Origin of the sequence: Streptomyces rubradiris, assembly GCF_016860525.1 — a bacterium.
Classification (GTDB): domain Bacteria; phylum Actinomycetota; class Actinomycetes; order Streptomycetales; family Streptomycetaceae; genus Streptomyces; species Streptomyces rubradiris.
In genome coordinates this window covers 835927-945000 of the sequence record NZ_BNEA01000001.1, presented here as the reverse complement: position 1 = coordinate 945000, position 109074 = coordinate 835927, and the positions used below count along the sequence as shown (strand labels likewise).

The 109074-nt window shown below is 72.4% G+C and carries 96 protein-coding genes, 2 rRNA genes, 8 pseudogenes and 1 riboswitch (2 of these 107 cut by a window edge); of the genes and pseudogenes, 57 read left to right on the top strand and 49 right to left on the bottom strand.

The window, feature by feature from the left end; all coding sequences use genetic code 11:
• The 12 genes and pseudogenes from Srubr_RS04440 to Srubr_RS04385 all read left to right on the top strand — a co-directional run.
• Positions 1–2695: ribosomal RNA gene (locus Srubr_RS04440) — 23S ribosomal RNA — on the top strand (it extends 427 nt beyond the left edge of the window).
• 70 nt (positions 2696–2765) lie between these two features.
• Positions 2766–2882, top strand: a 5S ribosomal RNA gene (gene rrf, locus Srubr_RS04435).
• 107 nt (positions 2883–2989) lie between these two features.
• Positions 2990–3598, top strand: coding sequence for a CDP-alcohol phosphatidyltransferase family protein (locus Srubr_RS04430; RefSeq protein ID WP_030603418.1), 609 nt, complete (start codon positions 2990–2992; stop codon positions 3596–3598).
• 114 nt (positions 3599–3712) lie between these two features.
• Complete coding sequence (locus tag Srubr_RS04425) at positions 3713–6208, top strand: mannose-1-phosphate guanyltransferase (protein ID WP_189998665.1); 2496 nt, start codon at positions 3713–3715, stop codon at positions 6206–6208.
• A 164-nt stretch (positions 6209–6372) separates the two neighbouring features.
• The gene (locus Srubr_RS04420; protein WP_189998663.1) at positions 6373–7290 is read left to right on the top strand and encodes a DUF881 domain-containing protein; all 918 of its coding nucleotides are present in this window, start codon (positions 6373–6375) and stop codon (positions 7288–7290) included.
• The gene (locus Srubr_RS04415; protein ID WP_003988855.1) at positions 7287–7619 is read left to right on the top strand and encodes a small basic family protein; all 333 of its coding nucleotides are present in this window, start codon (positions 7287–7289) and stop codon (positions 7617–7619) included. Before Srubr_RS04420 ends, Srubr_RS04415 begins: the two co-directional genes overlap by 4 nt.
• A gap of 5 nt (positions 7620–7624) precedes the next feature.
• Positions 7625–8506 carry a DUF881 domain-containing protein gene (locus tag Srubr_RS04410; protein ID WP_189998661.1) on the top strand — a complete coding sequence of 294 codons (882 nt, stop codon included), beginning with the start codon at positions 7625–7627 and terminating at the stop codon, positions 8504–8506.
• Positions 8507–8696: 190 nt separating this feature from the next.
• Positions 8697–9527 (top strand): FHA domain-containing protein, encoded by an 831-nt coding sequence (locus Srubr_RS04405; protein WP_189998659.1) that lies wholly within the window; start codon positions 8697–8699, stop codon positions 9525–9527.
• 44 nt (positions 9528–9571) lie between these two features.
• Positions 9572–10309 carry a transcriptional regulator FtsR gene (gene ftsR / locus Srubr_RS04400; RefSeq protein ID WP_189998657.1) on the top strand — a complete coding sequence of 246 codons (738 nt, stop codon included), beginning with the start codon at positions 9572–9574 and terminating at the stop codon, positions 10307–10309.
• Between the two features lie 83 nt (positions 10310–10392).
• A complete protein-coding gene (locus Srubr_RS04395; protein ID WP_026253112.1) occupies positions 10393–10866 on the top strand; it encodes a bifunctional nuclease family protein in 474 nt (157 codons plus the stop codon).
• Positions 10867–11128: 262 nt separating this feature from the next.
• Entirely contained in the window at positions 11129–11812 is a 684-nt protein-coding gene (locus tag Srubr_RS04390; protein ID WP_181793755.1) for a MerR family transcriptional regulator, read from the top strand.
• 163 nt (positions 11813–11975) lie between these two features.
• Positions 11976–13340 (top strand): annotated as a pseudogene (locus Srubr_RS04385) (DNA polymerase IV); the annotation flags it as partial.
• 320 nt (positions 13341–13660) lie between these two features.
• Here the strand turns inward: Srubr_RS04385 and Srubr_RS04380 are convergent.
• Entirely contained in the window at positions 13661–14032 is a 372-nt protein-coding gene (locus Srubr_RS04380; RefSeq protein WP_189998655.1) for a PRC-barrel domain-containing protein, read from the bottom strand.
• 119 nt (positions 14033–14151) lie between these two features.
• A riboswitch (glycine riboswitch) is annotated at positions 14152–14246 on the top strand.
• A 174-nt stretch (positions 14247–14420) separates the two neighbouring features.
• Here Srubr_RS04380 and gcvP point away from each other — a divergent pair.
• Positions 14421–17306: an aminomethyl-transferring glycine dehydrogenase gene (gene gcvP / locus Srubr_RS04375; RefSeq protein WP_189998653.1), complete on the top strand. Its 2886-nt coding sequence runs from the start codon at positions 14421–14423 to the stop codon at positions 17304–17306.
• 78 nt (positions 17307–17384) lie between these two features.
• On the opposite strand, the gene Srubr_RS04370 is transcribed toward gcvP, so the two are convergent.
• From Srubr_RS04370 to Srubr_RS04330, 9 genes are all read right to left on the bottom strand, one after another.
• On the bottom strand, positions 17385–17804 hold the full coding sequence (locus Srubr_RS04370) for a TOBE domain-containing protein (RefSeq protein WP_189998651.1): 420 nt from the start codon (positions 17802–17804) through the stop codon (positions 17385–17387).
• A gap of 28 nt (positions 17805–17832) precedes the next feature.
• Positions 17833–18987 (bottom strand): ABC transporter ATP-binding protein, encoded by a 1155-nt coding sequence (locus Srubr_RS04365; RefSeq protein ID WP_189998649.1) that lies wholly within the window; start codon positions 18985–18987, stop codon positions 17833–17835.
• On the bottom strand, positions 18984–19844 hold the full coding sequence (gene modB / locus Srubr_RS04360; protein WP_189998646.1) for a molybdate ABC transporter permease subunit: 861 nt from the start codon (positions 19842–19844) through the stop codon (positions 18984–18986). The genes Srubr_RS04365 and modB overlap by 4 nt, the downstream gene beginning before the upstream one ends.
• Complete coding sequence (gene modA / locus Srubr_RS04355) at positions 19841–20671, bottom strand: molybdate ABC transporter substrate-binding protein (protein WP_189998644.1); 831 nt, start codon at positions 20669–20671, stop codon at positions 19841–19843. Before modA ends, modB begins: the two co-directional genes overlap by 4 nt.
• A 225-nt stretch (positions 20672–20896) precedes the next feature.
• Positions 20897–21292, bottom strand: coding sequence for a TOBE domain-containing protein (locus Srubr_RS04350; RefSeq protein WP_189998642.1), 396 nt, complete (start codon positions 21290–21292; stop codon positions 20897–20899).
• A 112-nt stretch (positions 21293–21404) separates the two neighbouring features.
• The gene (locus tag Srubr_RS04345) at positions 21405–23357 is read right to left on the bottom strand and encodes an APC family permease (protein WP_189998640.1); all 1953 of its coding nucleotides are present in this window, start codon (positions 23355–23357) and stop codon (positions 21405–21407) included.
• A gap of 570 nt (positions 23358–23927) precedes the next feature.
• Positions 23928–24485 carry a hypothetical protein gene (locus Srubr_RS04340; protein ID WP_189998638.1) on the bottom strand — a complete coding sequence of 186 codons (558 nt, stop codon included), beginning with the start codon at positions 24483–24485 and terminating at the stop codon, positions 23928–23930.
• 358 nt (positions 24486–24843) lie between these two features.
• Positions 24844–25050 (bottom strand): DUF5999 family protein, encoded by a 207-nt coding sequence (locus Srubr_RS04335; RefSeq protein WP_030603474.1) that lies wholly within the window; start codon positions 25048–25050, stop codon positions 24844–24846.
• A 348-nt stretch (positions 25051–25398) separates the two neighbouring features.
• Positions 25399–26001, bottom strand: a complete 603-nt coding sequence (locus Srubr_RS04330; RefSeq protein ID WP_189998637.1) for a hypothetical protein — start codon at positions 25999–26001, stop codon at positions 25399–25401.
• Positions 26002–26570: 569 nt separating this feature from the next.
• Here Srubr_RS04330 and Srubr_RS04325 point away from each other — a divergent pair.
• Together Srubr_RS04325 and Srubr_RS04320 are read left to right on the top strand one after the other, a co-directional pair.
• Entirely contained in the window at positions 26571–28088 is a 1518-nt protein-coding gene (locus Srubr_RS04325; RefSeq protein WP_189998635.1) for a glutamate--cysteine ligase, read from the top strand.
• Positions 28089–28236: 148 nt separating this feature from the next.
• Positions 28237–29037, top strand: coding sequence for a CPBP family intramembrane glutamic endopeptidase (locus Srubr_RS04320; protein ID WP_189998676.1), 801 nt, complete (start codon positions 28237–28239; stop codon positions 29035–29037).
• Positions 29038–29062: 25 nt separating this feature from the next.
• On the opposite strand, the gene Srubr_RS04315 is transcribed toward Srubr_RS04320, so the two are convergent.
• The 4 genes from Srubr_RS04315 to Srubr_RS04300 form a co-directional block, all read right to left on the bottom strand.
• Entirely contained in the window at positions 29063–29875 is an 813-nt protein-coding gene (locus Srubr_RS04315) for a PhzF family phenazine biosynthesis protein (RefSeq protein WP_189998633.1), read from the bottom strand.
• Between the two features lie 659 nt (positions 29876–30534).
• The gene (locus Srubr_RS04310; RefSeq protein ID WP_189998631.1) at positions 30535–30969 is read right to left on the bottom strand and encodes a GNAT family N-acetyltransferase; all 435 of its coding nucleotides are present in this window, start codon (positions 30967–30969) and stop codon (positions 30535–30537) included.
• A gap of 133 nt (positions 30970–31102) precedes the next feature.
• A complete protein-coding gene (locus Srubr_RS04305) occupies positions 31103–31525 on the bottom strand; it encodes a DUF6193 family natural product biosynthesis protein (RefSeq protein WP_229926940.1) in 423 nt (140 codons plus the stop codon).
• A 467-nt stretch (positions 31526–31992) separates the two neighbouring features.
• Entirely contained in the window at positions 31993–32673 is a 681-nt protein-coding gene (locus Srubr_RS04300; protein WP_189998629.1) for a class I SAM-dependent methyltransferase, read from the bottom strand.
• A 261-nt stretch (positions 32674–32934) separates the two neighbouring features.
• On the opposite strand from Srubr_RS04300, the gene Srubr_RS04295 reads away from it, so the two are divergent.
• On the top strand, positions 32935–33567 hold the full coding sequence (locus tag Srubr_RS04295; RefSeq protein WP_189998627.1) for a PadR family transcriptional regulator: 633 nt from the start codon (positions 32935–32937) through the stop codon (positions 33565–33567).
• Between the two features lie 149 nt (positions 33568–33716).
• Here Srubr_RS04295 and Srubr_RS04290 read toward each other — a convergent pair whose 3' ends face one another.
• Positions 33717–34145: a type II toxin-antitoxin system Rv0910 family toxin gene (locus Srubr_RS04290; protein WP_189998625.1), complete on the bottom strand. Its 429-nt coding sequence runs from the start codon at positions 34143–34145 to the stop codon at positions 33717–33719.
• A gap of 267 nt (positions 34146–34412) precedes the next feature.
• On the opposite strand from Srubr_RS04290, the gene Srubr_RS04285 reads away from it, so the two are divergent.
• The 3 genes from Srubr_RS04285 to Srubr_RS04275 all read left to right on the top strand — a co-directional run bounded on the left by Srubr_RS04285 (position 34413) and on the right by Srubr_RS04275 (position 37515).
• Entirely contained in the window at positions 34413–35120 is a 708-nt protein-coding gene (locus Srubr_RS04285) for a Clp protease N-terminal domain-containing protein (protein WP_229926939.1), read from the top strand.
• 249 nt (positions 35121–35369) lie between these two features.
• Positions 35370–36374, top strand: coding sequence for an EamA family transporter (locus tag Srubr_RS04280; RefSeq protein ID WP_189998623.1), 1005 nt, complete (start codon positions 35370–35372; stop codon positions 36372–36374).
• Between the two features lie 193 nt (positions 36375–36567).
• Positions 36568–37515: a DMT family transporter gene (locus Srubr_RS04275; RefSeq protein ID WP_189998621.1), complete on the top strand. Its 948-nt coding sequence runs from the start codon at positions 36568–36570 to the stop codon at positions 37513–37515.
• 138 nt (positions 37516–37653) lie between these two features.
• Here Srubr_RS04275 and Srubr_RS04270 read toward each other — a convergent pair whose 3' ends face one another.
• Positions 37654–38340, bottom strand: coding sequence for a pyridoxamine 5'-phosphate oxidase family protein (locus Srubr_RS04270; protein WP_189998619.1), 687 nt, complete (start codon positions 38338–38340; stop codon positions 37654–37656).
• Positions 38341–38387: 47 nt separating this feature from the next.
• Here Srubr_RS04270 and Srubr_RS04265 point away from each other — a divergent pair, with 47 nt between their 5' ends.
• Positions 38388–39719: an aminotransferase class I/II-fold pyridoxal phosphate-dependent enzyme gene (locus Srubr_RS04265; RefSeq protein ID WP_189998616.1), complete on the top strand. Its 1332-nt coding sequence runs from the start codon at positions 38388–38390 to the stop codon at positions 39717–39719.
• A 158-nt stretch (positions 39720–39877) separates the two neighbouring features.
• Here Srubr_RS04265 and Srubr_RS04260 read toward each other — a convergent pair whose 3' ends face one another.
• The gene (locus tag Srubr_RS04260; protein ID WP_373313625.1) at positions 39878–40837 is read right to left on the bottom strand and encodes a DMT family transporter; all 960 of its coding nucleotides are present in this window, start codon (positions 40835–40837) and stop codon (positions 39878–39880) included.
• A gap of 74 nt (positions 40838–40911) precedes the next feature.
• On the opposite strand from Srubr_RS04260, the gene Srubr_RS04255 reads away from it, so the two are divergent.
• Positions 40912–41814, top strand: coding sequence for a LysR family transcriptional regulator (locus tag Srubr_RS04255; protein ID WP_189998612.1), 903 nt, complete (start codon positions 40912–40914; stop codon positions 41812–41814).
• 3 nt (positions 41815–41817) lie between these two features.
• Here the strand turns inward: Srubr_RS04255 and Srubr_RS04250 are convergent, their stop codons facing one another.
• On the bottom strand, positions 41818–42288 hold the full coding sequence (locus tag Srubr_RS04250; protein WP_189998610.1) for a pyridoxamine 5'-phosphate oxidase family protein: 471 nt from the start codon (positions 42286–42288) through the stop codon (positions 41818–41820).
• Positions 42289–42409: 121 nt separating this feature from the next.
• On the opposite strand from Srubr_RS04250, the gene Srubr_RS04245 reads away from it, so the two are divergent.
• Positions 42410–43054: a cysteine hydrolase family protein gene (locus Srubr_RS04245; RefSeq protein ID WP_189998609.1), complete on the top strand. Its 645-nt coding sequence runs from the start codon at positions 42410–42412 to the stop codon at positions 43052–43054.
• Between the two features lie 10 nt (positions 43055–43064).
• On the opposite strand, the gene Srubr_RS04240 is transcribed toward Srubr_RS04245, so the two are convergent.
• Positions 43065–43529 (bottom strand): Rieske (2Fe-2S) protein, encoded by a 465-nt coding sequence (locus Srubr_RS04240; protein WP_189998607.1) that lies wholly within the window; start codon positions 43527–43529, stop codon positions 43065–43067.
• 625 nt (positions 43530–44154) lie between these two features.
• Between Srubr_RS04240 and Srubr_RS04235 the strand changes: the two genes are divergently transcribed.
• The 4 genes from Srubr_RS04235 to Srubr_RS04220 all read left to right on the top strand — a co-directional run bounded on the left by Srubr_RS04235 (position 44155) and on the right by Srubr_RS04220 (position 49766).
• Positions 44155–45384, top strand: coding sequence for an MFS transporter (locus Srubr_RS04235; RefSeq protein WP_203854914.1), 1230 nt, complete (start codon positions 44155–44157; stop codon positions 45382–45384).
• Between the two features lie 64 nt (positions 45385–45448).
• A complete protein-coding gene (locus tag Srubr_RS04230) occupies positions 45449–47002 on the top strand; it encodes an L-tyrosine/L-tryptophan isonitrile synthase family protein (protein WP_189998603.1) in 1554 nt (517 codons plus the stop codon).
• A complete protein-coding gene (locus tag Srubr_RS04225) occupies positions 46999–48474 on the top strand; it encodes an L-tyrosine/L-tryptophan isonitrile synthase family protein (protein WP_189998601.1) in 1476 nt (491 codons plus the stop codon). Before Srubr_RS04230 ends, Srubr_RS04225 begins: the two co-directional genes overlap by 4 nt.
• Before the next feature lie 5 nt (positions 48475–48479).
• Positions 48480–49766: an aminotransferase class I/II-fold pyridoxal phosphate-dependent enzyme gene (locus tag Srubr_RS04220; protein WP_189998599.1), complete on the top strand. Its 1287-nt coding sequence runs from the start codon at positions 48480–48482 to the stop codon at positions 49764–49766.
• 483 nt (positions 49767–50249) lie between these two features.
• Here the strand turns inward: Srubr_RS04220 and Srubr_RS04215 are convergent, their stop codons facing one another.
• Positions 50250–51038 carry an MBL fold metallo-hydrolase gene (locus tag Srubr_RS04215; protein ID WP_189998597.1) on the bottom strand — a complete coding sequence of 263 codons (789 nt, stop codon included), beginning with the start codon at positions 51036–51038 and terminating at the stop codon, positions 50250–50252.
• Positions 51039–51131: 93 nt separating this feature from the next.
• Here Srubr_RS04215 and Srubr_RS04210 point away from each other — a divergent pair, with 93 nt between their 5' ends.
• A complete protein-coding gene (locus Srubr_RS04210; protein WP_189998595.1) occupies positions 51132–51734 on the top strand; it encodes an ABATE domain-containing protein in 603 nt (200 codons plus the stop codon).
• Between the two features lie 8 nt (positions 51735–51742).
• Here the strand turns inward: Srubr_RS04210 and Srubr_RS04205 are convergent.
• Positions 51743–51948: pseudogene (locus Srubr_RS04205) on the bottom strand (IS5/IS1182 family transposase); the annotation flags it as partial.
• 450 nt (positions 51949–52398) lie between these two features.
• Between Srubr_RS04205 and Srubr_RS04200 the strand changes: the two are divergent.
• The 7 genes from Srubr_RS04200 to Srubr_RS04170 all read left to right on the top strand — a co-directional run bounded on the left by Srubr_RS04200 (position 52399) and on the right by Srubr_RS04170 (position 58764).
• Entirely contained in the window at positions 52399–53175 is a 777-nt protein-coding gene (locus Srubr_RS04200; protein WP_189998593.1) for a HipA family kinase, read from the top strand.
• Entirely contained in the window at positions 53172–53621 is a 450-nt protein-coding gene (locus tag Srubr_RS04195; RefSeq protein ID WP_189998591.1) for a DUF3037 domain-containing protein, read from the top strand. Before Srubr_RS04200 ends, Srubr_RS04195 begins: the two co-directional genes overlap by 4 nt.
• A gap of 147 nt (positions 53622–53768) precedes the next feature.
• Positions 53769–54530, top strand: a complete 762-nt coding sequence (fabG, locus tag Srubr_RS04190; RefSeq protein ID WP_189998589.1) for a 3-oxoacyl-ACP reductase FabG — start codon at positions 53769–53771, stop codon at positions 54528–54530.
• A 22-nt stretch (positions 54531–54552) separates the two neighbouring features.
• Positions 54553–55314, top strand: a complete 762-nt coding sequence (locus Srubr_RS04185) for an SDR family oxidoreductase (RefSeq protein ID WP_189998588.1) — start codon at positions 54553–54555, stop codon at positions 55312–55314.
• Positions 55315–55502: 188 nt separating this feature from the next.
• Entirely contained in the window at positions 55503–57080 is a 1578-nt protein-coding gene (locus Srubr_RS04180) for an ABC transporter substrate-binding protein (RefSeq protein WP_189998587.1), read from the top strand.
• A gap of 97 nt (positions 57081–57177) precedes the next feature.
• Entirely contained in the window at positions 57178–57861 is a 684-nt protein-coding gene (gene ung, locus Srubr_RS04175; RefSeq protein ID WP_189998585.1) for a uracil-DNA glycosylase, read from the top strand.
• Between the two features lie 393 nt (positions 57862–58254).
• Entirely contained in the window at positions 58255–58764 is a 510-nt protein-coding gene (locus Srubr_RS04170) for a hypothetical protein (protein ID WP_189998583.1), read from the top strand.
• On the opposite strand, the gene Srubr_RS04165 is transcribed toward Srubr_RS04170, so the two are convergent.
• Positions 58765–59385: a TetR/AcrR family transcriptional regulator gene (locus Srubr_RS04165; protein ID WP_189998581.1), complete on the bottom strand. Its 621-nt coding sequence runs from the start codon at positions 59383–59385 to the stop codon at positions 58765–58767.
• A gap of 75 nt (positions 59386–59460) precedes the next feature.
• On the opposite strand from Srubr_RS04165, the gene Srubr_RS04160 reads away from it, so the two are divergent.
• Both Srubr_RS04160 and Srubr_RS04155 read left to right on the top strand, forming a co-directional pair.
• Positions 59461–60639, top strand: a complete 1179-nt coding sequence (locus Srubr_RS04160; protein ID WP_189998580.1) for an FAD-dependent monooxygenase — start codon at positions 59461–59463, stop codon at positions 60637–60639.
• 10 nt (positions 60640–60649) lie between these two features.
• On the top strand, positions 60650–61561 hold the full coding sequence (locus Srubr_RS04155; RefSeq protein WP_189998577.1) for a Gfo/Idh/MocA family protein: 912 nt from the start codon (positions 60650–60652) through the stop codon (positions 61559–61561).
• Here Srubr_RS04155 and lnt read toward each other — a convergent pair.
• Entirely contained in the window at positions 61479–63053 is a 1575-nt protein-coding gene (gene lnt / locus Srubr_RS04150) for an apolipoprotein N-acyltransferase (RefSeq protein ID WP_189998576.1), read from the bottom strand. The genes Srubr_RS04155 and lnt overlap by 83 nt on opposite strands.
• Before the next feature lie 109 nt (positions 63054–63162).
• On the bottom strand, positions 63163–63639 hold the full coding sequence (locus tag Srubr_RS04145; RefSeq protein ID WP_189998574.1) for a nuclear transport factor 2 family protein: 477 nt from the start codon (positions 63637–63639) through the stop codon (positions 63163–63165).
• A gap of 95 nt (positions 63640–63734) precedes the next feature.
• Between Srubr_RS04145 and Srubr_RS04140 the strand changes: the two genes are divergently transcribed.
• Complete coding sequence (locus Srubr_RS04140; RefSeq protein ID WP_189998572.1) at positions 63735–64346, top strand: DUF4291 domain-containing protein; 612 nt, start codon at positions 63735–63737, stop codon at positions 64344–64346.
• A gap of 31 nt (positions 64347–64377) precedes the next feature.
• Here the strand turns inward: Srubr_RS04140 and Srubr_RS04135 are convergent, their stop codons facing one another.
• The gene (locus tag Srubr_RS04135; protein ID WP_189998570.1) at positions 64378–64557 is read right to left on the bottom strand and encodes a hypothetical protein; all 180 of its coding nucleotides are present in this window, start codon (positions 64555–64557) and stop codon (positions 64378–64380) included.
• A gap of 295 nt (positions 64558–64852) precedes the next feature.
• On the opposite strand from Srubr_RS04135, the gene Srubr_RS04130 reads away from it, so the two are divergent.
• Complete coding sequence (locus tag Srubr_RS04130; RefSeq protein ID WP_189998568.1) at positions 64853–65035, top strand: hypothetical protein; 183 nt, start codon at positions 64853–64855, stop codon at positions 65033–65035.
• 524 nt (positions 65036–65559) lie between these two features.
• On the opposite strand, the gene Srubr_RS04125 is transcribed toward Srubr_RS04130, so the two are convergent.
• Positions 65560–66435 carry an undecaprenyl-diphosphate phosphatase gene (locus tag Srubr_RS04125; RefSeq protein WP_189998566.1) on the bottom strand — a complete coding sequence of 292 codons (876 nt, stop codon included), beginning with the start codon at positions 66433–66435 and terminating at the stop codon, positions 65560–65562.
• A 293-nt stretch (positions 66436–66728) separates the two neighbouring features.
• On the opposite strand from Srubr_RS04125, the gene Srubr_RS04120 reads away from it, so the two are divergent.
• Positions 66729–67418 carry an HAD family hydrolase gene (locus Srubr_RS04120; protein WP_203854913.1) on the top strand — a complete coding sequence of 230 codons (690 nt, stop codon included), beginning with the start codon at positions 66729–66731 and terminating at the stop codon, positions 67416–67418.
• Between the two features lie 30 nt (positions 67419–67448).
• On the opposite strand, the gene Srubr_RS04115 is transcribed toward Srubr_RS04120, so the two are convergent.
• The 3 genes from Srubr_RS04115 to Srubr_RS04105 all read right to left on the bottom strand — a co-directional run bounded on the left by Srubr_RS04115 (position 67449) and on the right by Srubr_RS04105 (position 69363).
• A complete protein-coding gene (locus Srubr_RS04115; RefSeq protein ID WP_189998562.1) occupies positions 67449–67919 on the bottom strand; it encodes a winged helix-turn-helix transcriptional regulator in 471 nt (156 codons plus the stop codon).
• Between the two features lie 123 nt (positions 67920–68042).
• Complete coding sequence (locus Srubr_RS04110) at positions 68043–68486, bottom strand: protein kilB (protein WP_189998560.1); 444 nt, start codon at positions 68484–68486, stop codon at positions 68043–68045.
• A gap of 43 nt (positions 68487–68529) precedes the next feature.
• Entirely contained in the window at positions 68530–69363 is an 834-nt protein-coding gene (locus Srubr_RS04105) for a TVP38/TMEM64 family protein (RefSeq protein WP_229926938.1), read from the bottom strand.
• A gap of 135 nt (positions 69364–69498) precedes the next feature.
• Here Srubr_RS04105 and Srubr_RS04100 point away from each other — a divergent pair, with 135 nt between their 5' ends.
• The gene (locus tag Srubr_RS04100) at positions 69499–70344 is read left to right on the top strand and encodes a spermidine synthase (protein WP_189998559.1); all 846 of its coding nucleotides are present in this window, start codon (positions 69499–69501) and stop codon (positions 70342–70344) included.
• A gap of 79 nt (positions 70345–70423) precedes the next feature.
• Here Srubr_RS04100 and Srubr_RS04095 read toward each other — a convergent pair whose 3' ends face one another.
• A complete protein-coding gene (locus Srubr_RS04095; RefSeq protein WP_189998557.1) occupies positions 70424–71644 on the bottom strand; it encodes a hypothetical protein in 1221 nt (406 codons plus the stop codon).
• 53 nt (positions 71645–71697) lie between these two features.
• Between Srubr_RS04095 and Srubr_RS04090 the strand changes: the two genes are divergently transcribed.
• Positions 71698–72168: a DUF4442 domain-containing protein gene (locus Srubr_RS04090; RefSeq protein WP_229926943.1), complete on the top strand. Its 471-nt coding sequence runs from the start codon at positions 71698–71700 to the stop codon at positions 72166–72168.
• A gap of 73 nt (positions 72169–72241) precedes the next feature.
• Here Srubr_RS04090 and Srubr_RS04085 read toward each other — a convergent pair whose 3' ends face one another.
• Complete coding sequence (locus Srubr_RS04085; RefSeq protein WP_167345716.1) at positions 72242–72418, bottom strand: S1 domain-containing protein; 177 nt, start codon at positions 72416–72418, stop codon at positions 72242–72244.
• Between the two features lie 444 nt (positions 72419–72862).
• Between Srubr_RS04085 and Srubr_RS41570 the strand changes: the two are divergent.
• A pseudogene (locus Srubr_RS41570) lies at positions 72863–74482 on the top strand (RICIN domain-containing protein); the annotation flags it as partial.
• Positions 74483–74710: 228 nt separating this feature from the next.
• On the opposite strand, the gene Srubr_RS40220 reads toward Srubr_RS41570, so the two are convergent.
• The 3 genes and pseudogenes from Srubr_RS40220 to Srubr_RS04070 form a co-directional block, all read right to left on the bottom strand.
• Positions 74711–75244: a DEAD/DEAH box helicase family protein gene (locus Srubr_RS40220; RefSeq protein ID WP_229926942.1), complete on the bottom strand. Its 534-nt coding sequence runs from the start codon at positions 75242–75244 to the stop codon at positions 74711–74713.
• A 263-nt stretch (positions 75245–75507) separates the two neighbouring features.
• A pseudogene (locus Srubr_RS04075) lies at positions 75508–75618 on the bottom strand (transposase); the annotation flags it as partial.
• Between the two features lie 582 nt (positions 75619–76200).
• Entirely contained in the window at positions 76201–81591 is a 5391-nt protein-coding gene (locus tag Srubr_RS04070; RefSeq protein WP_189998556.1) for a sacsin N-terminal ATP-binding-like domain-containing protein, read from the bottom strand.
• Positions 81592–81892: 301 nt separating this feature from the next.
• Between Srubr_RS04070 and Srubr_RS04065 the strand changes: the two genes are divergently transcribed.
• Both Srubr_RS04065 and Srubr_RS04060 read left to right on the top strand, forming a co-directional pair.
• Entirely contained in the window at positions 81893–82036 is a 144-nt protein-coding gene (locus tag Srubr_RS04065) for a hypothetical protein (RefSeq protein ID WP_189998554.1), read from the top strand.
• 65 nt (positions 82037–82101) lie between these two features.
• Positions 82102–84267, top strand: coding sequence for an NACHT domain-containing protein (locus tag Srubr_RS04060; RefSeq protein WP_189998553.1), 2166 nt, complete (start codon positions 82102–82104; stop codon positions 84265–84267).
• A 300-nt stretch (positions 84268–84567) separates the two neighbouring features.
• On the opposite strand, the gene Srubr_RS04055 is transcribed toward Srubr_RS04060, so the two are convergent.
• Positions 84568–84984, bottom strand: a complete 417-nt coding sequence (locus Srubr_RS04055; RefSeq protein WP_189998551.1) for a transporter family protein — start codon at positions 84982–84984, stop codon at positions 84568–84570.
• 309 nt (positions 84985–85293) lie between these two features.
• Between Srubr_RS04055 and Srubr_RS04050 the strand changes: the two genes are divergently transcribed.
• The gene (locus Srubr_RS04050; RefSeq protein WP_189998549.1) at positions 85294–86331 is read left to right on the top strand and encodes an XRE family transcriptional regulator; all 1038 of its coding nucleotides are present in this window, start codon (positions 85294–85296) and stop codon (positions 86329–86331) included.
• 676 nt (positions 86332–87007) lie between these two features.
• Here the strand turns inward: Srubr_RS04050 and Srubr_RS04040 are convergent.
• Positions 87008–87155, bottom strand: a pseudogene (locus Srubr_RS04040) (IS110 family transposase); the annotation flags it as partial.
• Positions 87156–87221: 66 nt separating this feature from the next.
• The gene (locus Srubr_RS04035; RefSeq protein ID WP_189998548.1) at positions 87222–88283 is read right to left on the bottom strand and encodes a lysylphosphatidylglycerol synthase transmembrane domain-containing protein; all 1062 of its coding nucleotides are present in this window, start codon (positions 88281–88283) and stop codon (positions 87222–87224) included.
• 295 nt (positions 88284–88578) lie between these two features.
• Here Srubr_RS04035 and Srubr_RS04030 point away from each other — a divergent pair, with 295 nt between their 5' ends.
• On the top strand, positions 88579–89235 hold the full coding sequence (locus Srubr_RS04030; protein ID WP_189998545.1) for a DedA family protein: 657 nt from the start codon (positions 88579–88581) through the stop codon (positions 89233–89235).
• Between the two features lie 70 nt (positions 89236–89305).
• On the opposite strand, the gene Srubr_RS04025 is transcribed toward Srubr_RS04030, so the two are convergent.
• Entirely contained in the window at positions 89306–89833 is a 528-nt protein-coding gene (locus Srubr_RS04025) for a gamma carbonic anhydrase family protein (protein ID WP_189998543.1), read from the bottom strand.
• 109 nt (positions 89834–89942) lie between these two features.
• Here Srubr_RS04025 and Srubr_RS04020 point away from each other — a divergent pair, with 109 nt between their 5' ends.
• The gene (locus Srubr_RS04020) at positions 89943–90707 is read left to right on the top strand and encodes an acyltransferase (protein WP_189998541.1); all 765 of its coding nucleotides are present in this window, start codon (positions 89943–89945) and stop codon (positions 90705–90707) included.
• A 217-nt stretch (positions 90708–90924) separates the two neighbouring features.
• Here the strand turns inward: Srubr_RS04020 and Srubr_RS04015 are convergent, their stop codons facing one another.
• The gene (locus Srubr_RS04015; RefSeq protein WP_189998539.1) at positions 90925–91782 is read right to left on the bottom strand and encodes an EamA family transporter; all 858 of its coding nucleotides are present in this window, start codon (positions 91780–91782) and stop codon (positions 90925–90927) included.
• Between the two features lie 108 nt (positions 91783–91890).
• Between Srubr_RS04015 and Srubr_RS04010 the strand changes: the two genes are divergently transcribed.
• Together Srubr_RS04010 and Srubr_RS04005 are read left to right on the top strand one after the other, a co-directional pair.
• Positions 91891–92463, top strand: a complete 573-nt coding sequence (locus Srubr_RS04010; RefSeq protein ID WP_189998537.1) for a helix-turn-helix domain-containing protein — start codon at positions 91891–91893, stop codon at positions 92461–92463.
• A gap of 227 nt (positions 92464–92690) precedes the next feature.
• Positions 92691–93248: a YbaK/EbsC family protein gene (locus Srubr_RS04005; RefSeq protein WP_189998535.1), complete on the top strand. Its 558-nt coding sequence runs from the start codon at positions 92691–92693 to the stop codon at positions 93246–93248.
• Between the two features lie 30 nt (positions 93249–93278).
• Here the strand turns inward: Srubr_RS04005 and Srubr_RS04000 are convergent.
• Positions 93279–93647, bottom strand: a pseudogene (locus Srubr_RS04000) (cation transporter dimerization domain-containing protein); the annotation flags it as partial.
• Positions 93648–93874: 227 nt separating this feature from the next.
• On the opposite strand from Srubr_RS04000, the pseudogene Srubr_RS03995 reads away from it, so the two are divergent.
• Positions 93875–94225, top strand: a pseudogene (locus Srubr_RS03995) (ArsR/SmtB family transcription factor); the annotation flags it as partial.
• Positions 94226–94274: 49 nt separating this feature from the next.
• Here Srubr_RS03995 and Srubr_RS03990 read toward each other — a convergent pair.
• Positions 94275–94682, bottom strand: a complete 408-nt coding sequence (locus tag Srubr_RS03990; protein WP_189998529.1) for a CoA-binding protein — start codon at positions 94680–94682, stop codon at positions 94275–94277.
• 139 nt (positions 94683–94821) lie between these two features.
• Between Srubr_RS03990 and Srubr_RS03985 the strand changes: the two genes are divergently transcribed.
• The 5 genes and pseudogenes from Srubr_RS03985 (at position 94822) to Srubr_RS03965 (ending at position 101228) form a co-directional block, all read left to right on the top strand.
• Positions 94822–95589: a hypothetical protein gene (locus tag Srubr_RS03985; protein WP_189998527.1), complete on the top strand. Its 768-nt coding sequence runs from the start codon at positions 94822–94824 to the stop codon at positions 95587–95589.
• A pseudogene (locus Srubr_RS03980) lies at positions 95586–96152 on the top strand (SixA phosphatase family protein). The gene Srubr_RS03985 and the pseudogene Srubr_RS03980 overlap by 4 nt, the downstream one beginning before the upstream one ends.
• 9 nt (positions 96153–96161) lie before the next feature.
• Positions 96162–96791: a YigZ family protein gene (locus Srubr_RS03975; RefSeq protein ID WP_189998525.1), complete on the top strand. Its 630-nt coding sequence runs from the start codon at positions 96162–96164 to the stop codon at positions 96789–96791.
• A 103-nt stretch (positions 96792–96894) separates the two neighbouring features.
• The gene (locus Srubr_RS03970) at positions 96895–98058 is read left to right on the top strand and encodes an exonuclease SbcCD subunit D (RefSeq protein ID WP_189998523.1); all 1164 of its coding nucleotides are present in this window, start codon (positions 96895–96897) and stop codon (positions 98056–98058) included.
• Positions 98055–101228: an AAA family ATPase gene (locus Srubr_RS03965; RefSeq protein ID WP_189998520.1), complete on the top strand. Its 3174-nt coding sequence runs from the start codon at positions 98055–98057 to the stop codon at positions 101226–101228. Before Srubr_RS03970 ends, Srubr_RS03965 begins: the two co-directional genes overlap by 4 nt.
• A 180-nt stretch (positions 101229–101408) precedes the next feature.
• On the opposite strand, the gene Srubr_RS03960 is transcribed toward Srubr_RS03965, so the two are convergent.
• From Srubr_RS03960 to Srubr_RS03950, 3 genes are read right to left on the bottom strand one after another with little or no spacing between them, the layout of a single operon-like run.
• Complete coding sequence (locus tag Srubr_RS03960; protein ID WP_189998518.1) at positions 101409–102311, bottom strand: aminoglycoside phosphotransferase family protein; 903 nt, start codon at positions 102309–102311, stop codon at positions 101409–101411.
• A 42-nt stretch (positions 102312–102353) separates the two neighbouring features.
• Positions 102354–103016 (bottom strand): SMI1/KNR4 family protein, encoded by a 663-nt coding sequence (locus tag Srubr_RS03955; protein WP_189998516.1) that lies wholly within the window; start codon positions 103014–103016, stop codon positions 102354–102356.
• A 40-nt stretch (positions 103017–103056) separates the two neighbouring features.
• On the bottom strand, positions 103057–103503 hold the full coding sequence (locus Srubr_RS03950; RefSeq protein WP_189998515.1) for an Lrp/AsnC family transcriptional regulator: 447 nt from the start codon (positions 103501–103503) through the stop codon (positions 103057–103059).
• A gap of 94 nt (positions 103504–103597) precedes the next feature.
• On the opposite strand from Srubr_RS03950, the gene Srubr_RS03945 reads away from it, so the two are divergent.
• Entirely contained in the window at positions 103598–104074 is a 477-nt protein-coding gene (locus Srubr_RS03945) for a rhodanese-like domain-containing protein (RefSeq protein WP_189998513.1), read from the top strand.
• 19 nt (positions 104075–104093) lie between these two features.
• Here the strand turns inward: Srubr_RS03945 and Srubr_RS03940 are convergent, their stop codons facing one another.
• From Srubr_RS03940 to Srubr_RS03925, 4 genes are all read right to left on the bottom strand, one after another.
• Positions 104094–105338 carry a cytochrome P450 gene (locus tag Srubr_RS03940; protein ID WP_189998511.1) on the bottom strand — a complete coding sequence of 415 codons (1245 nt, stop codon included), beginning with the start codon at positions 105336–105338 and terminating at the stop codon, positions 104094–104096.
• Between the two features lie 32 nt (positions 105339–105370).
• A complete protein-coding gene (locus Srubr_RS03935) occupies positions 105371–106762 on the bottom strand; it encodes an NAD(P)/FAD-dependent oxidoreductase (RefSeq protein ID WP_189998509.1) in 1392 nt (463 codons plus the stop codon).
• Positions 106752–106982, bottom strand: coding sequence for a ferredoxin (locus tag Srubr_RS03930; RefSeq protein WP_189998508.1), 231 nt, complete (start codon positions 106980–106982; stop codon positions 106752–106754). Before Srubr_RS03930 ends, Srubr_RS03935 begins: the two co-directional genes overlap by 11 nt.
• A gap of 151 nt (positions 106983–107133) precedes the next feature.
• Positions 107134–107796 (bottom strand): hypothetical protein, encoded by a 663-nt coding sequence (locus Srubr_RS03925; protein WP_189998506.1) that lies wholly within the window; start codon positions 107794–107796, stop codon positions 107134–107136.
• A 261-nt stretch (positions 107797–108057) separates the two neighbouring features.
• Between Srubr_RS03925 and Srubr_RS03920 the strand changes: the two genes are divergently transcribed.
• Positions 108058–108885 carry an SDR family oxidoreductase gene (locus Srubr_RS03920; protein ID WP_189998505.1) on the top strand — a complete coding sequence of 276 codons (828 nt, stop codon included), beginning with the start codon at positions 108058–108060 and terminating at the stop codon, positions 108883–108885.
• Positions 108886–108921: 36 nt separating this feature from the next.
• On the opposite strand, the gene Srubr_RS03915 is transcribed toward Srubr_RS03920, so the two are convergent.
• Positions 108922–109074: the 3' end of a DUF885 domain-containing protein gene (locus tag Srubr_RS03915; RefSeq protein ID WP_189998504.1), read on the bottom strand. It continues 1536 nt past the right edge of the window; only the last 153 of its 1689 coding nucleotides appear in the window; its start codon lies beyond the right edge, outside the window — the gene reads right to left on this strand; its stop codon occupies positions 108922–108924.

Here is a 109074-nt window from a genome sequence, read left to right as displayed (position 1 = left end):
AAACGTCAGCGGCTCGTTTGAGAGACACCCAAGTAGCACGGGGCCCGAGAAATCCCGTGTGAATCTGGCGGGACCACCCGCTAAGCCTAAATATTCCCTGGTGACCGATAGCGGATAGTACCGTGAGGGAATGGTGAAAAGTACCGCGGGAGCGGAGTGAAATAGTACCTGAAACCGTGTGCCTACAAGCCGTGGGAGCGTCGGAGTGGAGCTTGCTCCATTCTCGTGACTGCGTGCCTTTTGAAGAATGAGCCTGCGAGTTTGCGGTGTGTTGCGAGGTTAACCCGGGTGGGGAAGCCGTAGCGAAAGCGAGTCCGAATAGGGCGTTTTAGTAGCACGCTCAAGACCCGAAGCGGAGTGATCTAGCCATGGGCAGGTTGAAGCGGAGGTAAGACTTCGTGGAGGACCGAACCCACCAGGGTTGAAAACCTGGGGGATGACCTGTGGTTAGGGGTGAAAGGCCAATCAAACTCCGTGATAGCTGGTTCTCCCCGAAATGCATTTAGGTGCAGCGTCGTGTGTTTCTTGCCGGAGGTAGAGCACTGGATAGGCGATGGGCCCTACCGGGTTACTGACCTTGGCCAAACTCCGAATGCCGGTAAGTGAGAGCGCGGCAGTGAGACTGTGGGGGATAAGCTCCATGGTCGAGAGGGAAACAGCCCAGAGCATCGACTAAGGCCCCTAAGCGTACGCTAAGTGGGAAAGGATGTGGAGTCGCAGAGACAACCAGGAGGTTGGCTTAGAAGCAGCCACCCTTGAAAGAGTGCGTAATAGCTCACTGGTCTAGTGATTCCGCGCCGACAATGTAGCGGGGCTCAAGCGTACCGCCGAAGTCGTGTCATTGCAGCGTATAGCCCTAACGGGTGTTGTGATGGGTAGGGGAGCGTCGTCTGCCGGGTGAAGCGGCACTGGAAGGTAGTCGTGGACGGTTGACGAGTGAGAATGCAGGCATGAGTAGCGATACAAACGTGAGAAACGTTTGCGCCGATTGACTAAGGGTTCCTGGGTCAAGCTGATCTGCCCAGGGTAAGTCGGGACCTAAGGCGAGGCCGACAGGCGTAGTCGATGGATAACCGGTTGATATTCCGGTACCCGCTGTGAAGCGTCAAACATCGAATCCAGTGATGCTAAGGCCGTGAAGCCGCCCTGGAGCCTTCGGGCAAAGGGGAGTGGTGGAGCCGCTGACCCAAGTTGGTAGTAGGTGAGTGATGGGGTGACGCAGGAAGGTAGTCCATCCCGGGCGGTGGTTGTCCCGGGGTAAGGGTGTAGCCCGAGTGGTAGGCAAATCCGCCACTCTTGCAGGGTGAGACCTGATGCCGAGCCGATTGTGGTGAAGTGGATGATCCTATGCTGTCGAGAAAAGCCTCTAGCGAGTTTCATGGCGGCCCGTACCCTAAACCGACTCAGGTGGTCAGGTAGAGAATACCGAGGCGTTCGGGTGAACTATGGTTAAGGAACTCGGCAAAATGCCCCCGTAACTTCGGGAGAAGGGGGGCCACGTCTGGTGATCGGCTTTGCGCCGTGAGCTGGGGGTGGCCGCAGAGACCAGCGAGAAGCGACTGTTTACTAAAAACACAGGTCCGTGCGAAGCCGTAAGGCGATGTATACGGACTGACGCCTGCCCGGTGCTGGAACGTTAAGGGGACCGGTTAGCTCACTTTCGGGTGGGCGAAGCTGAGAACTTAAGCGCCAGTAAACGGCGGTGGTAACTATAACCATCCTAAGGTAGCGAAATTCCTTGTCGGGTAAGTTCCGACCTGCACGAATGGCGTAACGACTTCTCGACTGTCTCAACCATAGGCCCGGTGAAATTGCACTACGAGTAAAGATGCTCGTTTCGCGCAGCAGGACGGAAAGACCCCGGGACCTTTACTACAGTTTGATATTGGTGTTCGGTTCGGCTTGTGTAGGATAGCTGGGAGACTGTGAAGCTCGCACGCCAGTGTGGGTGGAGTCGTCGTTGAAATACCAGTCTGGTCGTGCTGGATGTCTAACCTGGGTCCGTGATCCGGATCAGGGACAGTGTCTGATGGGTAGTTTAACTGGGGCGGTTGCCTCCTAAAGGGTAACGGAGGCGCCCAAAGGTTCCCTCAGCCTGGTTGGCAATCAGGTGTTGAGTGTAAGTGCACAAGGGAGCTTGACTGTGAGACCGACGGGTCGAGCAGGGACGAAAGTCGGGACTAGTGATCCGGCGGTGGCTTGTGGAAGCGCCGTCGCTCAACGGATAAAAGGTACCCCGGGGATAACAGGCTGATCTTCCCCAAGAGTCCATATCGACGGGATGGTTTGGCACCTCGATGTCGGCTCGTCGCATCCTGGGGCTGGAGTCGGTCCCAAGGGTTGGGCTGTTCGCCCATTAAAGCGGTACGCGAGCTGGGTTTAGAACGTCGTGAGACAGTTCGGTCCCTATCCGCTGTGCGCGTAGGAGTCTTGAGAAGGGCTGTCCCTAGTACGAGAGGACCGGGACGGACGAACCTCTGGTGTGCCAGTTGTTCTGCCAAGGGCATGGCTGGTTGGCTACGTTCGGGAGGGATAACCGCTGAAAGCATCTAAGCGGGAAGCCTGCTTCGAGATGAGGACTCCCACCCACTTGATGGGGTAAGGCTCCCAGTAGACGACTGGGTTGATAGGCCGGATCTGGAAGCACGGTAACGTGTGGAGGTGACCGGTACTAATAGGCCGAGGGCTTGTCCTCAGTTGCTCGCGTCCACTGTGTTGGTTCTGAAACCACGAACAGCCTTCGGTTGTTGTTTGTTTCATAGTGTTTCGGTGGTCATAGCGTGAGGGAAACGCCCGGTTACATTCCGAACCCGGAAGCTAAGCCTCACAGCGCCGATGGTACTGCAGGGGGGACCCTGTGGGAGAGTAGGACGCCGCCGAACTCCTTTTGAAGCTCCGGCTCTTGGGCACTGCCCAGGAGCCGGAGCTTTTTTGCGTTGAGGTAAAGTCAGTGAGCATCATTGGCTCGTTTCGCACAGGAGGCCCCCGGGTGGAGGTCCAGGAGACCCGTGTCCAAACGGACCGGGTCCTCACCATCCCCAACATCCTCAGCATGGCGCGGCTCGTCGGCGTACCCCTGTTCCTGTGGTTGATCCTCAGGCCGGAGTTCGGCGGCCCGAAGAGCGATGGCTGGGCCCTCCTCGTGCTGGCGTTCAGCGGGGTCAGCGACTATCTCGACGGAAAGCTCGCCCGGCGCTGGAATCAGATCAGCAGCCTCGGCCGGCTCCTCGACCCCGCCGCCGACCGCCTCTACGTGCTTTCCACGCTCCTGGGGCTCACGTGGCGGGAGATCCTGCCGATCTGGCTGACCGCGCTCTTGCTCGCGCGTGAACTGGTTCTGCTGGTCATGGTGGGCATCCTTCGCCGGCACGGGTATCCGCCGCCCCAGGTGAACTTCCTCGGGAAGGCCGCTACGTTCAACTTGATGTACGCCTTCCCGCTCCTGCTCCTCAGTGACGGAAGTGGTTGGATCTCGTCACTCGCCGCTATTTTCGGATGGGCGTTCGCCGGATGGGGTACAACCCTGTATTGGTGGGCAGGAGTGCTCTACGTGGTACAGGTCCGCCGATTGGTTCGAGCGGACACCATGGCCGATTGAGCTCGGCGATTGTCCAGACACAACGCCTCGATGGCCCGCGGTGTAAAAGTGCGGGACAATCTGGACGGGTGAAGTCGGCTAGACCGTCGTCTCTTGGAGGAGGACGCTTCCGACATGAAGGCCGTCGTGATGGCCGGGGGCGAAGGCACACGCCTGCGCCCCATGACCTCTAGCATGCCCAAGCCGCTCCTGCCCGTGGCGAACCGCCCGATCATGGAGCATGTGCTACGGCTGCTCAAAAGGCACGGGCTCACCGAGACCGTCGTCACCGTGCAGTTCCTGGCATCGCTCGTGAAGAACTACTTCGGTGACGGCGAAGAGCTCGGGATGGAGCTCACGTATGCCAATGAGGAGAAGCCACTCGGTACCGCCGGAAGCGTCAAGAACGCCGAGGAGGCGTTGAAGGACGATGCCTTCCTGGTCATCTCCGGCGATGCCCTGACCGACTTCGACCTCACCGAACTGATCAACTTCCACAAGGAGAAGGGCGCGCTCGTCACGGTCTGTCTGACCCGCGTGCCCAACCCGCTGGAGTTCGGCATCACCATCGTCGACGAGGAAGGCAAGGTCGAGCGCTTCCTGGAGAAGCCGACCTGGGGACAGGTCTTCTCCGACACCGTCAACACGGGCATCTACGTCATGGAGCCCGAGGTCTTCAACTACGTCGAGCCCGACGTACCCGTCGACTGGTCCGGCGACGTCTTCCCGCAGCTCATGAAGGAAGGCAAGCCGATCTACGGCTACGTCGCCGAGGGCTACTGGGAGGACGTCGGCACGCACGAGAGCTATGTGAAGGCCCAGGCCGACGTCCTTGAGGGCAAGGTCGACGTCGACATCGACGGCTTCGAGATCTCGCCCGGCGTGTGGGTGGCCGAGGGCGCCGATGTGCACCCCGACGCCGTACTGCGCGGACCGCTGTACATCGGCGACTACGCGAAGGTCGAGGCCGGCGCGGAGATCCGCGAGCACACCGTCGTCGGCTCCAACGTCGTCGTCAAGAGCGGGGCCTTCCTGCACAAGGCCGTCGTCCATGACAACGTCTACGTGGGGCAGCACAGCAACCTGCGTGGCTGTGTCGTCGGCAAGAACACCGACATCATGCGGGCCGCCCGGATCGAGGACGGCGCGGTCATCGGGGACGAGTGCCTGATCGGCGAGGAGTCGATCGTCCAGGGCAACGTCCGCGTGTACCCGTTCAAGACCATCGAGGCCGGCGCCTTCGTCAACACCTCGGTGATCTGGGAGTCACGCGGTCAGGCGCATCTGTTCGGCGCCCGCGGTGTCTCCGGCATCCTGAACGTGGAGATCACACCGGAGCTGGCGGTACGGCTCGCCGGCGCCTATGCGACGACCCTGAAGAAGGGCTCGACGGTCACCACGGCCCGCGACCACTCCCGCGGTGCCCGGGCGCTCAAGCGCGCGGTGATCTCCGCGCTCCAGGCCAGCGCCATCGACGTACGCGACCTGGAGAACGTACCGCTGCCCGTGGCCCGGCAGCAGACCGCGAGGGGCAGCGCCGGCGGCATCATGATCCGGACCTCGCCCGGTGTCCCGGACTCCGTGGACATCATGTTCTTCGACGGCCAGGGCGGGGACCTCTCGCAGGGCGGCCAGCGCAAGCTCGACCGGGTGTTCGCGCGCCAGGAGTACCGGCGGGCGTTCCCGGGCGAGATCGGCGACCTGTACTTCCCGGCGAGCGTCTTCGACTCGTACACCGGGTCGCTGCTGCGCAACGTCGACACGACCGGGATAGCCGAGTCGGGGCTCAAGGTCGTCGTGGACGCCTCCAACGGCAGTGCCGGGCTGGTGCTGCCCAGCCTGCTCGGCAAGCTCGGAGTGGACTCGCTGACCATCAACCCCGGTCTGGACGAGACCCGGCCCACCGAGACGGCCGAGATGCGGCGCAAGGGGCTGGTGCGGCTCGGGGAGATAGTGGCGTCCTCGGGTGCCGCGTTCGGTGTGCGGTTCGACCCCGTCGGCGAGCGGCTGTCGCTCGTGGACGAGAAGGGCCGGATCATCGAGGACGACCGGGCGCTGCTGGTGATGCTGGACCTGGTGGCCGCCGAGCGGCGCAGCGGGCGGGTGGCGCTGCCGGTCACCACGACGCGCATCGCCGAGCAGGTGGCCGCCTACCACGGCACCCAGGTCGAGTGGACCACCACGTCGCCGGACGACCTCACGCGCGTCGGGCGCGAGGAGGGCACCATCTTCGGCGGCGACGGCAAGGGCGGGTTCATCGTCCCCGAGTTCAGCGGCGTGTACGACGGCACAGCGGCCTTCGTACGGCTCATCGGGCTGGTGGCGCGCACGCAGCTCACGCTGAGCCAGATCGACGCCCGTATCCCGCGGGCGCACGTCCTCAAGCGGGATCTGGCGACGCCGTGGGCCGTCAAGGGCCTGGTGATGCGGCGTGTGGTCGAGGCCGCCGGGGATCGCTTCGTGGACACGACCGACGGTGTGCGGGTGGTGGAGACCGACGGGCGCTGGGTGATGGTGCTGCCCGACCCGGCCGAGGCGGTCACCCACCTGTGGGCGGAGGGCCCCGACGACGCCTCCGCGCAGGCCCTGCTGGACGAGTGGTCGGCGGTCGTGGACAGCGCCGGCCGGTGATCGCGCACGCGCCCGGGGCCGTCGGCACGGCGTCCCCGGGCGGAAGCGAACGGCTCGGGACCGGTTAACCCCCGCACGCGCGCGTGCCGGACAAGTGTCCCCCACGGGGGCCTGTCCGGCACGCCGGTGGGGCCGTTCGGAGGTACTGCTCGCGACATGCGACGATGTGCGGCATGCCGCAGCAACCCCCCGTTCGGAGCAGCCCCGCGCGGCCGCAGCGCCCGGACGCCTCCATGTCGTTGATCACCAACGTCATGGACCACAGCCTCGACGACGGATACGCCGAGGCCGCCGCCCGGCGGAAGTCCGCGGGCGAGGGCGGTCTGCCCAAGACCCTGCGGGCCAAGCTGGGCCTGGCCGCGGGGCTGGTCCTCGCGGCCCTGGTGGTGACCGTGGGGGCGGCCCAGGCGCGGGTGTCGGCGCCCGTGGTGGCCAAGGAGCGCCAGGAGCTGATCGATCGCGTCGACAGCGAGACCGCGGACGCGGACCGGCTGGAGAGCACCGTCGACAAGCTGCGCGACGACGTCGACGCACGTCGGCGGGCGGCCCTGAAGTCGAGTGGCGGCAGCGCCGAGGCGGATCTGGTGGGCCTGCTGTCGGGCGCCACCGCGGTGCACGGCCCCGGCGTCAGACTCGTCGTGAACGACGCCAAGGAGGCCGCCGGCGGCGGGGACGGCGCCAACCCCCGGGAGACGTCGGGCTTCTCCGATACCGGCCGGGTCCGGGACCGGGACATGCAGCGCGTGGTCAACGGACTGTGGGCGTCCGGGGCCGAGGCGGTCTCCGTCAACGGGCAGCGGCTGACCGCCCTGTCCGCGATCAGGGCCGCGGGTGACGCGATACTGGTCGACAACAGGCCGCTGGTGCCGCCGTACACGGTGCTGGCGGTGGGGGACGGGCAGAGGTTGAGCACCAGGTTCCAGAACAGCGCCGACGGCCTGTATCTGCATGCCCTGGAGGAGAACTACGGCATCCGCGCCACCATTTCGACGGAGGGCGAGGTCCGGTTGCCCGCCGCTCCCAGTGTGATCGTACGTACAGCACAGCCGAAGCTCGAGAAGACCGGGAAGGGCACATCGTGATCGCCGTACTGGGCCTCGTCGTGGGAGTCGTGGCCGGCCTGTTGGTCCGGCCCGAGGTTCCGGCGGTCGTCGAGCCGTATCTGCCGATCGCCGTCGTCGCCGCGCTGGACGCCGTCTTCGGCGGTCTGCGGGCCATGCTGGACGGCATCTTCGACGACAAGGTCTTCGTGGTGTCGTTCCTGTCGAACGTGGTCGTCGCCGCCCTCATCGTGTTCCTGGGAGACAAGTTGGGCGTGGGCGCGCAGCTGTCCACGGGCGTGGTGGTCGTCCTGGGCATCCGGATCTTCTCCAACGCGGCGGCGATCCGCCGGCACGTGTTCCGGGCGTGACCTCCATGAGCGACCAGAACGAGCGCACCATCGGAGACGGACAGAACGCCCACGGCGACCGGGACGACCGGCCGGGGAACCGGCTGCGCAGGGAGCTGCCGGCCGAGGTGCCGGTGCCCGCGCCCGGAACCGGCCCGGGGGCCGAGGAGCGGCCCCCGCAGCCACTGACGGGCCGGCAGCGGCTCGTCAAGGGCCTGTGGCCGCCGCGTTTCACCCGGGCGCAACTCATCGTCGCCGTGCTGCTGTTCGGCCTCGGCTTCGGCCTGGCCGTGCAGGTGGCGTCGAACAGCGACACCGACAGCGCGCTGCGCGGCGCACGTCAAGAAGATCTTGTACGTATCCTCGATGAACTGGATTCGCGTACTCAGCGTCTTGAGGACGAGAAGCAGGGACTCGAAAAACAGCGTCAGGAACTGCAGAGCAGCTCCGACCAGGCGGCGGAGGCGCGCCGGCAGACCGCCGAGAAGGCGAGGCAACTCGGCATCCTGGCGGGCACCGTGGCGGCACAGGGTCCCGGCATCACCATGACGATCGAGGACACGAAGGGGACGGTCAAGGCGGACATGCTGCTCGACGCGATCCAGGAGTTGCGCGCGGCCGGCGCGGAGGCGATCCAGGTCAACGGGGTCCGGGTGGTCGCGGGAACGTACTTCGCCGACTCCGACAGGAGTGTCAGCGTCGACGGGAACAAGATCAACGCGCCGTATCGTTTCAGGGTCATCGGCAAGCCGCAGGACTTGGAGCCGGCGCTGAACATCCCTGGAGGTGTGGTGCAGACTCTGGAGAAAGAGCAGGCCACGGTGACCGTCGAACGGTCGGACAAGATCGTCGTGGACGCCTTGCGGCGGGCGGAGCGGCCTGACTACGCTCGGTCGTCCTCCCAGTGAACCGGCGGTGCATGGGTGCCGTCGGGCAAGGGCATGAGGTTGCGGGGGGTCGGCGCACCGAAGGGGTGGTGCGTGGTGGAAACTGTCTGGTGGATACGGACGTTGTGAGAATGTCCGGCTCGGCCGGTGTAGGCAATCAGGGTTCGTCCTGCCCCACGGGCGGGTCTGTTTCGGTCAAGGGGAATCGCCCGTGAAGTTGTTTGCGAAGTTGTTCGGCAAGAGCGCGCGAGAGGGCAGCGACAACGCGACCGCTCGCCATCGCGCACAGCCTGACGCGGAGGGCCAGCGCCCGCTGTTCCGGGACCAGGTCGCTGGTCCGGGCGGTGACATTCAGGGAGGTCAGGGCGCGGCGTCAGTTGACCCTGCCCAGTCCGGCGGCATAGGTTTCGGGCAACCGTCAACCTCAGGTACGGGTGGAGGGTTCGCCTCCGGCCCGTACGCGTCCAATGCCCCGGCGGGGCAGCCGCGGCAGGAGGATCCGTCGATGTCGGTCCTGGTGTGTACGAGGTGCGGTAACCGCAATCCGGAGAACGCGCGGTTCTGTTCCCACTGCGGGGCGCCGCTGCGTCCCGGGCTGACGCCGGAGCGGGCCTCCGAGACGACGTCCACGATCTCGATCTCCGGGCTGGAGGCGTACGACTCCGAGGCGACCGGCCAGACGCCGCTGCCGATGCTCTCCCCGGAGGCGCAGGCCGCGGTGGACGCGCTGCCGCCGGGCTCGGCGCTGCTCGTCGTGCGCCGGGGGCCGAACTCGGGCAGCCGCTTCCTGCTGGACGGTGATCTGACGACGGCCGGCCGGCACCCGCAGAGCGACATCTTCCTGGACGACGTGACGGTCTCCCGGCGGCACGTGGAGTTCCGGCGCTCCCCGGACGGCTCCTTCACGGTGGCCGACGTGGGCAGCCTGAACGGCACGTACGTCAACCGCGAGCGCATCGACCAGGTCGCCCTGTCGAACGGTGACGAGGTGCAGATCGGCAAGTACCGGCTGGTGTTCTACGCGAGCCGGCAGGGCTACTGACCCGCCCCCGGACGGTGTCCGGGGGAACCCCAGAGGGAAGGTCCATGCTTCAAACACCGAGCGGCGGTGCCGGAAGCGGTACCGCCGCCAGGGACAGTGGGCTGATGAGCATCGGCACGGTGCTGAACGTGCTGCGCGACGAGTTCCCCGAAGTCACCATCTCCAAGATCCGCTTCCTGGAGTCGGAGGGGCTCGTCGAGCCGCGGCGGACCCCGTCGGGGTACCGCAAGTTCAGCGCCGGGGACGTCGAGCGTCTCGGCCACATCCTGCGGATGCAGCGGGACCACTATCTGCCGCTCAAGGTGATCCGGGAGCACCTGGACGCCATGGAGCGGGGCGAGGCCGTCCCGCTGCCCCTGGTCGGGCGCCAGCGCACCGCGCAGGACGCCGCCGCGGCCGTGGAGGGCCCCACGGTGGCCAGGGTGGGCAGGGCCGAGCTGCTGGCCGCGGCGGACATCGACGAGGGCGAGCTGAAGGAGTGGGAGTCCTACGGGCTCATCGCTCCGCTGGAGGACGGGGCGTACGACGCCGAGGCCGTCACGGTGGCCGCGCTGGTCGCCGAACTGGGCCGGTTCGGGATCGAGCCGCGCCACCTCAGGGTGATGAAGGCCGCCGCGGACCGAGAGGCGGGCCTGGTCGACCAGATCGTCGCCCCGCTCAAGCGCCACCGCAACCCGCAGACCCGGGCGCACGCCGAGGCCCGTACGAAGGAGCTGGCGGACCTCACCATGAAGCTGCACGCGGCCCTGGTGAAGACCGCTCTCGGGGTGCGAATCCCGTGAAACGGGGCCCTCGGGCGGCCGGATCGGGCACCTGTTCCCGGCCCGACTACCCAAACGTCCCGGGCACGGCCTAGGGTTGCTGTGTGAACGAGCTCGATGTCGTAGGTGTCCGGGTCGAAATGCCCTCCAACCAACCGATCGTGCTCCTGCGCGAAGTGGGGGGCGACCGCTATCTCCCCATCTGGATCGGGCCGGGGGAGGCGACGGCGATCGCCTTCGCCCAGCAGGGCATGGCCCCCGCGCGACCGCTGACCCACGACCTGTTCAAGGACGTGCTGGAGGCCGTCGGCCAGGAGCTGACCGAGGTGCGCATCACCGATCTGCGAGAAGGTGTCTTCTACGCGGAGCTGGTGTTCGCCAGTGGGGTCGAGGTCAGCGCCCGCCCCTCCGATGCCATAGCGCTGGCTCTGCGCACCGGTACGCCGATCTACGGCAGTGACACGGTGCTGGACGACGCGGGCATCGCCATTCCCGACGAGCAGGAGGACGAGGTGGAGAAGTTCCGGGAGTTCCTGGACCAGATCTCCCCCGAGGACTTCGGCACCAGCAGCCAGTGAGCGGCCCGGCCGGCCCGTCGGACCAGGGGTTCTGCCCGGCGAGGCCGATGGCTTCGGCGCGGCCGGCGCCCTGGCACATGTCCGCGGCGGAATGGGCGTCCTACGGCTCGCCGCGAGCGCATTCGGCTAGCCTTTCCCCGCGGTGGGGCACGGGAAACCACTCCTAGGGTGATTATCACTCGGCGTGCCGAGTGTGGCGATCGTTGACGCACCCCTGGTGACTGCCTACCGTCGAGAAGGCAGGTCAAGGACGGAGGTCGGCGTGAGAACCAGCGGCGACGGTACGGTCGGGGGTGCTCCGGGACGCGGTTTCGGGGAGAGCGGTCCGTACCCGCCCCCGAGTTCGCGGCTGCGCTCAGGCGGGGGACATGCCCATCCCGGCGGCGCCGTGGAGCACGCTCCGCAGCTGCCGACGGCGGTGCCGAACGGCGGAGGGGTGGCGTCCATGACGTCCGAGCAGATCGGCTATCGCGGGCCCACGGCCTGCGCTGCCGCCGGCATCACGTACCGACAGCTGGACTACTGGGCCCGCACCGGCCTGGTCGAGCCCAGCGTGCGGCCCGCCTACGGGTCGGGCACTCAGCGGCTGTACAGCTTCCGGGACGTCGTCGTCCTGAAGATCGTCAAGCGCTTTCTGGACACGGGTGTGTCCTTGCAGAACATCCGCACGGCCGTGCAGCACCTCCGGGAACGCGGTTTCCGTGACCTGGAGCGGATGACCCTGATGAGCGACGGCGCCACCGTGTACGAGTGCTCCTCGCCGGACGAGGTCCACGCCCTGCTCCAGGGCGGTCAGGGCATCTTCGGAATCGCCGTCGGTGTGGTGTGGCGGGACGTGGAAAGCGCGCTCTCCCAGCTGCACGGTGAGCGCATCGACACCGGCGAGACACTCGTCGGGCACAACCCCGCGGACGAGCTGGCGCGGCGGCGCAACCGGGCGGTCTGACGCGTCCGTGTAACGGGCCGGTCCGATCCACCCATGTCCGGGCGGTCGGCGCGTCGCGTTCAGGCGCCCGGCGGTCGCGACCGGGCGGCCCGCACCGGCCGGTTCCGCCGAGGGGTGTCCCTGTGCCACCGCGTTGTCAGTGGTGTGGTGCAGCATCGGAGATGTGAGAAACGCGCCCACGATCCTGCACCTCGACATGGATGCCTTCTTCGCCGCGGTGGAGCAGGCGTCCAAGCCGAGCCTGCGCGGGAAGGCGGTCGTCGTGGGCGGGCTCGGACCGCGTGGTGTGGTGGCCACCGCGTCGTACGAGGCACGGGTGTTCGGGGTCCACTCGGCGATGCCCATGGCGCAGGCGCGTCGGCTGGCACCCAACGCCGCCTATCTGGTGCCGCGCTTCACCCTGTACCGGGCGATCAGCGAGCAGGTGATGGCGCTGCTGCGGGAGCTGTCGCCGCTGGTGGAGCCGCTGAGCCTGGACGAGGCGTTCGTGGACCTGGAGGCCGGGGGAGCGGCCTGGGACGAGGAGTCGGCGCGCCGGGCCGGGGAGAAGCTGCGGGCGGACATCCGCGCGGTCACCGGGCTCACCGGTTCGGTGGGGCTCGCCGCCTCCAAGATGCTCGCGAAGATCGCCTCCGAGCAGGCCAAACCCGACGGACTCGTGCTGATCGAGCCGGGCACCGAGCGGGACATGCTGGCGCCCATGCCGGTGCGGACGCTCCCGGGGGTCGGGCCGGCCACCGGGGACCATCTGCGCAGAGCCGGGATCACCACGGTGCGGGAGCTGGCCGAGGCGGGCGAGGACGAGCTGGTCCGGCTGCTCGGCAGGGCGCACGGGCAGGCGTTGTACGCGATGGCGCACGCCCGGGACGAGCGGCCGGTGGTGGCCGAGCGGGAGGCCAAGTCGGTGTCGGTGGAGGACACGTACGACGTGGACATCCACGACCGGGTGCGGGTCGGCCTGGAGGTGCAGAGGCTGGCCGACCGGTGTGTGCGGCGGCTGCGCGGGGCCGGGTTGTCCGGGCGGACCATCGTGCTCAAGGTGCGGCGGTACGACTTCTCGACCCTGACTCGTTCCGAGACGCTCAGAGGGCCCACGGACGATCCCGCCGTCATCCGTGAGGCGGCGGCGCGGCTGCTGGACTCCGTGGACACCACCGGCGGGGTGCGGCTGCTCGGGGTCGGGGTGTCCGGGCTCGCCGACTACACCCAGGAGGACCTGTTCGCGCAGGCCATGCCGGTGCGGGTGGTGGAGGAGCCGGAGGAGGCCGCCGTCGAGGCGGAGGCGGAGCAGCCGGAAGCCGCGGAGCGGCACTGGCGGGCCGGGCAGGATGTGCGGCACGCCGAGTACGGGCCCGGCTGGGTGCAGGGGAGCGGGCTGGGGAGGGTGACGGTACGGTTCGAGACGCCTCAGTCGGAACCGGGGCGTGTGCGGACGTTTTTCGCCGACGATCCCGCGCTGGCGTCTGCGGATCCGTTGCCGTTGGTCGCGGCCCTTTCCCACCCGCCCGCCCGTCCCGGGACCCCGCCCGACAGCGGCCGACACGGGGCTCCGCCCCGGACCCCGGAAGAGTGCCGGGGCCGGGAGGAGTCCCGGGGCCGGGAGGGGTCCCGGGACCGGGAAGACTCCGGCGGGCAGGACGAGTCCCTTGCCCTGAATGGGGTCCGGGTCCTCGGCGAGTCCCCCGCCCCCGAGGACGGCCGTGCCCCTGACGGCGTCCGTGCGCTCGAAAAGGGCCGCGTCCCAGGAGAGAGCGGTGATCGGGGGAGGCGCCCCGTGCTGGGAGCGGACCGGGCTCGGCAAGGTGCTCGGGATAGGGAGGAGGGGCGTGGGTGGGAGGGGCCGGGGGGTCAGGTTTCCTCCGAGCCCGCCAGTCTGCCGAAGTCGTGGTCCGGGAGCGGGGGAGGGGAGGCCGTGTCGAGACCGTAGTGGTGGTAGAGCTGGAGTTCCTGCTCGGGAGAGAGGTGGCGGCCCACGCCGAAGCCGGGGGCGTCCTTGATCAGGGCGCGGTCGTAGGGGACGCGCAGGGTGCCGTCGACGAGTTCGCTGGGTTCCAGGGGCACGAAGGCGTCCCGGGAGAACAGGCCGGTGCGTATGGCCGCCCACTCGGGCACGCCGGTCGCGTCGTCCAGGTACACCTCGTCGATGGTGCCGATCTTGGTGCCCTTGCGGTCGAACGCCTTGCGGCCGATCAGGCTGCGCGGATCGATGTCGGTCTGCACGGTCCCTCTCCCTCCACGTGGTCGCAACTCATCCGTAAGCACTACGAAAGAGCACATTGGAGGAGGCGGCCACTCGAAGGCTGCCCCATTGACCTCGCTGGTAGGCTGACAGCGGCTGCTGACCCCGCGCGGGAGAGTCCTCCGACCACCTCGGGGGCGCCGAAGGAGCAACTCCTCCCCGGAATCTCTCAGGCTCACGTACCGCACGGACGAGGTCACTCTGGAAAGCAGGGCGGGCGTCGACGGCTCCTGCCCTCACCGACGGTGAAAGCCGGCGCCCGCGGGCGTCCGGTGAAGCTCTCAGGTGCAGATGACAGAGGGGGAGGCCGTCGGGGTACCCGCGCCGGGGTGCCCCTCGCAGGTCGCGTCAGACCAGGAGGCCTCCGCAATGACCGCCCATCGCATTCCGCTCTCCGAACTCGAAGCGGGCACCCCGTTCGAGCAGCGCCACATCGGACCCGACCAGGAGGCGCGGGCCAAGATGCTCGCGCAGGTCGGATACGGCTCGCTGGACGAGCTGACCGCCGCCGCGGTCCCGGATGTGATCAAGAACGCCGACTCCCTGGACCTGCCGGGCGCCCGCACCGAGGCCGAGGTGCTCGCCGAACTGCGCTCGCTCGCCGACCGCAACCAGGTCCTGCGCTCCATGATCGGCCTGGGCTACTACGGCACCTTCACCCCGCCCGTCATCCTGCGCAACGTGATGGAGAACCCCGCCTGGTACACGGCCTACACGCCGTACCAGCCGGAGATCTCCCAGGGCCGTCTGGAGGCCCTGCTGAACTTCCAGACGATGGTCGCCGAGCTGACCGGGCTGCCCACCTCCGGCGCCTCCCTGCTGGACGAGGGCACGGCCGCCGCCGAGGCGATGGCCCTGTCCCGGCGTATGGGCAAGAACAAGAAGGGCCTGTTCCTGGTCGACGCGGACACGCTGCCGCAGACCATCGCCGTGATCGAGACCCGCGCCGAGCCGACCGGCGTGGAGGTCGTCGTCGCCGACCTGTCCGCAGGCATTCCGGCGGAGATCGCCGAGCGCGAGATCAACGGCGTGCTGCTCCAGTACCCGGGCGCCTCCGGTGCCGTACGGGACCTCAAGCCCGTCATCGACCAGGCGCACGAGCTGGGCGCCCTGGTGACGGTGGCCGCCGACCTGCTCGCCCTGACCCTGCTGACCTCGCCGGGCGAGCTGGGCGCGGACATCGCCGTGGGCACCACCCAGCGCTTCGGCGTGCCCATGGGCTTCGGCGGTCCGCACGCCGGCTACATGGCCGTACACGAGAAGTTCGCGCGCAGCCTGCCCGGCCGCTTGGTCGGCGTCTCCGTCGACGCCGACGGCCACAAGGCCTACCGGCTCGCACTGCAGACCCGTGAGCAGCACATCCGCCGTGAGAAGGCCACCAGCAACATCTGTACCGCACAGGTGCTGCTCGCCGTCATGGCCGGCATGTACGCCGTCTACCACGGGCCCGAGGGCCTGAGGACCATCGCGCGGCGCACGCACCGCTACGCCACCCTCCTCGCCGAGGGCCTGAAGGCCGCCGGTGTCGAGATCGTCCACGGCGCCTTCTTCGACACGGTCACCGCGCGCGTGCCCGGCAACGCCGCCGGGATCGCCGCCGCCGCCCGGGACAAGGGCGTCAACCTGCGGCTGGTCGACGCCGACCACGTCTCCATGGCCTGCGACGAGACCACCGACCGGGCCGGGCTGGACGCTGTCTGGTCCGCCTTCGGCGTCGACGCCGACATCGAGGCGCTGGACGCGACCGCCGAGGACGCCCTGCCCGAGGCGCTGCTGCGCACCGACGACTACCTCACCCACCCGGTCTTCCACCAGCACCGCTCCGAGACCGCCATGCTGCGCTACCTGCGCAGGCTCGCCGACCGCGACTACGCGCTCGACCGCGGCATGATCCCGCTGGGCTCCTGCACCATGAAGCTCAACGCGACCACGGAGATGGAGCCGGTCACCTGGCCCGAGTTCGGGCAGCTGCACCCCTTCGCGCCCGCCGAGCAGGCGCAGGGCTACCTCACCCTCATCCGCGAGCTGGAGGACCGTCTCGCCGAGGTCACCGGCTACGACAAGGTCTCCCTCCAGCCGAACGCCGGCTCCCAGGGCGAGCTGGCCGGTCTGCTCGCCGTCCGCGGCTACCACCGCGCCAACGGCGACGACCGGCGCACCGTCTGCCTGATCCCGTCCTCCGCGCACGGCACCAACGCCGCCAGCGCCGTGATGGCCGGCATGAAGGTCGTCGTCGTCAAGACCGCCGAGGACGGCGAGATCGACGTCGAGGACCTGCGCGCCAAGATCGAGCAGCACCGCGACGAGCTGGCCGTGCTGATGATCACCTACCCGTCCACGCACGGCGTGTTCGAGGAGCACGTCGCCGACATCTGCGCCCAGGTCCACGAGGCCGGCGGTCAGGTGTACGTCGACGGCGCCAACCTCAACGCGCTCGTCGGCCTCGCCAAGCCGGGCCACTTCGGCGGTGACGTCTCCCACCTGAACCTGCACAAGACCTTCTGCATCCCGCACGGCGGCGGCGGTCCGGGCGTCGGCCCGGTCGCGGTCCGGTCGCACCTCGCGCCGTACCTGCCGAACCACCCGCTCCAGCCGGAGGCCGGCCCGGAGACGGGCGTGGGCCCGATCTCGGCGGCCCCGTGGGGCAGCGCGGGCATCCTGCCCATCTCCTGGGCGTACGTCCGGCTGATGGGCGGCGAGGGCCTGAAGCGGGCCACCCAGGTGGCCGTGCTGTCGGCGAACTACATCGCCAAGCGCCTGGAGCCGCACTACCCGGTGCTCTACACCGGCCCCGGCGGCCTGGTCGCGCACGAGTGCATCATCGACCTGCGCCCGATCACCAAGGCGACCGGCGTGAGCGTGGACGATGTCGCCAAGCGCCTGATCGACTACGGCTTCCACGCGCCGACCATGTCCTTCCCGGTGGCCGGCACGCTGATGATCGAGCCGACCGAGTCGGAGGACATCACCGAGCTGGACCGTTTCTGCGACGCGATGATCGCCATCCGCGCGGAGATCGAGAAGGTCGGCTCGGGCGAGTGGCCCGCGGAGGACAACCCGCTGCGGAACGCCCCGCACACCGCGGCGGCGCTCGGCGGCGAGTGGGCGCACGCCTACAGCCGTGAGCAGGCCGTCTTCCCGGCCGGCGGCTCGGCCGCCGACAAGTACTGGCCGCCGGTGCGCCGCATCGACCAGGCCTTCGGCGACCGCAACCTGGTGTGCTCCTGCCCGCCGCTGGACGCTTACGAGGACTGAGCGAACCGCTGCTTGAGAGGCCCCGCCCGGAACGCCAGGTTCCACCGGGCGGGGCCTCTTCCGCCGCTGAAACGATGTCTAAGGGGCCGACAGTGCGACCTCGGTCGCCTTGATCAGGGCGATGACCTCCGAGCCCACGAAGAGGCCGAGGTCGGCGACCGCGTCCGTGGTGATGACGGCGGTGAGTTCGCCGACGGCCGTGGCGATCTTCACGGAGGCCATGACCTCGCCCGGGCGGACCTCGGTGACGGTGCCGGGGAACCGGTTGCGGATGGACAGCCCCTCGGCCTGGCGTGCGGCGAGGGCGACCTCGGTGGACTTGACCAGGGCGTGCACGGGCCGGCCGGGCGCGAGGGAGAGCTGCTCGGCGGCCTCCAGGGTGATGGCGGCCAGCAGGTGCGGGCCGCCGTCCAGCCGGACCTCGACGGTGGCCATGACCTGGCCTGCGTGGACCTCGGTGACGGTGCCGGGCAGCTGGTTGCGGATGCTCAGGGTCATGGGCACCCACCGTAGGGCGCGGGTCCGGTCAGGCCGGGTATGCGTGGGTCTGGGTCGCCTTCACCGTCGCCCAGACCGGTGTACCGGGGCGCAGGTCCAGTTCGGCGGCGGCCACCGTCGTCAGGTCCGCGGCGAGCGGGAGTTCGCCGGTGAGGTCGGCGCGGATCCGGTCGCCGTGCGTCTCCAGGCCGCTGACCTCGCAGCGCCACAGGTTGCGGGCGCTCACGCCGGAGGGCCGGTCCCGGAACAGGGTCACGGCGGACGGCGGAAACGCCACGAAGGCCGGCCCGGACAGCTCCTCCGTCGTCGTGACCGCCGGCCCGGCGTCGAGCCGTACGGTGTGCCCCGCGGCCTGTCCCCGGTAGAGGTTGAGGCCGACGAGCCGGGCGATGTAGTCGGTGCGCGGGTGCCGGGCGATGTCGGCGGGGGCGCCCTGCTGTACGACCCGGCCGTGCTCCACGACCACCAGGCGGTCCGCGAGCACCATGGCGTCCAGCGGGTCGTGCGTGACCAGTACGGAGACCGCCTCGAACTCGGCCAGATGGCGGCGGAGCCCGGCGCGGACCTCCAGGCGGGTACGGGCGTCCAGGGCCGCCAGCGGCTCGTCCAGGAGCAGCAGGCGGGGGCGGGTGGCGAGGGCGCGGGCGAGGGCCACGCGCTGGGCCTGGCCGCCGGACAGCCGGCGTGGCTTGGTGGCCGCGTGGTCGGCGAGGCCCATGCGGTCCAGCCAGGCCGCCGCCTGGGTGCGGGCCTCGGCCTTGCCCACGCCCTGGCAGCGGGGGCCGAAGGCGACGTTGTCCAGGGCGGACAGGTGGGGGAAGAGCAGGTAGTCCTGGAAGACGACACCGACCGGACGGGACTCGGGGGGCGTGTGCTCCAGGGGGGTGCCGTCCAGGTGCAGGTGGCCGTCCGTGAGCGGGGCGAGGCCCGCGAGGGCGCGCAGGGCGGTGGTCTTGCCGGCGCCGTTGGGGCCGAGGAGTGCCACGACCTCGCCGGGGGCGGCCGTCAGGGTGATGTCCAGACGGAAGCCGGGGCGGTCGACCACGAGGCGGGCGTCGAGGCCGGCGGCCGGGGGCGGAGCGACATCGGCCGGTGCGGGTCCGGATGGGCGTGCGGGCTCGGGCGGGGCGGGAGTGGCGCTGTTGGCGGGTTGCTTGTCGGGGTGGGGGTCGGTGTGGGTCATGGGGTTGTCATCCAGCGGTCCCTGAGGGCTGCCAGGACCGCGATCGACACGGTGAGCAGCACGAGGCTGAGGGCGATGGCGGCCTCCGGGTCGTTCTGGAGGGCGAGGTAGACCGAGAGGGGCATGGTCTGCGTGCGGCCGGGGAAGTTGCCCGCGAAGGTGATCGTCGCGCCGAACTCGCCGAGCGCCCGCGCCCAGGCCAGCACCGCGCCGGCCGCGATGCCGGGCGCGATCAGCGGCAGCGTGACCCGGCGGAACGCGGTGAAGCGGGACGCGCCGAGCGTGGTGGCCGCCTCCTCGTAGCGCGGGTCGGCGGCGCGCAGGGTGCCCTCGACGCTGATCACCAGGAACGGCATCGCCACGAACGCCTCCGCGATCACGACCCCGGTGGTGGTGAACGGCAGCGTGACCCCGAACCACGCGTCCAGCCACCGCCCGACGACCCCGTTGCGGCCCAGGGCCAGCAGCAGCGCCACACCGCCGACGACCGGCGGCAGCACCAGCGGCAGGGTGACCAGGGCCCGTACCAGGCCACGGCCGGGGAAGTCCGTACGGGCCAGCAGCCAGGCCAGCGGCACGCCGAGGACGAGGCTCACGGCGGTCGCCGCGGTGGCACTGATCAGCGACAGCTGGAGCGCCTGCCACACCTCGGTGCTGCCCAGCTGATCCGGCAAGGAGCGCCAGGGCGCGCGGACGAGCAGCGCGAGCAGCGGCAGCAGCAGGAACGCCAGCGCCAGCAGGCCCGGCAGCAGCAGCGGCAACGGCACCCCGCGGCGGCCCCCCGCGCCGGCGCGGCGGCGTCGCGGCCGGCCCGTGCGGCGGCCGGCCGCGACGCCGGGCTTGTCGGGCGAGGTCACGGCTTGAGGAACCCGGCCTCGCCCAGCACCTTCTGGCCGTCGGCGGACCGCACGAGGGCGATGAACGCCTGGGCCGCCTCGGCGTTCCGCCCGTTCTTCAGCACGGTGATCGGGTAGTCGTTGACGGCGCCGGCGGACTCGGGGAACTCCACGCCCTGCACCTTGCCCTTCGCGGCCTTCACATCGGTCTTGTAGACGACCGCGGCGTCCGCCTCGTCCAGTTCCACCTTGTTCAGGGCGCTCTTGACGTCCTGCTCGTAGGAGACCGGGGTGAGCTTGACCTTGGCGGCGTCCAGGGCCTTGCGCGCGGCGGAGCCGCAGGGCACGGTCTTGTCGCACAGGACGACCTTCAGCCCGGACTTGGTGAGGTCCTTCAGGGAGGACACCTTCGCGGGGTTGCCCGGCCGGGTGGCGATCTCCAGCTGGTTGCGCACGAAGGTGACCGGGGTGCCGGACGCCGCTCCCGCGTCCGTCACGGTCTTCATCGTCTTGGCGCTGGCGGCGGCGAAGACGTCGGCGGGGGCGCCGCCGGTGATGCTCGCGGCAAGGGTGTCGCTGCCGCCGAAGCTGAAGCTGACCTTGGTCCCGGGGTGCCGGTGCTCGAACTCCTCGCCCAGGGTCGTGAAGCCCTCCTTCAGGGAGGCGGCGGCGAACACGGTGACCGTGCCGGACAGCTTCGGGGAAGCCGACGCGCCCGTGGAGCCGGACTCCCCGGACGAGTCCGATGAGTCCGATGAGGAGGAACAGGCGCTCAGGGCCAGCGCGGCGGCGGCTCCGGCACCGGCCAGTCGCAGCATCCGCCGGGTCCGGCGCACGGAACGGGTCATCACGGATCGACTCCTCGGTTCTTGGACAACGGTCGCGCCCTGGCACGTCCGTTGATCGGCCGTGCGGCGATGATACTGCCGCATCTACGAGGCAGAAGTCTCCTGTCGCTTCGCATGAGCCGGGAGTACGGGGTTTGTAGCTTGCATGTGCGTTCGTACGGCGTGGGTGTCGGCGGCGTGGCCGGGGCGGTGGTGGCAGGGGAGTGGCCCCGGTGCTCGGGCCGGTCAGACGCGGTCGATGTGCACGTTCGTCGACTTCACGCGCGCGGTGGCCTCCATGCCGACCTCCAGGCCCAGTTCCTCCACGGCTTCCCGGGTCAGCAGCGAGACCAGCCGGTGCGGGCCCGCCTGGATCTCCACCTGGGCGGCGACGTCGCCGAGCTTGATCGCGGTGACGATGCCGGGGAAGGCGTTGCGGACGGAGGTGTACGAGGCCTCTTCCTCGCCGCTGTCACCCTTGGCGAGTTCGACGGAGAACGCGGCGAGGTCCCTGCCGTCGATGAGCCGGCGCCCGGACTCGTCGCGGTGGGTGGCCACCCGGCCGGCGTCGGCCCAGCGGCGGGCGGTGTCGGGGCTGACGCCGAGCAGCCGCGCGGCCTGGCCGATCGTGTAGGACTGCATGCCGGTCACGATAGGGGCAAGCGCCGGGAAGCGTGTGTTCGGGGCCGACCGCAGGGGTATAACGCGATATAGCGGATGCCGGGGGGCATGCCGTGCGGGCCCGATGGCCGACTCAGCCGGTGTGTACCCGCGGGCGGCGTTCCCGGTCCGGTTCCGCCACGCGCAGCACCTCACGGGTGACCGGGGCGACCTCGCCCTGGCCGAAGAGGAAGAAACGGAGGAAGTTGGCGAACGGATTGCCCTCGGTCCACTCGAAGTAGATGTGCGGGGTGCGGCCCGTGGCGTCCCGGACGTGCAGCAGCAGCGCGGCGAGGGCGTTCGGGATGGAGGAGGACTCCAGCGTCAGCACCCGGTAGCGGTCGTGCAGCACCTCGCCGCGCACGGCCAGCCCCGCCTCGAACTCGGACGGGTCGGTGACCGTGACCTCGACGAAGACGAAGTCCTCCTGCTCCGGCATGTCGTTGTCGGCCCTGATCTGCTCGGCCTTGTCCCGGTACTCGGCCTGGTCCCGCCGCCCCGGCTTGTTGGCGATGAAACGGATGCGCCGGTGGGCCATGTCCCGGACGAACCGCTCCGCCATCGGGTCGAGCGTCACGTGGGTCACGCGCAGCTCGAAGGCGCGGGCCAGCCGGGACAGCAGCGATATCAGCATGATCCCGACGATGAAGCAGGCACCGATCTTCACACCGTCCGGACGCTCGATGACGTTCACCACGGTCGTGTAGAGGAACACCGCCGAGATCGCCCCGAACGCCAGGGTCCAGCCGCGCTGGCCCGCCTTGCGCGCGGCGATGGTCACCGCGATCGCGGCGGAGCTGATCAGCACCAGCACACCGGTGGCGTAGGCGCCGCCCTGCTTGTCGACGTTGGCGTCGAAGATCCACGTCACCAGGAAGGCGACCAGGGTGAAGACGACGACCATCGGGCGTACCGCCCGGGCCCAGTGCGGGGCCATGCCGTAGCGGGGCAGGTAGCGCGGCATCAGGTTGAGCAGTCCGGCCATGGCGGAGGCGCCCGCGAACCACAGGATGGCGATCGTCGAGACGTCGTACACCGTGCCGAAGGCGTTGCCGAGGTACTCGTGCGCGAGATAGGCGAGCGCGCGGCCGTTGGCGTCGCCGCCCGGCTTGAACTCCCGCTCCGGGATGAGCAGCGTCGTGATGAAGCTGGTGGTGATCAGGAAGCAGCTCATCACCAGCGCGGCGGTGGTCAGCAGCTTCTTGGTGTCCCGGATCCGGCCGGCCGGCCGCTCGTCGGTGTCACCCGGGTCGCCCTGGACGTGCGGCATGACGGCGACGCCGGTCTCGAAGCCGGACAGGCCGAGGGCGAGTTTCGGGAAGACGATCAGCGCCACGCCGATCATCACGAAGACGTTGCCGTGCTCCTCGGTCAGGGCACCGCTCCAGTCGGTGATCACATGCCCGGCGGTGACGACGTGCCACAGGCCGGTGATCACGACGACGAGGTTGAGCAGGAGATAGACGCCGACCAGGGCGACGGCGACGCCGATGGCCTCCAGGAAGCCCTTGAGGAACACCGCGCCGAGCAGCGCCACCAGGAACAGGGTGATCAGCATCTGCTTGCCCTGGAGGGCTTGCGTCAGATGCGGGTTCTCCACCAGGTGGGTGGAGGCGTCGGCGGCCGAGAGCGTGATGGTGATCAGGAAGTCGGTCGCCGCGAAGCCCAGCAGGGTGAGGACGAACAGCTTGCCCTTCCAGAAGGAGAGCAGCCGCTCCAGCATCGCGATGGACCCCTCGCCGCGCGGGCTCTCCTCGGCCACGCGCCGGTAGACCGGCAGGGCGCCGGCCAGCGTGACGACGACCAGCACGATGGTGGCCACCGGGGACAGCAGGCCGGCCGCCAGGGCCGCGATGCCCGGCTGGTAACCGAGGGTGGAGAAGTAGTCGACGCCGGTCAGACACATCACCCGCCACCAGCGCTGGCCCTTGTGGGCGGGCTCCGGCTCGGCGTGCGGGCCCGGATGCTGCTTGGCCAGGTCGGACAGCCCCTCCAGCATCCAGGCGCGCAGGCGGCCGGTACTGGGAGGGCGTTCGGTCGTGGCCATCGCTGTGCTCCTGACGTACGGCGGCTCTTTCCGGCCATTACCCGGACGGCGGCACCAGCGTATGCAGAGAGTGACGTTCGGGCCTGCGGATCGTCGGGCCGACGGCGTCAAGCTTGCGTTAAGAATGGCCCGCGAACGCCGGGGCGCATGAAGAAGGGGAGGCCGGGGCCGGTACGCCCGAGCCGGCGCCGAGTGGGTGACCTGAGGCCGGGGCCGCCCGAGGCGACTGGGCGACGGCCACCGAGTGTCATGGCGTACGAAGGGTGTACGAGGGGCGTACGCGGGCTGGGGCGCGCCGGGTGTCATGGCCTACGGGGGCCGGGGCGCGCCTGGTGGGTGAGGCTGGTCGGTGTCATGCGGCGTGGGGTATGGCATCCGGACCGTTGCCGGAGCGGGCGGCCGGGCCTACGGCATCCGGACGGCCGTCGGTGCGGGCGGGGCCATGGCACGCACCACCGTCACCGGAGCGGGCTCTCCAGTCCTGTGGTGTTTGAGGTTCCCGTGGTTCTGGAGGCCGATGGGCGCCAGGCCCGCGATGCCCGCAGCCGCCGCTGCCCGGACCGGAAGCCGCTACTCCATGCCCGACGCGCGGAACACACCCAGCGCGGTCTCGCGGTTCACACGGCGGGCGAGGGTGTGCAGGGCGGTCGTACCGGTCAGCAGGATGCCGGCGGTCTCGGCGCGCCGGGCACCCTCGTCGAGCCGGTACCACAGGTCCGGGTTGCGGACCAGTACCTCGGGGTCGATCTCGACCCGGTGGCCCAGGGCGTCGCGCAGCACCAGCCGGCGGCTGACGCCGTCCAGCGGGCGTACCGCGATCAGCAGATCCGTACGGACCCGGCGGGTGCGCCCCAGGCGGCGGGAGGCCAGCCAGCCCTGGCCGGCCGACACGCGCGCCGGGTACAGGACGAGGAACAGCAGCAGGGCCGTCACCAGCCACAGGACACCGCGCCACCAGGTCAGCGAGCCGGCCGCCCCGTCCAGACACAGCGACAGCCCGAGCAGCGCGGTGGCGTAGCGGACCGCGCCGCGTACCTCCCCGGCCCAGTCGCGGTCGTACGCCACGGCAGCGGTGCCGGACAGGTGCCGGCCGATCGCCAGGGGGCGGGTGTCGTCGCGGTGCTCCATGGGGAAAACGGTAGACCCGCGGGCGGCCCGCAGTGCCCTGCGTTGACGGCGCCCTGACGGCCGGACGGCCTTTCTTGACGGGTCCGTATCGCCGGGGCCCGGCGCGGCTCGGCCCCGGACGCGCGCGGTCGAACATGACACCGGTCCGGCTCAGGGCGGGCCCGAAGGCACCTGGGCTGGGACCCGGTGCGGCACGAGCGGGGTGCCCGCCTGCTGAGGCCCGTTGTCTCCAACCCATCCCCGGACCGGGGCTCCGGCCAGCCGGACGGCGCCGGGGCTCCCGCGAGGAGTGTCCCGGCATGCGTCGGGGCCGGTGCGCACGGGTGTGTGCGGCCGGCCCCTGGGTTGCCGTGCCTGCTCAGGCGGCGGTCATCACCTGCTCCGCTCCGAGCGGGCGGTGCGGGGCGATGATGCGGCCGTCGGGCAGCAGCTCACCGGTGTCCTCGAAGAGCAGGACGCCGTTGCACAGCAGGCTCCAGCCCTGCTCCGGGTGGTGCGCCACGAGGCGGGCGGACTCCCGGTCGGCGGATTCGGCTGGCGGGCACGGCGGCTGGTGCTGGCACATGGGCGGGATCTTTCGCTCTGTCGTGATCATGTCCGTCCCCCGTGATGAAAGAGTCGGTCTGTACATCCAGTGTTCTCTCCTGCGTCTCATTCCGCAGGGTTTTCCCACCACCGCTTCTCACAGGTTCATGACGCGTCACCCGCGCGGGCGGTTCAGCCCAACCCCACGGTCACTTCGGGTGGTTTGCAGTGGCCGGAAGGGACTAGTTCACGTCGGCGGGGATGCCCGGAGCGCCCGCACCCGGGCTCTGGCCACGGCCGCACCAGGGCTCCGGGCACGGCCGCGGCCGGGCTCCGGAAACAGCTCTACCCCGCTTCCCGGGCGGGAAGCGGGGTAGGCGGGTGTCGGTCAGGCGGCGGGTGAGCCGAGCGCGGTCGGGCCGAGCAGCGGGAGAGGAGTCGCCCGCTGGGTCAGGACCGGAAGCAACTCGGCGACACGGAAGGGACGGTGGGCCGGAATGCCGGGCGGGGCCGGGGCCAGCGGGACGAGCAGATCGGTGGCGGCCGGATGGCCCTCGGTGCCGTCGCCGGAGTGGTCGCCGTGCAGCCACAGGGTGAGCATGTACAGGCCGGGAACGGACAACAGTCTCGGCTGGTACGGGAGTTGGAGCGCATCGGCCTGCTTCAGGGCGCGTTCGGTGGAGGCGATGTACGGGCCTTCGAAGAAGTGCGAGAAGGCCCAGCCGTCGGGGGTGAGCATGGTGTCGGCCGCGGCCACCGCGCGATCGCCGCACCGGATCAGGAAGCGCCAGCCGGCCAGCCGGGTCGCGGACAGGCCTTGTTCGGAGATGCGGTCCCACACATGGACCGGCAACGGGAGTTCGGGGGTCGCGGGCCCCTGCGCGGCGCGCAGGGAAGGGGTGCGCGCCTCACGGACCGCGGTGGGAGAGCCGAGGGCGGTGAGGACGGAGCGCAGGGCGGGCGCGGGGGCAGGGGGAAGGTGCAGCGGCATGTGGGTCGCCTCTCATTCGACAGGCGCGGCGGCGCGAGGAGGGGGTGGGGCGGACGGCGCTGTCTGCTCACGGAAGGCCGGAGAGGTGGGGCCCGGGTCGGGTGTGAACGAGGGTGTGGCTCGGCCCGCCCCCCGTCAACCGGGACGGCGGTAACGCCTCGGCAACCAGGACCGAGGGTGCCACCTCTGCCGTGCGCACGAAGTTTATACGACGTTTGTTCGGCCGATGTTTCGGCTATCCGACTTCGGTTCCGGAGGCAAGAATGAATTAGGTCGTCGATTTGCCGAACTCATCCCGGTTTCCGGGCCGGCCGGTCACCGCTGACCTCGCATTACGCATCGGTAGCGGTCGGCCGGATGTCGTCGGCGTTTTTCACGAGGAGTTCGGGGCACCCGAGGGTGCACCCTGCGGCATGCCTCGTGAATGTGCCGCCGGGAACATTCCGACAGAGTAACCGGCGGCGGGCCGGGACAGGACGTTATCGATCGCTTCGGCTGGGCATCATCCCCCCTGACCGGGAGCCTGGCGGCCGGAGCGCCGGCCCGCCCATCCGAGGAGGGACACTTCGATGGGGGAAAAGGTCGCGGCGGGGCAGTTCGACCTGTCCGATCGCCAGCGCTATCGCGAAAAGCTCCAGAAGTGTCTGACGGGACTGGAGCGATTGCTGCGGGAGAAGCGATTCGACCGCCCCAAGAATCTCATGGGGGTGGAGATAGAATTGAATCTCGCCGGGCCCGACGGTATGCCGAAAATGTTGAACGGTGAGGTACTGGAACGCATAGCGAGCCGTGATTTCCAAACAGAACTCGCCATGTTCAACCTTGAAGTGAACATAGCGCCCCACCGGCTGGGCGGGCGGGTGTTCGACCGGCTCGCCGAGGAACTGCGCACCTCGCTCGCCTACGCCGACCGCAAGGCCGGCGAGGTGGACGCCGGCATCGTGATGATCGGCATCCTGCCCACCCTCGACCGGGACGACCTGGTCTCCTCCAACCTCTCCGAGGTCGACCGCTACACCCTCCTCAACGACCAGATCGTCGCCGCCCGCGGCGAGGACTTCCGGCTCGACATCGACGGCGTGGAACACCTCGTCTGCACGTCCAAGTCGATCGTGCCCGAGGCCGCGTGCACCTCGGTGCAGCTGCACCTCCAGGTCACCCCGGCCCGGTTCGCGGACGTGTGGAACGCGGCCCAGGCGGCGAGCGCCGCGCAGATCGCCATGGGCGCCAACTCGCCGTTCCTCTTCGGGCACGAACTGTGGCGCGAGTCCCGGCCCCCGCTGTTCCAGCAGTCCACCGACACCCGGCCGCCCGAGTTGCAGGCACAGGGCGTCCGGCCGCGGACCTGGTTCGGCGAGCGATGGATCTCCTCGGCGTACGACCTGTTCGAGGAGAACCTGCGTTACTTCCCGGCGCTGCTGCCGATCTGCGACGACGAGGAACCGCTGGAGATCATCGAGGCCGGCGGAGTGCCCCGGCTCGGCGAACTCGTGCTGCACAACGGCACGGTCTACCGCTGGAACCGGCCGGTGTACGGCATCGCGGACGGCCTGCCGCATCTGCGCGTGGAGAACCGGGTGCTGCCCGCCGGGCCGACCATCACCGACGTCATCGCCAACGCGGCCTTCTACTACGGCCTGGTCCGGGCGCTCGCCGAGGAGTCCCGGCCGGTGTGGACACGGCTGCCGTTCGCCGCGGCCGAGGCGAACTTCGACGCGGCCTGCCGGTACGGGATCGACGCCCGCTTCGTCTGGCCCCGGCGGGGACGCTACGGCGGCACGGGCGAGGTCGACGCGGTGACACTGGTCCGCGACGAGTTGCTGCCGCTCGCCGCGGCCGGGCTGGACGCGTGGGGCGTGGAGGCCGCCGACCGGGACCTCTACCTGGGCGTGATCGAGGAACGCTGCCGCCGCCGGGTCAACGGGGCGTCCTGGCAGGCGGCCACCTTCCACCGGGCGCTGGAGAGGGGCCTGTCCCGCGAGGCGGCCCTGGCGGCGACGACCCGCCGGTACGCCGAGCTGATGCACGGCGGGGAACCGGTCCACACCTGGCCGGTGGGCTTGCCGGAGCCGGTACCGCTGGGGTGAGGGCAGGACGCGAGACGCACAAGAAGGAAGAGGCACACGGAAAGCGCACGCGTTCGGGCACGGGCTGGTGTGCGGGGCCAGGGTGCGCTTCTGCGATCCTTGCCAGGCGAAGGTGGGCCACGGGCCCATGAGCCGGCTGGAGGCGGGAGTGCAGGTGGAGGCTGACACGGTGGCCGATTCCCCGGCGCGGGCACGCGACCCGCGGCGGACGCTGCGGGACGAGACGCTGCTCGTGCTGGCGCTCTCCCTCGGGGCGAGCGGGGTGTCCGCGCTGATCAGCTTCATCGGCTCGGTCACCAAACCGGGCGGCCTCAAGGACCAGGCGGCCACCCTCAACGCCTCCGCCGCGCCGGGCCGCCCCTGGCTGGACCTGGCCTGGCAGCTCTTCGGCATCGCCACCGCGCTGGTCCCCGTGGCCCTCGTCGCCCACCTGCTGCTGCGCGAGGGCGCGAGCCTGCGCGTCCTCGGGTTCGACCGCACCCGCCCCTGGCCCGACCTGGCCAGGGGCGCCGGGGTCGCGGCCGTCATCGGCAGCACCGGCATCGCCTTCTACCTGGCCGCCCGCGGCCTCGGCTTCAACCTCACCGTCGTACCCGAGGCACTGCCGGACGTCTGGTGGAAGTACCCGGTGCTCATCCTGTCGGCGGTGCAGAACGCGGTCCTCGAAGAGGTCATCGTCGTCGGCTATCTGCTGCGCAGGCTGGGCCAGTTGGGCTGGGGCCCGGGCGCCGCCCTGCTGGCCGGCGCGGTCCTGCGCGGCTCGTACCACCTCTACCAGGGCATCGGCGGCTTCCTCGGCAACGTGGCCATGGGCGTGGTGTTCGTCTGGCTGTACCGCCGCTGGGGGCGCGTCGGCCCGCTGGTCGTCGCGCACTCCCTGCTCGACATCGGGGCGTTCGTCGGCTACGCCCTCCTCGCGGGCAAGGTGGGCTGGCTGCCGACGGCCTGACCGCGCGGGCCGCCGGCGAAGCCGCTCAGGCGCGCAGGTCGCCCTCGATGACCGTCACCGCGCGGCCGGTGAGCAACGTCCGCGCACCGCGCAGTCCGGTACGGACCAGTCCGGTACGGCGGGAGGCCTGGAGCCCGGTGAGGTCGTCACTGCCGAGCCGGGGCGACCAGTACGGGGCGAGCGCGGTGTGGGCGCTGCCGGTCACCGGGTCCTCGTCGATGCCGACGTTGGGGAAGAAGCAGCGGGAGACGTAGTCGTAGCCGCGGGCGGCATCCTCGGCGCGGGCCGTGGCGATCAGGCCGCGCGCGGAGTAGGCGCCGAGGGCCTTGTGGTCGGGGGAGAGCCCGAGGACGGTCTTCTCGTCGGCCAGTTCCACCAGCAGGTCGCCGACGTCGGGCCCGGTGTCGAAGGCGGCGAGCGGCTGCGCGCCGAGCGCCTCGGCGACCCCGGCCGGCACTTCGGCTTGGGTGAGCGGGGCGGTCGGGAAGTCCAGGGTGAGCGAGCCGTCCGCGCCGGGGGTGGCGATCAGCACGCCACTGCGGGTGGCGAACCGCACCGGACCTTCGTGGGCGCCGGTGGTGTGCAGGACGTGAGCCATCGCGAGGGTGGCGTGCCCGCACATGGCGACCTCGGTGACGGGGGTGAACCAGCGCAACGCCCAGTCGGCGTCACCGCCTTCGGGCAGTGGGTGGGCGAACGCCGTCTCCGCGTGGTTCACCTCCATGGCGACGTTCTGGAGCCAGTCGTCGTCCGGGAAGACATCGTCCAGGAGCAGGACTCCGGCCGGGTTGCCGGTGAACGGGCGGTCGGTGAAAGCGTCCACGATTCGAATGCGCATGACGCCGACGCTAGCGGCTGCGACGGGACTGGGACCAAGGCCAATTCGTGACGGCCGGACTGGTTGTCCGGTCCGCGGCGTGCCGGTGTGTGCGTCCGGTGCGGTGCGGTGCGGTGCGGAGCCGGCCGGGAAGAGGCTTGGCCGGCCGCTGGGAAGACCCACGACGGCGGTCGGCGCTGGTGCGGCACCGGACTCGATGAAGGGTCCGACCGGGCGACGTACCCGCGCATTCGGGGCGGTCCCGGCGCCTGGCCAGGCGGTCACCGGTCAGGGCCGCCTCGGGCCGGTGCGGGTCAGTCCGTCGTCGTAGGGCCTACGAGTCCGAGGGGCCGGCGTCCTCGGCCGCCCTGGCCGTCACCGCCTCCGGCAGCGGCCGGCCGCCGACCTGCACCGCCCGCCGCCGGTCCGGCCGCAGGTCTCGGGCCGACGCCGCGTCGAGCAGGGCCCGTACGCCGGTTCGTGCGGGTTCAGGGAGTCGCCCCGTCCGTATCCCACGTCCCTTCGAGCCCATGCGGAACCGCCGGGGACGTACCGGCCCGGGCCGCCGGCGAGGACGATGCGCAGTGAACCGCCGGTGCCGGCCGGCCTGCGGGTACAGCGCGAGGACCTGGCGGCAGTCCGTGGCCCGGCCCCCGTCCGGCCAGAGGCCGCAACCGTGCTCAGTCCAGGGTGACTCGGTAGACAGTGGACTCTCTCCGTCGAAAACCAGTCCGCTCATACAAGCGGTTCGCGGCCTCTCGCGAAGGGCGGGAGGTGAGGTCGACGGTTCGAGCCCCTGCGGCCGCGGCCAGTCCGAGGGCCTTGTCGATCAGGACCTTGCCGACCCCGTGGCCACGGGCGGCGGCATCGACCACTACGTCCTCGACGTGAGCCCGCAGGCCGGTCGGCAAGGGTGACATCACCAGCGTCAACGTCCCGACGATCACGCCCTCGACACGGGCCACCAGCAACGTGTTGGTGCTGGCACCCGTCAATCTCCCCACTGCTTCATGGTCCAGGGGTTTGGCCTTGGACGACAGCTGCGGAAGGAGACGAGCGAACGCCTCCACCACTTCATCGGTCGCCTCGTGAACGACCTCGGTCTCAACGCTCATGCGCAGGAACCTACCGGCCCAAGGAAGTTGCCGATCAGAAGTCGGCGACCGTCTCGGACCGGATGATCTGAGACGTGGCAATCGATCACCGATTACTGACACAGGGCGCTTGGTGAGTGGGGATTGGACCGGATCAGTTCGCGGAGTGGCCGGCGTTCCGGGACCCGGCGGCCGTGGTCGAGGCCGTGGCTTCGTGGGCTGCGAGTTCCGCGGGGGTCCCGGCGAAAGCGGGTCCAGCGTTCGGAGGGAGGCGCTCGATCACCATCGCGATGGCCTCCTGCGGGGTCGCGGCCGGCCCGACGGTCTCGCTGCGCAGCGGGCCGGAGACCCAGTAGCCGTCGTCTACCGCGGGCTGGACGTAAGGAATGTCCCATGTCCATGGCGGCTCTGTGCAGCGGCTGAAGTGCAACTCTCCCATTCCGGTCCACGGGAACAGCCGGCGTAGGCGGGGTTCGGCATAGGCGGCTTCGAGCAACTCCGGACGCACGCGCCCATCGTCGCGGACCTTCTGCCAACCTGCTTCGACCAGTTCCTGACCCGATGGTGTCGTGTCCATGGGGTCCATCGTCCCCGCGCCAAGCCTTCTGGCGGCAGGCATGGGATCTGGCGGCAGGCCTGGGAACGGCTCAGGGCCTGCCGACCGAGGATGCCGGGAGGTGGCACGGCCGCGCCGCATTCCGCGCAGCGCTTGGGCCCCCAGGATGGTCGGGAAGGTGTCGGTGTCCCGTCCGGTGATGACGGCCAGGCGGCCGCCCGGCGGAACCGGTGAACCGGCTCGGCCTCCTCGTACCGGTGGTCAGAGTTCAAGGACGACCGAACGGGATTCGTGGTCACAGGAACTCCGGGGTGACGTGTGGCAGGGAACCTTGACCGTTGGCCATCGAAGGTCAACCACTGCCCCGTTCGTGTCGACGAAGATTGACCGCCCAGGTCATGTGCTGCGTACCGCCGTGATCGCCGGTGGCTTCGGAGCGGGGCAGGGCGCCGAGGCGGACTCGCCGGGCCTGCTGTCGGCAGAGGGACTCAGCGCAGCCGTCGGGCACGCAGCACCAGGTCGTCAGTATGGTGGGCGCCGGCGCCACCGTCGGGTGCCACGCGTGGTCGCTGCTCGTTCACCTCCACCTCCCAGTCGTCGGTGAGCAGGGCGGCGACCATCGAGGGCCAGACGTAGTCAGCCGGGTCGAAGCCGCTGTCGTGCGCCTGCTGAGTGTCCATCCCCGCGTGGTGTACGAGCAGCAGCACGCCGCCGGGCGCGACGGCCGCGAGCAGCGCTCGCTCGGCTGCGGCCTCGGGGGTGCGCAGCAGGGCTGGATACTGCGCGGAGACCAAGTCGAAGGAGGCCGGCGGGAGCGCCGCCTCCGTCAGCGCGGCGTGTACCCAGCGAACGGTGACGCCTGCGTCCCGCGCGTGCCCGGCCGCCCGCTCCAGTGCCACACCCGAGACATCGAGCGCGGTCACGTCCCAGCCGCCGCGCGCGAGCCAGACGGCGTCCGCGCCCTCGCCGCAGCCGACGTCGAGCACCCGCCCGGGCGTGAGCCCGGCGACCTCGGCCACGAGCGCACCGTTGGGCCGGCCGCTCCACAACTGTTGTCGGTCGGCGTATCGGTTGTCCCACTCCGCCCGCACCGCGGGGTCTCCGACGTATCCGTCGCCAGGCAGGGAAGTGTCAGACGCGGGCGATCCCGCTGTGGTGTTGTCGGTCACGGGCCCAACGTCACCCATCGCGGCCCGGTCACGCCACTCGCGTTGCCGCTCCGGCAAAACGGCGTCCCAAACCGTCGCCAACCGGCCTTCGGTGGCAATCGGGCAAGGTTCGCTTCCAGAGGTCACAGGTCACAGGTCACAGGTCACTGGGTGAGGTGCCGCATGGGTGTTGGCGTATTCGCTGTTCCGATATATCGTTGAAGTGTCGCGAATGCTCGCGACGTGTACGCGACTGATCAGCGATGGGATGGAGTGATCGCGATGCGTGGTCATGGATTCGAGCGTGGGCACCGGCATGAGGGGGCCGGACGGTGGGGCGTCGGCGGTTTCGAGGGGCGGCGGGGTGCCTTCGGGCCGTTCGGGCCGGGGGGACCGGGGGGACCGTTCGGGCCGGGTGGGCCCGGGTTCGGGGCCGGTCCCTGGGGGCCGCGGGGGCGTGGCGGTCCGCGGGGGCGGGCGCGGCGCGGTGATGTGCGCGCCTCGCTCCTGGCCCTGCTCAAGGAGCGGCCCATGCACGGCTACGAGATGATCCAGGAGATCGCCGAACGCAGCGGCGGCGCCTGGAAGCCCAGCCCCGGCTCGGTCTACCCCACCCTCCAACTGCTGGAGGACGAGGGGCTGATCGCCAGCCAGAGCGAGGGCGGGAAAAAGCTGTTCGCGCTCACCGAGAGCGGACGCGCCGCCGCCGAGGAGGGTCCCGACGCCCCCTGGGAGGAGGCCTCGCGCGGGGTCGACTGGGAAGCCCTCGGTGAGATCCGTCAGGCCGGCTTCGGTCTGATGGAGGCCTTCGGTCAGGTCTGGAAGACCGGCAGCAAGGAGCAGCGGGAGAAGGCGCTGACTGTCATCAACGACGCCCGCAAGAAGCTGTATCTGATCCTCGCCGACGAGCACTGAGGAGCGTACGACGACCGGCCAGGGGTGGGCGTGTGCCGACCGGACGCAGCCGGTTCGTACGGCGGTCGGTACCGGCTGGTTCGTACGGCGGTCGGTGCCGGCTGGTTCGTGCGGTTCGGCTGGTGGTCCCGGCCGGGCGGGGTTCTCGCTCAGCTCACCAGGTCGCCCAGCCTGCGCAGGGACTCGGTCAGTGCGGTCGTCGCCGAGTCCTTGAGCCTGGCCGCCATCAGGGTCACGGCGGCGCCGGTGAACTCGCCGTCGATCCGGACCGTCGTGGCGTCCCCGTCCGGGGTCAGCGTGTAGCGGGTGGCGACGGTCACCGCCATCGGGCCCTTGCCACGGATGGCGAGGACCCGGGCCGGCTCCAGTTCCTCGATGGTCCAGTCGACCTCCGCCGGAAAACCCATCAGCTTCATGTTCTCCCGGAACGTCCCGCCCACGGCCAGGTCCGCGGGGCCGCCCTGCGGGAAGCCGGTGTGGGTCGCGTTCCACGCCCCGTACGACGGCCAGTCGGTGAGCCGGGCCCACACCTTCCCGGCCGGCGCCTGGATGCGTGCCTCCGCGCTGACTTCGGCCATGCGACCACCCCTTCGGATCGGGCGTACCGGGCTACGGTGTCGCGGAACGTAGTCGCAGAAGCGCGAACATTCAATACTGACGAACCGTCAGGCACGCCCCGGGCGCGCCACCCGGACGGCAAGGCGGCGCGCGCGGAGTCGCCCCACATCGGCCGGATCTCCTCCGTGAGGATGAGATCCAGGCCGGTGATGTCCACTCCGCGTGGGACGCGAAAATGGTTCCTGTCGCGGATGTCCCGTCCCGTTGGGGCTGATGAGGTAGGGGATGTGCAACCCCGTACAGCCGACCGGACCGCCCCCGACCAAGCGGTTCCGCACCAGGACGGCGCTGCCGGGCTCGACGCGGAGCTGGCGGCGGTGGTCGCCGGTGCCCGAAGGAGGGCCGTCCGGGACGGGGACCGGCAGACCGATACCGCCCATCTGCTCCACACCCTGCTGGAACACGACCCCGAGGTCCGTGCCGCCGTGGGTGAACCGCGGCGGCTCGCCCGGCTCCTCGGCTATCTCGTGCAGCGCAGCATCGGCTACGGTCTGCGCTGGCGGGCCGATGTCGAGGACTCCGGCGCGCTCCCCGTCGTAGCCGCTCCGGCCGGTCGTTCCGGGCAGCCGCCCGCCGATGCCACGGGCGGGAACGCCGACGGCAGGGGCCGGGACACCGACGCCACCGGCCGGGACACCTGCGGCGTGGGCCGGTACGTCGACATCACGGGCCGGGACGCCGGCCGCTGGTCGCCCGCCGCTGCCGCCGCGCTCGTCGACGCCCGCGTCCGCGCCCGGCGCCGCAACGCCCACCGCGTCGCCGGTACCGATCTGCTCGCGGCGCTCGCCGCCGACCCGGCGTCCCGGGCCGTGGAGGTGCTCGAACGCGCCGGCATCGCGGCTCACGACCTGATCGCACGGATCGAGGCCGGGGCCGGGACCCGCGCCGACGACGGGCGGGCGGACGGCGAACCGTCGGAACCGTCCAGCGGCTGAAGCCCCGGACCATCCACCGATTGAGCCCCCGGACCGTCCACCGGCTGAAGCCCCGGAGCACCCACCGGCCGCCCCCCGGACCGCCCCCCGGACCACCCACCGGCTGCCCCCCCCGGACCACCCACCGGCTGCCCCCCCGGACCACCCACCGGCCGGCCCTCCCGGACCGCCCACCGGCTGCCCCCGGACCGTCCACCCGCTGAGACAGGTGTCAACCGGGATGACGCTCCTGTCGGCGCCTGTCATCATGTGCCGGTGCATACGTCTGTGAGCAGTCAGGACAGTCCCGGCAGGGGAGCCGGGCTCGGCCTCGCACTCGCCTCCGCGCTGGCCTTCGGCGGGTCCGGCGTGGCCGCGAAGCCGCTGATCGAGGCGGGCCTCGACCCGCTGCACGTGGTGTGGCTGCGGGTGGCGGGCGCCGCCCTGGTGATGCTGCCGGTCGCCGTGCGGCACCGCGCCCTGCCGCGCCGCCGGCCCGCGCTGCTCGCCGGGTTCGGGCTGCTCGCCGTCGCCGGAGTCCAGGCCTGCTACTTCGCCGCGCTCTCCCGTATCCCGGTCGGCGTCGCGCTGCTCATCGAGTACCTGGCGCCCGCCCTGGTGCTGGGCTGGGTGCGGTTCGTGCAGCGGCGGCCCGTCACCCGCGCCGCCGCGCTCGGCGTGGTCCTCGCGGCCGGCGGCCTCGCCTGCGTGGTGGAGGTCTGGTCCGGGCTGAGCTTCGACGCGCTCGGCCTGGTGCTCGCCCTCGGCGCCGCCTGCTGCCAGGTCGGCTACTTCATCCTCGCCGACCAGGGCAGCGACGCGGGCGGGACGGCACCGGACCCGCTCGGGGTCATCGCCTACGGGTTGCTCGTCGGCGCCGCCGTGCTGACGGCGGTGGCCCGGCCCTGGAGCATGGACTGGTCGGTGCTGGGCGGCTCCGCCGACCTGAACGGCACCGCCGTACCGGCCGCCGTCCTGCTCGCCTGGATCGTGCTCGTCGCCACGGTGATCGCCTACGTCACCGGGGTGCTGTCCGTGCGCCGGCTGTCGCCGCAGGTCGCCGGGGTCGTCGCCTGCCTGGAGGCGGTCATCGCGACCGTGCTGGCCTGGGTGCTGCTCGGCGAGCACCTCTCCGCGCCGCAGGTCGCGGGTGGCGCGGTCGTCCTGGTCGGCGCCTTCATCGCCCAGTCCGCAGGGCCCGGCAAGGACACTCCCGAGCCGGTCGCCGCCGGTGGCGCGGAAACGGAGTTGTCGGCGCGGGGCACCGCGGCCTAGAGTCCCGATCATGCAGCAGAACGCACTCGTCCTTCCGCCCCCGGCCGCCTGAGGCGGGCCTCCGGGCACTCGCCCGACGCGTGCGCGCGCCGGGCTGGACGGTGCTGCCCGCAGATGAAGCAGGCGCGTCCCGCCGAGCCGGGACGCCTTCGGACTTCCGCGCTGTCATGCGCGCTTCTGCGGAGAGATTCTGTTGTCGAACACTTCCTCCGGCCTGCCCGTCGGGCGTGGCCTGCTCTACCTGATCATCACCGGTGCCGCCTGGGGCACCGCGGGCGCCGCCGGCTCGCTGGTCTACCGGACCAGCGACCTGGGCGCCTTCGCCCTCTCCTTCTGGCGCTGCGCGCTGGGGCTCGCCCTGCTGCTGGCCGGCCGCCTGCTGCGCCCGCGCGCCGGCCGCACCGCCCCCGCCCGGCCGACGCGCCGCGCGGTCACGAGGGTCCTGGCCACCGGAGTCGCCCTCGCCGTGTTCCAGACCGCGTACTTCGCGGCGGTGGCGTCGACCGGGCTGGCCGTGGCCACCGTCGTGACCCTCGGCGCGGGTCCCGTGCTGATAGCGCTCGGCGCCCGGCTGCTGCTCGGCGAGAGGCTGGGCGTGGGCGGTGCCGCGGCCGTCGCGGGCGCGCTCGCCGGGCTGGCCGTGCTCACCCTGGGCGGCTCGGCCGCGACCGTCCGGCCGGCCGGGGTGCTGCTCGCCGTGGTCTCGGCGGCGGGCTACGGCGCCATGACCCTGCTCACCCGCTGGTGGGGGAGGGACGGGGGCGGCGACACCGCGGGCACCACGGAAGGCGCCTTCGCCGTGACCAGCCTGTGCCTGCTGCCGTTCACCGTCCAGGAGGGGCTGCTGCCGCACACCGCCCATCCGGTCCGGCTGTTGTGCCTGCTGCTCTACATCGCCGCCGTGCCGACGGCCCTCGCCTACGCGTTCTACTTCGCGGGAGCCGCGGTCGTCCGGTCCGCCACCGTCTCCGTGATCATGCTGCTGGAGCCGGTGACCGCTGCCGTACTCGCCGTGCTCCTGCTCGGCGAACGGCTCACGGCGGCCACGGCGGCCGGCACCCTGCTGATGCTCGGCGCCGTGGCGGGCCTGGCCGTGAGCGAGGCCCGCGCGTCCGACCGCCCGGAGCCAACGGTGGTGTGACCGGTTGCCCGGTCGTCCGTCCGTGGGCGGCCGACTCCGGCCGCCTGTCCGGAGCCGGCCGTGGTGTGACCGGTGGCCACCCGGGGCCGCCCGCCCCGGGCCGTCTGCCCGGCGGGCCGTCCGCCCCCGGGCGGGCCGTCACCGCCCCAGCGCCGCCAGATAGTCCGGCAGCCCGATGCCGGGGGTCAGGTCGCCGTTGGGAACGGGGGCCTCGTAGCCCTTGCGGAGCGGGACGACGCCGGCCCAGTGCGGCAGGGCGAGGTCCTCGGGCTCGTCGTTGGCGCCGCCAGTGCGGACCTTGGCCGAGACCTCCTCCAGGTCCAGGCGGATCACCGCGGTGGCGGCCAGTTCCTTCTTGCTCGCGGGCCGGGAGTCGGCGGCCCGGCCCGGTACGACGTGGTCGACCAGCGCGTCCAGGGCCAGCCGCCGCTCCTCCGGGTCGGTGACCTCGTGCGCGATGCCGTGCACCACGACCGAGCGGTAGTTGATCGAGTGGTGGAAGGCGGAGCGGGCCAGCACCAGCCCGTCGACGTGGGTGACCGTCAGGCACACCGGCAGGCCCGGGTCGGCCTGGCCGGTCATCCGCAGCGGCCGGGAGCCGGTAGAGCCGTGGACGTAGAGCCGCTCGCCGACCCGGCCGTACAGCGTCGGCAGCACCACGGGGGCGCCGTCCCGGACGAAGCCGAGGTGGCACACGTACCCCTCGTCCAGGATCGCGTGCACCAGCTCCCTGTCGTACGACGCCCGCTCCGCGGAACGCGTCGGTACGGTGCGGTCGGTCGGCGCGTAGGCGGCGGGCCGCGATTCCTCGGTGGTGCCCTGCATGGTCCCCTCCATGGCGATCTCTATTGCACTAGTGCATAATGTGCTTTGTGCTAGGAGAGTATCGGATCGAAGGGCGCGGCGCAGCCGAGATCGCGGCCAGCGTCGAACGGGCGGTCGGATCGGGCGGGCTGGAGCCGGGAGAACTCCTGCCCCCGCTCAGGGAGTTGGCGGCCCGGCTGGGGGTGAATCCGAACACGGTCGCCGCCGCCTACCGCATCCTGCGCGAACGCGGGGTGATCGAGACGGCCGGCCGCCGGGGCAGCCGGGTCCGCGCCAAGCCGGCCACCACCGGCCGGGAGGAACTGCGCGTCGAGGTGCCCCCCGGTGGCCGCGACCTGTCCACGGGCAACCCCGACCCGGCCCTGCTGCCCCGCCTGGCCCCGGCCCTCGCCGCGGCGGCCGGGCAGGGCGACCGGCGGCCCGTCCGCTACGGCGACGACCCCGTGGACCCGGACCTCGCCCGGCTCGCCCGCGCCGAACTCGACGCCGACGGCGTCCCCGCGGGCCCGCTGACCGTGACCTCCGGCTCCCTCGACGCCATCGAACGCGTCCTCACCGCCCACCTCAGGCCCGGCGACACGGTCGCCGTCGAGGACCCCGGCTGGGGCAGCCTCCTGGACCTCGTTCCCGCGCTCGGCCTGCACACGGCCCCGGTCGGCGTGGACGACGACGGACCGCGCCCGGACGACCTGCGCCGCGCCCTGGAGTCCGGGGCCCGCGCGCTCATCGTCACCGACCGGGCGCAGAACCCGACCGGCGCCTCGGTCACCGCCACACGCGCGCGTGCCCTGCGCGCGGTGCTGCGCGAGCACCCGGGGACCCTGCTCATCGAGGACGACCACGGCCACGGCATCGTCGACCTGCCGCTGCACCCCCTCGCGGGCGTCACCCGCCACTGGGCCTTCGTCCGTTCCGCCGCCAAGGCCTACGGCCCCGACCTGCGCCTCGCCGTCCTCACCGGGGACCCGGTCACCGTCGACCGGCTCCGGGGGCGCCAGCGCCTCGGCCCCGGCTGGGTGAGCCTGCTGCTACAACGCGCCGTGGCCCACCTGTGGGCGCACGGCGCGGTGGACCGGGCGGCGGTGGCCCGGTCCTACGGCGCCCGGCGGGACGCCCTGGTCGGCGCGCTGGCGGAACGCGGCGTCATCGCCCACGGCCGCAGCGGCATGAACGTCTGGGTCCCGGTCCCCGACGAGACGGGCGCCCTCGCCCGCCTGCTCCAGAGCGGCTGGGCGGTGGCCCCGGGCGCCCGCTTCCGCCTGGCCTCCCCGCAGGGCGTGCGCATCACGGTCTCCCCGCTCACGGACGCCGACATCACCGCGCTGGCCGACGCGGTGGCGGCTGCCGTACGCCCGTCCCCGGCCCGCGTCTACGGCTGAGGGGGCGGACCAAGGAGCGCGGGCGCGCGGCTGCGGCTGAGGGGGCGGACCAAGGCGCGCGGGCGCGCGGCTACGGCTGAGGGGGCCGGGGCCGAGTCTGCGGCTGAGCAGGTCCGGACCGAGGGGGCGCGGTCGGCGGGGCCCGCCCCCCGCCTCGGTCACGCGCCCTTTCCCCGCACCTGGGTCAGCGCCGCGCCCGCCAGTACGATCACCGCCCCCACCGGCGTCGTCCACCGCAGCGACTCCCCGAGGACGGCCACTCCCGCCGCCGTGGCGATGACCGGGATGAAGTACGTGACCATCTGGGCGGTGGTGGGACCGACCTCGGCCACCAGCCCGTACTGCAGCAGCACCGCCAGCCCCGTGCCCAGCGCGCCCAGCGCGGCGACGGCCAGCAGCGGAACGAGCGCGACATGCCCCGGCACGCCGGCGAACAGGGGCGTCACCACCGCGAGCTGGACCGTGGCCAGCAGCAACTGCCCACCGGTCATGGACAGATGGGAGTTGCCCGTACCGGCGAGCGTCCGCCGGACGTAGATCCAGCCCACCGGATAGCTCAGCGAGGCCAGCAGCGCCATCGCCGTGCCCGTGGCGTCCAGCCCGTGGAAGCCCTGCCAGACGCCGAGCACGGTCAGCACGCCCAGGAAGCCCAGCCCGAGCCCGGCCACGCGCACCTTGCTCGGCCGGTCCTCGGACAACGCGACCAGGGACAGGGCCATGCCCCACAGCGGGGAGGTGGCGTTGCAGATGCCGGCCAGGGTGGACGGGATCGTCAGCTCGGCGTAGGCGAAGAGGGAGAACGGCAGGGCGTTCAGCAGGAGCGCGGCGACCGCCATGTGCCCCCACAGCCGGGCCCCGCGCGGCAGCCGCTCCCGCTTCACGGCCATCGCGGCCACCAGCACCGCCGTGCCGAACACCAGCCGCCCGAGGGTGACCTGGAACGGCGCGTACCCCTCGGTGCCCACCTTGATCAGCAGGAAGCTGAAGCCCCAGATCAGGGACAGGAGGCCGAAGCGCAGCCGCCAGTCCAGGCGGGCGCGGCCCCTGGCGGAGCCGGGCCCGGGGGCGGTGGCGGGGGAGGGGGTACGGCTGCGGGCGCGGGCGCTGATCGTGCTCATGGCCACAACGATGCTGGAGACAACCTCGTAGCACAATCGAGACTTTCCACCTGGTACCTCTTAGTATCACTTACATGTTGAACCTTGAGCGCCTGCGCACCCTGGACGCACTGGCCCGGCACGGCTCGGTCAGCGCCGCCGCCGACGCGCTGCACGTGACCACGTCCGCGGTCTCCCAGCAGCTGGGCAAGCTGGAGCGGGAGGTCGGCCAGCGGCTCCTCGCCAAGAACGGCCGGGGCGTGCGGCTCACCGACGCCGGGCGGCTGCTGTCGGAGCACGCGGCGCGCATCCTGTCCCAGGTCGAGCTGGCCGAGTCCGACCTGGAGGCGCACCGCGGCCAGGTCGTCGGCGAACTGCGGCTGTCGGCGTTCCCGACCGCGGCCCGGGGCCTGTTCCCCGCCGCGCTGGGCGCGCTGCGCACCGAGCACCCGGGGCTGCGGGTGCGCTCCAGCGAGCTGGAACCGGAGCAGGGCATCGCCGGGGTGGTCCGCGGGGATCTCGACCTGGCGGTGGTCCTGGACTGGTACAACAAGCCGATGCCCGTCCCCGACGGCCTGGTCAAGGCGCCCCTGCTGGACGACCCCGCCGAAGTCGCGATGCCCGTCGGGCACCGGCTCGCGGACCGGGACGAGGTGGACCTGGCCGAGTTCGCCGAGGACGAGTGGATCACCTGGGGCGAGGGCGAGTTCTGCCACGAGTGGCTGATGTTCACCCTGCGGTCCAAGGGCGTCGAGCCGATCGTCGGCCACCGCGCCGGCGAGAGCCACACCCAGCTCGGTCTGGTGGCAGCCGGGTTGGGCGTGTGCATCGCACCGCTGCTGGGCCGGCACCCGGTGCCCGACGGCGTGGTCCTCGTGCCGCTCAAGCAGCGGGTGCGCCGCCATGTGTACGTGATCTGGCGGGCGGACGCCGACCGCCGGCCCTCGATCCGCGCCGCGGTGGAGGCCCTGCGGACGGCGGCGCGACGGCTCGGCTGAGCCCTACAGCCCGCCGAGCTTCCGGAAGTCCCAGGACACGATCTTCTCCGGGGCCAGCCGGACCCAGGCGTGCCGGCCGTCGTGCGGCAGCTCCTCCAGGCCGAAGTACTTGCGCGCGAACAGCGCCTCGGCCGCGTCGAGTTCGGCGCACAGCCCGCCCCGGCGCGGCACCTCGCCCATGAACTCCACCCGGCCGGACAGCTCCGCCCCGCGCAACTCGCCGTACTCCTCACCGGAGTCGACCACGACCGCCACCCGGGGATCGCGGCGCACCTGCGCCCAGCGCCGGCTGCGCACCACGGAGTACAGCCACAGCGAGGTGCCGTCCCAGGCGAACCACAGCGCGCTGACGTGCGGTGTGCCGTCTGCCGAGACGGTCGCGATCCGGCAGGTGCGCTGGGTGGCGAGGAACTCGTCCAGCTCGGCCGGCGACATCATGATCCTGCGGCCCCGGCGCTGACGGGTGTCGGACATGCGGCCCCCTCTCTTCTCCCTTGTGCTGTCGGAGACGTATCGTGCTCCGGCCGATCCTCTGACATGACGTCAGAAAAAAGAACCGGTCGTCTTCAACGGGTCGTCTTCAAGGGGGCGCGTCATGCCGTCGTACGAGCAGCTCGGCGAACTCCTTGAGCCCGCCGGCACCGTCCTGCTCACCGTGGAGTGCCAGCAGGGGGTCGTCGGCCCGGACGGCGCCCTGCCCGAACTCGCCCGCGCGGCACGCGCCTCGGGCGCCCTGCGCAACGTGGCGAGACTGGTCGCCGCCGCCCACCGAAGCGGTGTGCAGGTGATCCACGCGATCGCCGAGCGCCGCCCCGACGGCCGGGGCTCCGGCCGCAACGCCCGGCTGTTCCGGGCCGCCGAGCGGCTTCCCGTGCGGCAACTGGCCGGCACCGCGGCGGTCCGGGTCGCGCCGCCGGTCGAGGTCACCGAGGAGGACTTCGTCGTACGGCGGCTGCACGGGCTGTCCCCGCTGCACGGCACCGAGGTCGACGCCCTGCTGCGCAACCTCGGCTGCCGGGTGCTGATCGTCACGGGGGTGTCGGCCAACGTGGCCGTTCCCAACGCGGTGTTCGACGCGGTCAACCTCGGCTACACCGCCGTGGTCCCGGCCGACGCCATCGCGGGTGTGCCCGCCGACTACACGGCCGCGGTGCTCCGCCACACCCTGGCGCTGGTCGCCACGGTCACGACCACCGACGAGATACTGGGCTGCCTCGGCGGGCCGCGGGAACGGCGTTGAGCGGGCCGGCTCAGGCCAGCCTGATGTCGTCGCCGGACACGGTGATCCGCGCCGGGGCCAGTCCCTTCGTCGCCGGTCCCTTCCGCACGCTGCCGTCCGACACGGAGAACTCGCTGCCGTGACACGGGCACACGATCGTGCCGTCCTTCACGCTGCCGACCGCGCAGCCCTGGTGGGTGCACTCGGCGGAGAACGCCTTGTAGGTGCCGGCCGTCGGCTGGGTGACCACGACACCCCGGTCCTTGAAGATCTTCCCGCCGCCCTCGGGGATGTCGGCGGTCCTGGCGAGCGCGGTGCCACCGCCGTCCGGCGCGGCCCCCGTGGCGGCGGTCCCCGCGTCGGCGGGCCCGGCGTCGGCCGAGTCGTCGCCCGAGCCGCAGGCGGTCAGCGCGGCGGCGAGCCCCGCGGCTCCGACCGCCGCCACGACGGTACGACGGTCCGGACCGGCGGTGGGCTGGGACGAGGCGCTGCTCATATGATGTTTCCCTTCGGCGGAGCTGGTCATGTCCGCCCTGGGGTACGGGCGTACGACCGCGGCCGTTCAGAAGGCGGAGTGCGTGCGTGAGCCGACGCTGAACCTTCCCCGCTTCCGGCCGCCGACCGCGCTGTGCGCGTCGGCGGGAAGCACGGCCATCGACCGCGGGCACGCCCGAATGTGGCGCAAAAGAGCCCATGGTGCGCTCACGATACGAGACGCGCTGTCCGTCGTGGCGGGTAAGTGCCATCCTCCCTCGGTGATGTGAACGCGCCCTTTGCCTCGCCGGCGGATGCGGCGGCACATTCAAGTCAATGTGTCGATTAACCATTGAACAGAGTGATTGCCGAAACATACGCTCCGGGTCAACACCGATCACTGCGGGAGCGCTCCCAACGCCCTTCGGCGGGGCGCAGGTCCTGCGTGATTCCGCGGGACGAGACGTGGACGGGCCCCTGCTCAAGGGGTGCGGCGCATCCACACGCCGGGCTTGCGAATTCCGGCCCCTTCTCGCTTTCGCATCACCGCCAGCCCTTGCGTCACTGCACCCGATCCGGTGAATTCGATGACACAGCCCTCCCAGGAAGTCGAGCAGGGAAACACCGAAGGAGGTACGCCGCAGCCTGTGCCCGGCACGCCGCACCGGCGCCGCGCCATGACGGTGCTGACGTCGGCTCAGACGCTCTACTACTTCGGCATCAGCATCGACCTGACGCTCACCGGCCTGGCCGGCCTCAGACTGGCTCCCGTACCCGCGCTCGCGACCCTGCCGTTCGCCCTCATCAGCGTCGGCTCGTGGGCCGCCACCTACCCCGCGTCCCGCTTCATGAGCCGCCACGGACGCAAGGCCGGGTTCCTGGTCGGCTCCGGCGCCGCGCTCACCGGCGGCATCATCTCGGTCACCGCGCTGCTCACCGAGCAGTTCGTGCTCTTCTGCCTCGGCATCGCCTGCATCGGTGTCCACCAGGCGTTCGCGGGTTACTACCGCTACGCGGCCGCCGACATGTTCCCGCCCGAGGAACGCGGCAAGGCCATCTCGACCGTCCTGTCCGGCGGGGTGATCGCGGCCGTCGCCGGCCCGTTCCTCGCCACGGCGGTCAAGGACCTCGGTCCCGTGGAGTTCACGGGCTCCTACGCCCTGGTCACCGTGCTGGCGCTGGTGTCCATCGGGGTGCTGTCCATGCTGACGGCCGGGGACACCGAAGCGGCCGCCGCCCGGCCACGGCCCGGAGCCGCCGCGGAGGACGTGGCCCCGCGCGCCCTCGGGCAGATCATGCGGCAGCCGGTGTTCCTCGCCGGCGTCGCGGGCTCCTGCGCCGGGTACTTCACGATGACCTCGCTGATGGCCGCGGCCCCCATCGCGGCGGTCGGGGCCGGGCACTCCGTTCACGACGGCGCCCAGGTCATCCAGTGGCACATGGTCGGCATGTACGCCACCGCCTTCGCCTCAGGACCGCTCACCCGGTCCATCGGAGCGGGACGGACCCTGCTGATCGGAGCCGCCGTCAGCGCACTGGGCGCGGTGACCGCCCTGACGGGCCTGTCCCACATGACCTTCATGATCGCCCTGGGGCTGATCGGCGTGGGCTGGAACCTGATGTACGTCTCCGGGTCCGCGCTGGTCGCCAACTCCTACCGGCCGCAAGAGCGTTCCGTGGTCCAGGGCATCGGTGAGATCTTCACCCTCGGCGGGTCCGCCGTCGGCGCGCTGGCCGCGGGACCGGTGCTGGACGCCCTCGGCTGGGAGTCCATGAACGCCGCACTGCTGGTGCCCCTCGCGGTCAGCGCCGTCGTCACCGTCGCCCACCTTCGCGCCGCCCGCCCGCGTGCCGCCGCCCGGAGGACCGACCCGTGAGACGGGCGCGGCGCCTGTTCCGTCCGCCGAACGCACACGACCGTCCAGCCAACGGGGAGTCACCATGCCTGGAACCACAGCCGGGGACACGGTCGCCGACGAGTCCGTGGCCGCCCTGATCGGCGCCCAGCGTGCCCTGTCCGAACAAGACCTCCACGAGGAACAGCGCAAGAGCCGGATATCCGACGGCCACCGGCTGATCAGGAGTGTGCGCCGACAGCCCTTCGCCCTCTACTCCCAGAGCGAGTTCGCCACCAAGGCCGTGGCCATGGATGCCGACTACTGGCTGGACTCCGTGGTGCCGACGGTGCGGGCGGCGGTCTCCCGCTCGGCGGCGGCCAAGGTCGACGCGGCCCTGGCCAGGGCGCGCAAGCGGCACGGCGAGTACGGGACGACCAGGCCCGGGGCGCCCGAGGTGATCGCCGAGGCGCTCTTCGACGGCAAATGGTTCCGTACCAAGAAGGACCACCTCACTCGCGCCGGACTGCGCGACCGGATCCGCGCCGTGATCGCCCGCGGCGAGCCCGTACAGCTGGTCTTCCCGGTCTTCTCCCGCAAGCCGTACTCCCCGGTCAAGAACCGGGGTACCTCCCCGGACACCGCCGAACTGCACTCCCTGGCCCGCTGCGCGGCGCTGGCCCATGTCATCGACGCCCTCAGCCCCACCGGCTGCCGCTTCACGATCCTGGCGGACGGGCGCAAGTACAACCGGGCCTGCCGTACTCCGGACCCGGTGGTCGAGGAGTACCAGACCACGCTGCGCGACTGGATCGCCGAACTGGACGCGAGCGATGTGCTGCGGGTGACGGACTACGAGCGGTGGCTGCGCGACGGGCTGCCCGGCCGGCTCTTGCAGGCCCGCGCACAGCACTACGCCGCCTGGGAGAAGCGGCTGCTGACCGACTACGGAGCGCTGTTCGACGCCACCGACCCGCAGACCTCGCTCGGCGGCCGCACCGGCCACGACGAGGTCGCCGACCAGCTTCTGCACACCTTCTGGTCCATCGCCACCTCGACCAACTACGAGGCGTTCGCCGCCGTACGGGAGGAGCACCGCGGCTGGACGGACGAGGCCCGCCGCGCCTACGCCTACTACGTCGCCTCGCTGCCCAGAAAGCTCTCGCGGCACGGCAGACGTCCCGACATGGGCCTGGGAGCGGGAGCCGGCGACGACGTGACGGCGCTGCACCGCACGCTGCGCGACGAGGCATGGCAGGCCGCCTGCCGCTATGTGGCCATCTCGCTGACCGACCGCGATCTGAACCTGATCAGAGAACTCGCGCCCGACGCGGTCAAGCTCACCATCCACGGCAAGCCCGCCGAACTCCACCTGGTCACCGCCACGTCGAAGGACGCCAATATGACCGCCCAGCACTCCACCGGTGGCTACGTCGTCCGCGGCGGACAGACCAAGGCGACCTTCGGCTACCTCGTCGACCGGGAGGCCCGCGGCGAGGTCCCCGTGCTGATCAAGGGCACACCCCGGCACACCGACGACGCCCGCTACCGCTCTCTGGCCCGCATCGAGGCCGCCGGTCAGCCCATCGCCTACGTCGACGACGCCGAGCCGGTGCTGCGCCGCACCCTGCACCGGATGCTGGAGAGGACCGAGGTATGACCGCCCCGTCCCCGGAGCGCATCGTCAGCGACAGCGGGCTTCCCGCGCTGCTGCGCCACCGGCCGCACGCGGCGCTGCGCACCCCTTACGCCTTCCCTCCCGGGTCCGGGCCCGTACTGGACGCGGAAACCCTGCGCGAGCACATTCTGCCCCGCTGGCGCGAGGGCGTGGAGAAGCAGACCAAGGCACTCGTCAGACGGGCCCGCTCCACGATGGAGGCCCTCTCCGGCGACGCCCTCTACAGCACGCTGGACGACCCGCTCAGCCGGCGTGCCGCGCTGGTCGCCGAGCTGTTCCGCACCCACACCCTGGTGAAGAACGCCGGGCGGCTCGACGTACGCGCGCTCCAGCGGACCCTGGCCGGGGTGCTGAGCACGGAAGGCCCCCTGCACTTCGAGATCGCCTGGGGACATGTCAAGCGCGGCCTGGCCGGGCTGAAGACACCGGGCCCCTGGGCGGATCTCGCCGAGGCCCTGGCCATCGGGCGGCTCACCGCCCTCACCCGGGCCGCGTCCCGGCTGCTGGACGGCGAGGCGCGGCTGACCGTGCTCTCCGGCGGCACCCGCTTCCAGGACGCGCTGCTGACCCGCTCCGAGCAGCTGATGGCCTACGACACCCAGCGCCAGGAGGTCGCGGCAGCACTCGGGGCCGCCGGGGCCGTCACCTTCCGCGACTTCGCGACCGTGCGGGCGGAACGGGACGGCGATCGTACGGGACGGCGGGAGACGCACCGCCGGAAGCCGGCGGAGATCCGTGCCGCGGAGATCCGGGCACGCCTGCACACGGTGGCGTTCAACGTCGACTGGGAGAACGTGCTCGCGCTCGCCGCCGACGGCGCGGCGCCGCACGGCGTGCCGATGCCGGCACCGCTCGCCGACTGGCTGGCGGGCGCCCCCGCGGAGCGCGGCCCGCTGCTGATCCGCGCCGCCGCCGCTTGCCTGGTCGACCCCGGCGCGCAACCGCTGTGGGCCGAGCAGTTCGCCGCCGTCGAGGACGGGGAGGAACTGCTGGAGGAGGGCATCGCCTTCTTCGCGCACGTCTCCTGGGAAGCCACCCGCCGCTACATCGCCATCCACAAGGCGGGCGAAGAGGCAGCGGCAGCCGGCCCGCCGGCCGGGGCGGAGGCTCCGCCCCCGGCCGGAACGGCCACCCGCCCGATCCGGCTGACCGTCCACGAGAAACGCGACCGCCCCGCCCTGCCGGCCCTGGCCGTCCTCGGCATGCGGGCGCCGGAGCTGCTGCCCCAGCACCTGGCCGTGCTCCTGCCGGGCAGCGGCGGTCCCGAGTTCGGCACGGTGGCCGAACTCCATGCGCGGCTACCCGCCGCACGGCCCGTGCACCTGGCGGCCGGGGGAGGCACCCAGCCGGTCTTCGGCTGGCTGGCCGGCACCGCACAGCCGCTGTGCCTGGTGGCACCGGAAGCGGACTGGCAGCGGGACCTCGGCGCCGTACTCGACCCTGAACGGGGATGACAGGAATGGATCTGACGACACTCACGCACACCGAGCTGTCCGAGCGGCTCACCGCGCTCCGCGAGGAGTACGCCGGGCTCCAGGACCGGGGACTGAACCTGGATCTCACCCGCGGCAAGCCCTCCGCCGGACAACTGGAGCTCTCCCGCCCCCTGCTGGGCCTGCCGGGCGAGGGAGGGCACACCGCGCAGGACGGCACCGACACCCGCAACTACGGTGGCCTCCAAGGATTGCCGGAGCTGCGCGCCGCGTTCTCCGAGGCGTTGCAGGTGCCGGTGGAGCAGCTGGTCGCCTTCGGCAACTCCAGCCTTGAACTGATGTACGAGGCAATGGTGGACGCCGTGCTCTTCGGGCTGCCGGGCGGGTCCGCGCCTTGGCCCAGGCAGGGGCGTACGGCCATGCTGTGCCCGGTACCCGGCTACGACCGGCACTTCGCGGTGTGCGAGAAGCTCGGCATCGACATGATCCCGGTGGCGATGACCGCGGACGGACCGGACATGGACGAGGTCGAGCGGTGGGTCACCGAGGAGCGGGTCAAGGGGATCTGGTGCGTCCCGAGGTACAGCAACCCCACCGGTGTCGTGTACACGCCCGAGACGGTGCGCCGGCTGGCCGCCATGGAGACCGCGGCCGGCGACTTCCGCGTCTTCTGGGACAACGCCTACGCGGTGCACCACCTCGGCGAGGGCGCGCCGCAGCCGGCCGACATCCTGAGCCTGAGTGCCGAGCACGGCCACCCGGACCGGGTGTTCGTCTTCGGCTCCACCTCGAAGATCACGATGGCGGGCAGCGGAGTGGCCTTCTTCGGCTCCTCGCACGCCAACGTCTCCTGGCTGCTGGGCCACCTCTCCCGGCGCACCATCGGCCCCGACAAGGTCAACCAGCTGCGGCACGCCCGCTTCCTGCCCGACGCGGAGGCCGTACGCGCTCACATGGAGCGCCACGCCGAGCTGCTGCGGCCCAGGTTCGAACTGGTCCACACCATCCTGGACAAGCGCCTCGGCGGCAGCGGGGTGGCGTCCTGGACCCGCCCGCGAGGCGGCTACTTCGTGAGCCTGGACGTCCTGGGCGGCTGCGCGGCCCGGGTCGTGGGGCTGGCCGAGGAGGCAGGCATCGCGCTGACCCCCGCGGGCGCCACCTTCCCGTACGGCAAGGACCCGCAGGACCGCAACATCCGCATCGCGCCCAGCTACCCGGGCCTGGACGAGCTCCGTGACGCGCTGGAGGGGCTGGCCCTCTGCGTCGAACTCGCCGCCACCGAGCGCCTGCTGGCAGCGGGCCGGCCGGCATGAGCGGCACCGGAACGACCGCGGGGCACGGGTGACCGGGGGCGGCGCACCCAAGGCCGGCACCGTCGCGCCGACGCGGCACGGCGCCGGTACGCCGTGCGCCGGCGAAGGCCGGACGGGAGACGCGGCCCGCGTCGCTGAGGGTGCCGCCGGTCACAGCGGCGCCTACCCGGGTGCCGAGGCCGGCTCGCCCATGAGCCGCGTGGCGCCGCCGTAGACCACGGGCTCCCGTACGGGCTCCTCGGCGCAGGCGCTCGGACACGCCTCCTGCAATGCCGTCACTCGGGCTGCCCAAAAAATGGACGGCCGGGGCAAATGCTGGAACAGGTCACCGCGACTCGCTACATCGCATCGAGACGCGGAGTGCTGGAAGGACATGGCACGGCGCAGGGGACGCCGCGAGGGGTTGCTCCCAGGGTCGGGGCTCGGCGTGTGGGGAGCCCCGACCCTGATGCGAGGTCTCGGTTCCTGAGTGGCGGTCCGGGCTCAGGCGCGCTGCACCCAGTCCTGGTCCAGGCGGTCGGTCAGGCCCGCGGCGGCGAAGGCTGCCTCCAACTCGTCGCGGCCCTCGGTGAAGTGGGCCCAGCTGTCGTGGTGGACCGGGACGACGCGGCGGGCGTCGAGAATCCGGGTGGCCTCGGCGGCCTGGGCGCTGTCCAGGACGATCAGGTTGCCGTCGAAGAGCATGGGGAAGCGGGGGGCGCCGGCGAACAGGAGGGCGGTGTCGATCGGGGCGAAGCGGTCGGCGATCTCCCTGACCGCGTCGAGCGAGGCGTTGTCGCCGCTGACGTAGACCGTCGGCAGGCCCTCGCCCGTCAGGACGAAGCCGACGACCTGGCCGGCGATGGGCTCGACCTCCTCACGCGCGCCGGGGCCGTGGATGGCCGGGACCCCGGTCACCGTGATGGTGCCGCCACCCGGTCGCTCCAGCTCGATCGACTCCCAGTCGGCCAGGCCCTTGGCCTTCGCCCCGAGGCGCTCGCCGCCGCCGGGGGTGGTGAGGGTGAGGGGGACGTCGGCGAGCAGGGCGCGGCCGGAGGTGTCGAGGTTGTCGGCGTGCTCGTCGTGGGAGAGCAGGACCACGTCGATGGGGCCGAGCTCGGCAGGGGAAGTGGTGGAGGGGGCGGTCTTGGTCAGGGTCGGTCCGGGCGAGGCGTAGTCGCCGGGGCCGTCGAAGGTCGGGTCGGTCAGGAAGCGCAGGCCGCCGTACTCGAACAGGGCGGTCGGACCGCCGAACGTGCGGACCGGGAACTGGTTGGCGTTGAGCTGGGACATCACGTCTCCGTTTGTCACGAAAAAAACCTGCGATTAACGTGATTCCAGGCTAGGCAGGCGTCACGGAAAAACGCAAGCACTACCATGAGAGGCATGGACGACACCCTGGCCACCGACGTGGCACCGACCGCCCTGCCCCCGGCACCGGGTGCCGACCGGTACCGCTCCCTGGACTTCGCCGACACCGCCGCCACCCTGCCCGCCGGCCAGAGCTACGACCTGCTCGCCGCCCCGGAATCCGCCATGCGCTGGCTCGCCGCCCACGACCTGACCACCCCGGACGTGCAGCTGTACGAGGTGTGCGCACAGCGGATGCGCACGCTGCGCGCCCACATCCGCGCCCTGTTCGCCGCCCGCGTCGACACCACCACCCCGCCCGAGGAATCCCTGCGCGCGGTGAACGAGGCCCTCACGGCCGTGCCCACCGCCCCCCTCCTCGCCTGGGACGGGGCCCGGGGGCTGCGCCGCGTCCAGGCGCACCCCACCGACCAGGCCGTCAACCACGCACTGGCGACTCTCGCCGCCGACGCCGCCGACCTGCTCACCGGCCCCGACGCCGACATCCTCGCCGCCTGCGGATCGGCCCCCTGCGACCGGTTCCTCCTGCGCACCCACGGCCGACGCCACTGGTGCTCCACACGCTGCGGCGACCGTGCCCGCGCCGCCCGCGCCCGGCGCAGCGGCGCCTCGGACTGACGCACCTGGAGCCAGGCGAAAGCGCGCTCGACCACCCAGCGCACCTTGCCCAGTCCGGAGCCGTGGGAGACGCCGCGCTTCCACAGCAGGCGGCGGTACTTGTCGAAGTCGTATCCCCGGTCGGCGTACGGATGCCGGGTTTGCGGCGGGGGCGTCCCCGCAGGCCCCGGATCGGCGGGACGGCGTCCAGCAGAGGCAGGAGCTGGGTGACGTCGGGTGAGGCCGATGCTCTCTCATGCCCAGCGTGCTGAGGGCTCGCGTCGGCCTCGGTTGCTGCGCTGTACGGGTCGGGGCGTCGGAGTCCTGGGGGAGGAGGACCTACCCGTACTGGGTGCTCGGGGCGGGTGAGCTGTTAGGACTCGTCGCCCCCAGGGGGCGAAGCAGTGGGTGGTGGCACCGACGTCGGAGGACCCGTAGTGGCGCCGGCGCGATGGCACGGGCGTCCCTCCCTGGCTGTCACGCTCGGTTACTATGCTCACTTCGTGCCTTGAGGCTGGTGCCAAGGGCCTACGGCGATCCATGGACTGCTGGGGAGGAAGGGACGCGAGCGTGCCAGTCGAAACTCCCCGGATTCTCCCCAGGGCTCATCGTGGACATTAGCCGGGACGCAGCGCCTCAATGGCGGCCGTGGAAAGCAAGGCCAGTGACTGGGGAGCCTTCGAAATTGCTGAGAGAAGTCATCGCGACCCGCTACATCACACCTCTGCGTGAGGGCGGATCGCTGCCGGGGCTGGTGGAGGGCGACGATCTCCGCACCTACGTCATGAAGTTCACCGGCGCGGGACAGGGCCGCAAGACCCTGGTCGCCGAGGTGGTGTGCGGTGAACTCGCCCGGCGGCTCGGGTTCCGCGTACCCGGGCTGGTCACCCTCGAACTGGACCCCGTCCTCGGGCTCGGCGAGCCCGAACAGCAGGTGCAGGACCTGCTGCGCGGCAGCGGCGGCACCAACCTCGGCATGGACTTCCTGTCCGGCGCCCTCGGCTACGACCCGCTCGCCTTCCCGGTGAACCCGGAGGAGGCCGGCCGGATCGTGTGGTTCGACGCGCTGATCAACAACGTCGACCGGTCCTGGCGCAACCCCAACCTCCTGGTGAGCCGTGGGGAGTTGTGGCTCATCGATCACGGCGCCACGATGATCTGGCACCACAACTGGCCCGGCGCCGAGGCTTCGGCGGCCCGCCCCTACGACGCCTCGGACCACGCCCTCGCCCGCTTCGCCCCGGACGTGCGCGCCGCCGCGGCCGACCTCGCCCCCCAGGTCACCGAGGATCTGCTCGCCGAGGTCACCGCCGAGATCCCGGACGTCTGGCTCGACGGTGAGCCGGGCTTCGACACCCCGGACGAACTGCGCCGGGCCTACGCGCGACCGCTGCTCGCGCGCGCGGCCGTCATCGCCGAGCGGATCACCGGCCTCGGCACCGGAACCGAGGAGGGCAAGTGAGCGAGCGGCACATCCACATGGCCGGCCATGTCACCGAACGGCACATCACCCGGGCGGGCCAGGGCGGCGACCGGGACGTGTTCGAGTACGCGCTGCTGCGGGTCGTGCCCCGGGTGGAGCGCGGGGAGTGCGTCAACGCGGGCGTGGTCGTCTACTGCCGCGCGCGGGGCTACCTCGGCGCCCGCACCCACCTGGACGAGGCCCGGCTGCTCGCCCTGGACCCGGCCGCCGACGTGGCCGGGGTGCGCGCCGCGCTCGCCGCGATCGAGCGCACCTGCGCGGGCGGTGAACAGGCCGGACAGGCGGCCGGCGACGACGCGGGCCGCCGCTACCGCTGGCTGGTCGCGCCCCGCTCCGCCGTCGTCCAGCCCGGCCCCGTGCACACCGGACTGACCGCCGACCCGGCCGCCGAGACGGAGCGCCTGCTGAACCTCCTGGTGAGGTAATCGATCACACCGGCCGAGGTTGCCGTTGACACCGCGTGCCAGGGCTTCTAGCGTCACGGGTGGAGAAGGTACTAAGCGGTCGCTCACCGCACCGGAGGGCCCTCTCCGAGGGTCCGACAGGTTCTCTCAAGGGCGAGGAGAAACAGCATGTCCACCAACGAACAGCGGGTCGCGGTAGTCACCGGCGCGGCGCGCGGCATCGGCGCCGCCACCGCCGTACGGCTGGCCGCCGAGGGCCGCGCGGTCGCCGTGATCGACCTCGACGAGGCCGCCTGCAAGGACACCGTCGAGAAGATCACCGCGGCCGGCGGCAAGGCCGTCGCGGTCGGCGCCGACGTCTCCGACGAGGCGCAGGTCCAGGCGGCCGTCGCCCGAGTCACCGAGGAGCTGGGCGCTCCCACCATCCTGGTCAACAACGCGGGCGTGCTGCGCGACAACCTGCTGTTCAAGATGAGCGTGTCCGACTGGGACACGGTCATGAACGTGCACCTGCGCGGCTCGTTCCTGATGACCAAGGCCGTGCAGCAGCACATGGTCGAGGCCGGCTGGGGCCGGATCGTCAACCTCTCCTCCTCCTCGGCGCTCGGCAACCGCGGCCAGGTCAACTACTCGGCCGCCAAGGCCGGTCTCCAGGGCTTCACCAAGACCCTCGCCATCGAGCTGGGCAAGTTCGGCATCACCGCCAACGCCGTCGCCCCGGGCTTCATCGCCACCGAGATGACCAAGGCCACCGCCGAGCGCGTCAAGATGGACTTCGAGGACTTCAAGAAGGCCGCCGCCACCCAGATCCCGGTGCAGCGCGTCGGCGAGCCCGAGGACATCGCCAACGCCATCGCCTTCTTCACCGGCGAGGCGGCCGGCTTCGTCTCCGGCCAGGTGCTGTACGTCGCCGGCGGACCGCTCGACTAGGGAATCCAGGGGTAGCACGGACATGACTGAACTCCCGGAGCTCTCCGGCAGGGTCGCGATCGTCACCGGCGCCAGCCGCGGCATCGGCTACGGCGTCGCCGAGGCGCTCGTCGCCCGCGGCGACCGCGTCTGCGTCACCGGCCGCGGCGAGGACGCCCTGAAGGAGGCCGTCGAACGGCTCGGCGCCGAACGGGTCATCGGCGTCGCCGGCAAGGCGCACGACCTCGCCCACCAGACCGAGGTCGTCGAGCGCACCATGGCCGCCTTCGGCCGGGTCGACTTCCTCGTCAACAACGCGGGCACCAACCCGGTGTTCGGCCCGATCGCGGACCTCGACCTCGACGTCGCCCGCAAGGTCTTCGAGACCAACGTGGTCTCCGCCCTCGGCTTCGCCCAGAAGACCTGGCACGCCTGGCAGAAGGACAACGGCGGCGCGATCGTCAACATCGCCTCGGTCGCCGGCCTGTCGGCCTCGCCGTTCATCGGCGCGTACGGCGTGAGCAAGGCCGCGATGATCAACCTGACCCAGCAGCTCGCGCACGAGTTCGCCCCTCGGGTACGGGTCAACGCGATCGCCCCGGCCGTGGTCAAGACCAAGTTCGCGCAGGCCCTGTACGAGGGCCGGGAGGAGGAGGCCGCGGCCGCCTACCCGCTGGGCCGGCTGGGGGTGCCCTCCGACATCGGCGGCGCCGCCGCGTTCCTCACCTCCGCGCAGTCCGACTGGATCACCGGTCAGACGCTCGTCGTGGACGGCGGCATCTTCCTCAACGCGGGAGTCTCCTGACCGACTCTTCCGGGCGCCCGGTTTCCGGACGGAAGGGCGCCCGGAAGACCGCCCGGTGTCCGCCTGGCGGACTGACAACGTCGTCAGCGCGGGATCGATCAACTGGCCCTGTTCCAGGGGAGGTTCAGGGCGCGAACGCTGCGGTATGGTCTGCCGACCCTTGGTGTGGCGGATCGAGGAGCGTGCGCGTGTTCTACCGGTACCGGTTCCTGCGGAGAGTCGCGGCGATCGCGTCCCTGTCCCTGGCCGCCGGCTGCGGCCTGTTGTCCGACGGCGACCCCGGCGACCAGGAGCCGATCGTCGTGGGTACCACCAGCGCCCCGAGCACGCTGGACCCCGCCGGAGCCTGGGACGGCTCCTGGGAGCTGTACCGCAACATCTTCCAGACGCTCCTCGCCTACCCGTACGGCGCCACCACCCCCCAGCCCGACGCCGCCCGGACCTGCTCCTTCACCGACTCCACGAGCCGCACGTACCGCTGTCAGTTGCGCGCCGGCCTGAAGTTCGCCGACGGCGACCCGCTGACCGCCGAGGCCGTCCGGCACTCCATCGACCGCATCCGCGCCATCAACGCCCAGGGCGGCCCCGCCGGGCTGCTCGGCAGCCTGGACCGGGTGGAGACCTCCGGTGACCGCGACATCGTCTTCCACCTCAACAAGCCCGACGCCACCTTCCCCTTCGTGCTGGCCACCCCCGCCATGTCCCTGGTCGACCCGGACGACTACCCGGCGAACTCCCTGCGCGAGGACACCGACGTGCACGGCTCCGGGCCGTACGAGCTCCAGTCCTACGAGGAGGGGGAGCGGGCCGTCCTGGTCCGCAACGACAACTACCAGGGCTTCGCCAAGCGGCAGAACGACGCGGTGACCATCCGCTACTTCGAGGACTCCGCCGGCATGGTCGAGGCGCTGCGCGACAAGCGCGTGGACGTCACCTACCGCGGACTGGCCGCCGACGACATCGTGGCCCTCCAGGAACACGACGACGAGGAGCTGCAACTGGTCGACGGCGCCGGCACCGACATCAGCTACCTGGTGTTCAACCCCGCGGACCCCTGGGCCGGACGGCTCGCCGTGCGCAGGGCCGTCGCCCAGCTCGTGGACCGGGGCGCGATCGCGCACAAGGTCTACAAGGACACCGTCGACCCGCTGTACTCGATGGTCCCCAAGGGGCTGACCGGCCACGCCACCGGCTTCTTCGACGACTACGGCGAACCGAGCGTCGCCAAGGCCCGCAAGATCCTCGCCGACGCCGGCATCACCCGGCGCGTCCCGCTCACCCTCTGGTACGCCACCGACCGCTACGGCTCCGAGACCGGCCTGATGTTCCAGGAGCTCAAGCGGCAGCTGGACGGCTCCGGCCTGTTCGCCGTCACCCTCAAAAGCCGCCCCTGGAAGAGCTATGTGGCCGGCTTGCAGAAGCACGAGTACCCGGTGTTCGGACGCGGCTGGTTCCCGGACTTCCCCGACGCGGACAACTTCATCGCGCCGTTCGTCGGCGAGCACAACGCGCTCGGCACGCCCTACCCGGCCAAGGAGATCACCGGCCGGCTGCTGCCCCACGCGCGCGCCGAGAGCGACCGCGCCGAAACGGTCGAGGACATGGAGGCCGCCCAGCGGATCATGGTGGACGACGCCCGGCTGCTCCCGCTGTGGCAGGGGCGGCAGTACGTGGCGGCCAGCGTCGACGTCTCCGGCGGCGAACAGGCCCTGGACCCCTCGACGATCATGATGATGTGGGCGCTGCACCGCAAGACCAGCTGGTGAGACCCCTCGCGGCACCCGTTGTCAGTGGTCGCCTGTAGGTTCTGAAGCCTGGAAGTGACCGCACGCGGTACCTGACCGACATCGTGAGGACGTTGACGTGACCGACATCGCCATGCTGCCCGAGTCCTGGCGCGGGGTTCTGGCCGATGAACTGCAGCAGCCCTACTTCAAGGAGCTGACCGAGTTCGTCGAGGAGGAGCGGGCGAAGGGCCCCGTCTACCCGCCGCGCGAGGAGGTCTTCGCCGCGCTGGAGGCGACGCCGTACGACCGGGTGAAGGTCCTCGTCCTCGGCCAGGACCCGTACCACGGCGAGGGCCAGGGCCACGGCCTGTGCTTCTCGGTCCGCCCCGGGGTGAAGACCCCGCCGTCGCTGCGGAACATCTACAAGGAAATGCACGAGGAACTGGGCCTGCCCGTCCCGGACAACGGCTATCTGATGCCGTGGGCCGAACAGGGCGTGCTGCTGCTCAACGCGGTCCTCACGGTCCGGGCCGGCGAGGCCAACTCGCACAAGGGCAAGGGCTGGGAGAAGTTCACCGACGCCGTGATCCGCGCGGTGGCCTCCCGCCCCGACCCGGCGGTCTTCGTCCTGTGGGGCAACTACGCGCAGAAGAAGCTCCCGCTGATCGACGAGACCCGGCACGTGGTGGTCAAGGGCGCGCACCCCTCGCCGCTGTCCGCCAAGAAGTTCTTCGGCTCCCGCCCGTTCACGCAGATCAACGAGGCGATCGCCGCGCAGGGACACGAGCCGATCGACTGGCGCATCCCGAACCTGGGCTGACGGAAGCGCGGGGCGGGGCCGCTTCCGGGGCGCGGCCCCCGCGACTTCCCCCGCTGCGGCCCCGTGACTTCCGCGGGCGCGGCCGTCGCGACTGCCCCGGGGTACGGGGAAACCCGGGGCCGGCGACCGCGCGTACGGCCGGCGACCCCACGCCCGCGCTCGGCGACCCCGCACTCGCGTTCGGCCCCGCCGTATCCGCGCTCGGCGACCCCGTGCCCGCGTTCGGCCCCGCCGTATCCGCGCTCGGCCACCCTGCGCCCGCGTTCGGCCACCCCTCACCCGTGCCCGGCCCCCCACCCGGCCACCGGCCCGTCGGCGCCGCCTGTCCGGGAAACCGGTCCGCGCCGGTTAGCGTCGGGAGCGGCAACAACCGGCGACGACCCGGAGGGCACCGTGGTGGAGCGACAGGAGCAGACGGCGCCGGACGCCGTGCTGACGCGGATCGGGCAGGTCGTGATGTTGCACCACGGCGGCGACCGCGAGGAGGCCCGCAGCCGCTTCCTGGACCTGTGGGCGGAGATCGGCGAGGACGGCGACCCGCTGCACCGCTGCACCCTCGCCCACTATCTGGCCGACACCCACGACGACCCGGTGGACGAACTGGCCTGGGACCTGCGGGCGTTGTCGGCGGCCGAGGAGCTGACCGACGGCCGCGCGGGCGGCGACCCGGCCGGCGTGCGGGGCTTCCTGCCGTCCCTGCACCTGAACCTGGCCGCCGACTACGCCAAACTGGGCCGCGCCGAGGCCGCCCGCAGTCATCTGCGCCGCGCCCGCGGCGCCGCCGGCGCCCTCGCCGACGACGGCTACGGCGCGGGGGTCCGGTCCGCGATCAGCCGGCTGGCGCTGCGGCTGGGGGAGGACGGCGAGGGCGACGAGGGCCGGCCCGCCGCCGTCGGGCGCTGATCAGGAGCGTCCCGCCCGGTCCGCGCCCCCCAGCAGACCCGCGAGCAGCTCCCGCAGCCCCGCGCGGATCTCCTCCAGGCCCGGAGTGCGGTTGCCGAAGGAACCGGCCGCACAGGAGAACATCAACCCGTCCGCCCAGGCCACCAGGGACAGCACATGCCGGGCCGGGTCGGGTGAGCCCGCGGCGGTGAGCAGCGCGGTCAGCTGTTCCTGGAAGACGGCGCCCGTCCGGTCGTAGAAGGCGCGCAGCTCCGGGCGGCGGGTGGCCTCCAGGGCCAGTTCGTACCGGGCGATCAGCAGATCCCGGTGGCGGCTGAGGGAGCGGTGGACCGCGAGCGCCAGCCCCTCGGCCAGCGCGTCCGGCCCGTCGCCGGGGGCCGGCAGCTCCTCGAGGGCCAGCACGCGGGCCTCCCGCTCGGCGTGCCGTCGTACCGCCAGTTCCAGCAGCGCCTGCCGGGTGCGGGCCACGTTCGAGGTGGAGCCCGGCGGCAGCCCGGCCGCCTCGTCCACCGCCCGGTGGGTGAGCCCGCGCATGCCGCGCTCGGCGAGCAGGGCGAGGGCGGCGTCGGCGACGAGGACGGCACGCGAGGTGCCGGGCGTACTGGAGCTGTCCACGGACATGCGGCGACCCTACCCCGCTCACTACATCCGTAGTACGCTCGCGTGTACTACAGGTGTAGTTGGCGAGGAGGGGTCATGACCACACAGCCGGCGCGCGCGGTCGTCATCGGCGGGGGAATCGGCGGCCTGACGGCCGCTGCCGCCCTGCACCAGCGGGGCTGGGCCGTCACCGTCCTGGAACGCGCCCCGTCCCTCGAACCCGTCGGCGCGGCCATCTCCCTCGCCCCCAACGCCCTGCGCGCCCTGGACGTCCTCGGCATCGGCGACGAGATCCGCGACCTGGCCGCCTGGCAGGGCGACGGGGGCCTGCGCACCCCCGGCGGACGCTGGCTGTCCCGCTCCAACGCCGAGGCCGCCGCCGCCCGCTTCGGCGGCCCCCTGGTCCTGCTGTCCCGGACCACCCTCGTCGGCCGCCTCGCCGCCCTGCTCCCGCCCGGCGCCCTGCGCACCGCGGCCACCGCCACCCTCGCCGACCCCGGCGACCGCACCCGCCCCGCCCGGGTGGCCGTCGGCGCGGACCAACTGGAGGCCGAACTGGTGGTCGGCGCGGACGGCGTCCACTCACGGGTGCGCCGCGCCCTGTTCCCCGGCCACCCCGGCGCGGTCTACGCCGGCTTCACCACCTGGCGGATGCTGATCCCGCTGCCCGGCGCCGAGTTCGCCTCGCACGAGACCTGGGGCCGCGGCCACATCTGGGGCACCCACCCCCTCAAGGACGGCCGCGTCTACGCCTACGCGGCGGCCACCGTCCCGGCCGGCGCGCACGCCCCCGACGACGAGCGGGCCGAACTCCTGCGCCGCTACGGCGACTGGCACCACCCGGTCCCCGCCGTGCTCGCCGCCACCCGCCCCGAGGACGTGCTCCGGCACGACGTCCACCACCTCGCCCGCCCCCTGCCGGCCTACCACGCGGGCCGCACCGTGCTTCTCGGCGACGCCGCCCACGCCATGCCGCCCACCCTCGGCCAGGGCGGCAACCAGGCCGTCGAGGACGCCGTCGTCCTCGCCCACCACGCCACCGACCTGCCCGCCTACACCGCCGACCGGCTCCCGCGCACCACCGCGATCGCCCGCCAGGCCGTCCGCGTCGCCCGCCTGAACATGGCCGGCGGCCGGACCGTCACCGCCGTACGGAACGCGGTCGTGGCGGCCCTGTCGGCCACCGGGCCGGCGCTCTTCCTGCGCGGCTTCGACGACATCGCGACCTGGCGGCCCCCGTATGCTTCCGGCAGACAAGCCGCAGGCCAGCGATAGGGGAGAGCACGTGAAGGTCGGCTGTATCGGACTCGGGGACATCGCGCAGAAGGCCTATCTGCCGGTGCTCGGCACCCAGCCGGGAGTCGACCTGCACCTCCAGACCCGCACCCCCGCCACCCTGGAACGGGTCGGGGACAGCCTGCACCTGCCGCGCGACCGGCGGCACACCACCCTGGACTCGCTGCTCGACTCCGGCCTCGACGCGGCCTTCGTGCACGCGCCCACCGCCGTCCACCCCGAGATCGTCACCCGGCTGCTGGAGGCCGGCGTCCCGACGTACGTGGACAAGCCGCTCGCCTACGAACTCGCCGACTCCGAACGGCTGGTCGCCCTCGCCGAACGGCGTGGCGTCTCGCTGGCCGTCGGCTTCAACCGCCGCCACGCACCCGGCTACGCCCAGTGCCTGGACCACCCCCGCGAGCTGATCCTCATGCAGAAGAACCGGACCGGGCTGCCCGAGGAACCCCGCTCGATGATCCTGGACGACTTCATCCACGTCGTCGACACCCTGCGCTTCCTGGTGCCCGGCCCGGTCGACGACGTGACGGTGCGCGCCCGCGTCGAGGCCGGGCTGCTCCACCACGTGGTGCTCCAGCTCGCCGGCGACGGCTTCACCGCGCTCGGCGTGATGAACCGGCTCAGCGGCTCGAACGAGGAGCTCCTGGAGGTGTCCGGGCAGGACACCAAGCGCCAGGTGGTCAACCTCGCCGAGGTGATCGACCACAAGGGGCAGCCCACCGTGCGCCGGCGCGGCGACTGGGTGCCGGTGCCCCGCCAGCGCGGCATCGAGCAGGTGGCCCTCGCCTTCCTCGACGCCGTACGGGACGGACGGGTGCTCAGCGCCCGTGACGCGCTGGCGACCCATGAGCTGTGCGAGCGGGTGGTACGAGAGGTGCGGGACCGCCACGGCGCGTCCTGACCGCCCGCACCCCCTCGGCCACCCCCAGCACGCCCAGCACCAGCAGCGCGCCGTGCGCCGGCCAGTCGCCGTGGCGGACGTACGGCGTGACACCGTGCGCGAGCGGTACGTCGTAGACCCGCGCGGTGCTCGTTCCGGTGCCGAGCCACGGGCCGAGGCGGCGCCCGTCCGGGCCGTAGACCGCCGAGACGCCGGTGAGGGTGGCGTGCACCATCGGGCGGCCGGTCTCGGCGGCGCGCAGCGCGGCCAGCGAGGCGTGCTGCTCCGGCGCCCAGCTGTGCTGGAACGTGGAGGTCGAGGACTGGCCGAGGAGGACGTCCGCGCCGTCGTCGGCGAGGTGCCGGCCCAGGTCCGGGAACGCGGTCTCGAAGCAGATCAGCGGGCCGATCCGCAGACCGTGCCCGACGTCCGGCACGGTCTGCCGGGTGCCGCGGTGCCGGTCCTCGCCGGCGGCCCGGCCCACCGAGGTGGCCCAGCCGAGCAGCGAACGGGCCGGTATGTACTCGCCGAACGGCACCAGCCGCATCTTGTCGTACCGGTCGCCGGTCGGGCCGTCCGGGCCGACCAGCACCGCGCTCTTGTAGATGCCGGGCCGGTCGGAGCGGCGGGCGTCCACGTTCACCAGCACATCGGCGCCGGTGGCCCGGGACAGCGCGGCCAGCCGCCGGGTCAGGTCGGGCCGGTCGTCCAGGTCGAAGCCGACGCTGGACTCGCCCCACACCACCAGGTCGACGTCCTGCCCGGCGAGCCGCCGGGTCAGCCGCTCCTCCAGGTCGAACCGCCGCTCGGCGCTGTCCCGCCCGGCGACGACGCCCGGCTGTACGACGGCGATCCGGGCCCGCCCGTCCACCTCCGGGCGCGGCGCCCACACCCACCCGGCGGAGGCCACGGCGGCCGTCGCGGCCAGCGAGGCGACGGCCGGCACCCGGGAGGCGGGCACCGATATCAGCACGGCCGCCGCCACGTTGACGGCCACCACCAGGAAGCTCAGCAGCCACACCCCGCCGACCGAGGCCAGCCGCAGCGCCGGAGCCACCTGCCACTGGCTGGCGCCCAGCATGCCCCACGGCCCGCCGAGCCCCTGCCAGGACCGCACCAGCTCCACCGCCAGCCAGGCCGACGGCAGCACCAGCAGCGCGACGGCACCCCGGCCCGCCGACGCGGGCCCGCCCAGCAGCCGGCGCACCAGCCAGCCCCACGGCAGCCACAGCACGCCCAGCAGCGCGGCTATCAGGAAGATGAACACGTGCAGGTTCGGCAGCAGCCAGTGGTGCACGGCCAGCAGGAAGCCGAAGCCGCCGCACCAGCCGTCGTACGCGGCCCGCCGCCCGGTCGGCGCCGACCGGGCCAGCAGCAGCCACGGCACCAGGGCGACGTACGCCCACCACCACAGGGAGGGGGCCGGAAACGCGAGCACGGGCAGCGCGCCGCACAGGGCGGCGGCGGCCGAACGGCGCCAAGGGGAGGTCAGCCAGCGGTCGATCGTCCTCATAGGGAGCCTCCCTACCCAGCCGATGCCTCCAGTGTGCGCGGGGGCCTCGCGGGCGTGCGCGTGCGGCGGCCGGGCGGAACGGGCGCTCGTGGCCGCGGACGGCCGGCCGTCACGGCGTGCCGGGCGGTCCGGCCGGCAGGCGGCGCCACTTCTCCTGGACGACGACCTCGCGCAGGCGCCAGCCGTCCGCTGTGCGCAGCAGCCCGAAGTCGTACCGGCCGCCGCACACCAGGTCCGGGGCGGCGGAACCGGCGGTGCCGGCCAGGCGCATGGGGTTGAGGTAGTCGGCGCGCAACCGGGCGGTGTCACCGGTGTCGTGCTCCAGGACCCCGAAGCGCACCTGCCGGTTGACGATCAGGTGCTGCCGCATGGCGAACCGGGCCAGGCTCTCGGCGAGCCAGGCGGCGACCCGCCCCGCGTCGCCCTCGATGCCGCCCGCCGAACGGTAGTCGGCCCGCCCGTCCGCCGTGAACAGCCCGTGGTACGCCGCCCAGTCGCCGTCGTCCAGCGCCACCGCGTACGCGGTGACCAGGTCCTCCACGGCCAGCCGGTCCCTCACGGTCGCGAACTCCGCACGCTGCGTCATCGCCACAGTGTTGGGTACGGCGGACGCGGAGCCAAGAGGCTTGCGGGGTGAATATTCGGTGGTGCGGGACCGCAGCGGCGGCCGAACCTGTCCCCGTGAGCGCACAAACCGTCGAAACGGAACCGAAGTTCCGCATCCGTGCCCGGCACACGGACACCACGGTCACCGTCTACCAGGCCTACCACCCGGGGATCGGCCGGGCCGCCGCCCGCACCGGACGCTTCCCGGCCGACTGGAAACGGGACCGGATGACCTGGGTCAAGCCGTCGTTCCTGTGGATGATGTACCGCTGCGGCTGGGGCACCAAGGACAACCAGGAGACCGTCCTCGCCGTGGAGATCACGCGGGAGGGCTTCGAGTGGGCCCTGCGCCACGCCTGCCTGTCCCACTACGCGCCCGCCCTGCACCCCGACCGGGCCGCCTGGAAGCGGGAGCTGGCGCGCAGCCCGGCCCGGGTGCAGTGGGACCCGGAGCGGGACCTGCGTCACAACCCGCTGCCGTACCGGTCCTTGCAGCTCGGCCTCGCCGGGGAGGCGGCGGCCCGGTACGCGGACGAGTGGATCGTCGGCATAGAGGACGTCACCCCGCTGGCCGGGGAGATCCACGCGCTGGTACGGGCGGGCGAGACGGAGCGGGCGAGCGCGCTGCTGCCCGGGGAGCGGCCGTACCCGGTGGCCGACGAGGTGCTCGCACACCTGCGGGCGTAGGTCCACTCGGGGTCCTTCCGCGGTCGCCGCCTCAGGCCGCCTCGATGATCCGGCCGCGGACGGCGGCGGCCCACTGGATCACCAACAGCTCGTACTCCGCGCGCTCCTGGGCCGACAGGGTGCCGCCCGCGCGCAGCCACAGCGCTCTGATCCGCTCGTTCAGCTCGGCGGCGGAGCGCGCGGAACCAGGGGGCGGGGAATCGGGGGACATGCGGCACAGCCTAGGCCCAAGCACTGACCCTGCGCTACCGCCTGGCTACGCAGACGGTAACGCGTTGGTCATCGGTGCCGCTCGGTCATCCGCGCGCTGCCGCCGGCCGTCCGGCCGGTACGCAGGTCACGGGCGGGTCACGGCAGGGGGCACGATGTCCGAAAACGCGCCTCGGGCCCGGATTCCTTTCCGCGTGATGACCAATCGCACCCTGCTTTTGTGTGCGGCCGTCCGGGACGGGCGCCGGTAGTTATGCACGGAGCGGGCGTGCCGGCCGTGCGCACAGAAGCAGGCCATGGACGCCCTGCTCCGGCACCGCAGCGCGTGCGAGCAGTGCGTGGACGACCACGACCTCTGCCCGGAGGGCCCCACGCTGCACGTCCACGTGCGAGCCTGCGGCCCGGTCCCGCGGCAGACGTACCCCGCGCGGTACCGCGGCGGCGTGAAGCAGCGCGACAGGCCCCAGCAGGCAAAGTGACCGCGCCCGGTGAACAGTCGTTGGCGATGCGCCACCCGTGTGGCTTCTATCGGAGGATCACGTGGCTGCTATCTGCCCGAACTGTCATCTGCCGGAGATGATCGCGTACGTCGTCAACGACGGGGGACTACATCCCTTCCCGTGTCTGGAGTGCAACACCGGGACCGTCCGTTCCAGCCCCTACGGGCATCTCTCCGGGGCCGCGCCGTGCGCCACGAACGGCTGCCGGGGGTCCGTGCGAGACGACTACCAGTACGACGCCAAGGGGCGCCTCTCTCGGCTGGACCGCATCAGGTGCCGGTTCTGTGGAACCGACAAGACAGGAGTGATCGCAAATGCCGGAAACGCGAAACAACGTACCCTGCCCTAGGCCCGGCTGTCCCGGCTCCAGGTGCGACATCGTCTCCGGGTGGGAGAGGGGAGGCGACTGGGAGACGATCAAGGAATCCGGCCGGGAGGCGCCGCGAGTTTCCGCGAGCTAACGGGAGATCCCGATAGCGGGAGACCTCGACGTCATCCGTGCGTCACCCCGCCGACTCGGCCGCATGCGGACTCAGTACACCCGCGCTGACCAGCACAATGATGACCACACCGAGGGCGACGCGGTACCAGACGAACGGCATGAAGCTCTTGTTGGAGATCCACTTCATGAACCACGCGATGACCGCGTACCCCGAGGCGAACGCGATCACCGTCGCGAACAGGGTGGGCCCCCAGTCCACATGGCCCTCGCCCAGCGAGTCCTTCACCTCGAAGGCGCCGGAGGCGAGCACGGCCGGGATGGCGAGCAGGAAGGAGTAGCGGGCCGCGGCCTCCCGCTTGTAGCCCATGAACAGGCCGCCGCTGATGGTCGCGCCGGAGCGGGAGACGCCGGGGATGAGCGCGCAGGCCTGGCAGAGTCCGAAGATCAGGCCGTCCTTGACGCCCAGGTTCTCCAGTGTCTTGCGCTGCTTGGGCGCCCGGTGCCGGCGGCCCGTCTCGTCGCGGGCCGCCATCCGGTCGGCGATGCCGATGACCACGCCGACGACGAGGAGCATCGTCGCGGTGATCCGCAGATCGCGGAACGGCCCCTCGATCTGGTCCTTCAGTGTCACACCCAGCAGGCCGATGGGGATCGAGCCGACGATCACCAGCCAGCCCATCTGCGCGTCGTGGTTCCGGCGCATCGACTTGTCGAACAGCGAGCGGAACCAGGACACGATGATCCGGCCGATGTCCTTGCGGAAGTAGATGAGCACCGCGGTCTCGGTGCCGATCTGGGTGATCGCCGTGAAGGCCGCGCCCGGGTCCGCCCAGCCGGAGAACGCGGCGGTCAGCCGCAGGTGCGCGCTGGAGGAGACGGGCAGGAACTCGGTCAGCCCTTGGACGAGTCCGAGGACGAGGGATTCAAACCAAGACATGAAGGTATGGCGTCCAAGTGCTGAAAGGAGAAGAGGTGATCATGTGACGAAGGAAGGGTAGCGGGCCCGACCGGCTACCCGGCAAGAGGGGCCGCGCACGACGGGTGCCGGACCCTCGGGGCGACCACGCGACACCGCCGCCGACGGCGGCAGCTTGCAGCAGGGCACGGGGACGCGGCGTCACCGTCGTCAAGGAACCGCCTCACGGGTGAAATCGGCATGACCCGCCCATGGTCGCAACTGGTGTAATGGGACGCGCCCGAGGGTTTTGGCGACGCGGCCGGGAGGTCTTCGTGAGGGTCGATCAGTGTCTTCTCGTAGACGGGGACGACACGTTGTGGGAGAACAACATCTACTTCGAGCGGGCGATCGAGGAGTTCCTCGACCTGCTCGCTCATGAATCGCTCTCGCGGGCGGAACTGCGGCAGGTCCTGGACGACGTCGAGCGGGAGAACTGCCAGGTGTACGGCTATGGCGCGAGGAGTTTCGTGCGCAGCCTGCACGACTGTTACGAGCGGGTGCACGAGGTGCGGGCGACCGACGACCACGGCAAGGCGATCGCCGAGCTGGGCGAGCGCATCCTGCGCCAGGAGCCGGTGCTGATCGCGGGCGTGGAGGAGACGCTGGCCGGTCTGCGCACCCGGCACCGCCTGGTGCTGCTGACCAAGGGCGACCACGAGGAGCAGGCGGCGAAGGTGGAACGCTCGCGGCTGGGGCCGCTGTTCGAGCGGATCGTCATCGTGCCGGAGAAGACGGTCGAGACGTACTCCACGGTGGTGGAGGACCTGAAGGCCGACACCGTGCGGACGTGGATGATCGGCAACTCCCCGAAGTCCGACATCGTGCCGGCGCTCGCCGCCGGGCTGGGCGCGGTGTACGTACCGCACCCCGACACCTGGGTGCTGGAACACCACCCGTTCCCCGAGACCACCGACCGGCTGCTCCAGGTGGACCGCTTCACGGACCTGGTCGAGTACTTCTGACGGCCCCCGGCTCCGCCGGCCCCGGCGGTCTCACGCGCTCGCCGGCCCCGAGAGGGTCCAGCCCGGGGCCTGCGGGCGCGCGGTCAGGTCCTCGTGGCGTACGGCCCCGCCGCAGGCCTGGCAGGTGACCACCGACACCAGCCGGCTGCCGCAGCTGTGCTCGACGACCATGGGCAGGTCGGTGTCCTGACGCAGGTGGCGGTCGCCCCACTCCCTGAGGGTCGTCAGTACCGGCTCCAGCTCCAGCCCGGCCCGCGTGGCCCGGTACTCGAAGCGCCGAGGGCGCTCGCTGTACAGGCGCTTGGTGAGGATGCCGGCCTCCACGAGCCGGCGCAGCCGGGCGGCCAGGATGTCGCGCGGTGCGCCGATGTTGCGCACGAGCTGGTCGAAGCGGCCGTTGCCCAGGCACACCTCGCGCAGGACGAGCAGGGAGTACTTCTCGCCGACCAGGGCGAGGGCGTCGGCGATCGAGCAGGGGCGCGGGTCCTTCGTAGCGGCCATGAAATCAGTCTAGGGGAGGGTTTGTTTTCCCAACCCTACTTCCCGACCCTGCAAGCTGTAGTGCATCCACGCCCCGGTCGCCGCGTCCTCGCCCCGGCCGTCGGAACCCGCTCCCGCTCCCGCTCACGGGGCCATCACCCGGCCCGCCGCGGCGACCAGGTCGTCCGTCGCCGCGATCGCGGCCTCCCGGCGGGCGGCCAGCCCGGCCCGGTCGGGCGCCTCGCGGAGGGCGAACGCGGCCAGGGCCGCCTGGCGGGCCGGACCGGTGAGGGCCGGTTCGAGGACGCAGACCGCGACCAGCGGGGAGGTCACCGCGGAGCGGGTGGCACGGGACTGTGCCCGGGCCGCGTCGACGGCCTCCTGGCTCGCGCCGCTCAGCACCAGCTCCTCGCGGTGCCACAGGGCCCGCCGGTGGTCACCCAGGGCCGCCACCAGCTCGCCCAGCGCCACGCGCAGCGCCTCCGCCCGGCGCTCGTCGCGGGCGGCCCGCTCGCGCCGCAGCTGGAGCAGCCCGGTCAGCGCGCCACCGAGCAGCGTGCCGGCCACGGCGATGACGCTGGACCACATCGGACACCCCTCCCCGGACGACGCTTCGGACGGACGCGGCGGTTCACCCGGCGCGCAGCCGGTGCCGCTTGCGCCAGGCGACCACCGTGCCCGCCAGGGCCGGTACGGCGACGCAGGCCATCGCGATCAGGAAGGCGGGAGAGGTCGGCGCCGAGGCGCGGGCGCCGGCGACCGCGTAGGCGGCCGTGTTGGGGATCGAACCGAGGGCGGTGGCCAGCAGGAACGGCAGCGGGCCCATGCGTGAGACGGCCGCGCAGTAGTTCGCCGCCCAGAACGGCACGCCCGGGAACAGCCGGAGGGCCAGCATGGACCGGAACCCGTGCCGGCTGAGCTGGCCGTCGGCCGCGTTCAGCCAGCGGCCCCGCAGCAGCGGGCGCAGCGCGTCCTGCCCGAGCGCCCGGCCCAGCCCGAACGCCACCCCGGCACCGAGCACCGTTCCCGCGAGCGCCGTCGCCAGCCCCACCTGGGAGCCGAACATCGCGCCCGCGGCCAGGTTCAGCAAAGGGCGGGGCACGAACACCACGGTGCACAGCCCGTACGCCGCCGCGAACACCAGGGCGGCCGCGGCCCCGCCGAGCTGAGGCGGCCAGCCGTGCGTCAGCAGCCGTTGCGGCTCGCACACCAGCACCCCCGCAGCCCCGCCCGCCAGCAGCGCGAGCAGCAGGGACAGCCGGGCGTAGGGAGACAGCAGCAGCCGTGTGCAGCGCGCGGCCCACCCGGCGCGCGGAGGCACGGGCACGGCCGCGGCACCGGGGCCGGCCGGGGTGAGGGCCGGCCCGGGCGCGGCCGCCAGGAGGGAGGGCGTGGCGGCCGGGGGAGTGGGTGTGGCAGCCGGGAGAGAGGCCGGGGCGGTGCCAGAGCGGTTGGCATCGAGCATCCGCAGACACTAACCGACGCACATGTGTGATCGCCGTATGAACCGAACTCCCCCGCCGTACCGGGCGGACGCGACAACGGCCCGGTACGGCGGGGACGTGCGGTGATGTACGGCCGCGGGACCCACAATGGCCGGGTGAACGAATCGATACCCGTCTCCCGGACCACCGACCACGGCACCGCCCGGCTGATGCCCGACGTCGACCGGGAGCGGGCCTGGCTGCTCACGGTCGACGGGGCCCCGCAGTCGTACGTGGACCTGGACGACCCGGCCTACCTGGAGTTCGAGTACGCGCGGCGGCTGGGGCATGTGCTGGACACCGTGGCCGGGACCGGGCGGGCGCTGGACGTGGTGCACCTCGGCGGGGGCGCGCTGACCCTGCCGAGGTATGTGGCCGCGACCCGCCCCGGCTCCCGGCAGGACGTCGTCGAGGCGGACCGGGGGCTGCTGGAACTGGTCACCGAGCAACTGCCGCTGCCGGCCGGCTCGGGCATCGCGCTGCACGCGGCCGACGCCCGGGACTGGCTCCGGGCCGCGCCGGACGACCTGGCCGACGTGCTGATCGCCGACGTGTTCGGCGGTTCCCGGGTGCCCGCCCACCTCACCACGCTGGCCTACGTCCGCACGGCCGAGCGGGTGCTGCGCCCGGACGGGGTCTACCTGGCCAATCTCGCCGACGCCGCTCCGTTCGGCTTCCTGCGCTCCCAACTGGCCACGCTGGCGGCCGTGTTCGAGGAGGTCGCGCTGGTCGCCGAGCCCGCGGTGCTGCGCGGACGGCGGTTCGGCAACGTGGTGGTCGCGGCCTCCCACCGGCCCCTGGACACGGCCGCGCTGGCCCGGCGCACCGCGGCGGACGCCTTCCCGGCACGCGTCGAACACGGGGCCGCGGTACGGCGGTTCACCGGGTCGGCGCGGCCGGTGGAGGACGCCGACGCCGTACCCTCGCCCGAGCCTCCCGACGGGGCGTTCGGCATCGGCTGAGACGGGCGCGGCGGCGGTGACCAGGGCGCCGCCGGGGCCGGGTGACTGCGGTCGGCGTGACCGGTGCGGTCGGGCGCGGTCACTCCACGGTCGGGTCGCCGTGCAGCCGTACCGTGGCGAGGACCTTGTCGATGGTCGCGTCCGGCAGCTCCTCCTTGACGCCCTTCGCGCCGTACAGCGACCACGACACGAAGTTGCCCGAGGAGTTCTTGAAGGCGAACGTGACCGCCTTGCCGTCGGTGTCGCACTTGTTCTTCTTCGGCACACCGCTGACGTACGACGTGGCGACGCTGCCGGTGACGCCCGACGCGGTCGTGAAGGACTTCGCCTCGCCGACGTGCAGGTACTTCTCGGCCGCCGCCGACTGGTCCGTGTACCCGCCGAACGCGAAGGCGGCCGAGGTGCCCCGGGCGATGCTCGCGGTGTCCTTGGCTCCCATCTCGCCCTTGGTGCCGGCCGCGGCCAGCGACGACGTCTCCTCCCTGCCGTCCTTGTCGTCGTCGGAGACGCAGTAGCTGGGCTTGAGGGACGACACGCCGGAGAAGCCGATGTACGCCGAGCCGTCGCCCTTCTGTTTGTCCTCGAAGAAGGTGAAGACGCCGGTCCGCTTCACGTCCCAGTCGGCCGGTACGTCGAAGGCCGTGCCGTACTTGGGGTTGACCACCACTTTCCAGCCCGCGACCGTCGGCTTCAGGGTCTCGCCGGAGCGCGGGTTGTCGGTCGGGGCCGGCGAGGCGGGTGAGGTGGGCGGGGTGGCGGCCGGCGACGGGCTCGTGGTCGTCCGTGCGTCCTTGCCGTCGGCCGCCTCGTCGTCCTCGGAACCGCCCAGCACCAGGAAGCCGGTGACGGCCGCGGTGACCACGACGGCCGTGGCCGCGACGACGGCGACCAGCTTCGTACGGCCGCCATCGCGCGGGGGCTCGGGCGCGGACGGCTGTCCCCACTGCGGCGGCTGCCCGTACGGGACGGTCTGCGGCTGCGCGTACGGGCCGTTCGGCGGCTGCTGGGGGGCGTACGGACCTTGCGGCTGCTGTGGCGGCTGCGCCTGCTGACCGGCCTGCGGCTGTTGCCCGTACGGGGAGCCCGGGGCCTGTGGTGCGTACGGGGCGCCGGGGGGCTGCTGTCCGTACGGCGTGCCGGGAGGCTGCTGTCCGTACGGACCCGGCTGCTGGTGCTGCTGTTGGGGTCCGGGCTGTCGGTACGCGTTCGGCTGCGGGTGTCCCGGCTGCTGGTACGGGTTCTGCCGCGGATCGTGCTGCGGGTTCTGCGCGCCCCCTGGCGGCTGCTGATCTGGCCACATGGCCGGTAACCCTAGTGCGCTTCTCTGGCCAGCCCCTGCTACTCGTGAGTAACATGACGGCCATGAGCGCAGACCAGATGTCGATCGGCGAGATGCTCGCCGCCACCGTGCCCATGGCCCGGACCCTGAACCTGGAGTTCCTGGAGACCACGGCCGACAAGGCCGTGGTGTCCCTGCCGGACCAGGGCGCCTACCACAACCACGTGGGCGGCCCGCACGCCGGTGCGATGTTCACCCTCGGGGAGTCGGCCAGCGGCGCCATCGTGCTGGCCGCCTTCGGGGACCAGCTCTCGCGTGCCGTGCCGCTCGCCGTGCGGGCCGAGATCGCCTACAGGAAGCTGGCCATGGGCGCCGTCACCGCGACCGCGACGCTGGGCCGCCCGGCCGCCGAGGTCGTCGCCGAACTCGACGCCGGACAGCGCCCGGAGTTCCCCGTGTCGGTCGAGATACGGCGCGCGGACGGCGCGGTGACCGGTGAGATGAGCGTCGTGTGGACGCTCCGGCCGTCCGGCGGGGCGAAGTAACCCGCGCCGGCCCGGACGACACCGCACCCCGCCCCGTCGACACCGGGGCGGGGCGCCGGCGGCCGGGGCGGCGTCACCGGATGGCTACCACGTTGGTCGCCTTCGCGCCGATCACCTCGAAGGCGACCCGCTGACCCTCGCGGGTCGTCTGTGTCTCCATGCAGGAGAAAGGGCGCCTCTCACCGTCCTCGTCGGTGATGATGCCCACGCCGTCCGCGTCGTTGTAGACGGCGATCCTTCCGAGCGGCATGGTCTGCTCCTCCGTGGGTTGCGGGAACCATTGCTCTCCCCCAGTGAGCAGAGCATCACGCACGGTGCCGGGCGGAGGAAGGGTACAGCGGTGCGTCGGCCATGGTTTGACCGGATGTCGGCGGGGCCGTGCGCCGGACCGGACCGCACGAATATCCGGTATTGGGCCTGCGAATACCGGTACTGGACATTTGGCCCGCCATCCGGCCTTTTCGCCGAGAGGTCGGCCGCCCTGTCGAACGCCGTCCGGAGATACCAGCGGTAACTATTACGGGAAGGGCCGACTTCACCGCCGGGGTATTCCGACTTCTTGTTTCCTGTGAGTCGCCTGTGCCAAGGTGAGCCTCCCCGCGGGAGGGCAAAGGAGGACGCCGACGTCCGGCCGGCCCTTTAGGTATGCACGTATGCACCGACAGGCACCGTTTCCCACAGGACGCCCGCGCGCATGCGGTCCTGCGGCTGGAAAGGACATGTTTCCGTGCAGCCCCCTCACCCCCCATGCCCGCCCCACCCATCCCTGCCCGGCCTCGCCGGCGAGGCCGACACCGCCCTCCTCGCCCGGCTCGGCGGGCCGGACGCCGACGGCCGCCACCACGCCGTCGCGCTGCTGCTCGCCCGGCACTGGCGGGCCACCCTCGACCATGCCGTGGTCTGTCTGGCCACCGCCGGTCCCACCGCCCAACTCGTCGCCGCCGCGGCCTTCCAGCAGGTGTTCGCGGGTGCGGCGAGCGGCGGGAGCGGCGCTGCCGGCATGGCCGGGGGAACTGGAGTGCCCGGCCGCGCCGGCGTGCCTCGCGCGACCGGCGTGGCCGATGTGGCCGATGCGACCGGGGGCGCCCTGCGGCCGCGGCTGCTCGTCGCCGTCCGCGACACGGTCCGCGCCTGGGCGGCGGACGCCGCCGCCTGTGCCGCCCTGCCGGAATTGCGCAAAACCACCGGCGGTCGCGGACTGCGCGCGACAAAGCCCGGCCCACCGGAAAGCAGACGGCTCGCCGCCCACGCGTTCCGGTCGCTTCCCGGGGTCGCGCAATGCCTTCTGTGGCATACCGAGGTCGAGGCCGAACCCATAAACATACCCGCTGGTCTGCTGGGTCTCGACACGGTCACCGCGACGGCCGCCCTGGAGCAGGCGCGCGAGCAATTCCGCGCCCTTTGTGTACGCGCTCACCGGGAACTCGCGCCCACCGAGGAATGCCGCTTCCACAACCGGCTCCTGGACATCCCCCTGCGCCGCGGCGGCCCCCTGCTGCCGGAAGTGCGCCGGCATCTGACGGTCTGCCCGCACTGCCGGTACGCCGCCGGGCAGCTCGGCGACTTCGACGCCGGTCTGCCCCTGCTCCTCGCCGAGAGTGTGCTCGGCTGGGGCGCCCGCCGTTACGTCGACTCCCGACCGGCCCGCGCCACCCGGGAGGACCGGTCGTCCATACGTGACCGTCGTAGCCGCCAGAACCGTCATCTCCGGTGGACCCGGGCGACCGCCTCCCGAGGCGGGCGCTCCGCCGGCCGCCGCCGCAGGACCATGGCCATCGGTGCCGGGCTCGCCTCACTCGCGCTGCTCGTCACCGTCCTGTCGGCCAGGAGCCGGTCCGATGACAACGGTGTCCCCGCCCCCGCCGCCACCTGGGCCGCACCCGTCGTGGACTCCCCGCGCCCGGGAGGCGCCGGCGCACACGCCGCAGCCTCCTTCGGTGACCCCGCCGAGACCGTCCACGGCACCTTGCGCGGCCTGGCCTCCGGGCGCTGCCTGGACGTACGCGGGGAGCGGGTGGCGGCGGGCGCGGGCGTCCGGCTCGCACCGTGCTCGGCGGCCGGCTCCCAGCAGTGGACCTACCAGGACGACGGCCTTCTGCGCAGCGCCGCCGACCCCGCCCTCTGTCTCACCGCCGACCCCGGCACGGGAACCGTCGCGCTGGCCGGCTGCGCGGTACCGCCCGGGGAGGTCTCCTACGACGTCACACTCCACGGTGAGATCCTGCTCCGCCGCCACCCCGGCCTGGCCCTGGCACCGGAGCGCGGCCGTGGGGTCACGGGGGTCGGCGTCGTCCAGCGCGACGACGGTTCCCTGGACCAGCGGTGGGTGCTGAGGACGGACGAAGCACCCCCTGCCGGTGCCGGGCCGGGGCGGCGGCCGGTCGCGCCGAGCCCGCCGGGCGCGTCGGGCGGGGTTCGCGGTGGGCCGCCGGGCCGAGGCGATGACACCGGCGCCCGTGCGGGCGTACGAGTACGAGGAGCCGGCGAGGCGCCGGGGAAGAGGGACCCTGGGCTCACCGCCGGGCCCGGTCCGGCCGGCCGCTCAGCGGGACCAGCCCGTGACGGCCACGACGTCCTGGGCGATGGCGCGAACGGTGCGCTGGTCGGTGGGAACGCGTACCGTTCCCGGCGGAGCCTCCGCTTCCAGACGCTGCGCGGCGGCGGCGCTGCGGCGCAGGTGGACATCGAGCTCGGAGCCGCGTTCCCGCCCGCCGAGGCGTTGGCGCGCTGTCGCGTCGGTGGCGGTGAGCAGGACGTTGACGATCCTCGGCGGGGCGGCGGGGGAGACGGCCTGCCGGATCAGGTCCGGTTCGAGGATGCTGACGGTGTTGGTGTAGATCAGGCGTCGCATGCCCAGGTCTGCGTAGTTGGCCCACAGGGCGGCGAGGTTGCGCCGGGTGATGCCGGAGCGGAAGGGATCGTCCGGGGGCGCGGGGTGGACGTGGTCGAGGAGATCGCCCTCGACGAGGCAGTGGGCGACGCCGGCGTCCCGTAGGAGGACGGACGCCTCCATGGCGACCGTGGTCTTGCCCACGCCGGACCGGCCGCCGATCAGAAGCACCTCGATACCTGCCATGCGCCACACGATGACACCGGATGCGGGGCCGGTGCACGGGATTTTCCGCGCGGGGTGGTCGGCACGGGTCGCGGGAGGCAGTGCGGTGGAGGTCTGAAAGCCGAGTTCACACCCCCACCTTCGCAGCGGCTCCACACGTGCCGTGGGGTGGTTCAGGTTTCGCGGGGGTGCCTCTGCCCCGGGGTGGCGTGATTCCTGGAAGGTTCTGTCTCGGAGCATGGCGGACAGGACGGTGACGCGCTGCCGGGCCAGGCCGAGAGGGTGAGGCCGGCGTAGGAGGCCAGGGGGGCGGCGGTGGGGGAGCTGGTGCCGTCGCCGACGGTGACCAGGAGAACTGTGGCGGTTCTGGCGCCGACGCCGGGCAGCGATGTCAGGAATCCCTCTTCACCGCCCAGAGCTGTCAACCCGCCAGACGGCACGAAGGACCGGCCCCCACCGATGGCTGGCTCTGCGCGCAAGAGGCGGTTTTGGCTCAGCTTTTGTCTGCGCCGTGAGGCCCCGTTGGTTGTGCACGTCGCTGTTTCGGCGACGAAGAATCCACCGCGCCTCTGCCGGTTCGAGGTCGAACGAGAACCGCTGGGTGCCATGCGGCCCGTAGAGGCCCGTCACGCCTTCCAACAAGTCGGCGAGCGCGTTTGTGCAGTAGCTGACGCTGTCCCGGTGCTTCGTCGAGCCGTCCCAGATCCTGCACGTCGCCCAGCCGTAGCCACTCGGTTCCCAGCTGAAGTGCAAGGACCTCGTCACTGAATCCCCCTGATCGCTTGCGGACAACGCTACAGCGGTGCTGAAGCCGTGGGACGTCCGGGTACGCCACTCATCCGTGTGTCCAGTCGCCCTTCGCGGCTTTCGTGTGTAGTTCGGTGTCGCCGCTTCCTGGCCGAGATGCCCAGCCCGGCCGTCCGGCGCGGCCCCGGACAATCCCGGCTCCTCTCGTGCTGGGGGTGCACGCCAAGGGGTCAGAGCGTGTACGAGAAGCGCAGCGCCCCGCCCTCCTCGCGGTAGCGGCCCCGGCCGCGCTTCCCGTAGGGGTTGGGGAGCATCTGGACGGCCGTCTTACGAGGGGTCAGGACGTGGGTGACCACCAGGAGGCGCCAGCGCTCGTTGCCCGCGTGCTGGCGGGCCGCGCGGACCTCGCTCTCTCCCAGGTCGAAGCGGCCGCCTTCACTCCCGGTCGCCTTCACCTCGTACAGGTAGGGCCGGCTGCCGGAGCCGACCCGGAAGTCGAAGCCGAGGCCGTCGTCGCCGGACGGGCCGGGGAACGCCTTGCGGCGGTTGCTCGACACCCAGCACGTCTCGTCCACGCGGTCTGGGTATCGAGCGCACAGCCACTGGTAGGCGTACCACTCGCCGACGTATCCGATGGCCTCCCGCTGGGCCGTGGTCAGTTTGTTGTCCGTGCCGCCGCCGTACCCGCGCGTGCGGCCGGTGGTCCGGGCGCGCCCGTTCTGGGTGTTCTGGGGGCGGGGGTCGGTGAAGCGTAGCGGCCCGGCGGCGGTGATGCCTGGTGCGGAGCCGCTCCGCAGGATCTGGTCGAGTTCGTGGGTGAGGGCGGTGAAGTCGCCGGAGGGCACGTAGAAGTCGCGGCCTCCGACGGAGATCGACTGCCGTTTGCGCTCCCGTTCGCGGCGCTCGTGGTCCGCCGCGTTGCGCACCCGGTCCACGTCGGCCTCGGACAGACCGTGCTGTTCGGGGTCCGTCGCCACCGCCATCCCGTCGGGCCACTGGCCGAGGGCCGCCAGCCAGCCGACGACATCGGTGGGTGACAGGAGGCGGAAGTCCAGGGCGCCCGCGGCCTCCAGCCGCGCGGTGACCTCCTCGGCGGGCTGGGCTCCGGTCAGGGCCGCGGGCAACGGGTGTCCGGCCGCTCTGACCAGGACCACCAGGTCGGTGGCCAGGCCGGTGATGGTGCGGAGGTTCGCGCCGCGTACCTGGTCGGGGGCGGGCAGGCGCTCGCCCGCTCCGGGCAACGGAACCGGGCGGCCCAGGCGCAGCGCCAGCTGCTCCTCCACGTGCGCTTCCAGCATCCCCGTGTCGGCCGTGTCCACGCTCTCCGCCCATGCCTCTGGCGCGGTGATCCAGTCCAGGGCCCGGACCGAGGGCCAGCCGGGCATCGGACGGCGGGCGTCGAAGTCCTCCAGGAAGGCCCGGCGCAGCCGATTGACGAGTTCCTTCCTCCGCAGGTCGAGGTAGGCGCGGAGGGCTTCCTCGTGCTCGCGGGCGTGGTCGACCGGTTCCAGACCCATCGCGCGCAGGGTGCCGTTCAACTCGGCGAAGCCGATGCCCAGGTCGCGCCGCAGTTCGTCCGTACCGCGGGCCACGCGGGCTCTGGCGATGAACTCGGAGACAGGGACCGGGAGCTCGGCGGCGTACTCCTCGAGACGAGCCTGGAACTCCCGGGTGTCGCCGGGCGGCGGCAGGAGCAGCGAGTTCGCCGTCTGTGTGCCGAGCAGGTGGACGAGGAAGGGCCGGCAGCGTTCCAGGACCGCGCCGATGGCACCGTCGATCCGACGGCTCGTCTCCTCGACCTGGCGGACCGTGACTTCCAGGGCGTCGGCGAGATCCTCGTGGCCCGGGTCGAGCAGGTCGGCGTGGCGGGAGGCGAGTTGATGGGCGGCGAGGCGCAGCCGGTCACCGAACTCCCGCCGACCCAGCAGCTCGGCGATGGCCACCACGATACGGGTGGTCTCCGGCCAGCCCGGCTCGCCTGCCGGGGCGAGGACCAGCGGATGCTTCGGATCGGGCAGCGGCAGCACTCCGCCGAGGCGGCCCGGCAGCGTCACGGGCCGGCCGTCGAGCTCGATGTCCCAGGAGCGGTAGCGGTGCAGTCGTATGCCCCGGACCAGGGACGTCAGCTCGCTCAGCTCGGCCTCGCTCGCGCGGGGGCCGCGCGCCAGGTGGTCGCAGAGAACGCACACCGCCAGCGTGAGCCAGGGCAACTGCTGGACCAGTGGCTCTCCCATAGTCGCGGCATCCACCTGTGCGCCGTCCACGGTCACCGTGAACTCCAGGTCGTCGGTGTGCCGGACGCCCGCGGGGTGCCCGGCCGCCAGCAGCGCGGCGGCCCCCGCCGAAACACCGGGAAGGATGAGCAGGGGGCGCCCCATCTCCCGTACCAGCAGGGCCGTCAGACTGTCACGTTCACCGCTGACGTAGAGCACGGTCCGGGCATCACCGTTCTCACCGCTCTCCCCGCCGCCCAGGGCGGACAGCGGTACGCTGATCAACTGGTCCCCGGCCTCGGCGAGCACACTGGCGCCTACGGGCAGTGCGGGACGGGGACGCCGTACGAGGTGTCTCCAGGCGCGTTCGTTGGCGCGCTGCGCGGCCGGCCGGTCCTCGGCCCCCAGCGCGCCCTGCGCCGCGAGCCGTCCCAGCGCGGCGACGAGGCGGCCGCTGTCCCGCGGGTCGTCCCACGTCGGCAGCCGCATCTCCCGCAGGCGGTCGCCCGCCTTCCCGCGTTCCAGAAGGTGGCGCAGCCGATGGTCGACGGTCGGCGCGTACGAGGGCTCCTCCTCCAGCCCGGGCGGACAGTGCCAGGCGTCGGCCGGCCGGACGAACCGGACGGCCCGGTCGCGGCCCCGCACCGGGAGCCACGGCTGCCCCCGGACGAAGGCGCCGAGCGGGGTCGGGACCCGTTCCCTGTCCGGAGGACTCTGGCTGCCGGCACTGGTCCAGACGCTGTCGAACGTCGTGTCCTCCCAGTCGGCCAGGCCGTGCAGGACCAGCCGTGCGTACGCCAGCCGGGCCTCCTGCCCGAGTCGTCCGACGACATCCTGGCCGGGGAGCCGCCAGGCGGGGGTTCCCCGGTACGGCGTCCGGGGGTAGTAGACACCGGGCCAGCGGACGTACGGCTCCCACTGCTCCCGCACCTCGGCAGAGACCTTGGCCATGCGGACCAGCCGCCCGGCGCTGAGCTCCCGGCCTTGCTCCACCCGGCTCCAGGAGTCGGCGGAGCTGACCGGGACCAGCCCGTCCGCCACCCCGGCCGCCAGCAGGAACGCCCGCCACTCCTCGGTCTCGCTCCGCTTGGCGAACTCCTCGGGCGCGGCGAGGAGGCGCCCGGCGATCGCCTTGAGGCTTTTCGACACGTCCTGCCCGGCGGCGACCACCACCGCCAGGTCATCACCGGCGGACGCGCGGCCCCAGCCCCGGCCGAAGACGGCGTCGCTCGCCCTGATCAGCCGGCCGTCCGCCGACGGTACGTACAGTCCGAGCGAGGAGACATCCGTCCCGCCCAGCGACCGCTGCGGCTCCCACAGCCGGAAGACGAACCGCAGGGCCTGGAGCCGCAGCCGCAGATCGGTGCTCGCGCTGAGCGCCTGCCGTACGTGGTCCAGCAGGCCCCTCGTGTCGTACGGCCGGACGAGCTCCTCCTGTTCGAGGAAGGCGCGGGCGGCCCGCCCGCGCGTACGCTCGCCGCGGTCCTTCCAGACCAGCCCCGGGTGCAGGTAGAACAACCGCTTGCGGAGCAGGGCGGGAACGGACGGGGGCTCGGTCTGGTCCGTCTCCGTACGCTCCGGCTGGAAGAACGCCTCGCGGCGGGCAGCCTGACCGCTCCGCTTGCCCTGTGCACGTGTACTCGTGCCCGTACCTGCGCTGCCGGGGGGATGGTTGGTGTGCCGCAGTGCGCAGTCCTCCGCGAGCAGCAACCGCCTGCCGCGCAGAACGCGTCCGTCTTCCTCGAAGAGGGCGGCCAGGTCCACGTACAGCGCGCTCCACTGCTCGGGGGGTTCACCGGGCCGGGGGAGGGGAAGGCCCTGGGCGATCCGTTCCACGTACTCGGCGAGGTTCTCCGGGCCCGGCTCCCACGGGCACGCGAGGGCCTTGCACAGGGTGGCCAGCCGCTTCAGCCGGTCGCCGCCGGTCCCGGGGTCCGCCACCACGATCCCGGCCTCGTGCGCGCGGTGTGCCGTGAGGACGGCCAGGTCGAGGTCCGGCCACAGGACCGCGTCCCGCGGCGGTGCCCAAGCCGCCTCGGGCGGCGCGCCGTCCGAGGCGAGGACGGGCACGAGCGGCACCTCGGCGAGTTCACTCCCGTGCACGCGCAGGGCCGCCGCGCGGAGCCGCTCGGGCGAGCCCTTCTCGCTCTCCCAGCTCACCAGGTCCACGGACAGCTGCCGCATGGACGGATCGGGCACGCCACGCAGTACCGCGGCGGCCACCAGACATGTTTCGGCGACCGCGTCGAGCAGCAGCACGTTGAGGGGGTTGTCGAAGGGGAGCCCGGTGCGGTCGAAGTCGGTGAAGAACGGGGCGTTCATGTGCCCCGGAAACGGCGCGGCCTGGTCCCCGCCCATCGGCAGGAAGGTGTAGATCTGCCCGCGTCGCGGTCGCCGTGGGACGGGCAGCGGGAGCGCGACCTCGACGACAGCGGGCCGCTTCCACTCCTGCCACGTGTCGTCGAGCAACCTGGCACCGACGGCCTCGGCGAGCGTGCTGTTCAGCCGTTCCTTCTCCACGGTGCCCCGGGCCACGAGAAAGGTGCCGGACGCCCCCAGGCGCACGGTCGCGAAGGAGACGGGAAACTCGTGCCCGGCCCCGTCCTGCGCCGCGAAGGGCTCCTCCCAGCGGGTCAGCTCGTGCCGCTCGCCCGCCTCGTCACCGGTGGCCCGCCGTTCCAGCGTCAGGCCGGCGAGCCGGTCGAGGAACAGCATCACGGGTACCTTCGCCCCCGCGAGCTCGCGCATCCGCAGCCGGACCTCGGCCCGGGCGGCCTCGCTCAGCAAGGGCAGCCGGACGACGGTCACATACCCCTCGGCGGCGAGCTGCCGACAGGTCGCGGGCACATCGTCCAGCGGCAGGGGTGCCTGGAGCGGTGGATACGTGGCGGCCACTTCGTGGGCGTTGTCCTCACCGGCGAGGAACTCCTCCACGTCGGCCCTCTGCGCGAAGCGAAAGCAGTACCCGTCCAGTTCCGGGCCGAGCGGACCGTCGGGGTCCGCGCTGTAAACCTCGGGCGAGTCGCTGATCAACAGGATGCTGCGGAACCCGACGCCCTTGTTCCCGATGCCCTCGCCGACGTCCTTCGAACTCTGCGCGAGCTCGCAGACGCGCTCGACGTTCCGCCAGGTGAAGGGTGTGCCGCCGTTGGCGACGTACAACGTCCCCCATTCGCCCTCCGCCTCGTCCAGCAGGACGTGGATCCGTCCGTCGCGGCGGTCCCTCGGATGCGCGTCGTAGCCGTTCTGCAGCAGCTCGAAGAGCGAGCGGCCGGCGTACTCTCGCGCGCTCGTGTAGGACGCGGCGTTCACCTGCCGGGCCATGCGCAGGACTTGCTTCGAGCGGGCCCCCGCCAGCACGGACCGGCCGTACTCGCGCAGCTGCTCGGCCCGGGCATTCCTCGGCATGTTTCTCCCCTCACCTCAGCGTGGTGAGGACGGTATCCCGCCGCACTGACACTGGTCGCCGCTTCACGACGATCCATCAAGTCTGGTACTGCGAACCGGAGTTGCTGGTGTAGGGTCGCGCCGGCATTCGGCTCAGCCTCTCGACTCTTCGCGGTGACTGATACAGCGACTTCAGCGTGATGTCGGCCCCGTGGATTCGCCTCTACGACGCGTTTGACCGCCGCATCCGCAGTGCGGGCGGGTCGTTGTACCGAAGACCGCCGCCGACCGGCGGGGGTAAGGCAGCGAGAGGGGCGCCGGCGTGGACGAGTTCGACCCGTATGAGGGACTGAGGAAGCAGAAGACCGAGGCCGAGGAGCGGTTCGCCGCCGAGTCCGAGTACGCGGTGATGACCGTGCTGAAGGACGACGGGGTGTACCGGCACGACGGCCGCCCCCTTACCTGAGCCCCACTGGTCACAGCAATATGGCAGCCAGGAGACGTGGGGGGAGTCCGCCAGGGCCGGGAGTCGTGGGCCGCTGGTATGTGCTGCTGACGGTGTTGTGCGCGGGCGGGGCTTTGGCGCTCTCCCAGCGCTACGGGCTGGACACGCCCGGGACGGCGGTGACACTGCTGATCACCGTGCCTCCGGCCTATCTGGCCTGGAAGGCGTTCCTGCACGACCGCGCCGACGCGTCGCGGGCCACGGATCTGGGAACGGTCGCCGACCACTTGGCCGAGGCGGTGAAGATCCAGTGGGACGCCGAGGCGAGGATCCGCCGGATCAATGATCCGTACCCGTTGCCGGTGGCATGGCGTGCGGCGGACATCGATCTCATCGAGGACTGGGGCCTGCTGACTGACATCGCCCTTTCCCTGCCCGGGTGTCCGCCGTCCGATCTCGCCGACCGGCCCACGGGTCCGGACGTGCTGGCGGGGAACGGCGCCGAGATCGGTGATGTCTTCTCCCGGCGCGTCCCCACGCGCCGCCTCCTGGTGCTGGGTAGCCCCGGCGCGGGCAAGACGGTGCTTCTCCTGCGCCTGCTGGCCGACCTCATCGACCGGCGGACTCCGCACGACCCCGTACCGGTGCTGTTCTCCCTCGCCTCCTGGAATCCAGACCTGCAGGAACTGGACGCCTGGATGGCCGAGCAACTCCGGCAGAACCACCCCGGCCTGACCGTCCCCTGGGCCAGTGCTCCCTCCAGTCGTCGTCCGGCCGACCTCGCTCAGGCGTTGCTGGAACACCGTCTGGTATTGCCCATCCTGGACGGATTCGACGAGATTCCCCCAGCGCTGCAGGCCCCGGCCCTGGACGCGGTCAACCGGGCCCTACCGCTCGAACAGCCGATGGTTCTCGCGAGCCGGACCCCGCAATACCGTTCGGCGCTGACTCGCGGCGGCATCATCGTCCGGCTGAACGGTGCCGCCGGAATCCAACTGCTCCCGCTCGAACAGGCGGAGGCGGCCGCCTACCTGAGGCGGGACGCCGGAGGAGCTCATACCGCAGCCGCCGAACGCTGGAGCGGGGTGGCGGAACTGCTGGGCGGGGACACGCCTGTCGGGCAGGCCCTGAGCACCCCTCTGGGACTGTTCCTGGCCCGCACCATCTACAACCCGCGTCCGGGACCGGCGAACCATGCCGCCCCTCCGCCCGACCCGGGCCGGCTGTGCGACACCACGGCCTTCCCGACCCGAGCCGCAGTCCTTGGTCATCTCTTCGATGCCTTCATTCCCGCAGCGTACGCCGCCACCGACCGGGAACCGGCCCGATGGAGCGCCGAGCGGGCACACCGCACCCTGGTCTTCCTCGCCCGGCACCTCGAAACCAACCGCGCGGGCAGTCCCGACCTCGCCTGGTGGGAACTCCACCACGCCCTCCCGCCACGCACCCGACGCCGTGCCGTCGGCCTTGCCGCGGGTCTTCCCGCCGGGACCATGTTCGGACTTCCCTTCGTCGTGCTCGGCGGATACCCGGACGGACTCCGCGGCGGATCCGTGATCGGTGGCACGATCGGCCTCATTTTCACTCTCGCCGGGTTCATGGATCCACCCGCGGCGCCGGCCGTCCGTCTGCGCTGGTCCCTGCGAGGGTTCGCCTCCGGCCTCAGCATCGGCCTGCTGACGGGGCTCGGGACTGGTCTCCTGGTCGGGCTCTTCGATTCGCCACTGGCCGGGCTCCGAGCCGGGATCACCATCGGGAGCGGCGTCGGAGCTGTGGCCGCTTACACCGGCGCGTTGTCGGCCGCGAACCCGGACCTCACCGTCGAGGTAGGGCCCGCCACGGTCCTCGCACGGGACCGCCGCACCTTCGGGCAGATCATCCTGACCGCCGTCCTGGGTCTGGTACCGGCCTGGACCGCGCTCCTGGGCCTGAGCGAAGACGACGGACTCACCTCCGGCACTGTCGTGGACGCGGCGTTCTTCGGCACGCTGTTCGGCCTCGCCGGCGGCCTCGCAACAGGTCTCACCGTGACAGCCTGGGGCACCTTCACCGTGACCAGGGCGCACCTGGGGCTTCGACAGCGCATTCCGCGGGACCTGTTGGCATTCCTCAAGGACGCGCACGAAACAAGAGGCGTACTGCGCCAGGTCGGCGCCGTCTACCAGTTCCGCCACATAGACCTGCAACGCCACCTCGGACAGCAGCTGCCGAGCGGCGGCACGGACCCCGCCCCACGGCAGGGCCGGCCCTGAGCACCGAACACCACGGCGGCGGCACGGTCAGAGGGGGCGGACAGCAGCACTGCGAGAGCGCTGACCGTCAGGCAGTAAGGACGGCCGGCGACCCCACGGCGTTGAGCGAGCACCCCCTCCGCGCATGGCACCGGCCCCCGCGACCGCACAGGGACGCGCAGGCCGGCGTGACGTGTGCCCCAGACGATTCACCGACGGGGTCGTCGGGGATGCCCGGGACAGGCGACGGGTCGTCCGAGGGATGGCCGGGCCGTGCCGATGCCTCGGTACGGCCCGGCCGGGAGCGCCCCACGGACGGGATCAGCGGCTGGAGCGGCAGTAGAGGGCGTCGGTCAGGCACACCATGACCTTGGCGTTCCTGACGTCGTACTCCGGTGCGGTGCTCAGCGGAACCACGGTGCCCGACCCGCCGGCCCGACCGAGCAGCGTCTTCTCCGTCACTCCGTCGCTGCAGCGGGTGTACACCAGCCAGGCGACGGCCGCACGCCCGTCCGCGGCGTTGTCCGACAGAGCGTTGTTGGCGTCGTCCTTGAGCTTGGCGTAGGAACATTCATTCCATGCCGCGCCAGTGACCAGGGTGCCCCAGGCGTTGCCCCCCCGATTCGCGTCCGTGGTGTAGATGTCGAAATTCTGCGCGGCTGCGTGCGCGGTACCCGAGGCCATCATCAAGGCGCCGACGGCCACGGCACCGGCCAGGCTGGCAATCTTGCCTTTCATAGGAATCCTTTCGCTGTGCGGACGGCGTTGCGGGACGTTCCCGGTGGAAGGCGCCCGCCGGAATCGCTCACAGCCTGGGGGAGACGACGGTATCCGGGCAACGGCGGACGGCCGTCCCGGATGAGCGGACACTGTCCGGCCTGGTCGCAGCCTTGTCCGGGCGTCATCCGGACAACGACCCGGGCAGGATGGCGCCAGGCTGGCAGGAAAGGGGCCTTGTCTCCTCGCCGGGAGGGAGGTCAGGCTGTGCCCCGGTTCTCGACGGCAAAGGCCAGGGCTGCGTTGACGGCCCCCGAAAGGGGCGTGACGGTGGGAAGCAAACGCGTATTTCCCGATCCGGCGACCGCCGGTAATGCTGTGGAATTCGTCGCACTCCTGCGCGCGCGTAAAGAACGCGCGAACGTGACTTATAGGCAGCTGGAGATGAATGCGGCGGCATCGGGCGATGTCCTGCCCCGCAGCACATTGGCGGACGTCCTGCAGCGGGCGACGCTTCCGCATGAGGAGCACCTGAGGGTCTTTCTGCGGGCTTGCGGCTGTACCGACCGGGAAGTGGCCGTCTGGACGGCGGCACGCAGGAGGCTCGCCGCGGCCGGCGAGGGAAGCACCGCCGCCTCCCCTCCGGCCGGGCCCCCGGACCCGCATCCGGGCGCCTCCCGGCCGCGTCGGCTGCGGTATCGCGCGATGCTCCTGGCACTCGTTGCCGCGGGCGGCGTACTGCTGGCGGTCACCGCCGCGTGGACCGTCCGGGGAACACCGAACAGCGGCGACAGTCGGCTTCAGGCGCCGTCGGCCTCGGCCCAGGGTGGCCCTGTGGCCGCGGGCGAATACCGCATACATCCCGTCCACAGCTACCCGGACCGCTGTTTGGACGGTACCGGTGAGGGCAGTGACTCCCTCGCCATGGTGGTCGAATGGACATGTACCGGCTCGCGGGACCAGGTGTTCGCCGTGGAGCGCGTCAGCGCCGACCTCTACCGGGCGCGGCCGGCGAACACGATCCGGGGGGCGGGTCCGTGGTGTGCCGCATTCGCCTCTTCCGTGACCGGCTCCCTCTGGCTTCCCCGCCCGTGCCGGGACGACGATCCCCGCCAGTACGTGAAGCTCGAACCAGTCCGCCTCGCCTCTCACGCCGGGAGACCGGCGTACAGCATGCGGACCGCACGGGGCGATGCCTGTGTCACCGTCGGGCGGGAGATCGACCGGAACGACGTCGCCGAGGTCGCTCAGCATCCCTGTATGGACAGCCCGCGCCAGCAATTCGTCCTCGTCCCCGTCCCCGGGACTCGGACGGGGAGCGGCGGCGAGTTGAAGGCCCTTCCCTCCGTCCCCCTGCGCGCGTCCTGACCGCCCCTGTCCACAGCGCGACAACCGGGCCGGCGTCCTTCGCGGCCTTCACGTCCTCGGCGTCGACCCACCAGGCCGCGGCCGTCGCGCCGGTCGTGGTGCCCGCGCCGCGTCCGATCGCCGCGCGTCCGCCATGGCCGTGGACGATGTCGGCCGGGAGCAGGACCTCGCCCTCGATCGAGGTCTGACCCGCGACCAGGTCCGTGACGGGCGGGCGCGCGCTCAGCGCCGGCGGTTGTTGCTGGTGTGGTCGCCGGCGAGCCAGCGGGAGAGGTCGTCGTGTGCTGTGGCTCGCCGCTCGGCGTTGATCTTTTCCACGTCGGGGTGGTCGACAGCGAACAAGTCATCTCCCGTGATGGATTGGGGTGTTGGGTCGGTGACCTGGTGGTCGCCGACCTGGTGGTCAGCATGCCTCTCAATTTAAGTTGAACGCTAAACCAATTCGAGCCGTTGTGTGCGTGCCGGAGAGCGGGTAGCCCGTCGGTCGGCCGGCGGGGGCTGGCATCGGGTGGTCGGTTCGCGCCCCGGGTGGCGTGTGGTGCTGCATCCGCGCCCGGGCGGGCCGCTGCCCGGTGTGGGCCGGGCCTGGCGGTTACGAGGGCCCCGGCCTTCGTCCGGCGGCGGTCGTGACAGGCGTGCTCCCGGCACGGGCGCGGCCGGGTGCAGTGGCCTTGTTGGGGTGGATGAGACCGACGAGTCTGCGGCGGTCGGCTTTCCGCAGGGCGGCCGGTGGTCCGTAGCGTTCGAGCAGCCAGGTGACGGCCTGGTGATCGAGGCGGGGGGCCGAGGGCGCGCTCCAGGCTGGGGCGGAACGGGGTGAGCAGGTTCGCGTCCTGCGGAGCGTTTCGCCCAGTGACCGAGTCAGCGCCATGAACACCTGAAAGCTGCGCTCACACCACATTCCGGCGGATCAGCCCCGACAGCACCAACGCGCCCGGCAGCAGCGGTGCCCAGTCGGTCAGGACCCGGTAGCCGATGACGGTCGCGGTCGCCGGTGCGGGCGAGGAGCCGAAGGCGACCAGCGTCCACACCAGCGCCGCGTCGACCGCGAGGCCGCCCGGCGCGGGCACCGCTCCGACGGCCGTGCCCGCCGCCAGATGGGCCAGCACCACCTGCTCCCAGGGCAGCCCCAGCCCCAGCGAAGCCGCCACGCAGGCCAGCGCGCCGGCCTGCACCAGCGGCATCGCCACGGCCCCGCCCCACAGCGCCAGCACCCGGCACGGCCGGGCATGCACCGCGCGGGCGTCGGACACGGCGGTGCGCAGCAGCCCGGTCACCGGCCGCCGCAGCGGCCGCACGACAGCCAGCAGCACCCCGGCCACCGTGACCGCCCCGCCCACGCCCGCCGCGAGGGCTACCAGCAGCCGCCCGTCCGGTATCAGTTCCCCGAGGCGCCGCCGGGCCGGTGAGGCCGCCAGGAACACCACCAGCACCAGCGTCTTCGCGACGGACTTGACGAGCGAGTACAAGCCGATCGACGCGGTCGCCCGCTCCAGCGGTACGCCCTGCCCGCGCAGGAACCGCAGGGTGACGGCGTGCGCGCCGAGCCCGCCGGGCAGCACATGGTTGGCGGCGCCGGCGGCGAACTGCGAGGCCAGCAGCAGCCGGGGCGGTACCGGGTCGGGCAGCGCACCCTGCCGGACGCAGGAGGCGGCCACCCAGGTCAGACAGGTGAACCCGGCCCCCGCCGCCAGCCACCCCGGATCGGCCGCGACCAGCCGCCGGAACCCCTCGCACACGACGGGCCGGTTCGCCGCCGCCCAGCCGACGGCGAACAGCACCGGAACCAGGCACAGCACCAGCCGCAGCGACCGGGCCGGCCCGCGCGACGCCACCGACCGCGCCGGAGCCGCACGCTCCGGATCGACGCCGGCGGTCTCCGCGCCCGGACGCGGCAGCGAGCGCGAGGTGGAGGCGGTGGAGGTGGATGCGGACGATGTAGACGTGGACATGGGCGTGGACGTCGACGGGGGCGGGGTCGGAGCTGGGGACACGGGACGTCGTCCTTCCGCGGCGGGCCCCTGCGGGCCTGGGGGAGCGGGCCGGGCGAAACCGCGTGGAGCCTTCCCCTCCCGCGTGACACGGGGATGTCCGGAAACGTAAGGCGTGCGGGCGGAACGGTGCCGCCGGGCGGGCGGGCAGGCGGCCGTTCGGCGCCGACCAGGTAGCCTTCCCTTGGGCCGCGCTTTGCATGCCGGGGCCCGGACACGCAGGACAACAAGGTCAGCGACAGGGGAGGAACCGGCGGTGCACGTCCAGGAATGGCTCGACTCGGTGCCTGCCGCCGCCGTCTACGCCGTGGTGGCCCTGGTGATCGGATTCGAGAGCCTGGGCATCCCGTTGCCGGGCGAGATCGTCCTGGTCTCGGCGGCCCTGATGTCGTCGCAGCACACCGGCGTCAATCCGGTCATCCTCGGCGCCTGCGCGACCGCCGGAGCGGTGATCGGCGACTCGATCGGCTACGCCATCGGCCGCAAGGGCGGACGCCCGCTGCTGGCCTGGCTCGCCAAGAAGTTCCCACGCCACTTCAGCGCGGGCCATGTGGCCACCGCCGAGCGGTCCTTCGAGAAGTGGGGCATGTGGGCGGTCTTCTTCGGCCGCTTCGTCGCCCTGCTGCGCATCTTCGCCGGTCCCCTCGCGGGCGTCCTGCACATGCCGTACTGGAAGTTCCTGATCGCCAACGTCCTCGGCGGCATCTGCTGGGCCGGGGGGACCACGGCCGTCATCTACTACGTCGGCATCGTCGCCGAGGACTGGCTGAAGCGCTTCTCCTACGTCGGCCTGGGCGTGGCCGTCCTCATCGGACTCGGCTCCATGCTGATCCTCAAGCGCAAGGCGAAGAAGGCCCAGTCGCAGACGGAGCAGCGACAAGCGGAAGCGGAGCCCGTGAACGCCGGGGAGTGAACCGGCGGCGGCGCCGGGCGGAAGCACCCCTTGCTCGCCCACCCCGGCTCGTCCCCCCGTACACCCCTTCTTACTCGTGCACCTCGCGATGCGCCTTCGCCAGATCGGCGTACAGCGTGCCGTTGAGGACCACGCCCTCCCGCTCCTCCTCCGTCAGGGTCCGCCGCACCTTCGCCGGTACGCCCGCCACCAGCGACCCGGGCGGCACCACCATCCCCTGCGGCACCAGTGCCTGGGCGGCCACCAGCGAGCCCGCCCCGATCACCGCCCCGTTCAGCACGGTCGCGCCCATCCCGATCAGGCAGTCCTCCTCCACGGTCGCCCCGTGCACCACCGCGTTGTGCCCGATGGACACCCGCTCCCCGATGCGCACCGGGAACCCGGGGTCGGCGTGCAGGGTGACGTTGTCCTGCACATTGGCCCGCGCCCCCACGGTGATCTTCTCTATGTCCCCGCGCACGACGGCCCCGTACCAGACACTGGCCCCCTCGTGCAGTGTGACGTCCCCGACCACGGACGCCGTGGGTGCCACGAACGCCTCCGGATCGACCTGGGGTTCCTTGCCCCCGATGCCCATGATCAGCGCCTTCCGCGTCATCACTGTCTCCTTGTGTGCGTGCCGTGCCCGAACCGTACGACACCGGGTGGGGCAAAGATCACAGCGGCCCGGCCTCTCGCCGGGGACAACCGGTGAGTAACGTGAGCGCGTGCCGCAGCGCAAGAACACGTTCTCATCCTGGCGTCAGCGCCTGGCCCAGCGCGCCGTCCACGCGGGCTGGGCGTGGGTGCGGCGCACGGGCTCGGTGACGGCCGAGCACCCCGGCCGTTTCCGCTTCGGCGCCATCGGCGAGCACACCCGGCTGGCCTTCCCGCTCGGCACGATCTTCGGCGAACCGTGGATCCGGCTCGGGTCGTACTGCATCATCGGGGAGCAGGTGACCCTCACCGCGGGCCTGATGCCCGACCTGGACCTCGGCCCGGACCCGATCCTGCGCATCGGCGACGGCGTGGTCCTCGGCCGCGGCAGCCACGTCATCGCGGACACCACGGTCACCATCGGCAGCGACTGCTACTTCGGCCCGTACGTCTACGTCACCTCCACCAACCACTCCTACGACGACCCGCACCAGCCCATCGGCAAGCAGTGGCCGCGCATGGAGCCGGTCGAGATCGGGCCGGGCTGCTGGATCGGCACCGGCGCGGTGATCCTGCCGGGGGCGCGGATCGGCCGGAACGTGGTCGTGGCGGCCGGCGCGGTGGTCCGGGGCACGGTGCCGGACCACGCGGTGGTGGCCGGGGCGCCCGCCAAGGTCGTACGGCGCTGGACGCCCGACACCGGCTGGCAGCCGCCGCTGCGCACGCCCGCGCCGGTGCCGATACCGGACGACATCACACCGGGCCAGCTGCGCGCGCTGGCCGACCTGGACGAGGAGGCGGTGGCCCGGCTGGCCGCGCTGGACCCCGACGGCTGACGGCGACCTCCCGGCCGCGAACCGGTGCCGGAAACCGGCGCCCGGACCGGCTCGTCGACCGCTACAGCCGCCGTACGAAGACCGCCGCCGCGCCCGGTGCCCCCTCCTGACCGCCGGCATCCTCGCCCTCCTGCCCACCACCGCTGGACCACGAGCCACCCGTCCGACCTCCCCGCCGACGGCACCGGCCCCCCGCGTGACCGCCGCCTTCGGCGGCTCAGCCCGTAGCCAGCAGCAGTGTGCCCAGCAGGGCCAGGCCCGCGCCCGCCGTCTGGATGCCGCGCAGCCGCTCCTTGAGGAAGCCGAGTGCGGCCAGGGCGGTCACCACCGGGTACAGGGAGGCGAGCACGGCCGCGACGGTGACCGGGCCGCTCCGGGTGGCCATCGCGTAAGTGCCGTTGGCGGCGACGTCGGCGAGCCCGACGAACGCCAGCGCGGGCAGCGAACCCCACCGGAACCCGCCCTCCGGTACGGCGGCCCCGCCGCGCCGCACCGAGACGACGAGCGCGGCCCCGCCCACCACCACGTCCGTCACCCGCTGTACGAACAGCGCGAGGAACAGCCCGGTCACCGTGGTGGACGCCTCCGCGATCAGCGCGAACACCGTGCCGAAGCCGATCGCCGCGACCAGTGTCATCAGGATCGTGCGCCGCTGCACGGCCGTGCCCCGCAGCTGCGGCCCGCCCGCGAGGACGACCCCGGTGACGGCGACGGCGCTGCCGACGGCCTGGAACAGCCCCGGCCGCTCGCCGAGCACGAGTCCGACACCGACGGGCACGGCGACGCTGAGGGTGGCCAGCGGCGAGACCACGCCCATCGGGCCGAGCGCGAGGGCCTGGTAGAAGCAGAGCAGGGCCACCGGCCCCACCAGGCCGGCCGCGAACGCGAACCAGAGCCGGGGTCCGGCCTCGCTCCAGCCGCCGGTGGCCAGCACGATGGCGCCGAGCACGACCGCCGCGATGCCCTGGGAGACGACCACCACCGTCAGCGCCGGGGTGCGCCGGGTCAGCAGTCCGCCGCCGAAGTCGGCCAACCCCCACAGAAGGCTGGTGAGCAGGGCGAAGAGTGCTGTCATGGCCTGCCTCGCAGTACAGTTCGGTGAACGGTCGGGTGCACCTCACCGTAGTTCACCAGATTGCACTCCACTACTAAAATATTGAACTCCCTCGATATTGGACCCCATGTGTCGGACCTAGAACTCCTGACCCAGACCCTGGCGCGCAACGTCAAGCACTGGCGCGCGGTGCGCGGCTTCACGCTGGACGTGCTCGCCGCCCGGGCCGGCGTCAGCCGCGGCATGCTCATCCAGATCGAGCAGGCCCGCACCAACCCGAGCATCGGCACGGTCGTCAAGATCGGCGACGCGCTCGGCGTCAGCATCACCGCGCTGCTCGACTACGAGCGGGGCCCGAAGGTGCGGATCGTCCCCGCCGAACGGGCCGTACGGCTCTGGCACACCAAGGCCGGCAGCTACAACCGGCTGCTCGCCGGCACCGAGGCTCCCGGACCGCTGGAGATGTGGGACTGGCGGCTGATGCCGGGGGACATCAGCCCTTCCGAGCCGCACCGCGGCGGCACGGTCGAGCTGGTCCATGTCACCGCGGGCGAGCTGACGCTCGCCGTGGACGGCACGGAGTACCGCGTGCCGACCGGCGCCAGCGCCTCCTTCGAGGCCGACGTCCCGCACTGGTACGGCAACCAGGGCGAGCTGCCCGTGGAGATGGTGATGGCCGTGTCCGTACCACCCGTGCCGTGAGCGCGCCCGCCCGCGCACCGAGACCACCCGTGCCGTGAGCGCGCCCGCCCGCGCGCCGAGGACCGCTCCTGCGGCGACCCCCTCCGTGCCGTAGACCTGTCCGTGCCGTACGCCCGCCTGTCGGCGTACGCCCGCCCGTCCACGCCGTACGCCCGTCCGCGCCCCGGGCCCGTCCGTTCCGTAAGACGCCGGTACGGCGGTGCGGCCGGTCTTGTTAGCGTGCGTTCATGCGCGCGCCCATCGGAGACTTCACCACCGCCACCCCCGCCCCGGACTGCCTCGACGAGCTGACCGCCCCCGTCGCCGACGCCGTACGCGCCTGGCAGGGCACGGTCCCGGCCGACCAGATCCTCTACGTCGACACCGACCCGCGCTGGGCCGACACCGCCACGTTCGTGGAGCACTACGGCCGGGACCTGCTGGAGCGGTCGGCGAACTGCGTGGTGGTCGCGGGCAAGCGGGCCGGTGAGACCCGGCTGGCCGCCTGTGTGGTGCCGTCCACCGCCCGGGCCGACGTCAACGGTGTCGTCCGCCGTCAACTGGGGGCCCGCAAGGCGTCGTTCGCCCCGATGGAGACGGCGACCGGCGAGACCGGCATGGAGTACGGCGGTATCACCCCGCTCGGACTGCCCGCCGACTGGCCGGTGTTGGTGGACTCGGCCGTGGTCGACCTGCCCTACGTCGTGATCGGCAGCGGACGCCGGCGCGGCAAGCTCCTGATCCCCGGCAAGGCCCTCGCCGAACTCCCCGGCGCCACCGTGCTGGAGGGGCTCGGGGTGGTGTGAGCCGCCGTGCGCCACGGGCCTTGCCGCCGGTCACCCCGTGAGGTGGTGGGCCAGCGCCAGATGGGGGTCCGTCTCGCCCGGGGCGGGCGCCGGGTCGGCATGGACCAAGGCCGCCGTCAGGTTCGGCACGGCGTGCAGCAGGGCGTGTTCGGCCTCGACGGCGATCGCGTGTGCCTGTCGTAGCGTGGCCTCGGGGTCCACCACCACCGCGAGTTCGGCCCGCAGCCGGTGCCCGATCCAGCGCGGCCGCAGTTCGCCCACCCCGCGCACCCCCTCGACCGCGCGCACCGCCCGCTCGGCCCGGTCCACCAGCGCCGGGTCGACGGCGTCCAGCACCCGCCGGAACACCTCCCGCGCCGCGTCCCGCAGCACCAGCACGATCGCCGCCGTGATCGCCAGCGCCGGATCCAGCTTGTCGGCCGTCTCGTGCGAATGCGGGGCGAGCAGATGGCCGAAGCGGCGGAGCGGGCCACGGTGGAGGCGCCCGTGCCCGTGGCCGTGGTCATGTCCGTGGGGCGATGTGTGTCCGAGGTGCGGGTGTTGGCGGCCGTGGTCGCGATGGTGCCGGTCGCTCACGTCGGTCCCCTTCCGGTGGACGGGAGTGGACGCGCGGCCATTACGTGCGTATGAGCGCACGCATGCACCTATCACCTGCGCACGATGCGCACGAGCACAGCGCGGGTGAGGAAACCGAAGAGGAGCGCTTCGCCGTCGCCGCCGACCTCCTGGCCCTGCTCGGCGACCGCACCCGCCTCGCCCTGCTGTACGCCCTGACGGCGGGCGAGGCCGACGTCACCACGCTCACCGAGGCGTGCGGCGCCGCCCGCCCGGCCGTCAGCCAGCACCTGGCCCGGCTGCGGCTCGCCGGTCTGGTGGACACCCGCAAGGAGGGCCGCCGAGTGATCTACTCCCTGCGCCACGGACACCTGCGGCGCCTGGTCGAGGAGGCCCTGAAGACGGCGGACCACCGCCTGACGGGCCACCGAGCGGGACGCTTCTCCGGCCGCGGACCGTGGGCGGAAGGGGCTAGCCCAGCCGCGGGATCTCGATGGCCGGGCAGCGGTCCATGACCATCTCCAGGCCCGCCGCCCGGGTGCGTTCGTAGGCGGCCGGGTCGACGACGCCCAGCTGGAACCACACCGCCCGCGCGCCCTTCGCCACGGCCTCGTCGGCGACCGGGCCGGCCAGCGCGCTGTTCACGAAGACGTCGACCACATCCACGTCGAAGGGGATGTCCGAGAGGGAGGCGTAACCCCGCTCCCCGTGCACCGTCTCGGCCTTGGGGTGCACCGGCACGATCCGCTTGCCGAACCGCTGGAGTTCCCGGGACACGCCGTACGCGGCCCGGCGCTCGTTCGCGGACAGGCCGACCACCGCCCAGGTGTCGCCCAGCTCGGTCAGAATCCTGCGGATCGTCGCGTCGTCGCCGTACATCGGCCGCCTCCTCGGGCTGCGGGAACTGTCTCGGGGAAACGTCACTCCGGCGCGCCGGGATTCCCGTCGTACCCGGCACGCTGTCCGGAAACGGCGCAAGCTGCTGCATACGGCCGCCGGCCCGCCCTACGCTCGCCCCGTGCTGCGCATCCTCGACGCCCGAACCGGTGAGCCCGTCCCCGCCGCGCCCGCCCGCCGCGGCCTGACCCGCATCGAGGCCCACGCCTTCGGTGCGGACCCGACGGCCCTGCGGGTCCTGCTCACCGCCGACCTGCTCGTCCGCGCCCTGGAACTGGGCGGTACCCCGGTCTGGACGGGCCTCACCGCCCCCCACGACCAGCCGGAACTGCGCACGGCCAGCACCCGCCTGGCCATCCGCCCCTTCGAGTTCAGCCGCGACCTCGCCTCCGGCCTCGGCGAGGCCCAGGCCCTCCACGTGGTCCGGCGGGACTCCGCGGCGGCGGTGGGGGAGGGGCCGGTGGTGGCGGTGGCCGGGGTGGAGTGGGTGCCGGAGGCCGGCGGGCAGCCCGCGGGGGGCGGCCCGGCCGTGCTCACGGCGCTGCTGTCCGACCCCTCCGCCCTGCGCCTCGCCCTGCTCGCCGTACCGCGCGGCGAACCCGCGCGTCTGGACCCCGCCACGCTGGCGGAGGCCGCGCGCGGCCTCGCCCGGTGGCGGCGGGCCGTGGCCGGCTGGGCCCGGCGGCCCTCGCGGCCCGTCCCCGGCGAGGTGCGCGACCGGTTGCGCGCCGCCTGGGAGGACGACCTCGACCTGCCTGCCGTGCTCGGCGTCCTGCGGGAGGTGGAGGGCGCGCCCGGCATCCCCGACGGCGCCCGCTTCGAGACCTACGCCTACGCCGACCGCCTGCTCGCCCTGGATCTCGTGCGCGACCTCGGGAGCCCCGGGTGAAGGGACCGGCGGGCACCGGCCCGCTGCTGCGGCTGCGGGTGCTGCGGCACGCCGAGTCCGCCTGACCCGAGGGCGTAGGGGACCGGCTGCGGCCGCTCGCGCCCCGCGGGCTGCGGGACGCCCCGGCCGCCGGGCGCGCCCTCGCCGCCGCCGGTTTGCGGCCCGGCCTCGCCCTGTGCTCCCCCGCCGTACGGGCCCGCCGTACCTGGGAGCTGGTCTCCGCCGAGTGGGCCGAGCCGCCGCCCGTGCGCTACGACCGGCGGCTGTACGCGGCGGGCGTACCGCAGGTGCTGGAGGTGGTGCGCGAGGCGCCGGCCGAGGTGCGGACCCTGCTGCTGATCGGGCACGACCCCGGCCTGGTGGAGCTGGTGGCGGTGCCGGCCGCCGACGGGCTCGACGTCCCGCCGGAGCGGGTTCGGGCCGGGTTCCGGACCTCCGCGGTCGCCGCCCTCACCTGGCACGGCACCACCTGGCGGGCCCTCGCCCCGGGCACCGCCCCGCTCACCTCCTTCACGGTCCCGCGGGGCGGGCGCCCGGGAAGCTGCCGTCCGGCCACGGACTAGGCTGGCCGGATGCAGGACGAGTACCGCACAGTCGCCCGCGCGGGCGTGCACGAGACCGAGATCAACCGCTCCCGCTTCCTGTGCGCCCTCGCCCCGGCCGCCACCGAGCAGGAGGCCCAGGACTTCATCGCCGCCGTGCGCAAGGAGCACGCCGACGCCACCCACAACTGCTGGGCCTACGTCATCGGCGCCGACGCCTCCGTGCAGAAGGCCAGCGACGACGGCGAACCAGGCGGCACCGCCGGCGTGCCCATGCTCCAGATGCTGCTGCGCCGCGACATGCGGTACGTCGTCGCCGTGGTCACCCGCTACTACGGCGGTGTCAAGCTCGGCGCGGGCGGGCTGATCCGCGCCTACGGCGGCTCGGTCGGCGAGGCCCTGGACGCCCTGGGCACGATCACCCGGCGCCGCTTCCGGCTGGCCACGGTGACCGTCGACCACCAGCGCGCGGGCAAGGTGCAGAACGACCTGCGCGCCACCGGACGCGAGGTGCGCGACGTCCGCTACGGCGAGGCCGTCACCATCGAGATCGGGCTGCCGGACGCCGACGTGGACGCCTTCCGCGCCTGGCTCGCCGATGTGACGGCGGGCACGGCCGGCTTCGAACTGGGCGGCGAAGCCTACGGAGACGCCCGATAATTGGGGTGAAACGGGCATAACGCGCGCTCGGGTGGCGGGGGATGGCGGCCGGTGCCGGAGCGACCGGCCGTGATGTCGGACCCGGCCGTTAGTCTCGGGGCTCATGAGGATCCTGCACACGTCCGACTGGCACCTCGGCCGGGCCTTCCACCGGGTGAACCTGCTTCAGGCGCAGGCCGGGTTCATCGGTCACCTCGTCACCACCGTGCGTGAGCGCGAGGTGGACGCGGTGGTCGTGTCGGGCGACGTGTACGACCGCGCGGTGCCCCCGCTCGCCGCCGTGGAGCTGTTCGACACCGCCCTGCACCGGCTCGCGGACCTCGGCGTGCCCACGGTGATGATCTCCGGCAACCACGACTCGGCCCGCCGCCTCGGCGTCGGCGCCGGGCTCATCGACCGCGCCGGCATCCACCTGCGCACCGAGCCGTCCGCCGCCGGCACCCCCGTGATCCTCCGGGACGCCCACGGCGATGTCGCCTTCTACGGCCTGCCGTACCTCGAACCCGCCCTGGTCAAGGACGAGTTCGGCGTCGGCAAGGCCGGTCACGAGGCCGTGCTCGGCGCCGCCATGGACCGCGTCCGCGCCGACCTCGCCGCCCGCCCGCGGGGCACCCGTTCCGTCGTCCTCGCCCACGCCTTCGTCACCGGCGGCCAGGCCAGCGACAGCGAACGGGACATCACCGTCGGCGGGGTCGCCGCCGTACCCGCCGGGATCTTCGACGGGGCCGACTACGTGGCGCTCGGCCACCTGCACGGCTGCCAGACCATCACCGAACGCGTGCGCTACTCCGGCTCGCCGCTCGCCTACTCCTTCTCCGAGGCCGGCCACCGCAAGAGCATGTGGCTGATCGACCTGGACGCGGACGGCTCGGTCACCGCCGAACGCGTCGACTGCCCGGTGCCGCGCCCCCTCGCCCGTATCCGCGGCCGCCTCGACGACCTCCTCGCCGACCCGGCGCTGGCCCGCCACGAGGACGCCTGGGTCGAGGCCACCCTCACCGACCCGGTCCGCCCCGCCGAGCCCATGGCCCGCCTCACCGCACGCTTCCCGCACACCCTCAGCCTGGTCTTCGCCCCCGAACGGACCCCCGACGACTCCCGCGTGTCGTACGCCCGGCGGCTCGCGGGCCGCAGCGACGAGCAGATCGCCCAGGACTTCGTCGCCCACGTGCGCGGCGCCGGACCCGACGCCGCCGAGACCGCCGTACTGCGCGAGGCGTTCGACGCCGTGCGCGCCGACCACACCGTGCGGGAGGTGGCCCGGTGAGGCTGCACCGGCTCGACATCACCGCCTTCGGGCCCTTCGGCTCCACCCAGAGCGTCGACTTCGACGCGCTGTCCGGCGCCGGACTGTTCCTCCTGCACGGCCCGACCGGCGCCGGCAAGACCTCCGTCCTGGACGCCGTGTGCTACGCCCTCTACGGCTCGGTCCCCGGCGCCCGGCAGAGCGGCCAGGGCACGCACCTGCGCAGCGACCACGCCCCGCCCGGCACCCGCACCGAGGTCCGCCTCGAACTCACCGTCGCCGGCCGCCGACTGGAGATCACCCGGCAGCCCCCGTGGGAGCGGCCCAAGAAGAACGGGCGTCCGGGCACCACAGTCGACAAGGCCCAGACCTGGCTGCGCGAGTACGACGCCCGGGCCGGCTCCTGGAAGGACCTCAGCCGCTCCCACCAGGAGACCGGCGCCGAGGTGGAGCGGCTGCTCGGCATGAGCCGCGAGCAGTTCTGCCAGGTCGTCCTGTTGCCCCAGGGCGACTTCGCCCGCTTCCTGCGCGCCGACGCCGAGGCCCGGGGCAGGCTCCTCGGCCGGCTCTTCGACACCCAGCGCTTCGCCGACGTCGAGAAGCGCCTCGCCGAACGCCGCCGCGCCACCGAGGCACGCGTGCGCGAGGGCGACACGGCCCTGCTCGCCGACGCCCACCGCATGCAGCAGGAGGCCGGCGACGCCATGGAGCTGCCCGAGCCGGACCCCGGCGACCCAGGGCTCGCCGAGGCGGTCCTCGGGGCCGCCGCCGTCGCCCGCAGCACCGCCCGGGAACGCTTCGACATCGCCCGCTGCCGCCTCGCCGCCGCCGAGTCCGCCCACGCCGCGGCCCGGCACGCCCTGGACGAGGCCCGTGAACTCGCCCGGCTGCAAAGCAGGTTCGCCGCGGCCAGGGAGCGCGCCGAACGGCTCGCGGAACGGGCCGGCGCCCACCGCGAGGACCAGGAGCGGATGGAGCGGGCCCGCAAGGCGGAGACCGTCGCGCCCGCGCTGGAACTGCGCGAGGCGGCCGACCGGGAACACCGCGAGGCGACGGAAGCCGAGGCACGCGCACGCCGGGCGCTCGCCGACGTGTCGGGAGGCGCCGACGCGTATGAGAGCGTCCGCGGGTACGGGCGTGCCGACGCGTACGGGGATGCCGACGGGCATGGGGGCGCCGACGGGCATGGGGGCGTCGGCGCGCGCGGGGACGCCGGTCGGTACGGAGGCGCGGACGCCCATGGGCGCGCCGGCGCGTACGGGGGTGCCGACGCGTACGTGGGTGCCGACGCGAGCGGGCTCGCCGCCGCCGCCCGCCGGGCCGCCGAGGAACTCGGCGGGCTGGACGCGGCCCGGCGCGCCGAACGCCGGCTCGCCGAACTCGCCGAGGAACGCGCCGGACTCGACCGGCAGGAGCGCGCGGACGAGGACGTCCTGCGCGAGACCGACGCCTGGCTCGACGGCTGGGACACCACCCGCGCCACCCTCCAGGCCCGGCTCGACTCCGTTCAGGAGGCCGCCACCCGCGCCGAACAGCTCGCCGTGCAGCGCGAGCCCATGCGACGCCGGCTCGACGCGGCCCGCACCCGCGACCGGCTCGCCGTCGACCTCGCACAGGCCCGGCAGCGCTCGGAGGAGTCCCGCCGGCGCGCCATGGACGCCCGCGCGCACTGGCTCGACCTCAAGGAACAGCGGCTGACCGGCATCGCCGCCGAACTGGCCGCCCACCTCACCGACGGCGAGCCCTGCGCGGTCTGCGGCGCCACCGAACACCCCGCGCCCGCGCGCAAGGCCGTCGGACACGTCGACCGCGAGACCGAGGACCGCGCCCTCGCCGCCTCCCGGCGGGCCGAGGAACAGCACACCGCGGACGAGCGGCGGCTCGGCGAGGTCCGCGAGGCCCTGGCCGCCGCCACCGCCGAGGCCGGCGACACCCCCACCGCGCGCCTCGCCGCCGAGGCGGACCACCTGGAGCGGGAGTACGCCCGCGCCCGGCACGACGCCTCCGCCCTGCACGCCGCCCAGCAGGAGCTGCGGCGCGCCGAGCAGGAGCGCGAGCAGCGGCTGGCCGACCACCAGCAGGCCGCCGTACGGGCCGCCTCCCGGCTCACCCGCCGCGAGACCCTGGAGCGCGAACGGGCGCTGCTGGAAGCGGAGGTGGAGCAGGCGCGGGGCGGCCTGGGCAGTGTGGCGGCGCGCGCGGCACAGCTGGAGCGGCTCGCGGCCCGGCTCACCGAGGCCGCCGACGCCGTCCGCGCCGCCGAGGACGCCGCCCAGCGGCTGAAGGCCGCCGACGCCCGCCTCGCCGACGCCGCCTACCGGGCCGGCTTCGACACGCCCGCTGCCGCCGCGGCGGCCCTGCTGGACCCGGCCGCCCACCGCGAACTCCAGCACCGCCTGGACGCCTGGCAGCAGGAGGAGGCCGCGGTCCGCGCGGTCCTCGCCGAGCCCGGCACCACGGCGGCGGCCCAGCTACCGCCCGCCGACCTGGCCGGCGCCGAGCGGGCGGTGGCCGCCGCGGAACGGCGGCTGCGCGAGGCCGGCTCGACGCGCGACGCCGCCGCCCGCTGCCGCGCCGAGCTGGACCGGCTGTCCGCGCGCGCCACGGAGGCGGTACGCCGGCTCGCCCCGCTGCGCGCCGAGCACGACCGGGTGGCCCGGCTGGCCGCCCTCACCGCGGGCACCTCCGCCGACAACGAACGCAGGATGCGCCTGGAGTCGTACGTCCTGGCGGCCCGGCTGGAGCAGGTCGCCGCCGCCGCGACAGTCCGCCTCCAGCGCATGTCGTCCGGGCGGTACACCCTCGTCCACTCCGACGACCGCACCGGGCGCGGACGCAGCGGGCTCGGCCTGCACGTGGTCGACGCCTGGACCGGACGGGAACGCGACACCGCGACCCTGTCCGGCGGGGAGACCTTCTTCGCCTCCCTCGCGCTCGCCCTCGGCCTCGCCGACGTCGTCACCGAGGAGGCCGGCGGCGTCCGCCTGGACACCCTGTTCATCGACGAGGGGTTCGGCAGCCTGGACGACCAGACCCTGGACGAGGTGCTGGACGTCCTGGACGGCCTGCGCGAACGCGACCGCAGCGTGGGCATCGTCAGCCACGTCGCCGACCTGCGGCGGCGGATCCACGCCCAACTGGAGGTCGTGAAGGGCCGCTCGGGCTCTTCACTGCGCCAACGAGGCGTCTGACCGGGTCGGCCGGGGCGCGCACCCCGGCCGGACCCGCGGGGACGGGTGCGGTCGGTTTCCGTGCGGGACGACGGGGGGTGGGTACGAGACGTCCTCTCGCTGCTGTGGGAACGGCCCCTCTCGCCGCGCCTGCCCGGCCGTGGGCGCGGGCAGGCCGCGCCGGCGGCACCGCCGGGTGGGTCAGCCGTCGGCGAGGGCGACGAGGAACCCGGTTTCCGCGTCGTACCGGCCCCCGCACACGCGGGGTGCCGCGATGAGGGGCGCCAGGGCCCGGCACCATGCCGACACGCGACCGGGATGCTGGCCGGGAACCATGCCCGCCAGTTCCCCGATCCTGTCCTCCAGCACGTCGAGGCCCAGGACGCCGTCGAGTACCCAGTCCACGGCGTCGAAGTCGGGGTCGCCCCACGCGGGCCTGGGATCGATCGCCACCATGCGGGCGTGCGGACCCGACAGCACGTTGGCCGGGTGCAGATCACCGTGCACGAGACGCGTGGGCCCACTGGAGGCCAGTTCGAGCGCCGTCTCCCGGGCCCGCGCCAGGGCCGCCGGAGCGAAGAGGCCCTTCTTGCCCGCTGCGGTCAGCATGCTGTCCGCCAGGTCGAACAGGAAGCCGATCCGGTGCGACAGAGGCTTCAGTACCGAGTGCCCTCCTGGTGTGTGAGCAGGGGACCGTAGCTCCGTCAGCAGGGCGGCGGCGTCCGACAGTTGCCAGGTGAGTCTCCTCAGGGGCACGCCGGGCGCCACGTCGTCGAGCAACAGGGCCCCGACGGTGAGGTCCTGCGCCAGCAGGGTGACGACCGACGGCGTTGCCGCCCAGGCCCGCAACGCCTCGGCCTCCTCGCGGGCGATCGTGTGGTCCGGCGTGAGCTTCAGCCATACCGGGGCACCGGTCCCACGCCGCGCGCAGCGGAACACCCGCGAAGTGCCTCCCCCGCCCGCCGCCAGGACGTCCAGGTCCCAGCGGGCGGCCAGTTCGGCGACGAGTCCGGGCAGTTCGTCGCACCAGGAGAGCACCTCGGGTCCGAACCGGAGCACCAGCCGGTCCCGGATGTCCGGTGTGACATAGGCCAAGTCCCTCAACGCGCCCTCCGGGGCCGGTCGGTGTGCATCGTTCGAGCGGTTTCATGTCGCCGGGTGCCACCGGCGCCGCTCGTCCTCGGTCAGGGTTTCGTCCAGCCACACGAGCCGGCCGTCCAGCAGACCCGGCGTCCCCTCGGTGGCGAGCGCCGGGGTCTCCAGGCTGTCCGCGATCTCTTCGAGGTAGGTCACCACGGAGTGCTGCGGCTCGGTGCCGTCCGGCAGGACGTACGCGTACTTGGACCAGTGCCACATCAGCCCCGACCCGCTGTCGAGATACGTGCCCAGGACGGTGTCGTACTCGCCGGAGGAGAAGACGGGTATCCACGGCCGCTGCCATACGACGATGTCGTCCTCACCCGGGACACCGGGCGTCGGGTATCTCCGTTCTGCCTGTGTCTGCAACACCATCATGCGCCGGTACACCGCCACGGCGTCGTCCAGACGCAGCAGAGAGCGATTGCCGAGCCAGAACCCGCCACCGTTGACGTTGCCGCCCGAGACGAGCCCCCACAGCGTCCGCAGCTCCACCGGGACGGCGAACCCCAGCGCCGCCTCCACGGCCGCGATCTCCTCCGCGCCGGCGCCCGGCCCCAGAGCCGCGTGGGAGACGGGCGCGCGCTCGCCCAGCCACGCCTCGATCCGCCGCCACGCGTCCGTGACCAGCCGTGCCGTTGTCTCCGCTGTCTCCTCGGTTCTCCCCGTCATCGCGGCAGCCCAGCGGGAGGAACGACCGCCCCGGTCACCGCTAGCGGCCCAGGGGGCGGCGCGGCAAGGGGGAGGAGTACACCACGCTGGTGGTCACCGAGCCGAGCGTGCCGATCCGTCCGGAGACCTCCTCCAGGTGGGACATCGACCGTGCGGCGACCTTGATGACGAAGCAGTCGTCGCCCGTGACGTGGTGCGCCTCCAGGATCTCGGGTGTCGCCGCGACCAGGTCGTGGAAGGGCTTGTAGTTGCCGTTCGGATAGCGCAGCCGCACGAACGCCAGGATCGGCAGGCCCAGCCGCTCGGGGTCGACCACCGCCGCGTACCCCTGGATCACGCCCGCCTCCTCCAGCCGCCGGACCCGTTCGGTGACGGCGCTCGGCGACATGGACACGGCGCGCGCCAGCTCGGCGTAGCTGGAGCGTCCCTCGCGCTGGAGGACTTCGAGGATGCGCCAGTCGGTGGCGTCCGGGGAATACACGGTCATCCCGGATGGATAGCAGGGAAAACCCCGGCGGGACAAGGGCAAGCCCGTGGATCGTCCCTTCAGGGCGGCGGTCCGTGGACCGTAGATTTCCCGCATGATCAACACCGCTTCCGAGAACCCCGTCCTGCGGGTCGCCCCCGCCGCCCCCGCCGAGGCCGCCGCCTACTTCCGGGCGAGCCTCGCCTTCCACGCCGACGTCTCCGACGTGGCCACCGCGCTCGCGGCCGGCGGCGATCCGGGATTCGTCGTCGTGGACACCCGCTCCACCGCCTCCTGGGACCAGGGCCACGTCCCCGGCGCCGTCCACCTGCCGACCGCGCTCGTCCCCGAGCAGGCCGAACGGCTCCTCGACAAGTCCGTGCCCGTGGTCACGTACTGCTGGGGCCCCGGCTGCAACGGCGCCACCCGCGCCGCGCTCGCCCTGGCCGAACTCGGCTACCGGGTCAAGGAGATGCTCGGCGGCTTCGAGTACTGGGCGCGCGAGGGCTTCGCCTACGAGACCTGGCAGGGCCCGGTCCGCCGGGACGCCGACCCGCTGACCGCCCCCGTCGACGGCGACTGCGGCTGCTGAACACGCCCGGCTCCGGTGCTCAGCGCAGCCCGTCGAAGGCGACGTCCAGATGGCGGGGCCCGCGCAGCACGGCGTTCTCCCGGTACGGCGGAGGGTCCTCCACCAGGCGGGGGTTCTCCAGCCGCCGGGCCAGCTCGGACAGCGCGATCTGGGTCTCCAGACGGGCCAGCGGGGCGCCGAAGCAGCTGTGGATGCCGCTGCCGAACCCCAGGTGCCGGATGTCCCGGCGGTCCGGGTCGAACCGGTCGGGGTCCTCGAACCGCTCCGGGTCCCGGTTGCCCGCGGCCAGCATCAGCCAGATCCGCGAGCCCTTCGGGATGGTGACCCCGCGCACCTCGATGTCGGTGATGCAGGTGCGCTGCGGCACGAGCTGCACCGGCGGTTCGTAGCGCAGCAGTTCCTCCACGACGGGGACCGACAGCCCCGGGTCCGCGCGCAGCCGCCCGAGGACCTCCGGGTGGCGCAGCAGGGTCAGCATGCCGTTGGTGATCAGGTTGACCGTCGTCTCGTGGCCGGCGATCAGCAGCAGCACCGAGGTGCTGAGCACCTCCATCATCGTCATCGCGCCGTCCGGGCCGCGGCTGTTGACCAGGTCGGACAGCAGATCGTCGCGGGGTTCCCTGGCCCGCTCCTCGACCAGCCCGGACAGGTACATGCCGAGCCGCATCCGCGCCTCCTGCGCGCTCTGCCGGTACTCCGCCTCCTGGCCGCCGCCCGGCCGCTTCTCCGGGTCCAGGCTCGCGACCAGCGGGTCCACCCAGGTGCGGAAGGTCGGCTCGTCCTCCCGGGGCACCCCGAGCAGCCGGCAGATCACCGTCACCGGGAACGGGTAGGCGAACTGGTCGACCAGGTCGACCCGGCGGGCGTCACCGAAACCGTCGATCAGTTCCGTGACGATCTCCCGCATCGCGCCGCGCATGCCCTCGATCCGCCGCGGCCGGTGCGGCGGCCCGAACCCGGTGTTGGCGATGCGGCGCAGCCGGTCGTGCTCGGGCGGGTCCAGTCGCAGGAACGACGGCGGCAGCCCGCCCGTCTCCTCCGGCCCGCCCGGACCGTCCGCCCCGGCGGCGGCCAGGTTGGTGGCGTCGGAGCTGATCCGCGGATCGTGCAGCAGCGCCTCGATGTCGTAGTACGAGCTGATGAGGTACGGGCCGTCCTCCTCCTCGTGGAGGACGGGTGTGCGACGCAGTTCCGCGTACAGCGGATAGGGGTTGGCGCGGTTGCCGAAATCGGTGATCCGGCGGGCCAGCGAGGCGTGCGGCATGGCGGTTCCTTGACAGCGTCGGGGTGGGCGGGTCAGTGCCGGGAGGGGTGGAAGACCAGCTGCTGGTCGGCCGGCGAGTAACCGCTGAGGGTCACCATGGGACCGTGGGTCGGCAGCGACGGGTCCGGGAACCCGGCCGGCACCGGCTGCCGGCCCTCCGGACGGCGGTCCAGCGTCGGGAACTCCACCGGGAACGGCGCGCCCCGCTCGATCTGCCGCTGGTAGAACTCCAACCAGCGCGCGTTGTCGAAGGTCACGGCGGCCACGATCCGGCCCTGGTGGCCGTAGACCCCGACGAACCGGCGCTCGGCGAGCGAGCCCTGCGTGATCATCAGCTGTTCGCCCATGGGCGGCACGCCGACCGACTTGATGTTGACCCCGAACATCGACGACCAGAACGCCGGCATCCACAGGTGCGGGCGCCGGTCGGCGCCGTCGCAGATCATGTTGTGCGCGGCCGTCTCCGCCTGCGCGACGGCGTTGCCCCAGTGCTCCAGCGACAGGAACTGGTAGCCGAACAGCGCGTGCGGGGAGCGCGCCACATCGCCCGCCACGAAGACGTCGTCCGTGACGATGCCCCGGAAGTCGAAGGCCCGGCAGCCCGCGTCACAGGCGACGCCCCGCGGCCCGGCGCCCAGTCCCGACCCGGTCAGCCACTCGGTGTTGCGCAACGACCCCAGCGACACCACGACCACGTCCGCCTCGACCACGCTCTCGTCGGACAGGTGCACGGCCCGCACCCTGCCCACCGTGTCCCCCTCCAGCGCGGTCACCGTGACATGGGTGCGCAGGTCCACGCCGTGCTCCGTCGCGAGGTCCGCCGCGACCGAGCCGACCACCCCGCCGAGCGCGCCCACCAGCGGCGCCCCCGCCCGCTCGGCCATGCTGACCGGCAGACCCATCTCCCGGCAGGCCGAGGCCACCTCCGAACCGGCGAACCCGGCGCCGATGACGAACACCCGCCGCGGCCCCGCCCGCAGCCGCCGGGCCAGGTCGGCCGCGTCCTCCCGGGTGCGCAGCACGCACACCCCGTCCAGCCGGGCCTCCTCCTCCTTGAACCACGGCCGGGCACGCACCCCGGTCGCGATGAGCAGCCGGTCGTACTCCACCTCGTCCCCGTCGGCCAGCCGGACCCGCTTGGCCGCCAGATCCAGACCCGTCGCCGCCACGCCCAGCCGCCACTTCGCGTCGATCTCCCGGCGGCGCGGCAGCTGTGTGCGCAGCGGGGACGCCACGCCCAGCAGCGCGGATTTCGACAGCGGCGGCCGGTCGTACGGCTCGTGCGGCTCGTCCCCGATCAGGGTCAGATCACCGGCGAAGCCCTCGGCGCGCAGCGTCTCGGCCGCCCGCAGGCCCGCCAGCGAGGCGCCCACGATCACGATCCGTCCCTCACGCCGGAGCCGTTCGATGTGGTCAGCGGGCATCGGACGCCCCCTGGGACGCGCCCGCGCGGTCCAGGCCGTCGGCGGTGATCGCCCGCACCGGGCACGCGGCCACGGCCCGCGCCACCCGCTCCCGCTGCTCCTCCTCCGGGCGCGGGTCGTACAGCAGCGACTCCTCGCCGTGCATGGCGAAGACATCGGGCGCGAGGAACGCGCACTGGGCGTACCCCTGGCACTTGTTGAGATCGACGACAAGCCTCATCGACGCTCCGCCCTTTCCCACGGCGAGGTCCGGACGCGCCACACGGCTCGCGCGGGCGGGCTCCGGACGGCGGTCACCCCCGCTCGCCAGCATGCGAGCGGGGACGGGGGACCCGCGCGCCGGGCACGCCGATCGAGTGACCGTCGGCGGCCTACCCGGTGCCCTTCTTCCGGCCCGCCCTGAGGATGTGCAGGCCGGTCAGCAGCGACCAGGCCGGGAAGACCAGCTCCGCCCACGGCACGTTCGACGACACGAAGAGCAGGACCAGTACGGTGACGAAGCCCGCGATCGCCAGCGGGCGGGGCAGCACGCCCAGCCGGTACCCCATGACCGACAGGGACGACACGAAGACGGCCGCCATCCGCATGGCGTATCCGGTCATCAGCGTGTAGGCGAGGTGGCGGCCGAAGTCCCACGCCACCGGCAGCGGCGGCAGACCCGGCGGATGGGCCACCGCCAGCACGGCGCCCGCCGCCGCGGCGGCCCCGAACAGCGTGGCGGTGAAGACCAGCCCGCTGCCCAGGAAGACGGTGGCGAGGAACTTGTCCTCGGCCGCGCCGACGTGCCCGCGGATCGCGCCGAGGAACCACAGGAAGAAGATCCCGGCGAACGGCACCAGCGCGAGGGCCGCCCGCAGCGCGTCGCGCCGCCCGGAGTCCGTGAAACCCCGCGCGGACACCGCTCCGGCTCCCTCCGGAATGGCCAGCCTGACCAGGACCATCGCCGCCGCCAGGAGCAGCGCGAAGACGATCCCGGCCAGGCCCGCGGCGCGCGGTGTCCGCAGCGCCCTGTGCTCCGGCGCGTTCTCCGGCATGCCGGCCCGCCTTTCCCCGTCGGTGCTGTGGCACCAGCGGGCCACCTCCGGCCCGGCCGCGCCACCGGGAGACGGCCGTCCGGCCGAGCGCGGAGACCGTGGCGGACCTCGTCGCCTCGACCGCCTCCGCCTCCGCCGCGGGGCGGCCGGGAGCCGGTACAGAGCGACCGACATCGCCGGTTCCGCGCCGGGCGCGGCGGCCGGCGCCACCCCCCGAAATCCGCTCGCGCGCCCCGCGTCCGCTCCCTAAGGTGAACGGCCGTGATCACTCCTGCCGAACTGCGCCGCGACCCCCTGCCCCTGCGCGGCCGGACCGCGCTCGTCACCGGCGCCTCCCGGCGGGCCGGGATCGGGCACGCCGTGGCCCGGCGGCTGGCCGCCTACGGAGCCAGCGTGTACCTGCACCACCATGTGCCGCACGACGCCGCCATGCCCTGGGGCGCCGACAGCCCCGGCGCCGTCGCCGACTCCGTGCGCGAGGCGCTCGCCGACCCCCGGGCGCGGGTCGCCTCCGGCCCCGGCGACCTGGCCGACCCGGCGGAACCGGCCCGGCTGGTGCGGACCGTGACCGAGGAGTTCGGCCGCCTGGACATCCTCGTCGCCAACCACGCCCTCAGCGGATCCGACGGCACCCTGGACGACATCGACGCCGCGATGCTGGACGCCCACTGGGCCGTGGACACCCGCTCGGTGCTGCTGCTCGTCCAGGCGTACGCCCGCTCGCGCGCCGCCTCATCCGAGGACGCCCCCGGCGGGCGCGTGGTGCTGATGACCTCCGGCCAGGACCTCGGCGGCGGCATGCCGGGCGAGATCGCCTACGCCCTGCAGAAGGGCGCCCTCGCCTCCGTCACCCGCTCGCTGGCCACCGCGCTCGCCGACCGGGGCATCACGGTGAACGCCGTCAACCCCGGCCCGGTCGACACCGGTTACGCCACCGGCGAGGCGCACGCGGCGGTGGCCGCGCGGTTCCCCGCCGGACGCTGGGGCGCGCCCGACGACCCCGCCCGCCTCATCGCCTGGCTGGCCACCGACGAGGCGGGCTGGATCACCGGCGAGGTCGTCAACTCCGAGGGCGGCTTCCGGCGCTGACGTAAGCCCCCGGAGCCGCCGTGCCGGCCGGGGCGGTCACAGCCGGGACAGCTCGTCCACCAGGTCGTCCAGGCCGAGCGAACCCTGGGACAGCGCCGCCATGTGCCAGGCCTTCAGGTCGAACGCGGCGCCGTGCCGGGCGCGCGCCCGCTCCCGGCCCAGCAGCCAGGCCCGCTCGCCCAGCTTGTA

What these genes read in the sequence shown, in the direction of transcription:
- Srubr_RS04260 (WP_373313625.1), bottom strand. Translation starts at nt 40,837, where the DNA reads ATGAGCACGATCAGCGCCCGCGCCCGCAGCCGTACCCCCTCCCCCGCC.
- Srubr_RS04105 (WP_229926938.1), bottom strand. Translation starts at nt 69,363, where the DNA reads ATGCTCGATGCCAACCGCTCTGGCACCGCCCCGGCCTCTCTCCCGGCT.
- Srubr_RS04130 (WP_189998568.1), top strand. Translation starts at nt 64,853, where the DNA reads ATGGACGCCCTGCTCCGGCACCGCAGCGCGTGCGAGCAGTGCGTGGAC.
- Srubr_RS04005 (WP_189998535.1), top strand. Translation starts at nt 92,691, where the DNA reads ATGCGCGCGCCCATCGGAGACTTCACCACCGCCACCCCCGCCCCGGAC.
- Srubr_RS04420 (WP_189998663.1), top strand. Translation starts at nt 6,373, where the DNA reads ATGTGCGGCATGCCGCAGCAACCCCCCGTTCGGAGCAGCCCCGCGCGG.
- lnt (WP_189998576.1), bottom strand. Translation starts at nt 63,053, where the DNA reads ATGAGGACGATCGACCGCTGGCTGACCTCCCCTTGGCGCCGTTCGGCC.
- Srubr_RS04135 (WP_189998570.1), bottom strand. Translation starts at nt 64,557, where the DNA reads ATGTCCCCCGATTCCCCGCCCCCTGGTTCCGCGCGCTCCGCCGCCGAG.
- Srubr_RS04425 (WP_189998665.1), top strand. Translation starts at nt 3,713, where the DNA reads ATGAAGGCCGTCGTGATGGCCGGGGGCGAAGGCACACGCCTGCGCCCC.
- Srubr_RS03925 (WP_189998506.1), bottom strand. Translation starts at nt 107,796, where the DNA reads ATGCCGGAGAACGCGCCGGAGCACAGGGCGCTGCGGACACCGCGCGCC.
- Srubr_RS03950 (WP_189998515.1), bottom strand. Translation starts at nt 103,503, where the DNA reads ATGACCGTGTATTCCCCGGACGCCACCGACTGGCGCATCCTCGAAGTC.
- Srubr_RS04315 (WP_189998633.1), bottom strand. Translation starts at nt 29,875, where the DNA reads ATGCGCATTCGAATCGTGGACGCTTTCACCGACCGCCCGTTCACCGGC.
- Srubr_RS04025 (WP_189998543.1), bottom strand. Translation starts at nt 89,833, where the DNA reads ATGACGCGGAAGGCGCTGATCATGGGCATCGGGGGCAAGGAACCCCAG.
- Srubr_RS03945 (WP_189998513.1), top strand. Translation starts at nt 103,598, where the DNA reads ATGATCAACACCGCTTCCGAGAACCCCGTCCTGCGGGTCGCCCCCGCC.
- Srubr_RS04370 (WP_189998651.1), bottom strand. Translation starts at nt 17,804, where the DNA reads ATGACCCTGAGCATCCGCAACCAGCTGCCCGGCACCGTCACCGAGGTC.
- Srubr_RS03930 (WP_189998508.1), bottom strand. Translation starts at nt 106,982, where the DNA reads ATGAGGCTTGTCGTCGATCTCAACAAGTGCCAGGGGTACGCCCAGTGC.
- Srubr_RS04325 (WP_189998635.1), top strand. Translation starts at nt 26,571, where the DNA reads ATGGGGGAAAAGGTCGCGGCGGGGCAGTTCGACCTGTCCGATCGCCAG.
- Srubr_RS04165 (WP_189998581.1), bottom strand. Translation starts at nt 59,385, where the DNA reads ATGTCCGTGGACAGCTCCAGTACGCCCGGCACCTCGCGTGCCGTCCTC.
- Srubr_RS04095 (WP_189998557.1), bottom strand. Translation starts at nt 71,644, where the DNA reads ATGTGGCCAGATCAGCAGCCGCCAGGGGGCGCGCAGAACCCGCAGCAC.
- Srubr_RS04330 (WP_189998637.1), bottom strand. Translation starts at nt 26,001, where the DNA reads ATGCCGCTGCACCTTCCCCCTGCCCCCGCGCCCGCCCTGCGCTCCGTC.
- gcvP (WP_189998653.1), top strand. Translation starts at nt 14,421, where the DNA reads ATGACCGCCCATCGCATTCCGCTCTCCGAACTCGAAGCGGGCACCCCG.
- Srubr_RS04145 (WP_189998574.1), bottom strand. Translation starts at nt 63,639, where the DNA reads ATGACGCAGCGTGCGGAGTTCGCGACCGTGAGGGACCGGCTGGCCGTG.
- Srubr_RS04350 (WP_189998642.1), bottom strand. Translation starts at nt 21,292, where the DNA reads ATGCAGTCCTACACGATCGGCCAGGCCGCGCGGCTGCTCGGCGTCAGC.
- Srubr_RS04055 (WP_189998551.1), bottom strand. Translation starts at nt 84,984, where the DNA reads ATGAAAGGCAAGATTGCCAGCCTGGCCGGTGCCGTGGCCGTCGGCGCC.
- Srubr_RS04035 (WP_189998548.1), bottom strand. Translation starts at nt 88,283, where the DNA reads ATGTCCACGTCTACATCGTCCGCATCCACCTCCACCGCCTCCACCTCG.
- Srubr_RS04085 (WP_167345716.1), bottom strand. Translation starts at nt 72,418, where the DNA reads ATGCCGCTCGGAAGGATCGCCGTCTACAACGACGCGGACGGCGTGGGC.
- Srubr_RS04335 (WP_030603474.1), bottom strand. Translation starts at nt 25,050, where the DNA reads ATGTGCCAGCACCAGCCGCCGTGCCCGCCAGCCGAATCCGCCGACCGG.
- Srubr_RS04345 (WP_189998640.1), bottom strand. Translation starts at nt 23,357, where the DNA reads ATGGCCACGACCGAACGCCCTCCCAGTACCGGCCGCCTGCGCGCCTGG.
- Srubr_RS04230 (WP_189998603.1), top strand. Translation starts at nt 45,449, where the DNA reads ATGCCTGGAACCACAGCCGGGGACACGGTCGCCGACGAGTCCGTGGCC.
- Srubr_RS04070 (WP_189998556.1), bottom strand. Translation starts at nt 81,591, where the DNA reads ATGCCGAGGAATGCCCGGGCCGAGCAGCTGCGCGAGTACGGCCGGTCC.
- Srubr_RS04015 (WP_189998539.1), bottom strand. Translation starts at nt 91,782, where the DNA reads ATGACAGCACTCTTCGCCCTGCTCACCAGCCTTCTGTGGGGGTTGGCC.
- Srubr_RS04270 (WP_189998619.1), bottom strand. Translation starts at nt 38,340, where the DNA reads ATGCAGGGCACCACCGAGGAATCGCGGCCCGCCGCCTACGCGCCGACC.
- Srubr_RS04250 (WP_189998610.1), bottom strand. Translation starts at nt 42,288, where the DNA reads ATGTCCGACACCCGTCAGCGCCGGGGCCGCAGGATCATGATGTCGCCG.
- Srubr_RS04290 (WP_189998625.1), bottom strand. Translation starts at nt 34,145, where the DNA reads ATGGCCGAAGTCAGCGCGGAGGCACGCATCCAGGCGCCGGCCGGGAAG.
- Srubr_RS04090 (WP_229926943.1), top strand. Translation starts at nt 71,698, where the DNA reads ATGACGGCCATGAGCGCAGACCAGATGTCGATCGGCGAGATGCTCGCC.
- Srubr_RS03940 (WP_189998511.1), bottom strand. Translation starts at nt 105,338, where the DNA reads ATGCCGCACGCCTCGCTGGCCCGCCGGATCACCGATTTCGGCAACCGC.
- Srubr_RS03935 (WP_189998509.1), bottom strand. Translation starts at nt 106,762, where the DNA reads ATGCCCGCTGACCACATCGAACGGCTCCGGCGTGAGGGACGGATCGTG.
- fabG (WP_189998589.1), top strand. Translation starts at nt 53,769, where the DNA reads ATGTCCACCAACGAACAGCGGGTCGCGGTAGTCACCGGCGCGGCGCGC.
- modA (WP_189998644.1), bottom strand. Translation starts at nt 20,671, where the DNA reads ATGACCCGTTCCGTGCGCCGGACCCGGCGGATGCTGCGACTGGCCGGT.
- Srubr_RS04220 (WP_189998599.1), top strand. Translation starts at nt 48,480, where the DNA reads ATGGATCTGACGACACTCACGCACACCGAGCTGTCCGAGCGGCTCACC.
- Srubr_RS04365 (WP_189998649.1), bottom strand. Translation starts at nt 18,987, where the DNA reads ATGACCCACACCGACCCCCACCCCGACAAGCAACCCGCCAACAGCGCC.
- Srubr_RS04305 (WP_229926940.1), bottom strand. Translation starts at nt 31,525, where the DNA reads ATGGACACGACACCATCGGGTCAGGAACTGGTCGAAGCAGGTTGGCAG.
- Srubr_RS04110 (WP_189998560.1), bottom strand. Translation starts at nt 68,486, where the DNA reads ATGTGGTCCAGCGTCATCGCCGTGGCCGGCACGCTGCTCGGTGGCGCG.
- Srubr_RS04240 (WP_189998607.1), bottom strand. Translation starts at nt 43,529, where the DNA reads ATGAGCAGCGCCTCGTCCCAGCCCACCGCCGGTCCGGACCGTCGTACC.
- Srubr_RS03970 (WP_189998523.1), top strand. Translation starts at nt 96,895, where the DNA reads ATGAGGATCCTGCACACGTCCGACTGGCACCTCGGCCGGGCCTTCCAC.
- Srubr_RS04340 (WP_189998638.1), bottom strand. Translation starts at nt 24,485, where the DNA reads ATGGAGCACCGCGACGACACCCGCCCCCTGGCGATCGGCCGGCACCTG.
- Srubr_RS04125 (WP_189998566.1), bottom strand. Translation starts at nt 66,435, where the DNA reads ATGTCTTGGTTTGAATCCCTCGTCCTCGGACTCGTCCAAGGGCTGACC.
- Srubr_RS04310 (WP_189998631.1), bottom strand. Translation starts at nt 30,969, where the DNA reads ATGAGCGTTGAGACCGAGGTCGTTCACGAGGCGACCGATGAAGTGGTG.
- Srubr_RS03990 (WP_189998529.1), bottom strand. Translation starts at nt 94,682, where the DNA reads ATGTACGGCGACGACGCGACGATCCGCAGGATTCTGACCGAGCTGGGC.
- Srubr_RS03975 (WP_189998525.1), top strand. Translation starts at nt 96,162, where the DNA reads ATGCAGGACGAGTACCGCACAGTCGCCCGCGCGGGCGTGCACGAGACC.
- Srubr_RS04225 (WP_189998601.1), top strand. Translation starts at nt 46,999, where the DNA reads ATGACCGCCCCGTCCCCGGAGCGCATCGTCAGCGACAGCGGGCTTCCC.
- Srubr_RS04210 (WP_189998595.1), top strand. Translation starts at nt 51,132, where the DNA reads ATGGACGACACCCTGGCCACCGACGTGGCACCGACCGCCCTGCCCCCG.
- Srubr_RS04245 (WP_189998609.1), top strand. Translation starts at nt 42,410, where the DNA reads ATGCCGTCGTACGAGCAGCTCGGCGAACTCCTTGAGCCCGCCGGCACC.
- Srubr_RS04185 (WP_189998588.1), top strand. Translation starts at nt 54,553, where the DNA reads ATGACTGAACTCCCGGAGCTCTCCGGCAGGGTCGCGATCGTCACCGGC.
- Srubr_RS04295 (WP_189998627.1), top strand. Translation starts at nt 32,935, where the DNA reads ATGCGTGGTCATGGATTCGAGCGTGGGCACCGGCATGAGGGGGCCGGA.
- ftsR (WP_189998657.1), top strand. Translation starts at nt 9,572, where the DNA reads ATGCTTCAAACACCGAGCGGCGGTGCCGGAAGCGGTACCGCCGCCAGG.
- Srubr_RS40220 (WP_229926942.1), bottom strand. Translation starts at nt 75,244, where the DNA reads ATGGCAGGTATCGAGGTGCTTCTGATCGGCGGCCGGTCCGGCGTGGGC.
- Srubr_RS04215 (WP_189998597.1), bottom strand. Translation starts at nt 51,038, where the DNA reads ATGTCCCAGCTCAACGCCAACCAGTTCCCGGTCCGCACGTTCGGCGGT.
- Srubr_RS03955 (WP_189998516.1), bottom strand. Translation starts at nt 103,016, where the DNA reads ATGACGGGGAGAACCGAGGAGACAGCGGAGACAACGGCACGGCTGGTC.
- Srubr_RS04160 (WP_189998580.1), top strand. Translation starts at nt 59,461, where the DNA reads ATGACCACACAGCCGGCGCGCGCGGTCGTCATCGGCGGGGGAATCGGC.
- Srubr_RS04255 (WP_189998612.1), top strand. Translation starts at nt 40,912, where the DNA reads ATGTTGAACCTTGAGCGCCTGCGCACCCTGGACGCACTGGCCCGGCAC.
- Srubr_RS04410 (WP_189998661.1), top strand. Translation starts at nt 7,625, where the DNA reads ATGAGCGACCAGAACGAGCGCACCATCGGAGACGGACAGAACGCCCAC.
- Srubr_RS04115 (WP_189998562.1), bottom strand. Translation starts at nt 67,919, where the DNA reads ATGGCCGCTACGAAGGACCCGCGCCCCTGCTCGATCGCCGACGCCCTC.